At 45.0% G+C, this 115,343-nt stretch carries 88 protein-coding genes (2 of these 88 cut by a window edge); 27 read left to right on the top strand and 61 right to left on the bottom strand.

From position 1 onward, the window contains the following. The 4 genes from ACK8P8_RS00710 to ACK8P8_RS00695 all read right to left on the bottom strand — a co-directional run. Positions 1–644, bottom strand: the start of a protein-coding gene (locus ACK8P8_RS00710) for a TlpA family protein disulfide reductase (protein ID WP_369859948.1). 1,216 nt of this gene lie to the left of the window's left edge; the window shows 644 of its 1,860 coding nt (coding positions 1–644); its start codon is at positions 642–644; its stop codon lies off the left edge, out of view. 89 nt (positions 645–733) lie between these two features. Further along, positions 734–1,330, bottom strand: coding sequence for a hypothetical protein (locus ACK8P8_RS00705; protein ID WP_369859947.1), 597 nt, complete (start codon positions 1,328–1,330; stop codon positions 734–736). 22 nt (positions 1,331–1,352) lie between these two features. Continuing rightward, positions 1,353–2,813, bottom strand: coding sequence for a hypothetical protein (locus ACK8P8_RS00700; RefSeq protein WP_369859946.1), 1,461 nt, complete (start codon positions 2,811–2,813; stop codon positions 1,353–1,355). Positions 2,814–2,905: 92 nt separating this feature from the next. Next, positions 2,906–3,475, bottom strand: coding sequence for an RNA polymerase sigma factor (locus ACK8P8_RS00695; protein WP_369859945.1), 570 nt, complete (start codon positions 3,473–3,475; stop codon positions 2,906–2,908). A 372-nt stretch (positions 3,476–3,847) separates the two neighbouring features. Between ACK8P8_RS00695 and ACK8P8_RS00690 the strand changes: the two genes are divergently transcribed. Then, positions 3,848–4,438: a DUF4251 domain-containing protein gene (locus ACK8P8_RS00690; protein ID WP_186975737.1), complete on the top strand. Its 591-nt coding sequence runs from the start codon at positions 3,848–3,850 to the stop codon at positions 4,436–4,438. Between the two features lie 406 nt (positions 4,439–4,844). On the opposite strand, the gene coaD is transcribed toward ACK8P8_RS00690, so the two are convergent. Continuing rightward, on the bottom strand, positions 4,845–5,318 hold the full coding sequence (gene coaD, locus ACK8P8_RS00685; RefSeq protein WP_410025405.1) for a pantetheine-phosphate adenylyltransferase: 474 nt from the start codon (positions 5,316–5,318) through the stop codon (positions 4,845–4,847). Positions 5,319–5,523: 205 nt separating this feature from the next. Between coaD and ACK8P8_RS00680 the strand changes: the two genes are divergently transcribed. The 3 genes from ACK8P8_RS00680 (at position 5,524) to ACK8P8_RS00670 (ending at position 8,431) form a co-directional block, all read left to right on the top strand. Continuing rightward, positions 5,524–7,368, top strand: coding sequence for a biotin/lipoyl-containing protein (locus tag ACK8P8_RS00680; RefSeq protein ID WP_099292932.1), 1,845 nt, complete (start codon positions 5,524–5,526; stop codon positions 7,366–7,368). Between the two features lie 185 nt (positions 7,369–7,553). Continuing rightward, a complete protein-coding gene (locus ACK8P8_RS00675) occupies positions 7,554–7,832 on the top strand; it encodes a DUF2089 family protein (protein ID WP_099292934.1) in 279 nt (92 codons plus the stop codon). A gap of 2 nt (positions 7,833–7,834) precedes the next feature. Further along, on the top strand, positions 7,835–8,431 hold the full coding sequence (locus ACK8P8_RS00670) for a hypothetical protein (RefSeq protein ID WP_369859944.1): 597 nt from the start codon (positions 7,835–7,837) through the stop codon (positions 8,429–8,431). A gap of 276 nt (positions 8,432–8,707) precedes the next feature. Here ACK8P8_RS00670 and ACK8P8_RS00665 read toward each other — a convergent pair whose 3' ends face one another. From ACK8P8_RS00665 to ACK8P8_RS00655, 3 genes are all read right to left on the bottom strand, one after another. Beyond that, a complete protein-coding gene (locus ACK8P8_RS00665; protein WP_186975739.1) occupies positions 8,708–9,121 on the bottom strand; it encodes a hypothetical protein in 414 nt (137 codons plus the stop codon). A gap of 103 nt (positions 9,122–9,224) precedes the next feature. Further along, positions 9,225–10,709, bottom strand: coding sequence for a RagB/SusD family nutrient uptake outer membrane protein (locus tag ACK8P8_RS00660; RefSeq protein ID WP_369859943.1), 1,485 nt, complete (start codon positions 10,707–10,709; stop codon positions 9,225–9,227). 12 nt (positions 10,710–10,721) lie between these two features. Beyond that, positions 10,722–13,925: a SusC/RagA family TonB-linked outer membrane protein gene (locus ACK8P8_RS00655; RefSeq protein ID WP_099292940.1), complete on the bottom strand. Its 3,204-nt coding sequence runs from the start codon at positions 13,923–13,925 to the stop codon at positions 10,722–10,724. 813 nt (positions 13,926–14,738) lie between these two features. Here ACK8P8_RS00655 and ACK8P8_RS00650 point away from each other — a divergent pair. Then, entirely contained in the window at positions 14,739–15,899 is a 1,161-nt protein-coding gene (locus tag ACK8P8_RS00650; RefSeq protein WP_227215607.1) for a DUF4468 domain-containing protein, read from the top strand. Between the two features lie 192 nt (positions 15,900–16,091). On the opposite strand, the gene ACK8P8_RS00645 is transcribed toward ACK8P8_RS00650, so the two are convergent. The 4 genes from ACK8P8_RS00645 to ACK8P8_RS00630 all read right to left on the bottom strand — a co-directional run bounded on the left by ACK8P8_RS00645 (position 16,092) and on the right by ACK8P8_RS00630 (position 20,125). Further along, complete coding sequence (locus tag ACK8P8_RS00645; RefSeq protein WP_227215606.1) at positions 16,092–17,018, bottom strand: hypothetical protein; 927 nt, start codon at positions 17,016–17,018, stop codon at positions 16,092–16,094. Positions 17,019–17,021: 3 nt separating this feature from the next. Next, positions 17,022–17,189 (bottom strand): hypothetical protein, encoded by a 168-nt coding sequence (locus ACK8P8_RS00640; RefSeq protein WP_176555097.1) that lies wholly within the window; start codon positions 17,187–17,189, stop codon positions 17,022–17,024. Positions 17,190–17,879: 690 nt separating this feature from the next. Further along, on the bottom strand, positions 17,880–18,911 hold the full coding sequence (locus tag ACK8P8_RS00635; RefSeq protein ID WP_410025537.1) for a helix-turn-helix transcriptional regulator: 1,032 nt from the start codon (positions 18,909–18,911) through the stop codon (positions 17,880–17,882). 68 nt (positions 18,912–18,979) lie between these two features. Beyond that, positions 18,980–20,125, bottom strand: a complete 1,146-nt coding sequence (locus ACK8P8_RS00630) for a helix-turn-helix domain-containing protein (protein WP_227215604.1) — start codon at positions 20,123–20,125, stop codon at positions 18,980–18,982. A 248-nt stretch (positions 20,126–20,373) separates the two neighbouring features. Between ACK8P8_RS00630 and ACK8P8_RS00625 the strand changes: the two genes are divergently transcribed. The 4 genes from ACK8P8_RS00625 (at position 20,374) to ACK8P8_RS00610 (ending at position 25,605) form a co-directional block, all read left to right on the top strand. Next, positions 20,374–21,492 carry a DUF3575 domain-containing protein gene (locus ACK8P8_RS00625; RefSeq protein WP_292268730.1) on the top strand — a complete coding sequence of 373 codons (1,119 nt, stop codon included), beginning with the start codon at positions 20,374–20,376 and terminating at the stop codon, positions 21,490–21,492. Between the two features lie 13 nt (positions 21,493–21,505). Continuing rightward, complete coding sequence (locus ACK8P8_RS00620) at positions 21,506–22,870, top strand: hypothetical protein (RefSeq protein ID WP_369859942.1); 1,365 nt, start codon at positions 21,506–21,508, stop codon at positions 22,868–22,870. A gap of 81 nt (positions 22,871–22,951) precedes the next feature. Continuing rightward, positions 22,952–23,617 (top strand): hypothetical protein, encoded by a 666-nt coding sequence (locus ACK8P8_RS00615; RefSeq protein WP_186975746.1) that lies wholly within the window; start codon positions 22,952–22,954, stop codon positions 23,615–23,617. Positions 23,618–24,039: 422 nt separating this feature from the next. Beyond that, positions 24,040–25,605: a PD-(D/E)XK nuclease domain-containing ATP-binding protein gene (locus tag ACK8P8_RS00610; RefSeq protein WP_369859941.1), complete on the top strand. Its 1,566-nt coding sequence runs from the start codon at positions 24,040–24,042 to the stop codon at positions 25,603–25,605. Positions 25,606–25,923: 318 nt separating this feature from the next. Here the strand turns inward: ACK8P8_RS00610 and ACK8P8_RS00605 are convergent, their stop codons facing one another. Together ACK8P8_RS00605 and ACK8P8_RS00600 are read right to left on the bottom strand one after the other, a co-directional pair. After that, positions 25,924–26,562 (bottom strand): SanA/YdcF family protein, encoded by a 639-nt coding sequence (locus ACK8P8_RS00605; RefSeq protein WP_186975837.1) that lies wholly within the window; start codon positions 26,560–26,562, stop codon positions 25,924–25,926. 126 nt (positions 26,563–26,688) lie between these two features. Further along, the gene (locus ACK8P8_RS00600; RefSeq protein ID WP_369859940.1) at positions 26,689–27,537 is read right to left on the bottom strand and encodes a LytR/AlgR family response regulator transcription factor; all 849 of its coding nucleotides are present in this window, start codon (positions 27,535–27,537) and stop codon (positions 26,689–26,691) included. Positions 27,538–27,718: 181 nt separating this feature from the next. Here ACK8P8_RS00600 and ACK8P8_RS00595 point away from each other — a divergent pair, with 181 nt between their 5' ends. Next, on the top strand, positions 27,719–28,879 hold the full coding sequence (locus tag ACK8P8_RS00595; protein ID WP_186975749.1) for a DUF6051 family protein: 1,161 nt from the start codon (positions 27,719–27,721) through the stop codon (positions 28,877–28,879). Here the strand turns inward: ACK8P8_RS00595 and ACK8P8_RS00590 are convergent. Further along, on the bottom strand, positions 28,876–31,140 hold the full coding sequence (locus ACK8P8_RS00590; RefSeq protein ID WP_099292957.1) for a monovalent cation:proton antiporter family protein: 2,265 nt from the start codon (positions 31,138–31,140) through the stop codon (positions 28,876–28,878). The genes ACK8P8_RS00595 and ACK8P8_RS00590 overlap by 4 nt on opposite strands. Positions 31,141–31,333: 193 nt before the next feature. Between ACK8P8_RS00590 and ACK8P8_RS00585 the strand changes: the two genes are divergently transcribed. The 3 genes from ACK8P8_RS00585 (at position 31,334) to ACK8P8_RS00575 (ending at position 34,104) form a co-directional block, all read left to right on the top strand. Further along, the gene (locus tag ACK8P8_RS00585) at positions 31,334–31,600 is read left to right on the top strand and encodes a GNAT family N-acetyltransferase (RefSeq protein ID WP_099292959.1); all 267 of its coding nucleotides are present in this window, start codon (positions 31,334–31,336) and stop codon (positions 31,598–31,600) included. Between the two features lie 201 nt (positions 31,601–31,801). Beyond that, positions 31,802–33,064, top strand: a complete 1,263-nt coding sequence (locus ACK8P8_RS00580) for a sensor histidine kinase (RefSeq protein WP_186975750.1) — start codon at positions 31,802–31,804, stop codon at positions 33,062–33,064. Positions 33,065–33,165: 101 nt separating this feature from the next. Continuing rightward, positions 33,166–34,104: a DMT family transporter gene (locus ACK8P8_RS00575; protein ID WP_186975751.1), complete on the top strand. Its 939-nt coding sequence runs from the start codon at positions 33,166–33,168 to the stop codon at positions 34,102–34,104. A gap of 11 nt (positions 34,105–34,115) precedes the next feature. Here the strand turns inward: ACK8P8_RS00575 and ACK8P8_RS00570 are convergent, their stop codons facing one another. From ACK8P8_RS00570 to ACK8P8_RS00470, 21 genes are all read right to left on the bottom strand, one after another. Then, positions 34,116–34,385, bottom strand: coding sequence for a hypothetical protein (locus ACK8P8_RS00570; RefSeq protein WP_099292965.1), 270 nt, complete (start codon positions 34,383–34,385; stop codon positions 34,116–34,118). Then, the gene (locus tag ACK8P8_RS00565; protein WP_099292967.1) at positions 34,357–34,836 is read right to left on the bottom strand and encodes a putative signal transducing protein; all 480 of its coding nucleotides are present in this window, start codon (positions 34,834–34,836) and stop codon (positions 34,357–34,359) included. Before ACK8P8_RS00565 ends, ACK8P8_RS00570 begins: the two co-directional genes overlap by 29 nt. 85 nt (positions 34,837–34,921) lie before the next feature. Further along, a complete protein-coding gene (locus ACK8P8_RS00560) occupies positions 34,922–35,833 on the bottom strand; it encodes a transporter (RefSeq protein WP_186975752.1) in 912 nt (303 codons plus the stop codon). An 82-nt stretch (positions 35,834–35,915) separates the two neighbouring features. Further along, on the bottom strand, positions 35,916–37,781 hold the full coding sequence (locus ACK8P8_RS00555; protein ID WP_099292971.1) for an SLC13 family permease: 1,866 nt from the start codon (positions 37,779–37,781) through the stop codon (positions 35,916–35,918). Between the two features lie 49 nt (positions 37,782–37,830). Continuing rightward, positions 37,831–38,703 (bottom strand): ATP synthase F1 subunit gamma, encoded by an 873-nt coding sequence (gene atpG, locus ACK8P8_RS00550; protein WP_099292973.1) that lies wholly within the window; start codon positions 38,701–38,703, stop codon positions 37,831–37,833. Between the two features lie 168 nt (positions 38,704–38,871). Further along, positions 38,872–40,449 carry a F0F1 ATP synthase subunit alpha gene (atpA, locus tag ACK8P8_RS00545; RefSeq protein ID WP_099292975.1) on the bottom strand — a complete coding sequence of 526 codons (1,578 nt, stop codon included), beginning with the start codon at positions 40,447–40,449 and terminating at the stop codon, positions 38,872–38,874. Between the two features lie 101 nt (positions 40,450–40,550). Next, on the bottom strand, positions 40,551–41,102 hold the full coding sequence (atpH, locus tag ACK8P8_RS00540; RefSeq protein WP_369859939.1) for an ATP synthase F1 subunit delta: 552 nt from the start codon (positions 41,100–41,102) through the stop codon (positions 40,551–40,553). Positions 41,103–41,113: 11 nt separating this feature from the next. Then, positions 41,114–41,611, bottom strand: coding sequence for a F0F1 ATP synthase subunit B (atpF, locus tag ACK8P8_RS00535; RefSeq protein ID WP_099292979.1), 498 nt, complete (start codon positions 41,609–41,611; stop codon positions 41,114–41,116). Positions 41,612–41,620: 9 nt separating this feature from the next. Then, the gene (atpE, locus tag ACK8P8_RS00530) at positions 41,621–41,878 is read right to left on the bottom strand and encodes an ATP synthase F0 subunit C (RefSeq protein WP_099292981.1); all 258 of its coding nucleotides are present in this window, start codon (positions 41,876–41,878) and stop codon (positions 41,621–41,623) included. 40 nt (positions 41,879–41,918) lie between these two features. Then, positions 41,919–43,043: a F0F1 ATP synthase subunit A gene (atpB, locus tag ACK8P8_RS00525; protein WP_292268703.1), complete on the bottom strand. Its 1,125-nt coding sequence runs from the start codon at positions 43,041–43,043 to the stop codon at positions 41,919–41,921. Between the two features lie 7 nt (positions 43,044–43,050). Next, positions 43,051–43,284 (bottom strand): ATP synthase F1 subunit epsilon, encoded by a 234-nt coding sequence (gene atpC / locus ACK8P8_RS00520; protein WP_227215598.1) that lies wholly within the window; start codon positions 43,282–43,284, stop codon positions 43,051–43,053. Between the two features lie 158 nt (positions 43,285–43,442). Continuing rightward, positions 43,443–44,951 (bottom strand): F0F1 ATP synthase subunit beta, encoded by a 1,509-nt coding sequence (gene atpD / locus ACK8P8_RS00515; RefSeq protein WP_099292987.1) that lies wholly within the window; start codon positions 44,949–44,951, stop codon positions 43,443–43,445. 134 nt (positions 44,952–45,085) lie between these two features. Then, positions 45,086–45,478 carry a hypothetical protein gene (locus ACK8P8_RS00510; RefSeq protein ID WP_186975756.1) on the bottom strand — a complete coding sequence of 131 codons (393 nt, stop codon included), beginning with the start codon at positions 45,476–45,478 and terminating at the stop codon, positions 45,086–45,088. A gap of 161 nt (positions 45,479–45,639) precedes the next feature. Further along, a complete protein-coding gene (locus tag ACK8P8_RS00505) occupies positions 45,640–47,298 on the bottom strand; it encodes a tetratricopeptide repeat protein (RefSeq protein ID WP_369859938.1) in 1,659 nt (552 codons plus the stop codon). A 17-nt stretch (positions 47,299–47,315) separates the two neighbouring features. Further along, the gene (locus ACK8P8_RS00500) at positions 47,316–48,254 is read right to left on the bottom strand and encodes a PstS family phosphate ABC transporter substrate-binding protein (protein WP_186975758.1); all 939 of its coding nucleotides are present in this window, start codon (positions 48,252–48,254) and stop codon (positions 47,316–47,318) included. 95 nt (positions 48,255–48,349) lie between these two features. Beyond that, positions 48,350–49,174 carry an energy transducer TonB gene (locus ACK8P8_RS00495; RefSeq protein ID WP_099292993.1) on the bottom strand — a complete coding sequence of 275 codons (825 nt, stop codon included), beginning with the start codon at positions 49,172–49,174 and terminating at the stop codon, positions 48,350–48,352. A gap of 3 nt (positions 49,175–49,177) precedes the next feature. Then, positions 49,178–49,849 (bottom strand): ExbD/TolR family protein, encoded by a 672-nt coding sequence (locus tag ACK8P8_RS00490; protein WP_099292995.1) that lies wholly within the window; start codon positions 49,847–49,849, stop codon positions 49,178–49,180. A 35-nt stretch (positions 49,850–49,884) separates the two neighbouring features. After that, positions 49,885–50,487 (bottom strand): ExbD/TolR family protein, encoded by a 603-nt coding sequence (locus tag ACK8P8_RS00485; RefSeq protein ID WP_099292997.1) that lies wholly within the window; start codon positions 50,485–50,487, stop codon positions 49,885–49,887. Between the two features lie 24 nt (positions 50,488–50,511). Beyond that, positions 50,512–51,330, bottom strand: a complete 819-nt coding sequence (locus tag ACK8P8_RS00480; RefSeq protein WP_099292999.1) for a MotA/TolQ/ExbB proton channel family protein — start codon at positions 51,328–51,330, stop codon at positions 50,512–50,514. A gap of 19 nt (positions 51,331–51,349) precedes the next feature. Next, complete coding sequence (locus ACK8P8_RS00475; RefSeq protein WP_255302058.1) at positions 51,350–51,478, bottom strand: hypothetical protein; 129 nt, start codon at positions 51,476–51,478, stop codon at positions 51,350–51,352. Between the two features lie 189 nt (positions 51,479–51,667). Further along, entirely contained in the window at positions 51,668–52,063 is a 396-nt protein-coding gene (locus ACK8P8_RS00470) for a hypothetical protein (RefSeq protein ID WP_099293001.1), read from the bottom strand. Between the two features lie 403 nt (positions 52,064–52,466). Here ACK8P8_RS00470 and ACK8P8_RS00465 point away from each other — a divergent pair, with 403 nt between their 5' ends. Both ACK8P8_RS00465 and pgl read left to right on the top strand, forming a co-directional pair. Next, positions 52,467–53,804, top strand: a complete 1,338-nt coding sequence (locus ACK8P8_RS00465) for an MATE family efflux transporter (protein ID WP_369859937.1) — start codon at positions 52,467–52,469, stop codon at positions 53,802–53,804. A gap of 106 nt (positions 53,805–53,910) precedes the next feature. Next, complete coding sequence (gene pgl, locus ACK8P8_RS00460) at positions 53,911–54,612, top strand: 6-phosphogluconolactonase (RefSeq protein WP_099293005.1); 702 nt, start codon at positions 53,911–53,913, stop codon at positions 54,610–54,612. Positions 54,613–54,853: 241 nt separating this feature from the next. Here the strand turns inward: pgl and rbp are convergent, their stop codons facing one another. From rbp to ettA, 8 genes are all read right to left on the bottom strand, one after another. Further along, positions 54,854–55,204, bottom strand: a complete 351-nt coding sequence (gene rbp / locus ACK8P8_RS00455) for an RNA-binding regulator (protein ID WP_099293007.1) — start codon at positions 55,202–55,204, stop codon at positions 54,854–54,856. A gap of 293 nt (positions 55,205–55,497) precedes the next feature. Further along, entirely contained in the window at positions 55,498–55,686 is a 189-nt protein-coding gene (locus ACK8P8_RS00450) for a hypothetical protein (protein ID WP_099293009.1), read from the bottom strand. Positions 55,687–55,770: 84 nt separating this feature from the next. After that, complete coding sequence (locus ACK8P8_RS00445; RefSeq protein WP_186975762.1) at positions 55,771–56,598, bottom strand: leucine-rich repeat domain-containing protein; 828 nt, start codon at positions 56,596–56,598, stop codon at positions 55,771–55,773. Between the two features lie 408 nt (positions 56,599–57,006). Beyond that, positions 57,007–57,690, bottom strand: coding sequence for a tyrosine-protein phosphatase (locus tag ACK8P8_RS00440; RefSeq protein WP_369859936.1), 684 nt, complete (start codon positions 57,688–57,690; stop codon positions 57,007–57,009). Positions 57,691–57,692: 2 nt separating this feature from the next. After that, positions 57,693–60,011, bottom strand: a complete 2,319-nt coding sequence (locus ACK8P8_RS00435; RefSeq protein WP_410025402.1) for a GumC family protein — start codon at positions 60,009–60,011, stop codon at positions 57,693–57,695. Between the two features lie 56 nt (positions 60,012–60,067). Next, positions 60,068–60,835 (bottom strand): polysaccharide biosynthesis/export family protein, encoded by a 768-nt coding sequence (locus ACK8P8_RS00430; protein ID WP_099293017.1) that lies wholly within the window; start codon positions 60,833–60,835, stop codon positions 60,068–60,070. Positions 60,836–61,289: 454 nt separating this feature from the next. Further along, positions 61,290–62,108 (bottom strand): hypothetical protein, encoded by an 819-nt coding sequence (locus ACK8P8_RS00425; RefSeq protein ID WP_141560976.1) that lies wholly within the window; start codon positions 62,106–62,108, stop codon positions 61,290–61,292. 12 nt (positions 62,109–62,120) lie between these two features. Further along, positions 62,121–63,794 (bottom strand): energy-dependent translational throttle protein EttA, encoded by a 1,674-nt coding sequence (gene ettA, locus ACK8P8_RS00420; RefSeq protein ID WP_099293021.1) that lies wholly within the window; start codon positions 63,792–63,794, stop codon positions 62,121–62,123. A gap of 504 nt (positions 63,795–64,298) precedes the next feature. Here ettA and ACK8P8_RS00415 point away from each other — a divergent pair. From ACK8P8_RS00415 to ACK8P8_RS00385, 7 genes are all read left to right on the top strand, one after another. Next, positions 64,299–64,889, top strand: coding sequence for an RNA polymerase sigma-70 factor (locus ACK8P8_RS00415; protein ID WP_176555100.1), 591 nt, complete (start codon positions 64,299–64,301; stop codon positions 64,887–64,889). An 85-nt stretch (positions 64,890–64,974) separates the two neighbouring features. Continuing rightward, positions 64,975–66,042 carry a FecR family protein gene (locus ACK8P8_RS00410; protein ID WP_410025401.1) on the top strand — a complete coding sequence of 356 codons (1,068 nt, stop codon included), beginning with the start codon at positions 64,975–64,977 and terminating at the stop codon, positions 66,040–66,042. A 112-nt stretch (positions 66,043–66,154) separates the two neighbouring features. Next, entirely contained in the window at positions 66,155–69,760 is a 3,606-nt protein-coding gene (locus tag ACK8P8_RS00405) for a SusC/RagA family TonB-linked outer membrane protein (protein WP_369859933.1), read from the top strand. An 11-nt stretch (positions 69,761–69,771) separates the two neighbouring features. Beyond that, the gene (locus ACK8P8_RS00400) at positions 69,772–71,244 is read left to right on the top strand and encodes a RagB/SusD family nutrient uptake outer membrane protein (RefSeq protein ID WP_369859932.1); all 1,473 of its coding nucleotides are present in this window, start codon (positions 69,772–69,774) and stop codon (positions 71,242–71,244) included. A 21-nt stretch (positions 71,245–71,265) separates the two neighbouring features. Next, entirely contained in the window at positions 71,266–72,141 is an 876-nt protein-coding gene (locus tag ACK8P8_RS00395) for a hypothetical protein (protein WP_369859931.1), read from the top strand. Between the two features lie 5 nt (positions 72,142–72,146). Beyond that, entirely contained in the window at positions 72,147–73,634 is a 1,488-nt protein-coding gene (locus tag ACK8P8_RS00390; RefSeq protein WP_369859930.1) for a hypothetical protein, read from the top strand. A 33-nt stretch (positions 73,635–73,667) separates the two neighbouring features. Beyond that, complete coding sequence (locus ACK8P8_RS00385; RefSeq protein ID WP_369859929.1) at positions 73,668–76,331, top strand: zinc-dependent metalloprotease; 2,664 nt, start codon at positions 73,668–73,670, stop codon at positions 76,329–76,331. 60 nt (positions 76,332–76,391) lie between these two features. Here ACK8P8_RS00385 and ACK8P8_RS00380 read toward each other — a convergent pair whose 3' ends face one another. The 8 genes from ACK8P8_RS00380 to ACK8P8_RS00345 form a co-directional block, all read right to left on the bottom strand. Beyond that, complete coding sequence (locus tag ACK8P8_RS00380; protein WP_369859928.1) at positions 76,392–78,947, bottom strand: zinc-dependent metalloprotease; 2,556 nt, start codon at positions 78,945–78,947, stop codon at positions 76,392–76,394. 16 nt (positions 78,948–78,963) lie between these two features. Further along, the gene (locus tag ACK8P8_RS00375) at positions 78,964–80,556 is read right to left on the bottom strand and encodes a hypothetical protein (protein WP_227215580.1); all 1,593 of its coding nucleotides are present in this window, start codon (positions 80,554–80,556) and stop codon (positions 78,964–78,966) included. 117 nt (positions 80,557–80,673) lie between these two features. Continuing rightward, positions 80,674–81,579 (bottom strand): hypothetical protein, encoded by a 906-nt coding sequence (locus tag ACK8P8_RS00370; protein ID WP_410025400.1) that lies wholly within the window; start codon positions 81,577–81,579, stop codon positions 80,674–80,676. A 10-nt stretch (positions 81,580–81,589) separates the two neighbouring features. Continuing rightward, entirely contained in the window at positions 81,590–83,029 is a 1,440-nt protein-coding gene (locus ACK8P8_RS00365) for a RagB/SusD family nutrient uptake outer membrane protein (RefSeq protein ID WP_227215578.1), read from the bottom strand. Between the two features lie 11 nt (positions 83,030–83,040). Next, positions 83,041–86,646 (bottom strand): SusC/RagA family TonB-linked outer membrane protein, encoded by a 3,606-nt coding sequence (locus tag ACK8P8_RS00360; protein WP_227215577.1) that lies wholly within the window; start codon positions 86,644–86,646, stop codon positions 83,041–83,043. Positions 86,647–86,726: 80 nt separating this feature from the next. Beyond that, positions 86,727–87,833: a FecR family protein gene (locus ACK8P8_RS00355; protein ID WP_369859925.1), complete on the bottom strand. Its 1,107-nt coding sequence runs from the start codon at positions 87,831–87,833 to the stop codon at positions 86,727–86,729. A 231-nt stretch (positions 87,834–88,064) separates the two neighbouring features. Continuing rightward, complete coding sequence (locus ACK8P8_RS00350; protein WP_369859924.1) at positions 88,065–90,851, bottom strand: sensor histidine kinase; 2,787 nt, start codon at positions 90,849–90,851, stop codon at positions 88,065–88,067. 93 nt (positions 90,852–90,944) lie between these two features. Continuing rightward, positions 90,945–91,415 (bottom strand): RNA polymerase sigma factor, encoded by a 471-nt coding sequence (locus ACK8P8_RS00345; protein ID WP_369860159.1) that lies wholly within the window; start codon positions 91,413–91,415, stop codon positions 90,945–90,947. Positions 91,416–91,694: 279 nt separating this feature from the next. On the opposite strand from ACK8P8_RS00345, the gene ACK8P8_RS00340 reads away from it, so the two are divergent. From ACK8P8_RS00340 to ACK8P8_RS00320, 5 genes are all read left to right on the top strand, one after another. After that, a complete protein-coding gene (locus tag ACK8P8_RS00340) occupies positions 91,695–93,551 on the top strand; it encodes a hypothetical protein (RefSeq protein ID WP_369859923.1) in 1,857 nt (618 codons plus the stop codon). A gap of 10 nt (positions 93,552–93,561) precedes the next feature. Further along, positions 93,562–94,971 (top strand): tRNA lysidine(34) synthetase TilS, encoded by a 1,410-nt coding sequence (gene tilS / locus ACK8P8_RS00335; protein ID WP_369859922.1) that lies wholly within the window; start codon positions 93,562–93,564, stop codon positions 94,969–94,971. 378 nt (positions 94,972–95,349) lie between these two features. Next, positions 95,350–96,354 (top strand): type I glyceraldehyde-3-phosphate dehydrogenase, encoded by a 1,005-nt coding sequence (gap, locus tag ACK8P8_RS00330; protein ID WP_369859921.1) that lies wholly within the window; start codon positions 95,350–95,352, stop codon positions 96,352–96,354. A 204-nt stretch (positions 96,355–96,558) separates the two neighbouring features. After that, complete coding sequence (locus ACK8P8_RS00325; protein WP_303180857.1) at positions 96,559–97,353, top strand: patatin-like phospholipase family protein; 795 nt, start codon at positions 96,559–96,561, stop codon at positions 97,351–97,353. Positions 97,354–97,595: 242 nt separating this feature from the next. Further along, the gene (locus tag ACK8P8_RS00320; RefSeq protein ID WP_369859920.1) at positions 97,596–98,900 is read left to right on the top strand and encodes a DEAD/DEAH box helicase; all 1,305 of its coding nucleotides are present in this window, start codon (positions 97,596–97,598) and stop codon (positions 98,898–98,900) included. 347 nt (positions 98,901–99,247) lie between these two features. Here ACK8P8_RS00320 and ACK8P8_RS00315 read toward each other — a convergent pair whose 3' ends face one another. From ACK8P8_RS00315 to ACK8P8_RS00275, 9 genes are all read right to left on the bottom strand, one after another. Beyond that, positions 99,248–100,537 (bottom strand): redoxin family protein, encoded by a 1,290-nt coding sequence (locus tag ACK8P8_RS00315; RefSeq protein ID WP_410025398.1) that lies wholly within the window; start codon positions 100,535–100,537, stop codon positions 99,248–99,250. A gap of 33 nt (positions 100,538–100,570) precedes the next feature. After that, positions 100,571–102,895 carry a S9 family peptidase gene (locus tag ACK8P8_RS00310; protein WP_369859918.1) on the bottom strand — a complete coding sequence of 775 codons (2,325 nt, stop codon included), beginning with the start codon at positions 102,893–102,895 and terminating at the stop codon, positions 100,571–100,573. Positions 102,896–102,913: 18 nt separating this feature from the next. Continuing rightward, positions 102,914–104,083 carry a thioredoxin family protein gene (locus tag ACK8P8_RS00305; protein ID WP_369859917.1) on the bottom strand — a complete coding sequence of 390 codons (1,170 nt, stop codon included), beginning with the start codon at positions 104,081–104,083 and terminating at the stop codon, positions 102,914–102,916. 19 nt (positions 104,084–104,102) lie between these two features. After that, entirely contained in the window at positions 104,103–105,425 is a 1,323-nt protein-coding gene (locus ACK8P8_RS00300) for a TlpA family protein disulfide reductase (protein WP_369859916.1), read from the bottom strand. A gap of 27 nt (positions 105,426–105,452) precedes the next feature. Continuing rightward, entirely contained in the window at positions 105,453–107,843 is a 2,391-nt protein-coding gene (locus tag ACK8P8_RS00295) for a zinc-dependent metalloprotease (protein ID WP_369859915.1), read from the bottom strand. Between the two features lie 25 nt (positions 107,844–107,868). Further along, complete coding sequence (locus ACK8P8_RS00290) at positions 107,869–110,388, bottom strand: zinc-dependent metalloprotease (protein WP_369859914.1); 2,520 nt, start codon at positions 110,386–110,388, stop codon at positions 107,869–107,871. A 136-nt stretch (positions 110,389–110,524) separates the two neighbouring features. Next, positions 110,525–111,472, bottom strand: coding sequence for a hypothetical protein (locus tag ACK8P8_RS00285; RefSeq protein WP_369859913.1), 948 nt, complete (start codon positions 111,470–111,472; stop codon positions 110,525–110,527). A gap of 15 nt (positions 111,473–111,487) precedes the next feature. Then, the gene (locus ACK8P8_RS00280; RefSeq protein ID WP_369859912.1) at positions 111,488–113,107 is read right to left on the bottom strand and encodes a RagB/SusD family nutrient uptake outer membrane protein; all 1,620 of its coding nucleotides are present in this window, start codon (positions 113,105–113,107) and stop codon (positions 111,488–111,490) included. Positions 113,108–113,119: 12 nt separating this feature from the next. After that, a protein-coding gene (locus ACK8P8_RS00275) for a SusC/RagA family TonB-linked outer membrane protein (protein ID WP_369859911.1) crosses the window boundary here: on the bottom strand, positions 113,120–115,343 show its 3' portion. It continues 1,358 nt past the right edge of the window; the window shows 2,224 of its 3,582 coding nt (coding positions 1,359–3,582); its start codon lies beyond the right edge, outside the window; its stop codon occupies positions 113,120–113,122.

Below are 115,343 nucleotides of genomic sequence, written 5' to 3'. Positions count from 1 at the left end.
ACAATACCATCCTCTCCGACCGTGTACTCGTCCATCCCGGGAATCAATCCGCTTCGAGATACCGTGATCTCTCCCATCTTAGGAGCATACCCCAAAAGATGCAATTCCAAGCGGGTACGACCCGTCTTGAACACCGGAGCCTTCCACGATGCATCTTTATTCAATTTATACTTTCTCAACGCAACGGGAATCTTTTTCCATGTCTTTGAGCCCCTGTTCTCCCTCGTCTGAATATCCCAGATCGCCACCGGTAAACTCTTTCCGCCCTCTTTAAAAATCAAATCCACCGTTCCCGTCGATACTGGAATAGGAGGAAATACCAATTCAAAATAAGGATGCGACATATCCACGTTTGCACTTGATACCATATTCTTCGGTAAAGTAACTCCTCTCGCCTCTTGCAACTCGTATTTTATTCCATTTGCCGACAAATAAAGTTGCTGGTCTACCCCTGTCAACTTTCCCCCACAAGCCGACGCATCCATATAAAATATGGTTGCCGCATCACCCAGCACAATCTTATTAACCTCCATAATATCAATGGTTCTAGCCCCAAAAAGAGGTTTCTCTATGATACGAGTCTTCCCTGTACTACTGATACCGAGCAGCATCAATAGCATACAAATGATTCCACTATTCATCATGCTTTTTTTTCTCTTTTGAAAAAAACCGGAAGTCTTTCCCGAGGGAACACTTCCGGTCCCGCGCCAATATATAAAAGTTTATCTCACTTTTATTTTTTCTTCGGTTGTTGTGTCTGTTCTCTTCTCTCGAAACGAGTTTTTATCTTTAAAGCTTTTGGATCTTTCCGTGAAAATACCACTTCCAATTCTTGTGATTTCGGGAATTTTATCCCGTGGAACATCACGCCCAATATTGTTGTCTTTTTCGGATCCCATGTAATCTCGGTTCCGGCATCCGCCGGTATAGCCCTACCATCCTGCAATTTTATAATCTTGTAACGATTTTCCTCAGACTGAATGTAACCGCTGGTATCGATTCCCGATAAACGCCCTTTGCACTTCTCCACCTCTAGAAAAATGATACATGAATCGTTCCCGATAAACTGGTAACCTTTCACACCTACCGCCTTATTAGTCGTGGAAAGAATTCTCGGGTCATGGATATTCTGTATCAAACGGAAAGCCGGTTTACCACCATTAGCACCTGCCATTTTCATCAGATCCTGTAAATTCATCTTTACCTGTTTGGGATTCGTCGTGTCCGCCACTACCGTTTTATCCTCTTTTACCGACAAACCTCCAATTGCATTCACCTGTAAACAACATATTAAAAAGGCGAACACCACTAAACTAAAAATCTTTTTCATTTGCTTTGTTTTATTTTAAAATTCATTCTACGATTTCCGAATAACGCTCAACAATATCTGCCGGATAGTACTCCAGACCTCCCAGTTGGTAACTTTGTCCAAACCAATATTGTCGCATCAAGAAAAAATTTCGTAATTTCAATTCAGGGTTCCATTCTCCTTTCTCCGAAACCAAAGGCTGTGGATAAGCCATCCCTCCTTTTGCGATAAAACGAAATCTCACCTCCCCCCTACAACACCTATTGGTCAATTTTAGTCCCTCCACACCCGCAGGATCATTTATGCTGCTAGGAAACGACGACTCGGTATAATTATTCCTTATATTCCCGGTATTCATATCGCTCCACAGAAACAAAAACGAAACCTTATACAAACCATTACCTGCCTTATCAAAGTTCTCTACAAATACACAAGATGCCAAAGCATCTCCTTCATTCCGCATATTCGCATCTTCATGCTCGGCAATCACAGTCGAACTCTGCCAAGGATCAATATAAGCAATTGCACCGACAATTTCATCAGAAGACTCAAAAGTACACTCTATTAACAAAGAATCCCGTTCCACAATATGATTCTCTTCGTCTAACCAAGAATACTTTACCTCTTTTATCGTGACCTCTTCCATAGAATTGTACTCGTGTGTTCCCTCTTCATTAAACACCTGTATCTGGTTCAACCACATCGCATCCGTAGGCGTCAGATCTATCAATTGCAAATCTTCCCAATATCTTTTATAATTAGGAACATATTTCTTTGAAGCACTAGTCGTAATATGCCCGGTAAGAGAGAAACGGGAACTGGTTAATACACCGTTATTATCAGATTGAAAAAAAGCATGCATCAACTCATACATCACTTGCCCCAGATCTTGCAAGTGTGTTTCACGCCCCTTCCTAGAAGTTAAAAACTTAGGATCAAAACTTTCCGCATCACATCCACAAAATGCCATCGTATGGTCCGGCATCTCCAGATTGGAAGGATTCAACGGTATTGTATTAAAAAACGAACCGCTATATTTCGGCATATATACCAAAAAATGATTACTTCTCTTTTCACTTGGATTAGCCGCAAAATAATCCATCACCTCTACCGCCATCTCTTTCACGTCTGTAACTTGCATTTTAGCTGCTTCTCGCTTACTTTTTATATAACTGATTGTAATATAATTCTGGTTAGAATCATTCACAACCAATCCAAACGTCTTATCAAAACGATTTCGTTGCATATTCTCTTTAAAGAACTTTTGAGTATTCAACGTCAAACCAGATAAACGTTTATGCCACAAGTTCAATGTATCCACATCTGCAGGAACATAATACACTACATTCAAACAATGGTAATTCTCCGGATCCGCATGCCAAGTTTCACTCAACGGCTTATCCTTATCCTTCACTTTTTTGTTTGTTTCATAAGCATCCGTTGTACACGCCACAACCAATACTCCAAACATAATCGATAAAAACCATTTCCTATCTTTTTTCATAATCCTATTGTTTTGGTTATCCTATAATTTGCCCCTACGACAGGAAAAAAGAAAAAATGGGTGACAAATCCCCTGAAAAAAATACAAAAAAATTATTCCACCCCCAAAAGCAAGAGTAGAAGAACAAGATAAGTCCTTTCGTTTAAATTAGAACGTAATGTTGATAGAGCACGAGAAAGCGACGTTTTTACAGTATTGACGGAAATACCCAAATCCTCCGCCACCTCTTTATATCGTTTCCCGTTTAAAACCACTGCCATAAAAATTTCACGGGTGCGGTCGGGCAATTTATCTACCTCCCGGTACACCTCCTCGATCCGCTCGTTCCACTCCGCCTCGTCCGGCATCTCCGTGTCCGAAAACTCCAACAACAAATCCATCGGTTGCATCGTAATTCCCGCCCGGGACTCCAACATATTCAAACAACGATTACGCACCGATTGATACAGATAAGAACGCAAATAATTATCAATCATATCAAAGCGCTGTTGCTCCCAGAACTTGATAAACACCTCTTGCACAATATCCTCCGCTTCCTCCTGCTGGGGCACGAATTTAAGGGCATACATCACCAGCGGACGATAAAAACGACGGAAAAGTAATTCTAATCCACGCTTATCTCCTTGCTTCAAAAGCACCAGTATTTTATCCGCTTCTTCCATGCATCTCATCGATTAATGACCTCAAACCACCATCACAGGAATTTATCCATCATCAGAAATACAAAAATATACTTTTTTCCATTCTTTCCAACCTTAGAAATTATTTTTCCGCTTTTACAAGTATTATTTCATTCCTCATTCCCCGTCCACACGTGAAATATCGTTCACGGACAATCATAAAATCACAGAATCCATAAATTATTAAACTTTTTTTAAAGCGAGAAATTGAACCCTCTCGCTCTTATTGCCGTATATGCCATAGAATTTTGATACTCTATCACTCATTCTTTCATCAGACTAGCGGAAAAGAGGGGTTGGGAATACGAGAAATTCACAAACTAAACTAATTAAACAAAATAAAAAAGAGACGCTATGAAAAAAGTTATTTTTTTATTGGCAATGACTACATTCCTTTTCAGTGACTTTGCCATGCAGGCACAAACCAAAAAAGAAATAAGGGAAAAGAGAAAAGCACACAGGGCATGTATGCGTATGCACCGGAAAATGGTACGCGAACAACAAAATATGATCGCTTATCAGGACGCGGTAAAAGCCCTCAAGAACAACAGTTGGGTATTACAAGCCAATACCTTGTTCAACAACTTCGGGGGAGCCATACCTGTTACCAACAACACGAACTTCGTGGCTATGGACAACAATCAGGTATCCGTACAACTGGCATTCAACGGGTTTAATCCCGGACCGAACGGATTGGGCGGAATCACGCTGACCGGCTGGCCTTCCAGTATCAACCAGAGAGTGGACAAAAACGGCAACATCACCTACACGTTCAACGTTATGGGAGCCGCTTTATTTGCGCAAGTCACCGTACGCATGAGTTATGGAAGTAGCTACGCTACCGCAACCGTAACCTCGAACACGAACGGTCGTGAATTGACCTTCTCCGGTAACTTGGTTCCGTATAGCCAATCGAATATATTCCAGAGCGGATTTAGTTTCTAAACAACTATATAAAATACTCTCGTTTAATATTCAATTACTCAATTTCACACGTGAAGAGGGCGTTCGAAAAACGCCCTCTTTGGTTTATAAAGTTTGTAAGGTTCATAAAGTTTATAAAGTAACGGAGTCTTTCGTGCAAAATCCCATGGTAAATCAATGGTAATACTACCCCTCCGCCAGAGCGCAAACAGAGCACAAACGTAACAACCATACACGGGAATATAGTTGCTACGTTTGAGCTCTGACAAAGCCACGAAGAAGATAGAGCATTATCCTATAATCAGGTTAGCAATATGTATAATTTAAAACATATGTAACCGACAACAGCCAAACACACCCCGGATCGAGTTCTCCCCGAAACTCAATCTAAAATCCAAAATCATTAAATCCAAAATCCGCAACCTCCTTATTGCCGTAAATCTTCGGTGGTAATATTTGAAGGCAGGAATTTAGTCGCGTCTCCGCCATTCATGAATATATCCCGAACGATCGTGGAACTGATAAAAGTATGTTCGGGCGACGTCAGCAAGAATACGGTCTCCACATTGGAATCCATCGCCTTGTTAATCTGTCCCACGGCACGCTCGTACTCGAAGTCGACAGCCGTGCGCAGTCCCCGGATGATAAAACCGGCATTCTGCTGCTCGCAAAAATCAACAGTCAACCCGGAATAACTCATCACGCTTACTTCTTTCACGTCTTTGAAGACTTTCTCAATAATAGCGATACGCGTATCGACATCCAAGAACTCCTGCTTTACAGCGTTAATACCGACAGCAACAATGATTTTATCGAAAATTTTCAACCCTCTTCTCACGATCTCCTCGTGACCAACCGTAAACGGATCAAAGGATCCCGGAAACACAGCAATTTTTTCCATGACGTATTATTTATAATTCTTCCGATGTTTAGAAGTAAAACATCCGATCTCAAGTTACAAATTAAAATCATCTTTGTCAATTATCCAAAAATTTGTTAGTTTTTCTTTGATTTTTCATGAGTATTATTAGGAAAACTCTTTTTTTTTGAATAGATTTGAAGCATTAAAATAGAATAAACACATAACAATTAAATTCTTATAAAACATGGCACGAAAATTACTCATTAGAGATTTGACATTGAGAGACGGTCAACAATCTTCATTCGCGACTAGAATGAATCAAAACCAAGTAGACCGCGTGTTACCTTTCTACAAAGACGCAAAATTCTACGCGATGGAAGTATGGGGTGGTGCAGTACCCGACTCCGTGATGCGTTACTTGAACGAGAACCCGTGGGATCGTCTGGAAAAAATCAAAGCCGTTGTAGGTGATGTTTCTAAACTGACCGCCTTGTCAAGAGGTCGTAACCTGTTCGGTTACGCTCCCTATACCGACGAAATTATCGAAGGCTTCTGTAAAAACGCCATCGAGTCCGGTTTAGGAATCATGCGTATTTTCGATGCTTTGAACGACGTGAACAACGTGAAATCGACCATCAAATACGTGAAGAAATACGGTGGTATGGCTGATTGCGCGGTTTGTTACACGATTGACCCGAAATACCCGAAACTTAGCCTGATGGATAAGTTGAAAGGTAAAAAGAACCCGGAACCCGTGTTCACGGACGAGTACTTCTTGAATAAAGCAAAAGAAATGGAAGCTCTCGGGGCTGACATGATCACGATCAAGGATATGAGTGGTCTGATTAACCCGGCACGTATCGCCGAATTACTTCCGCTTTTCAAGAAAAACCTGAAAATCCCGGTAGACTTCCATACCCACTGTACTCCCGGCTACGGACTTGGAGCCGTACTTTCCGCTATCGTGCACGGGGTGGATATCGTGGATACCAATATCTGGAACTTCGCGGGTGGTCCTGCCGCTCCGGCTATCGAGTTGATTTATATCTTCTGCCAGAAATTAGGCATAGAAATGGATGTAAACATGGAAGCCGTTGCCAAAATCAATAAAGAGTTGTACAACATCCGGAAAGAGTTGGAAGCGTTCGACGCCGTTAAACAATTCCCGAATCCGTTCAACCCGCTCACGGACACGCTTCCTGCTAACATAGACAAGCTATTCGACGACGCTATCGCCGCTGCCAAGAACAACAACGAAGAAGCATTGTTACAAGCTTGCCACGCTATCGAGGCATACTTCAACTTCCCGAAACCGAACGAGCTCGTGAAAAAAGCCGAGGTTCCCGGTGGTATGTACACCAACATGGTAGCCCAATTGAAACAATTGAATTCTATGGATATCCTCGAGGATGCCATGAAGTTGATACCGACTGTTCGTTTAGCAGCAGGTCTTCCTCCTCTGGTAACCCCGACCAGCCAGATCGTGGGTGCTCAAGCCGTGAACTGTGCTTTGGACGTGAAGAACGGAAAACCGATGTATTCCAACACGTCTAATCAATTCGTTGCGTTAGTGAAAGGGGAATACGGAAAAACTCCCGTTCCGGTAGATCCGGAATTCCGTCTGAAAATTGCCGGAACTCGCGAGGAAATCCCGTATGACACTTCCAAATATCAAATGCAGGAAAATCCCGTGTTGACAGAATTTGGTGGCGTAAAACTTGCCGAGAACGAGAAAGAAGTTCTTTTGTTGGAACTTTTCCCCGCTGTAGCTAAAACCTTCTTGACGAAACAGAAAGAAGCCCGCTACCAAGCAACCCATAAAGAAGGACAAGCACAACAAAAAGAAGATGTTCAAAAAGACGAGCCTATTACCGGAAAAGTAGTAGAAGCACCTATGCCGGGAAATATTTTCAAGATTCTGGTAAAACCCGGAGATACCGTATCCAAAGGTCAGAACGTACTTGTACTCGAAGCCATGAAGATGGAAAACAACATAACATCCGATTATAACGGTAGAGTAAAACGTATTCTTACCCAAGAAGGTAAATCGGTTAGCGCCGGAGCTAAATTGATCGAAATCGAAATTTGATTAAAGATTCAAATACTGGAAAAGGAGCTGCAATAGCTCCTTTTTTTGTTTAATACCCTCCCCCCCTTGAAGAACGTTCATCTCACTTCAAATAAATAAAATAAAACAAGATATTAATTTTATTCATTTATACATTCATAATATTGATTATTTAATTACCTTTGTTGCAAATAATAATCCGTATTATGAATACATCAAAGAAACGATTACCCCTAAGATGTCCGGCATGCGACTCCACGCTAAAGGTCGGACGACTCTTTTGTGAAGAATGTGACACGGAAGTGTGCGGTTCATTCGAGCTACCGGTATTAGCCAGACTGACGGAAAACGAACAACAATTTGCCATTGCTTTCATAAAGTCCAGCGGCAGCTTGAAAGACATGGCAAAAAACATGGGAGTCAGTTACCCCACGGTGCGCAACGTACTGGATGATCTGATTGACAAACTAAATAAAATGGAATAGCTATGAAAAAACAACGACTCAATTTATTGTTCAATCCTTTCGCACGAATAGCCGGCTACTCGGCATTAGGATGGGGTTTCCTCGGTATTGTGCTTGCCACCTTACTCTCCTATTCCACCGGATTACATTATCACGGGCTATTACACTTTGGTTGGGCACCCAATCCGGCATGGTGGTGTTTCGCCGTCGAACATCTGGTGATATGGCTTATTCCTGCCATTCTGTTTTACCTCGGGGGATTATTACTTTCTCGCTCCCGCATCCGTATTGTCGATGTCTTGGGAACTGTGGCATTCGCTCAATTGCCTTTTATTATCATGAACCTTTTCTACTTTATACCTTCGCTCCGGTTTATGACACAACTCAACCCGAACGCTCTATCCATACAGGAATTACTTGCACAACCGGAATTTATAAAAGGCGTATGGTTCTCTTTATTTTCCCTGATTTTCTTTGTTTGGGTACTGATATGGATGTTTCACGCGCTACGGGTGTCGTGCAACTTGAAAGGCTATCGTCTGGGAATACTCTACGCTATCGCTATTATAGGGGGTGATTTGATTTGCCGGATGTTAATCAACTTATGCTATAATTCGTAATCACACCTTAGTTTATCTTATTATTACGGTTTCGATGAGGGAGGCAAAAGTCATTTTTTCTAAAAACTCCTCCGTCAGCTTCGCTGCCACCTCCTCTATAAACAGAGGAGGAGCTGGTGACTCATCCCGAAGACAGTGAGTAATTCAGCTCTCCCTCTGTTTATAGAGGGAAACTGGCGAGTAAGAGAGAAATGACAGAGAGCTTGCTCGTTGTCTGTCGAACGAGAGCCAGTTCGAGTCCGTTTCGGACTCAATACCCCGGAGGGGGGAGGGAGTTTAATACCGGGGAAAACCTATTTCCTCTCCGTCCTCGGCAATATACTCATCCAAGTCTTGACAATCGGTATCCTCGTCTTCCTCGAATTGTATAGAAAGATTGTTTACACGAGCGAATTGGTGACAACTTTTGAAATCGGCATAGCGTTCGTCAATCTCCTCCTCGAATAATTTCCCACGATCTTCCACGGATAAATTTTCCAATTCTTCCTCGTGTTCCTGCAATATATCCAGTATAAATTCAGCTGCCCAACTACCCAATTCCCGTTCCAGAGTCCAATCGGAATTTTGTCGATCCAGAATTTGAAATATCTCTTGTAAATAGGGCGTTTCGCCCCATTCCTCGTACAATTGGATCACGTCGTCCTCTTCCCCGTATTCGGTCTTTAATCTTTCAAGCAACTCATTATTCATGATTACATCTTTTTTCTTTTATTTCAATGCGCTAAAGTATGAAAATAGGTCGAAAGTTCAAAAGAACTTCCGACCTATTCGTCAAAGGCAGAACCTTTTTCTATTACATCGGCCAACCCGGATTAGGTTCAACAAGCGGTTCAAGACTCAACACACTGTTGGAAATAGGGAAATAAAGCAAATCCGGATTGTCACGTCCCACGAGAGAGGGTACCAATTCGAATGCTTTATCGAAACGTACCAAATCCCACCAACGCTTACATTCAAAAGCAAATTCCAACAACCGTTCCTGCAAAATGGCAGCATCGTTTTCCGCGGGAGTACCGCTCACGAACGCGTGGTCGGCGTACTTCTCGCCGTAGGCTCGTTCCCGGACTTCTTTCATCTCGTCGGTCGGGTCTTCGCCCAACCCGTTCTTCGCCTCCGCTTTCATCAGTAACACATCGGCATAACGGTAAAGGATAATATCGTCCACGAAATAGCGGACTCCCGAAACCACCGTCCCTCGTCCTTTCATAGCCATGGTCCCGTAATACTTCCGCTCACCCTCTACCGTCTTGTATATTTCAAGAAAAGTAGCGTCTTTCCGGCTATCGTCCGGTGCATACTGTTCCCGCAAATGTTTGGACGGTGATTGTTCCATCAATCCGCCCCCGGCACCGATAATTTCCAGTATCTCCGGTTCAATATCAGGAGAAATAGTAGCCGGAGAAATATGCATCATGTCAAAATAATTATTATCCGCCTCGTTCAACTTGTAATTGACAGCCATCAAGATTTCGTCATTCCCTTTATTCTCGTAAGCGAACACGTCTTTAAACTCCGGCAGAAGACGGATTCCGGCGATTTTCTGCACTTCCTCGCAGGCTCCCAAGGCCGTGCGGTAATCGGTTTCGCCACCGTTCTTACGGCGTGCCGTCCAAAGATAAACATCCGCTTTCAACGCGTAAGTTGCCGCTTTAGACCAATGGTTTCTGCCTGTTTCGAAAGCCGTCGAGGGAAATAATCCCAAAGCATCTTCAATATCATCCTTGATAAAGGTAAACAACTCCTCCTCGGTTGCCCTTGCTTTCTGCACTTTCGCGGGATCGTATCCCTCCATTGCTTCCGTCCGCAGGGGCACTCCGCCCCATATCTTCACCATGGTGAAATACACGAATGCCCGCATGGCATGCGCTTGCGCCAGTATCAGGTTACGTTTGGACTCGTCAGTGAAAGGAATTTCCGGTACCTTTGTCAGAAGCAAATTTGCCGCGTTCACCGTGGCATAGAATTTTTCCCACGTGGGTCCGAAACTTGCACTCAAGTCATTATCCCTGTATTTCTTGTAATTATCCCCCACGATAGCCTCCGATTCCAGCGTTTCGCTTCGCATCTCTCCCCAGATAAACATATTATCCGTCGTATTATCCCGCAGGAACACGTACATTCCCGCCAACCCGCCTTCCGCGTCCGATTCGGTTTTCCAGAAAGAGTCAGCCGTGATAACACTCGTGGGATCAACATCCAGTATGTCACACGCCCCCATGGCAAGTCCCATACTCACTCCCATGGCTATATGAATTATTTGTCTTTTCAATTTACACATGGCTTGATTCATTTAAAATGTGATAGATACTCCTGTAATAATGTTTTTCGGAATAGGATAACGCCCGTTATCTTGTCCGCCCTCTTCCGGGTTCAATCCCGAATAATTCGTGAAATAGTGGAGGTTATTCCCCGTCACGTGCATACGTACTCCGGCAAGTCCCACTTTCCGCAGCCACCTTCTCGGGAACTCGTAACTCAAAGATATCTCGCGCAAACAAAGGAAATCCCCCTTCTCCACGTAAATATTAGCTCTCTCCGGGTGATTGTAAGCACTATTCCAGATGTAACAAGGCATTGAAGCATCATCCCCTTGTTCTTTCCATGAATTTACCGCCATGTTTTTCGTGAGATTTCCGTCGCCTTGCGAGTTATTGTTCATAAAGCGGGCTGCATAATTATATATCTTGTGCCCCAGCGTGTAGTCGAAACGGAACGAGAAGGTAAATCTACGGAACGAGAGTTTGCTAGAGAATCCTCCCGTCCACTTGGGATAGTAGTTTCCCAAATATACTTTATCCTTGGAATCAATCTGTCCGTCACCGTCCACATCCCGGAATATGGAGTAACCGCCGTATTTAGTCTTGTCATTACCCGGAATCATGGTATTCACGGTCGGGTCTGCCTGAGCCTCCGCGTCAGTAGCGTACACACCTTCAATCACGTGACCGTAAATATCACCGACACGTCCACCTTCCTGCAAACCGCCTACCCAAGCGTATTCACCCCGGGAAGGTACCCACACGTATTCCCCGCCGATACGGTTATTCTCGGCCCCATTCTCCGGCAACTTCAATATCTTGTGTTTCGTGTTCGTGACCGTGGCTGCCATAGTCCATTGCACGGCACTCCATCCCGGAAGGATATTAGCGTTCACTTCCAACTCGAATCCCTTGTTTTCCAAGCGTCCCAAGTTCGTGTAAATATTGGCAAACCCGGTAGAAGGCGGCAATGAAAGTTGAGTGATCAAGTTATCCGTCACCCGGCGATAGTAATCAAACAGTATCCCCACCCGTTGGTTGAACAGCCCGATATCGGCACCGACGTCAAAAGTCTTGGACTGTTCCCATTTCAGTTCCGAGTTCGGGATGACCGTGTTCTGGATGGCAGAAGTTCCATCGTAGATTTTTCCCACGGCATACGTACCCCGTGCCTGAAAATCATCCAGTCCGCTGATATTTCCCGTCACCCCGTAACTACCTCTTAATTTCAACTGGATAAAACTCAACGGCTCCCAGAATTTCTCGTTATGCACGTTCCAACCGACGGATACACCGGGGAAAAATCCCCACTTGTGGTCGTCACCCAAGTTGGACGCTCCATCGAAACGGGCACTCAGCGAAATCAGGTACCTGTCCTTGTAATCGTAATTCACGCGGGCAAAGAATCCGGCTATCGCCTGCGTGCTTTCATCCCCTTTCACGCTTTTTGCCGAAGCGGAAGCGTTCAACGTGGGAATCAAATCGGTCGCCGCTCCTTGCCCCTCGGCATTCAACGTCGATTTCTCCCTCCCGAAATAGGAGAACCCGGCTTTCACGTCCACGTTATGCGCGTCGGCAAACAGCTTATTATACCCTAACACCAAATCCATTTGTCCCTGCAACGTTTTCGTGTAATATCCTTTCGCTTCCCGTGAATCGTTAAATGTCATGGAACCGTTCCAATAAGACGGAATGAAGGAATAACCGTCCGTGGTGTACTTGTACATGGACAACTGGGGGGTAAACCTGAAACCGGGGAGAAATTCCCAGTCCGCGGCAAGTGAAAGAGAAAGGTTATCCTTACTGTTCTTTCGCTTGTCATTGTTCAAATGGTAAACGGGATTACCGATACTGCGATTTTGTCCCGGTGCCAGCGTTCCGTCCTCGTACGTGTATTTCGCGGTATGGGGCAAAGATGCCGCCCGGTAAAAAATCTGCTCGAGATTATATACCTCGTTATTACTTGAAGTGGTGTACATCATCCGCCCCGACACGTTCAGATTGTCCCGCAATTTAAGACTGCCGTTCAAGCTGAAAGAAAGACGGCGGTACTTGGTCGTGATCACCGTTCCCTCGCTATCCATGTACCCTAACCCGGCATAAAACGTAGCTTTATCGCTTCCACCCGAAACGGTCAGGTTATGCGAGTACGTGTAAGCCGTACGGTAAATCAAATCCTGAAAATCCGTATCCTTGAATATAATCGTCTTCGAGGGATCAATCGGGTCCGGCATACTCTCCCACCCCTCGTTCAACTTGTGTTTATTGGCTTCCGTCAAGTATTGCGTCGTGTAAGCCGTGTTATTCGTCAAATCGTTTCCCGTACCGAAACCGAGAGCCGAATTAAGACGGTCCAAAGCACTGGCGTTGTAGCGGGAAGCGTACTGCATACTTTTCCGGTTCATCTCGATATACTCCCGCCCGGAAGCCAGATCATATTTTTCCCCGGGTTCGGAAACTGTCAACCCGAACGAATAATTAGCCTGTATCTTGCCCGGCTTTCCGCTTTTCGTGGTGACGATCACCACACCGTTGGAAGCTCTTGCCCCATAGATAGCGGTGGAAGCGGCATCCTTCAATACTTGAAGCGACTCGATATCATTACTGTTCAAGTCGGCAAGATCGGTACGAATGATCCCGTCCACGATATAAATAGGTGCCGCCCCGTTCATGTTATTGATCGAAGTACCACCCCGGACAATCACCCTCGGCGCCGCGCCGGGTTGCCCGGACGTACTCTGCACCTGTACCCCGGAAACGTTGCCTTGCAATGCCGAAGCGAGATTGGTATAAGGCACGTTCTCCAAAGCCGAAGGGGGCAGTTTAGTGATAGCGGAGGTTACTTTTTCCCGTGCCTGTGTCCCGAACCCGACGACCACGATTTCGTCCATCCGTATCCGGGTAGGACGCAACGTCACGTTCACCGTCTTCTGGGAAGAGGACAATTTTATTGTCCTTGTTTCATATCCCAAGAAACTGAATTCAAGCAAACTATCCTGTTGCATCAGATTCAAGGTGTACTGCCCTTCGTCATCCGTGGCGGAACCTCTTGTAGTTCCTTTAATCAAAACGAGCACTCCTGCCATGGGTTCCCTGTTCTCGTCAAGAACCCGTCCTTTTATGGTACGTTGCGATTCCTTGGCCTTATCGTCTTGGGCACATAAGGTCAAAGGCAAAGCCGAGAAAAGAAAGATCCATAAAAACGAATTGGCTAATGTAAATTTAACTTTTTCCATACGATCTTCAATATTCTATTTATCAATTATTCCATAAATTCATTGTTCCTCCTTTTCCGTCAATCCAACTACTTCTCCCGACTTTATTAACCTTCATGCACACGGAAAACAGTAACTATACCTGAATATTTTTCAAAGAATATACCGAAAACAACAAAAAGCAACAATCGACTTTACCTCAACAACATACCCGAACGGACAAACGTGGAAAATGAGGAATCCCCGTCCGCACTTTGTGGAAAAATACCACACTTCGGTTTTCGCCTTCGGCGAGTTGCAAGTTGCAGGTTGCATTTGCCGCAAGCGGCAAGTTACAAGTTGCTTTTCTAGCGTTAAAGACTGTATTCCAGCTCTCCCTCTGTTTATAGAGGGAAACTGGCGAGTAAGAGAGAACAGACAGAGAGCTTGCTCGTTGTCTGTCGAACGAGAGCCAGTTCGAGACCGGTTTCCGGGCTCAATACCCCGAAGGGGGGAGGGAGTTTATTAATTGTAGATTTAGCGATTTTACATTGAATGATTCCGGTCGCACGAGCGACGCTTCGTTAATCATTGAATCGACAATCATTGAATCATTTAATCAATAAACTCCTCCGGCACTCCGTGCCACCTCCTCTATAAACAGAGGAGGTGCTTGAATACCGCCTTGCTTCGGGAATCTTTTCAATCTAAAATCTTAAATCATAAATCTTAAATATTCCCTTTCTCCTGCCGGAATACAAAATATTTCTTTAACTTTGAGAGCGGCTTCTATTGTTTTCCCCCGATTTGACGGGGCAATACCCGTACTGAAATATTTATTAAATCTGACATACTATGATGAAGCGTCTTTTACTTATTTTTTGCCTCTTACCCGCGTTCGCTTTCGCGCAGGAAGAAGTTGACAGCAAATACATGACCGGCGCCGTTCCCGTGGTGGACGGTAAAGTGATGTTCAAGAAAGAAATCAAAGCCCCTAATTTGTCCAAAGATCAAATCTTCGATGCCGTGTCGGCATGGGCAAATTCCCGGTTTAAAACGGATAAAGGTAACTGGGGACAAGTCGCGTACTCGAACAAGGAAGAAGGGCAAATCGCTTGCTACGGCAGCGAATATCTCGTGTTCGCCGACAAAACGTTCTCTCTCGACCGGGCAAAAACCAACTATCGGGTGAACTTCGTTTGCTCTCCCGGCAAATGCGTCATGGAAATCACGAACATCCATTATCTCTACCCGGAAGACAGCAAAGACCGTCTGGCGGCGGAAGATTGGATCACCGATGAGCAAGCCATGAACAAGGACCGGACAAAACTGATCAAACGAATTGCCAAATTCCGTATCAAAACTGTCGATCTCGCGGAAAACTTGTTCGAGGGTGCGGAAAAGAGCCTCGGCGTACAACCCGCGGCAGCACAAAACGTACCCACGCCCCCGGCAGTAGCCCCTCCCGCCCAAGCGGTGGAGAACATCGCTCCCGTGTCGGGTGAAGCCCTGCAAGGTTACAAGCGGATCGCTCCCGACAAGATTCCCGGAAACATCATCAAAATGCTTTCCGAAGACTGGATGCTGATCACGGGCGGGAACAACGAGAAATTCAACCCCATGACGGCAAGCTGGGGCGGACTGGGATACTTGTACAACAAACCCGTGGCTTTCTGTTTCATCTCCCCGGCACGCTACACGTATGACCTGATGGATAACGGCGACACCTACACGCTCACGTTCTACACCGAAACGTACCGCGAAGCGCTGAACTATTGCGGGCACAACTCCGGCAAGGATGCCGATAAAGTAAAGGGAGCCGGACTAACCCCTGTCACCACCCCTTCCGGCAGCAAAGCGTTCTCGGAAGCATGGATGATTATCGAGTGTCGCAAAATGATTTCCCAAACCATCAACATCGACGGCATCTCCGATCCCGAACTCAAAAAACAATGGTCGGGTAAAGCCATGCACAAGATGTTTATCGGCGAGATCTTGAATGTATGGGTGAAATGAAACTTGCCTTTGGCAAGTTTCAGGTTGTATTTGCCGCGAGCGGCAAGTTAATTGAAAATTGAAAATGAAAGTGCCACTGAAGCGGGAAAGCCGGGATACCGCCACTTTCGGCAGTATCCCGGCTTCTTTTCCGGTTTGTTTTAGATTCAACAACTTGCAACTCGCCGAAGGCGAACAAATCATTTTCAATTTTCAACTTTCAATTTTCAATTGTCTAGTTGCCGCCTCCAATCCCGCCAGTTTTATCTCGAAAGCTGACTTTTTCGCTTTCACCGCTTCCTTCTCGGCGGCGGCGGTTGCTTTCTTCACGCCCGCTTTCGCCCGCGTGATAGCCTCGCGCTCCTCGGGCGTGGCGGTCACCTCGCGGACGGCAAGCCGCAACTGTGCCGCCTCGTACGCCTCCACCGCCTCGGCAAGCGTGAGCTCCTCCGCCGTGGGGGGCGGGTACAGCCGCGTCGAGGGCGACGAGTACTTGCCATCGGCGGACACGGCGTAAGCGTAGATGAACAGCGCCGCCTTGTTCCAGCCCGCCGGGATCAGTGCCGATGTCGAGCCCGCCTCGCCGCGGTCACGCAAATCCACTCGCAGGCTGCGCATCGACTTGTGATCCTCCGCGCCCGCCGTGAACATGCAGGCGTACACCCGGTCGTTCTCCCGCGCCAACCCGCCGGGGATCACCTCGTCCACCTGCACGAAAGCCACCTTGTTCGTGTCCATGTCCACCGTCGCCGTCACGTTCGCCGTGTCCAGAGAGCCGTCACTCACCTGCATCCCGCCGAAATCGTACTCCAGCACGATTTTCTTCGTCAACGCGTCGCGGGACGCCGTGCAGAGCGTCTTCACGTTCGCCTGCATGAAAGCGTTCATCGGCGATTCCCGCTTCTTGCGCTCGCGAAAGCTCACCCGCAACGTTTCCAGCAACGGGCGGGTAAGTTTCCCGCAACCGCCGTAACCCGCTATACGCAAGTCACGTGCCTCCTGCTTCTCCTTGCTCGAGTAAACAGGGTTCTTTTTACCTTTCATCGCCGAGATTATCTCGCCGTCCCAACTCGTGGTGAAACGGTGTTGACCGATACTCTGGCGCAATTCCCAAAACAGGGTTGATTTACCTTTTGCCATAATTCAATTCTTTTTAGTTCGTAATTCTTTTTTCGCCTTCGGCGAGTTGCAGGTCGCGTTTGCCTTCGACAGGTTCCACTTCCCGATACTGCCGTCCGGGAGCCTGATCCACACGCCGTTGCCGGAACAAGGGATGTTCTTCAAGCAAGGAAACAATTTCTTCATGTACATACTTTCTCTTTTTTATAATGAAACGTCGTGTTAGTTCTACCGGTCACACCCGATCCCCGGGGTGCCTCGTTGGGGTCTTCCTTCTTTTTTCAAACGATATCGTAATGCAATATTAAAACAATTAGATTACAAAACAAAGAAAATATTCATTTGTTTTTAAATTATTTTTATAATACTTATTTAATTTTAATCCAACATTACCTAAAATAAATACAAATCACACCATTCTGTTTTATAATCACTTACACCTTTTTTCCCGTTTTACCCTCCCGAAACCCGCGCCACCAAAGGGCTAGGAACCTTCATAACCTGCCCATCACCTGCTCAAAACCTGCTCATAACCTGCTATAGGCAGGTTATAATAACGACATAACGACAATATATTTAGTTAATCCGATAGCTCGGCAGTTAAATGTTTGCCGGAGGGATATAGTCTAATATTAGATTATTTGCCTTCGGCGAGTTGCAGGTTGCAAGTTGCATTTGTCTTCGGCAAGTTACAAGTTATTTTTCTAGCGTTCATGACTGTATTCCAGCTCCTCCTCTGTTTATAGAGGAAACCCGCGAGTAAGCGAGGGCAATAGGGAAGCTTGCTTCCTGATTGCCGAGCGTGAGCTGGTTCGAGACCGGCTTCCGGGCTCACTTGGCAGCGTAGCTGACGGAGGAGTTTAATCTAAAATCATAAATCACCTAATTAACAAGCCTCTCCTCCTCCTTCACCCGCAGATAACTCCTGTAATTACTGAATCCCGCCATAATCACCAGTTCCATTTTACTCTTGCCCGCGTTGTCGGGGGAAAGGCGGAGGCGTTCGAGATGCGCGAGGCGATAGCGGTTGATCAAACGGCAAAAGTTCATGCCGAACTCCTTGTTTATAAACGCCGAGAGATAACTGCGGTTCGTGTGCATTCCGGCGGCGAGGTCGGTAATACGCAGCTTGGGATTAAGATAAGGCTTTTTCTCCCGCATGTAACGCGTGAAACGCGCACGGCCGGGAGGTATCGATTTGTCGGGCGGGTACTCCTCTTCCCCGGCATCCTGCCTGATAATAACGTAATTATCATCGAGCAGGTTATAGCACAATATCAAGTAAAACACGAAGGTCGGCAGCGCGCCCAGCCACACGAAATAATTGGTGGCGAAAACCGGAACGCGAAATAACAATCCCGCCAACGGCACCGGAACGCAAACCAGTATCAACGCCTGCATCAGCGCCAGCCAACCGAGCGACGACCGACGCGCGTCTGACGAGTAATTCACGACACATCGCTTGTAACGGCGTATATTCCTCAAGCTCAACGCGGGATAAACGGTATTGTAAACGACGAACACGAGCGTTGTCATGGCATACATCACCCGGAACCACGTCCCCGACGCGTCGTCGCCGTAGACCACCGCCGCCTGCAGGCTAACGGGTACGGCGAAGTCAAAAATCACCGAAACCGCCACAATGCCGAGCGGTATCGCCAGATGCAGGCGGCCGAACCGCCGGTACTCTCCCGTGCCCGTGAGAATGGCGACGAAACGGTAGAACAGCACTTGGTCCAGCATCAGCGTCAGCAGGAACACCGAGTGATAATAGATGAAGACACGGGGATAAATCGTGTAAAACACCAACCCCATCCACCCCAGCGAGGTAACGAAATACGCCAGCGCCAGAAACAGGCGCAATTGGCGGTCTTCCCGGCTTCGCCCCCGTGTCCGCGCGTCCAGCAGCACCATCACCATGCACACCAGCGCGCACACGACGGGCGCCGTGAAAGCGAACGCCTCGACAAGCTCCCGCCCGATCATGGCTCCCCTCCTTCCCGCCCGGCGGCAAGGGCGCGGGTGTACTGCCTGTACTCGCCGAATCCCGCTTGTTTGACCAACGCGCTCTCGCTCTTGCCCTCGTTGCCGGGCAGCGAGCGGAGCCGTTCCACCTCCCGCAACCGCCAGTGGTTCAGGTAGCGGTTGAAATTCATCCCGTACTCGCGGTTGATAAACGCCGATATTACCGTCCGGTTCACGTCCAGCGCCTCCACCAGATCCGTTATCTTGTAACCCGGGTTCAGGTAAGGCTTCTCCTTCACGAAATACGTTTCCAGCCTCAACCGCGACATACTGCCGGAATGTTGCCTGCGCGGCGTCTTTTCAGCCGCGTCCCCCGGCACTTTTCCCTCCGGTTCGGGCACGGCGTAAAGCACGTACTCGCGCCGTATCACGTGGTAGGTCAGCAACACGTGTTGCGCGGCGATGCTCAACGTCACCACGCTCGTCCAGATGGAATAAAGTATTTTACCGCGCGGCATAAAGGTAGGCAACAGCGACGAGAGCAACGACGCCACGGAGATCGCCACGAGGAAAATCACCCACCGTGCCGGCGCACGCGCCAGCGTGTCCCGCTCGCTCATCTTTTTATAATAACGTACCAGTACCCCAATCGTCAACGCATAATACACCAACCCGAAAATCACCCGCGCCAAGGGCTTTATCGTGAAAAAGCGGGTGTACGCCCCGTATCCCGGCGGCGTCACCAGCGCCTTGCCCGTGACGATTTCCAGCTGCACCTCGCCGGGCACGAACAGCGACCACCCCAGCATCACCCCCGCCAACACCCCGGGCGCAAGGTAATGCCACGGCGGGAAACGCTCCGGCAACCCCAGTCGCGTAAGGTAACGGATCACGCGGTAAAAGAATATCGACGGGAGCACGAAGCCCAAAAGGCAAACCGTGTTCAGCAGGACAAACAGTCCCGGCTGGAACTCGTAACAAAAAAACGTGTACCAACCGAGTGCCGACAGGGAAAGATAGACCAGAAGCACCCGTTTCAACTTTTTCTCCCCCGGCGTCAAACTGTCCGGCAGGGAAAAAAGAGCGAGTATCCCGCAGGACACCGCCGAGAAAACGGGCACGAGCACCGTCATGGCTATCGGGTAGGCAGCAGACACATCCATGCTTCAAATATATCGCGTTTTTGTCAAAAAACGACTATCATAGCCCGAAATAGTACGTTTTTTACCTTTTTGCACGGAATTACGATTTGGCAAGTGAAAAAAATACCCCTATTACGATTTGGCAAGCAATATTTTGTTGAATTGTCTCCCGGCGGATTTCATTTTTACCTAGTTTTACATTCACAAATCACCGCACGCGGTGCCATTCCGGTAAATCGACAAAATACTTATATATAAATAACAGCTTTATGAAACTTTCTCGACTAACTAAGATCCTACTCTTTTTGATAGCGGGCATGCCGGTTTCCGGTACACCGCCCGCCCGGGGGGCGGACAGAGTGGCGGCAGATTCCGTCGTCACTTTCCGCTTCCTGCCGGGCAACGATATGTTTTTCCTTCGGGGCAACGAGGCGGAACTCCGCCGCCTGCTCTCGCTCGTGGACGAATACCGCGCGCGGATAGCCGACGGCAGCATGCCTCTCGCCGTGGACAGCTACTGTGCCTCCCTCCCCTCCGAACGGGAAAACCTCGACATGGCACGCGTCCGCACCAACCGCGTGAAGTCGGAACTCATCACGCGCCGGGGACTCAAAGAAGAAAACTTCATAACCACTAACCGCGCCGTCGCCCGCGACGGCAACCGGGACGCGGTAATCATGACCCTCCGCGTCCCGGCAAAAGCGGCACCCCTGCCCGTGGCGGAGAAGCCGAAGGAAGAGGCTCCACCCGCCGCCGCGGAGAAAAAAACGACAGAAAAGAAAACGGTGACGGTCGAAGAAACGATAACGGAAAACGCACCCGCGAAGGCAGTTGCACCCGCGCCACCAGCGGAACCGGAATCCCCGGCACGCCTGTACCGCTTCGCCATACGGACGAACCTGCTGCACGACGCCTTGCTGCTTCCCGCACTGGGAGCGGAGTGGCGCGTGAACCGCCATGTCGGCATACGGCTCGACGGCAGCCTCGCGCGGTGGAACGGCGACCGCGGCAAGGTGCAGAAGGTATGGCTGCTCAACCCCGAAGCAAGGTGGTACCTGCTCGACGGCAAACGCTTCTACGCGGGAGTATCGGGCAGCTACGGCGAGTACAATATATACAAGTACCCGATAGGCAGCTTCCTGTCGAAAGACACCGGCTACCAAGGCACGACGTGGAGCGCGGGCGTGACAACGGGCTACCAGCTCTATCTCTCGCGCTGCTTCTCCATCGACTTCAATCTCGGACTGGGCTACACGCGCTTCGACCACGACACGTTCGACGCGGTTGAAGGAACACGACGGTACAAGGAAAGAGGGAAAACAAAGAATTTCTGGGGACCGACACAAGCAGGAATCAGCCTCGTGTGGACTACCGGAAGGAACAAGTAGAACAAATACACGAATGAAAGATATGAAAATTACGATTACATCACTTCTCGTCCCGGCGGCAATCCTGTTGCTCGCCGCTTGCGACGTGAAAGACCCGATTCACGACCCGGAGCCTCCCGTGAAGGTCACCGTCGTGACGGAGGAACTTCCGGCACTGACCGTAAAGCGCGACTCCTTCGCGACCTCTTCCCCCCGGATGCTGCTGTTGGGACGGACGGACGATATCACGGGGGTGACGCTCGCGACACCCTATTTCACCCTCTCGCCTCCTTCCGGCGGGGAGGTGCGGGCAGACCACGTGTACGATTCGATCACCTTTTTCGCCCGCCACGGCGGGACGGTGTGGGGAGATACGACCTATATGCAGCAAATCCACCTCTACCGCCTGCGGGAACTTCCCCCGTCCGCCCCGGTCTTCAATAACGCCACTGTCCCGCACGAGGCTGAACCTTTGGGTTCGTTCACGTTTTGGCCCGGAGCGGGGAGAGTGCCGCCCGTTCTGCGTTTCCGGCTCAACAACGCCGACGCCCTCGGGCGGGAGATGCTCGCCATGCTCGCTGCCGGGAGCAGCGTGATGGGGGATGCCGCCAAGTTCCGGGAATATTTGAAAGGGCTGGTCGTGATGGCCGACCCGTCGAACACCTGTATCTCCACCCTCGACCCGTCGGCAGGCGGCATGGGCATCACCCTCCACTGGCACGATGGCGGCGGCACTGCCCGGAGCTGCTCCTTTGTCACGGGCGCGGCGGAGGATGCCCCGTATATGTTTATGAGCACGGTCAACGACCCGGCGGGGACGCTTTATAGCGTACTCCAACAGCAGACGGACGCCCTGCCGTTTGCCGATGCCGCCCGACAGGGATACCCCGACGGGCAGGCAGTGGTGTGCGGCACGGGCGGGTACATGGTGCGGATGGAATTGCCGGACGCGCTTCCGGGACAAACGGAGGGACGCACACCGGCGAAGGTGGAAATCCGGTGGCATGTCCGGCAGCCGGGATGGTACACGACACCGCCCGTGGAAGGGGAAGAGGAAGTCAAAGAGGAGATGACCAATACGCCTTACCCGCTGCCTGCCGCCGTGCGCCTCTACGAAACGGACGGCGACAACCGCGTGAAGGCCGCGGTGACCGACGCGGAGGGGAAACCGGTGGACGCCATCCTGACGGATGCCTCCCCGACGTATGCCAAGGACGGAATATACACCGCCGACATCACGCACTACTACCTCTCGCGGCTGAGCCGCGCCGCCGGGCAAGGCATGGTGGCACTGCTGGCGGGGGTTCCGGTGGATGAGCTGACCGCCTCGGCGGGGCTGATGGTGATGGACTCCCTCCCCGAAATCCAAGTGCATTGGCACGAACCCGTGGAGGAATAAAGCAACAAGGTACACGACTACCGGACAAATCCGGCACAGGCTGAAACCAATCTCGAGTTAGTAACAAATAAACCACACACCATGAAAACGATCTTTGACTTTTTCTCCATCCGGCGGGTAAACTTACGCAACATCATCGGTTTCAAACGACTGGGCAACTGGGTACTCCGACCGAAGCACAACCGGAAGCATACCGGACCCAAGCATCCCGAGCAGGAACGCACGAACGAGGTTTTCGGCAAGGCAAGGAAGTTCGGCGCCGCTTTCGCCCGGACGATGGCGGACTACCCGGCATGGGCAACCGCCGCCACCCTCTACTGGGCAGGACGTACGGGCGACAACCTCATGTTCCACATGAACCACGACAAGTTGATAGGACGCGTCGTGGCGTGTTTCCACCTCTTCCGTTTCAGCTTCGGGCCGAGAAGCCTGCCGTGGAACCTCGAGGCTCGCGCCGACGGCAACACCATCACCATCACGTGGCAGGACAACCGCCGCTCCCCCCATTGCTCTCCCCACGACCCGCTACTCGTCGGCGTCCTCTTCGACAACAAACCCGGCAAACCCATGCTCGTCGCCGACAGCGGCGTCACCCGCGCCAGTTGCGGCATCTCCATCGTCCTCAACGACAAGCAACCCCGGAAAATCCACCTCTACCCCTTCTTCTGCAACCCCGAGAGAACGGAATTTTCGGAAAGCCAACATTTGGAAGTAACGACCGATTCGATGAGCCTGACGATTCGGTGATTTATGATTTATGATTTATGATTTTAGATTAAACTCCTCCGTCAACTTTGCGTCCAAGTGAGCCCGGAAGCCGGTCTCGAACAAGCTCATGCTCGGCAATCAGGAAGCAAGCTTCCCTATTGCCCTCGCTTACTCGCCGGTTTCCTCTATAAACAGAGGAGGAGCTGGAATACAAACTAGAACGCGAGAAAAGTAACTTGCAACCTGCCGAAGGCAAATACAACTTGCAACCTGCAACTCGCCGAAGGCGAATAGAACATTTTCAATTTTCAACTTTCAATTTTCAATTGTTATCCCTACCTTTGTGATAACGAATAAAACAAATTGAACTTGTAACCTGCCGAAGGCAAATGTAACTTGCAACCTGTAACTCGCCGAAGGCGAATATAACCTGCAACTTGCCGAAGGTAAAAAAAAAGACCATGAACCAAACGTTATCCCATCTCCGGAAGATGCCTATCGGCATACAGAGTTTCGAGAAACTCCGCCGGGAAGGTTTCGTGTACGTGGACAAGACGGAACTGGTGTACCGCCTTGCCAGTACGCCAACCCCCTATTTCCTGAGCCGCCCGCGGCGCTTCGGGAAGAGTCTTTTGCTCTCGACGCTGGAAGCGTACTTCCTAGGCAAGCGCGAGCTTTTCGAGGGGCTTGCCGTCGAGCGGCTGGAAACGGAATGGGCGACTCACGCCGTGCTGCATCTCGACCTGAACGCAGGGCAATACCAGACCGTGGAGGAACTCGACAAGATGCTGGAATACCGCCTCGGGGAATGGGAACGGGAGTACGGGGTCAGTATACCGGGACCGACGCGTTCCATTCGTTTCTTGGAGGTAATCAAGGCGGCACACGCCCGGACGAGGCGGGGGGTAGTGGTGCTCATAGACGAGTACGACAAGCCGCTGCTCAACAGCTTCGATAACCCTGAGTTGCAGGAACAATACCGCTCGATACTGACGGCATTTTATTCAGTGTTAAAAACCGCCGACCCGTGGTTGCGTTTCATCTTCATCACGGGGGTGACGAAGTTCGCGCAGATGGGGATATTCAGCAATCTCAACCAACTCTCCGATATCAGCCTCGACTTGGATTATGCCACGCTTTGCGGGTTGACACTCTCCGAGATAGAGGCGAACTTCGCGCCGGAAATAGACCGGTTGGTGGCATACCACGGGGGGACACGCGAGGAGATGATAGAGGAATTAACCCGCCGCTATGACGGCTATCATTTCAGTAGCGGTGACGTGCCGAACGTGTTCAACCCGTTCAGCCTGTTGAGCGTGATGGAGAAACGTTTGTTCCAGAACTACTGGTTCGCAACGGGTACGCCGACGTTTCTGGCACGCATGCTGCAGCAGACGGATTTCGACTTGCAGGAACTGGACGGCATCGAGGTAACCGCCTCGTCGCTCACCGACGACCGTGCCGACGTGAAGAATCCCGTGCCGATGATCTACCAGAGCGGTTACCTGACGATAAAGGGATATGACAAGCGTTTCCAGACGTACACTCTCGGGTTCCCCAACGAGGAGGTGAAGTACGGGTTCCTGAATTTTGTCGCCCCGTTTTACTCCGCCATACCGGGAAGCGAAACGGATTTTTATATCGGCAAATTCGTGCAGGAACTGGAAAAAGGGGATGTCAATGCCTTCATGACACGACTGCGGGCGTTCTTCGCCGATTTTCCTTACGAGTTAAACGCCAAGACGGAACGGCATTATCAAGTGGTGTTCTACCTTGTATTCAAGTTAATGGGACAATTCACCGACGCCGAGGTACGCAGTGCCCGAGGACGGGCGGACGCCGTGGTGAAAACCTCGCTATACATATATGTTTTCGAGTTCAAACTCGACGGCTCCGCCGAGGAAGCCCTCGCCCAAATCGACGATCGGGGATACCTCATCCCCTACTCCGCCGACAGCCGGAAAACCGTCAAGGTGGGCGTGGAATTCAACGCAGAAGAACGTAATATCGGGAAGTGGACTTGTTGATTCAGTAATCTTATTGATTTGGTGATTTACGATTGCTTGATTGATGATTTTAGATTAAACTCCTCCGTTCGCTTCGCGTCCAAGTGAGCCCGGAAGCCGGTCTCGAACCAGCTCACGCTCGGCAATCAGGAAGCAAGCTTCCCTATTGCCCTCGCTTACTCGCCGGTTTCCTCTATAAACAGAGCAGGTGCTGGAATACAAACTAGAACTCGAGAAAAGTAACTTGTAACTTGCCGCTTGTGGCAAATGCAACTTGCAACCTGTAACTCGCCGAAGGCGAATAGAACCTGTCGCTTCGGGTTTATGAACTTTATAAACTTATTCCGGAATCTCGATCTTCTCTCCTAAATGGCGGGGTTGCTTGTTCGTGAAGAAATCGACATACACCTTTACCCGGGCAAACAATTCGCGTACTTGTGTCTTGAAACCTTCTTGGGTTCCGACATCTTCGGCATTGTACCCGATCGCTTCCATTTCATAATGATGAGCCAGAAATATAGCCCGTTCGTTATGAAATTGCTGGGAAATCACGGTGATACTATCCTGCCCGAATATCTCCTTGGAACGCACCACGGAATCGAGCGTACGCAGTCCCGCGAAATCCAACACGAGCACCTCTTTCGGAACACCTCTTCTCAACAGCGAATCTTTCATGGCTTGAGGTTCATTGTAGTTGTGCCGGCGGTTATCCCCACTGATCAGTATATATTTTACCTTTCCCGCGTTATATAACGCCACTGCCGCGTTGATGCGGTTGTCGAAATACGGGTTACTCCGCCCACCCTTTAACCGTGGGGAAGTCCCAAGCAATAATCCCACCTTGTTACAAGGGATTGATGCCGTGTCCGTGAATACCCGACCTTTGGCATAACACGTTATCCGGTAATTACAAAAGAGTATCCCCATACAACAAAGCAAAAGGGGCAAAACGATACCATACACGAAAACCCGTTTCACGATTTTTCTCCATTTCCGTGACCCCAATTTCCGCTTCACGCTTCCGTCCGAAACTGTTAAATCTTTTCTCCCCTTAGGTGTCATAATCTTAACTTCTCCTCTACAAAGATACGACTTTCCAACGAATTATGATGAATAACACATGAACCAATGTGTCACTTTCTCGCTATACGTTTTAGAAATCGGGATATCGGGTACTTTCTCGACGCCAAATTCCAGATAAATACCGTCTTTCTCCCTGCGAATCACTTTCACCTGCTCGAAATTGACCATGTAAGAACGATGGCAACGCAGGATATTCGTTCCCTCGAAGGTTTCTTCCATGGCTTTCAACGTGTTCCGTAGCATGAAACTCGTGACAATACCCTTGTTCAAATACCAGACACGCACGTAATTATCCGCAGACTCGATATACAATAAATTTCCGCGTTTCACGGACAAACGCAACTCTCCGTTCGCGTCAAGAAACGAGATCACCGCGGAAGTTCCTCCCGTGTCGTTTTTATCATTCTCTATCATCCGCAACTTTTGTACCTTGTCCCGCCACGAGAAATAAAGCATCAACATGGCGTAAGGCAAAAGCAAAACAAGAAAAGTGTTCTCGGTCGATTCCGCGAATATTTCCATCACCTCGCGCTCCGGTCGCAGATACATGGAATAGGTAGTATAAAAAAGCGACATGAAAAAGACCTCGGCTGCAATCCAACCGGCATATTGCAGGTAATTGAGCGCATGACGTTTCGTGTAATAATACATGATAAGACGACTCACCGCGACCACCAGTACCCCCGTGAGAATGACAAGACTGGAAAAAAGGAAAAACTTGAACTCCGACACGGGATACCACGTCAGGGAACTAAACGGCTTATAGAGATTGATAAAAATCAAGTCAAATACAGCCGTGAATAACACTAAACGTAGCAAGTTCGATTTCTCGTAATGAAACGTGGGTATTTTACGTGTCAACGCGTTCATCTCTCTCTTTTTTTGTAAATTTCAAACAAAGATACACTTTTCCCGTCATAAAATTTACCCCTCATACCTGAATTTTATCCCTGAATATCGTTTTTCGTCCCTTTCCCCCGGGGTACATACCTTTGATTTTGAAAACCCGGAATTGTGTCGTTTTTTTGCATTAAGCTATAAACACAACACCATGGAAATCATCACCAGAACCAAACAATTAAAAGCTATTTTCTCTTACGATAAAAAGGTAGAAATAGACGACAGACCGTTGGAAATACACCCGTATCATTTCATCCAGAACACCGGGGTGAAGGAGATCGAGCTATTCCAGCAATTGATACCCCCCTGTGAATTTTGTCCCGTTCCGGACAATAACATCCAAGAGAATAAAAGTTTCTCGTACACTGTCTTCACCCCTCGCGGAACAAAGAAAATTGACAAAGCCATCCTGCTGCTGCACGGGCTGAACGAACGGAACTGGGACAAGTACCTGACGTGGGCGGAATACCTTGCACTCGCCACGGGTAAAGCCGTCATTCTTTTCCCTATCGCTTTTCACATGAACCGCACGCCGGGCACATGGTATAACCCGCGGGCACTGATGTCGTGGGTAACACGACGGAAGCAAGAAGTGGAACATCTCGACAACTCTACGTTCGTGAACGTCGCGCTGAGTTACCGCCTGTCGGATGCCCCGCTCCGTTTCTTTATCTCGGGTAAGGAATCCATGTTCAACCTATGGCAATTGCTCACGGAGATCAAGACGGGACAGCACCCCCTGTTCAAGCGGGATACCCCGGTAAACATTTTTGCTTACTCGATCGGTGCTTTCCTCTCGCAAATACTGATGTTAGCCAATCCCGACCGACTGCTGGACGACTGCCGCCTGTTCCTGTTTTGCGGCGGTTCGATATTCAGCCGAATGGACGGAAGCGCACGGGATATCATGGATCGGGAAGCATACAGAAAGGTGAAAGATTATTTTATGAATGATTTTCTCGTACCGGGCGAAGCACACCGTATGTTACCCGTGCTTTACGAGGAAGATTTCATGGAAAAAGCGTTCAAAGCCATGATTCGCCCCGAAATCATGCAGGATTACCGGGAATCATTCTTTGAACAGGCTCAAAACCGTATCCGGATTATCAGCCTCGCGAAAGATACCGTTATGCCTACGCGGGGTGTAGTGGAAGCCCTCGGCGCGAAAAACGCCGGAAAGATTCTGGAACAACTGGATTTCCCCTACGAGTACTCGCACCAGAACCCCTTCCCGACAAACACGGGAGCCACGCCGGAAATGTTGCACCAAGCCTTTGAAGGAGTTTTCAGTCGAGCGGCGAACTTCCTTTAACTCTCTTTCCCCGCTATCATATCCCGGATATTGTCGCGTTCACCGACAACCCACACGAGATCACCTTCCTTGAAGATCGTGTGACCGTTCGGGTTCATGATGGCATTATCGTCCCGTTCGACTCCCACGATCACGCAGTTGTAGCGATTGCCGACGTGTGATTCCGCCAGAGTCTGCTCAAGAAAAGGAAAATCGGGTTCCACGGTGAAGGATTGCAAGGTGACCTCTTCCTCGTGAATACCGTCACGGTTTTCCTCCTGCATTCGTTCCACCTCCGCGGAAAAACGTTGGATTTGCTCGTCGCTTCCCACGACAACGAGGCGATCTTGCGGGTAAACACGTTCCGTATTATCGGGGATATTGATCTTGTGGTCGCCCCGAATAATTTCCACCACGCTGACACCGAAAGTCTTTCGGAAAGAGATTTCCCCGAGGGAAAGTCCGGCATAGGGGGAATTGGGCGACACGGTAATAGCGGTGAGGTGAATATCTTTGTCACTCAATTTCCGCTTGAAACTTGCACGTAGGGGATTACGACGGCGTGCCGCTTCCTCCCGCTGGTTCAGATTCAACAGAAAACGTTTCTCCAATCTGGCATACTGATTCAAGTCACGCCGAAAAACAAGGAATAACGCCAGTATCCCAAGGGCAATGATAATCACGATACCGTACTGGATATGGAAATACCTGATCAACACGAGTGACACGAAAAACGTCGCCACGAATACCCGGAAAAGCACCATCGACACCAGCCGTCCCCGGTTGTATTTACTATCATTCCAAAGACTCATGAATAATTCGCGCGAATTGTACTTGTTTGACACGAGCGCGATAAGAAACGGCGCCATCAGTACCAATGTCAACACGACGGTAACCACGTTGTCGAGCACGGGCGAGTCGGGGAATTGATCTGTCATCAACGGGTATATCCCGTGTGTAGAGAGCAAGAAGACAGCGGTCAGTAATATACTGAATATCGAGAGGCGCCCAAGAAAGCTTTTTAACAGTTTTTTCCAATCGCTCTCGTGATTGATTGTCTTCGCGCCGGAAGAATAGCGATCGAGGAAGTTGCAGGTACGATCGGGCAACACCCGGTACAACCAGTCAGCAAAAGGATCCGCGAGCCGGATAAAATAAGGCGTCGTGAAAGTCGTGATCACGGAAACGGCAACAATGATCGGGTAAACGTAATCATCGAGAACTTTCAGCGACACGCCCAACGAGGCGATGATAAAGGCAAATTCCCCGATCTGCGCGAGGCTGAACCCGGATTTAACGGAAGTCTTCAGCGTTTGTCCCGACAAGAGGACGCCGAACGTCGAGAAGCAAGCTTTACCGACAATGGTCACCAGCGTGATGATCGCTACCGGCCACGCGTATTCCACGAGTATCGCCGGATCGACCAACATTCCCACGGAAACGAAAAAGATAGCCCCGAACAAGTCTTTCACCGGTTTGATAATATGCTCGATACGCTCCGCCTCCACCGTTTCCGCCAGTATGGAACCCATGATAAAAGCCCCGAGAGCGGCAGAGAATCCCGTTTCCGTTGCCAGCACCACCATACCGAGGCACAGACCGAGAGCGACGACCAATAATGTCTCGTCGTTCATCAACTTCTTGACTTTTTTCAATATCAAAGGAATGATAAATATCCCGATCAGGAACCAGAGGACAAGGAAGAAGATTACTTTAAAGACGCTCATGATGAGTTCCTCTCCCGCGAATTGCTGGCTGACCGCCATGGTGGAAAGCAACACCATCATCAATATTGCCACCAGATCTTCGACGACGAGCGTCCCGAACACAATCCCCGTGAATCGCTGGCTACGTAAACCCAGATCGTCAAATGCCTTGATGATAATCGTCGTGGAAGACATAGATAACATCCCCCCGAGGAAAATGCTGTTCATCGTTGACCACCCCAGCATATAGCCCACGAGATATCCGATAATCAGCATCGTGACCACCTCCGTGATCGCCGTGATAAACGCTGTCGAACCCACGTTCACCAACTTCTTGAAACTAAACTCCAGTCCTAGCGCGAAAAGCAGGAATACTACCCCGATTTCCGCCCAGATATTAATATTCTCGATATCCCCCACCGTGGGAAAAACATGCACGTAAGGGCCCGCGAGAAGTCCCGCCACGATATACCCCAATACAAGGGGTTGTTTGAGCCATTTAAACAAAAGGGTAATAATCCCCGCCGATACAAGAATGAGCGCGAGGTCGGTTATCAAAGTCGGTAAATGAGACATTATTTACTATTTAATGGTTAAATTGATGAAGAATACAAATATATTCATAAAATTAATACGATGAAAGAGGAAAAGACGTTTCAAAATAATGGAGAATTGAAAATGAAGGTATTCGTTATTTTTTAATAAAACTGAAACTGTGTTGGAAAGTATATCGTATACTCCAATAGATATAAACTCAAAACACTCGGATATGGAAATCAAGCACAATGAACAGATGCATCTGTTCGAAATTCAAGATAACGGCAAAACGGCCGTTGTGGAATACAAACCCTTTGACGGGGGAATCAACATAGTACATACATTCGTCCCGAAGCCCTTGCAAAGCAAAGGTTACGGTTCGGCGCTGGTAAAGCAGGCGCTGGATTATGCCAGAGAAAAGAAGTTGAAAGTAATTATCACGTGTCCTTTCGCTCGCGCTTACGTGGCACGACACAAGGAATACGAGGATTTGCTCTAAAATTCGTCTGGTAACAATACTTATCCCGGCTTGGTTTCTATACAGGATCAAGGTGATTATCAACATACCAATTCGAAAATCAAGCTACTAAGGGACTGTTTCGCGGAAACGATTTTCTTAAAAAGATAGAAATTTTAAATCTATGCTTTGGAACATCGGTAAATTATAACAAACTTTGTGGTGAATTTAGAAGCGTGTAGTATGAATAGTTGTATTATCATTACAATATTAAGCGGCGTTATTTTATTACTCTTCTGCTTGTACATGAGAGCAAGGACGATGAGCAGTAAAAGAGGGCAAGAGATCGAGGCATCGGGAGCGTTATTTGATTTTATCCTGCAACATATTAAAGCGTATATCCTAGTTATCGACAAGGATTTTATCGTGGAGAAAACAAATTATTACACCGTGACTGATACACGGGACGATAACCGGAAAAAAAGAGTAGGTGAATTACTCCAGTGTGTCAACTCTTTCGAGAAAGGATGCGGGAACGGGGAACTTTGTCAGACCTGCCCCATCCGGCAAGCGATCACGGAAGCATTCCGCATGAGGAAGGACTTCTCGAATTTAGAAGCCGTTGTCAGCCTGCGCGTATCGGAGAAGAAGTCAATAAAGTGCAATGTCTCCGTGTCAGGATCGTACATGGATATGAACTGTCGCCCGGAAATGTTGATCACCATTCATGATATCACGGAACTGAAACAAGCCCAGATCAGATTGCAGGACGCACTGGACAAGACGGGACGTATAGAGAAATCGAAATTCTCGTTTCTGGAAAAACTGGGTAACGATATCAACGATCAGTTGAATTGTATATTGGGTTGGGCAAATCTGGTCAGCACCGACAAGACGCTGACCGAGAACCAGCGCAACGAGTACATGAATCTTATCTATGAACATTCCGACCAGTTGTCGCATATGGCAAACGACGTGTTGCGACTGGCAAGAATCGACGCGCACAAGATAGAGCTTCAAATGACCACGTTCTGCCTGCACGAGTTTTGTCAAGATATTCTATTAATGCGCATGAACAACACGCACCCGAACGTGGAGTTATATTTGGAAGGCGACACCCCGGACCTGCTCGTCTACACCGACCAGCAGAAGTTGTACCAAGTGATCGTAAACCTTTTATCGAATGCCCAGAAGTTCACGAACAAGGGACACATCCGCCTGAGTTATTCCCTGAACAAGGAGCAAAACACAATCAACTTCGTGGTAGAGGATACCGGAAAAGGGATGCCCTCGAAGATTCATGCCAATCTTTTCGAGAGGTTCTACAAGGCGAACACCTTCACGGAAGGTACGGGACTTGGATTATCAATCTGCAAAGCATACATCGAGGCTATGGGCGGAACGATACAGTTCACCTCATCCGAGGGACGGGGAACACGTTTCCACTTTTCTATCAAACGGGACCCGATTCCCGCCGGAGACGCGGCTCTTGACTTGTGCAAGTAGTCCGTAAAGTCCATAAAGTCCGCAGGGCTCCATGGACTTTATGGACCTTACTCTGTAACTTTCTTCTTCCGGTTTCCGTTTATCACGGAAAATAGAAAAGAATGGAAACAACCGGTAAGCCCAAAGAGATCATAGGGCATCTTATGGTCTTGTCTACAATCATCATATACAGTTTCAACACGAACTTCATGAAGATCCTTATGCCCTCGTGGATAGGACCCCACGGGCTCGTGTTACTCCGCTGTACCATGATGGCCGCGGGATTCTGGCTGATCTCGTTGTTTCTTCCGACAAAAGGACAAGCGAAACCGACAAAAAAAGACATTCTAATGATGATGCTCGGGGGTGTACTCGGCATCGGTGGGAATTTATTACTTTATATCAACGGATTGAACATGACCGGTCCAGTGGATGCTTTCGTGATCCGTACCACCCAGCCGATCATCGTGATCGGTCTTGCCGTGCTTCTGTTACATGCCTCTTTTAACTGGTATAAGGCAATCGGTATCATACTCGGCCTTGCCGGGACGGTGTATGTATCCATAACTCCCCATGCCGGAGCGGTCAAGGATTCGGTCACGGGTGACGTTCTTATCTTCGTATCTTCCGTGTTTAACGCCTTGTACCTGATTTTAATAAAACCTTATACACAAAAGTTCAATTCCGTCATCGTTATGCGGTGGATGAGTCTGGCCGCCATGATTATCACGTTTCCGTTCGGTATTCATCAAGTCTTGAACGCACCGATATTCACGTCCGTCGCACCGACACACATCTGGTTGGAACTGGGATTCACGCTCGTGTTCTCCACGATGCTCGCTTACTTCTTGAGCCTGAAAGCCTTGGTGTACATTACCCCATTCGTGGAAAGCGCATATATATATTTACTCCCTATCACGGGGGCTATCGTTTCTATCGCTATCGGCTTACAGAAATTCTCTTGGCACGACCCGATCGCCCTCGTACTGATCGTTATTGGATTTATTCTTATTAACAAGAAAACGAAGAAGCAAGTAAAAGAGCTTAGAGTTCAAAGTTAAAACTCTAAATGTCACAATTTCTTCACCTTCTTTTCAAGTTCGCCCATTTTCTCGCGATGCGCCTCAAGCGCCTCGTGCATTTTCCGTCGGGAGTCAGCGTTAGTCACGATCTCCGGGTACTCTACCATCAAGGACACAAGATTAGTTAATGCCTTGGCTTCCTCCACACTCTTCACCAAGATATCCACGTACAATTTTCTTTTTTCCTCGTTCGGGAATATAGCCTTTGCTTCTTCTTCCAAACCTTCTCTGTCAATTTCCGGGATTTCCACTTCTTCCATGATTTCTTTTCTTTTTAAATTTCCACACCTTATCACAATCAAAGCATTTATTCACCGACTTGAATATCGGGAACAACGCCGACAACAAGAAGTATATCACAATCATGATCACGTCGGGAGATTTCTTTACACCAATATTAGAAGAGCCACAAAAGGGACAACACGTCCTATCCGTGGTTTTATCCGCTTCAACAATCCATACCTCATCTTCTTGCACCAAATCGACCGAAGTAATATATCCCCCCTCTTGCAACAACTTCACCCCTTCCGACAAATGTTCGTCCCGCACCCACAACTTCACACCACCAATCGCGTTAGAATAGAAATTATTTACTTGAGCTGTCAGTTCGTCCTGCAATAATGTATCTACTCCTGCCGACTCTAGGTATGCCTTTGCCATATAAGCATCTTGTGGATAAACGAAAGTCTTTATTATAGTCCAATTATTCATGATATCATGTATTTATCGCTGATTCGCGATATTATGATTGCAATTTATTATAATTTTAGGAGAATTCCAAACCTTTCACTAATTATCATCGTTCGTCTTTCACGCCACCTGCTGTATTTCTCTTACGATATAACTGAAAAGCATTAATACTATTTTGCCACAGAACATACGCCGCCGGACCTATGGAAGAGAGAGGCGACAAGTACACCTGTGCCATCCAGATAGCGAGAATCGTGTTTTTTTGCCCGAGTCCTTGTCCCCCCGCGATCGTTTCACCATATTTTTTCCCGATCCGGCGCCCGAGAGCGAATTGTGCGATGCAAAGCACCAGAGCAGCGATAGCCATCAGAATCTCCGCCCCGTAGTCCTTACTATCCTGCTGCATGATAAAAAACACCGTTCTCCCCGTCACGATCGTCAGACTCAAACTCCACAGGTAAAACGAAATACTCTGACGGGCACGCAATATTTTATGCACGGAAGGAACAAAATACTCCAACACCCAAGCCCCGGCAAGAGGTAAAAGCAACAAAGGTCCCACCTGAGTGCAAATATACCAAACCGACTGACCGAACGACACCCCGTCCCGCACCCCAACCAACGAGAACATGACCGGAGCCACGATTGCCACGCAAAGATTGCTTGCCAGCGTGTAGGTTGCCAGACAAGGCACGCTTCCACCAAGCATCCCCGTGATCACCGCCGCCGCAACCGCCGTGGGAGCCAACACGCATATCATCATCGCCTCCGCCAACACCCGATCGAAATAGCATAGGACACCATACACGATCACGCTACCGAAAACTTGTACCATCAACATCCATGCATGCAAACGGGTAAACCGCATCTCCCGTATCGACAAGCGACAACAAGTGATCAGCAACATCACGGAAATCAAATAAGGTGTCAGAAAAGCAAACAAATTAAAGAAGGAGTAAAATATACCCCCACCCAACATAGCCAACGGCAACATCCATGATCTTAATCGTTCCAGCACGTCTATCGGTTTTTACCCTGCAAAGGAACAATGAATTTAGCAATTATCAATCAAAAAATCATAAATTTCTACCCCTTTCACACTAAAATGGAAATAACAAAGGCAATATGAATATCATGACGATTCCCATGATAATCTGAAGCGGTAATCCCACTTTCACGTAATCCATAAACGTGTATTTCCCGGCAGACATCACCAAAGCATTAGGCGGCGTGGAGAACGGGGAAGCAAAACACATGCTCGCGGCAACCGTGACGGCAAAGAGGAACGGATAAGGGCTCACCCCCGTGTTTATGGCTGCCTGCATGGCAATAGGGGCTAAAAGCACTGCCGTTGCCGTGTTACTGATAAACATGGTCAACAATGATGTGGTGAAATAAATACCCGCCAAAAGGATAACAGGACCGAAACCACCTAAAGAATTCACTAATCCGGAAGAAATCACGGACGAAGCCCCCGTCTTCTCCAAGGCAAGCGACATGGGCAACATGGCTGCTATCAACACGATACTCTCCCAGTTTATCGTTTTATAGGCATCCTCCACGTTACGAAGACATCCGGTCAATACCATTAACAAGGCTGCCACGATTACCGCCGCCACGGGTGGAATCGGGATAGAATCGAAAACCATAGCCACAATCATCAGAAGCATGATTGCCGCCGCGACAGGTGCTTTGTGGTCCAGCGTAACCTTGGCAGCTTCTGCCAGCGGCTGACCCACCACCACCCACTCGGACTGCATCTCGTTCAAACGAGCAATATCCTGCCACGTACCTTGAACCAGCAAGGCATCACCGGAGTGCATTTTCTCGTCTTTCAAATCCTGTAATATGTATTTCCCGCCCCGTTGGATACCCAAGACATTGACACGGTATTTCTCCCGGAAACCGGAATCTTTGACAGCCCGGTTTATCAACTGCGAATTCGGCATCAATAACACCTCGGCAATCCCCATCTCCCCGAAGTTCACATCTTGTTTGACATGTTTATCGGAAACTTCGGCGGTATGCGTATCCAACAAATCCAAATGATTCTCCCCGACCAATACTTCCACTTGCGCGAATTGTCCCAGCACATAGAGGACATCCCCCTCCTGCAACGCCGTATCCGGACCCGCCAATCTCTGGTCTATGGTTTTCATGAAAGGATTTTGCGTGTTGGATTCTCGCCGTATTTCCAGAATAGTCAAGTTATATTTTCCCGTGATATTCAATTCGACCAACGTCTTGCCACAAAACAAAGAGTTTTTCTTCACCCCTACCCGAAACAGGTTTTGCGCGATCTGATACTCGTAAGCTAAATCTTTAACCGATTTATTTCTCGCTTTTTTCTCTATCTTTTTCTCATCTTTCTTTACAAGAAATATCTTACTTAACGGAATCAACACGATAATACCCACGAATACGCAAATAATACCCACGGGGGTAAAAGAGAAAAAGGATAACCCCTCGTATCCGGCTCCTAATAAGGCGTTTTGAATCACCAAGTTCGGCGGTGTACCAATCAAGGTTGCCATACCTCCCATGCTACTGGCAAACGCCAACGGCATCAAATAACGACTGGGACTCACTTTGGCACTTACCGCCATACTCACGACGATAGGAAGCATGAGCGCCACGGTTCCGGTATTACTCACGAAAGCACCGATAGCGGCAGTCACCAGCATAATGAGGATAAAAAGTTTTAACTCGCTATCCCCCGCGAGTTTCAATATCTTACTACTGATCATCTTAGCCAATCCGGTCTGAAATATCGCACCCCCGACGACAAATAACCCGATCATCATGATCACGATTGAATTGGAGAAACCGGAAAGAGCCTCTTCCGGTGTCAATATATTGAACAGAATCAAAAGAACTAAAGCACAAAGCGCAACGACATCAGATCTTATCTTACCATTTACAAAAAAGAACGCGGATAAAGCTAAAATAATCAGGGTTACAGTCATGTTTTATCAAGTTTGTATCATTATGTTTCTTTAATATTAATATTTAAAATTACTCTAGCGAGCCTCCCACTATGTCCATTAATTCTGCCGTGATGTTCTGTTGCCGGAGTTTATTATATTCCAGTTGCAGACCTTTCAACAGCTTGATAGCATTATCATTTGCCATTTGCATGGAGAGTATCCGGGATGCCTGTTCCGAAGTTTGGTTTTCCAACAAATAGCGATACATGATGGAATGAATTACCAAAGGGTACACCGTTTCCAGAATCTCTTCACAATTAGGCTCGTAGATATAAACTGTGTTCTGTTCCTTTCCGGAGAGAACATTTGTTTCCCGCGGCACCCACGGGAGCAACTGCACGCGGGTGACGATCTGCGTGCCCATACTCTTGTAATGAGAGTATATCACGTCTACCCGATCAATTTCTTTTGCCATAAAACGTCGGATCAACTCGTCCGCCAAGGCCGTACACCCGTCAGCATACTGTTTTGCCTCGAAGAACTCGGGTATTTCCATCGTTTCCACCCCTGCCGTCCGCTTCACCTCGTTCACGATCTTTCTACCTATGGGATACACCTGTATCGGCGATTTCACTTGAGTACTATACTCGTTCAGGGTTTCCAACAACTTCTTGTACTGTGTCAGGTTAAAAGCCCCGCATAATCCCTCGTTAGCGGCAAAAATGACAACAGCCACCCGTTGCACCGTTCTCTCTTGGCTTAACGGGGACTGATAGTCACATGTCTGCGCCGCGATATGATCCAATATATTCTGTAACTGTTCCATGTAAGGTCGGGCGTTATTCAACGCATTTTCGGACTTTCTCAACCTTGCCGATGAAATCATCTTCATCGCCCCGGTAATCTTCTGAGAAGAGTGTACCGAACTAATCCTTCCTTTCAATTCACGTGTAGATGCCATAGTCAGTTTATAAAGTTTATAAGGTTTATAAAGTTCATAAGGTTTGTAAGGTTGTAAAGTTCATAAGATTTTGGAACCCGCGGGCTTTGTTTACGGCAGTTCACGCTGCCATTAAACCTTGTCCGAAGGACACCCGTTACTTTATGAACTTTACAAACTTTATGAACTCTAATCATTAAACGTTTGTGCCACATCCCCGGCAACTTCTTCCAGTAGCTTGGAAATATTTTCATCCAGCATACCCTTACTCAACGGTTCAAGAATCTCCTTTTGGTATCTGGAACGCAAGATTTCCAAAAACATTTTTTCAAATTCGGCAATATGTTTTATTGCCACGTTCCGTAACAATCCTTGGGTACCGCAATATATGACAGCAATTTCTTCCTCCACGGGCATCGGGGAATGTTGGGGTTGTATCAACAATTGTGCGTTCTTACGCCCTTTGTCTATCACCATTTCCGTCACGGAATCCATATCTCCGCCGAATTTGGAGAACGATTCCAGTTCCCGGTATTGTGCCTGATCGATCTTCAGCGTTCCGGCTATCTTTTTCATGGCCTTTAACTGGGCGTTACCACCTACACGGGATACCGAAATACCCACGTTAATTGCCGGACGCATACCCTCGTTAAACAAACTGGCTTCAAGAAATATCTGACCGTCCGTGATAGAGATCACGTTCGTGGGAATATATGCCGATACGTCGCCCGCCTGTGTCTCGATAATCGGTAAGGCTGTCAACGAACCGCCCCCTTTCACCATCGGTTTCAAGTTTTCCGGCAGATCATTCATCGTCAGTGCCATCTCATCGCTGGAAATAATACGCGCGGCTCTTTCCAACAAACGGGAATGCAGGTAGAAAATATCACCCGGATAAGCCTCACGACCTGACGGACGACGCAAAATCAAAGATATCTCCCGGTAAGCTACCGCCTGCTTGGAAAGGTCGTCATATATCACAAGTGCATTACGTCCGCTATCCCGGAAATACTCGCCAATGGTTGCCCCGGCAAACGGCGCGTAATACCGCATGGCTGCCGAATCAGAGGCGTTTGCCGCCACCACGACCGTGTATTCCATGGCACCCCGCTCCTGCAACGTGTTCACGAGCATAGCCACAGAGGATGCTTTTTGCCCGATAGCCACGTAAATACAATAAACCGGATCACCTTTGTCAAAATACCTTTTTTGGTTCAATATCGTATCCACCGCGATAGAGGTCTTCCCCGTCTGTCGATCACCGATAATCAGCTCCCGCTGCCCGCGTCCGATAGGCACCATAGAGTCGATAGCCTTAATACCTGTCTGCAAAGGTTCTTTCACCGGTTGACGATAGATTACACCCGGAGCCTTACGTTCCAACGGCAACTGCATTAAATCACCCTGAATCGCACCAACCCCGTCGATCGGATCACCCAAAGTATTAATCACCCGCCCGAGCAAACCTTCTCCCACCTTGATGGAAGCGATGTTCCCGGTACGCTTCACCGTGTAATTCTCTTTCACGCGGTCGCCGGCATTCATCAGAATCACACCCACGTTGTCCTCCTCCAAGTTCATAGCGACTCCCCGAACCCCGTTCTCAAATTCGAGCAACTCGTTTGCCCGAACATTATCCAACCCGAAGACATGGGCAACCCCGTCACCTACTTCCATCACTCTACCCACTTCTTCAAAAACCATTCGAGTATCCACCTCCTTGAGCTGCATCTCTAATATATCCGATATTTCATTCGCTTTCAACATAAATTTATACAATTGAAAATTGAAAATTGAAAATTGAAAATGACTTTCCAAATTTCTTATAATCGCTGAATCGTCAATTATTGAATCACGGAATTACCGAGTCAATAATTCTCTTCCAGTCCTAACCCTACTCCTATCTCCTTCAGTTCCTTCATCAACGAGGCATCTAATTGCTCCGTACCGATCTGTAACACGAAACCACCGATAATCGTCGAATCAACTTTATGGACAAATTCTATCTTTTTCGAGGCATAGCGACGTTTCACGTAATCCTCTATTTGTTCCAGATCCTCCTTCGACAATTCCACCGCGGTGGTAATCTTCACCCGGATGATACCGTAAGCCTCCCGGTAGAGTTTTTGGAACATCAGACAGATTTGTCTTACATACATCTCCCGGTGATTCTTTATCAACAAACGAATCCCCTTGATATACGCTTCTCCCGGCTCGATTCCGATAGCCGTGGAAAGAAGCATCTCCTTATCCCCGGGTGACAACAACGGATTCAACAAAGCCTTTTGCAAATCGGGGTGAGCGATATAGTTTATCTCGAATAATTTCATCTTCTCGTAAACCAAATCGGCAGCACCCAGTTCTTGCGAGTATCGAAGCAGAGCCTTCGCGTATCTACGAGCAATCAATCCTTCGTCCATACCTTCCTCCTTTACTCTTTATTTTCAAGCTCGTCCAACAGCTTACCGATAATCTCCATTTGAGCCTTATCGGAAGACAGATCTTTCCGCATCACCTTCTCTGCTATCTGCAAAGACAAAGATGCCACTTGTACCCGTAATTGCCGTTCCGCTTCTCTTTTCGCCTGCTCTATTGATAAGTTGGCAGCTTCTCTCACCCGTTGCGCCTCGTTCTCCGCTGCCTTGCGTGCATCCGCTATCATCTCCCGTTTCAGTCGTTCCGTCTGCTGCAGCACGTCCAATTGTTGCTTGTGCGCTTCCGCCAGCAACGTCTTGACATCTGCCTGTGCCTTCTCCCGGTCTTCCTTCGCTTCTTGAGCATAAACCACGCCTTTATCGATAAAGTCCGCCCGTTCGTCCAACATACGGACAATGGCAGGCCAAGCGTATTTTGCCAAGATGCCGAAAAGAATCAAGAAGACAACCAGCATCCAAAACACTAATCCGAATTCCGGTGTAAACAATGACATAGCTTCTTTTTATACAAACAATGCTAATAAACAAACGATGATCGCGAAAAGGGCAACACCCTCTATCAACGCGGCAATCACAATCATATTCGTTCTGATGTTATTCGTTTCTTCCGGCTGACGGGCAATAGCGTCCATAGCAGAAGAACCAATCTTACCAATACCGATACCGGCACCAATAGCGGCTATACCCGCACCAACACAAGCACCTATCTTTGCCAGACTCATTCCGGCTACCGCAGCTTCCAATAAAATTAAACTTTCCATAACCTTATTTATTTTAGATTTATTGATTCAAATTATTCTATTATAAATCACTCAATCGCTTCACTCTCGCTAACCCGATAAATATCGTCGACAGTAACATAAACACGTACGCTTGGATAAATCCGATTAACACGTGTATCAAGTTCATAAACACCGCGAACAGTACCGAGAATATCGTTGTCACCCCCACAACCACCTGCCCCATCACGCCGAACATGAATATCAACGAAATCAATACCAGCACTATCAAGTGTCCTCCCAGCATATTCGCGAAAAGACGAATCATAAGAGCGATTGGTTTCGTGAATACCCCGAAAATCTCGATTATCGGCAACAAGGGCACCGGACATTTCAACGCGAACGGTACATCCGGCCAGAAAATCTCTTTCCAGTATTCCTTCGTTCCCGACACGTTCACCACGACAAAGGTACAAACTGCCAGTACAAGCGTGATAGACATATTCCCCATCACATTCGCTCCACCCGGGAAGAACGCGACCAACCCCATCAAGTTAGAGATGAATATAAAGAAAAACAATGTCAGTAGATAAGGCGCATATTTTCTCGCCTCTTTTCCCAACACGCTCACGATAACCTCCTTGTACAACATCTCCACGACCATCTCGATTGAACCGACACCCTTTCTAGGGGCTTTGTATTTGTTTTTCCGGTAATAACGCACCAACGAAAAGGCGATTAACATGGTAATCAAAGCGCTTATCATGATAGAAAACGCGTTTTTCGTGATAGAGAAATCATACGGACGATACACGTTTCCCGTCGCATCCGTGGCGACAATCTTCCCCTCGTGAGTTCCCTCGCGGGCGATATAAAATCCCTCGTATTCCTTCCCGTCTTCCAGACGCGTGGAACTGAACACGTGCCAACTTCCGTCTATTCCCCTAACAATCACTGGCAATGGAAGAGTCACACGCCCCACGATATTCCAACCGTATTCATCACCAAGATGCTCGAAAATGGTTTCTTTCGGGTTAAACGCTTTCGCTTCTTCCTCGACTTCCTGCCCCAGCGAATCCACCCGAGCAACAATTTCATCTTCCATTGTCAGAGTATCATTCACGGCAACAACCTCCCGCGCGGACACGTTCAAAGCCACCGTCAGCGAAAAGAATACCGTCAATATATGTCTTGCATAACCTTTCATTCGTTTATCAATTTATACATACCACCACGTTGTTATCCCGCACCTCCACGACTCCTCCTTTTATATCAATTTCCTTCTCCCCGCTCGCCCCCCGGTAAACCAGCTTTCCCGCTGTCAACGTGGACACTAACGGGGCGTGATGCTCCAATACCGTGAACTGTCCCACCGTACCGGGTAGTTTCACCATTTGCACTTCACCTTTATAAAGCACTTTTTCCGGAGATACTATTCTTAAAACCATCCTGATTAATTTTAGATTTATGATTTATGATTTTAGATTACAGCCGCACGAGCGAACGCTTTTGATTTTAGATTTTAGATTTTAAATTGAACTCCTCCGCCTTTCGGGCACCTCCCCTATCATCGTTCATTTCATTTTCAATTTTCAACTTTCAATTTTCAATTGCTTTTCGCTTTCTCCATCATCTCTTTTCCTTTCTTAATCACGTCGTCAATTGTTCCGGCGTTCATAAAGGCTTGCTCAGGGTACTCGTCCATATCGCCATCCAATATCATCTTGAACCCGCGAATAGTTTCCTCCAGTGGAACCATCACACCCGGAATACCCGTGAATTGCTCCGCCACATGGAATGGTTGTGACAAGAAACGTTGCGCCCGTCTGGCACGAGCCACGACAATCTTATCCGAATCCGACAACTCATCCACTCCTAATATGGCAATAATATCTTGTAACTCGTTATAATGCTGCAACAATTCGATAACCCTCTGCGCCGTGTGATAATGTTCTTCACCCACGATAGCCGGGTCAAGAATACGTGAATTCGATTCCAAGGGGTCCACTGCCGGATAAATACCCAATTCCGTGATCTTACGGCTCAATACCGTGGTCGCGTCCAAGAAACTGAATGTCGTCGCCGGAGCGGGGTCAGTCAAGTCGTCCGCCGGCACGTAAATAGCTTGAATAGATGTAATCGAACCGTTTTTCGTCGAAGTGATGCGCTCCTGCAATTTACCCATCTCCGATGCCAACGTGGGTTGATAGCCCACCGCCGACGGCATACGTCCCAGCAACGCCGAAACTTCCGAACCCGCTTGCGTGAAACGGAATATATTATCAATAAAGAACAATATCTCCTTACCGCCTTCATTCGAATCCCGGAACATCTCCGCCACGGTCAATCCCGACAAAGCCACCCGCAAACGTGCCCCGGGAGGCTCGTTCATCTGCCCGAACACGAGCGTGGCCTGTGATTCCCGCACTTTATCCATGTCCACGCTTTCCAAATCCCATTTGCCTTGAGCCATTTCCTCCTTGAACTTGTCGCCGTAATTAATTACACCCGACTCGATCATCTCCCGCAAAAGGTCATTCCCCTCACGCGTACGTTCACCAACTCCGGCAAACACGGAATACCCGTTATGTCCCTTGGCTATATTATTGATCATTTCCATGATTAACACGGTTTTACCGACACCGGCACCACCGAACAAACCGATTTTCCCCCCTTTGGAATAAGGTTCCAGCAAATCGATCACCTTGATACCCGTCAATAACAATTCTTCCTGTATGGACAGATCCTCGAATTTCGGGGCTTCCCGGTGAATGGAAAGCGTATCTTTGTATTCCAGCGGGGACAGATAATCAATAGCATCACCCGTCACGTTCAACAGACGTCCCTTAATCTGATCGCCCGTGGGCATCGTCAACGTCCGCCCCAAATCAACCACTTTCATCCCGCGATACAACCCGTCCGTCGTATCCATTGCCACGCAGCGCACCGTGTCTTCACCCACGTGCTGTTCAACCTCGACAATCAACTTGGCTCCATTGTCCCGCTCGATTTCAAGCGCCTCGTAAATAGGTGGCAAATCTCCCCCGTCATTCTCGAAAATCACGTCCACGACAGGACCAATCACTTGCGTCACGTACCCGACATTCTGTCTCATAATATATAATTTAAACGTTCTTTAAATGCTTACTTTTAACTTTAACGTATATTCACCGGGAAAGTTTCTTTCCAACAAACTTTCTACACGCTTTTTTTCTCCCTTGCACGAGAGAATATATCCCGGCAATACCGCTAAATAACTAAACGACCTATCCGATAGATATAAAATCCATGGACATGCTTTGTGAATAAATATTCTCGGAATTTTTCCTGACAAATAATGTGATGTGACTTCAAGACCGAATCATGGCACGAGAGCAGTTTAGACAAACCACCTCTTTTTTCTTTTTCAATACCCGTATCGCCCGGTAAATCAATTGATGCGGATAGGATAAACGCACCACCAACGAAATCGTAGGTTCTTGCCAAATCGCTCAAAGTAAATTCCCCGTCCAACCGGGTAGAAGCGAAATACTCCGTCCTGTTTTCCGTACGTCCTTCAAACGTGTTCTCCCCGGACAAAACATTTATCCCGAAACAAAACGTTATAATAACGACAGACAATATTTTCAACCAAAACTTCATATTTCCTTTTTATTGTTCTGTGGGATTATAGTGCAATTTCCATACCAAAACACCCCAACGGTGGAAAAAAAAAGACTTACCCGCATCCACTCCTCGGGGAAAGCTATGTGCAACTTGCACGAGTCGTTTTACTCAATCTAAAATCACTAAATCTAAAATTATTAAAGTTTTATACTTTCCAGTGCCTTCAAAGCAATCTCGTCCTTGGCATCCAACGCCAGCACCTTAGAGAAAAACTCCTTTGCTTCCTCGTATTCACCTTTTGCCGAATCGGGATTTCCATTATTTTTCGTCGTGATAGCATCGGCAACAACGTAATGGTAATACCCCAGATACTTGTAACTCTCTATCAGTTCCCGTTTATAACGTTCCGTGTTCGACAGTCCTATTTCTACCACTTTCTCGTAATAAGGTTTTGCCAACCCTTCCAAGGTTTCCGGATCGAGCATCGAATTAACGCGTGCCCGCCAGAAATATCCCACGTAACTACTCGGCACCTTGTCACTCAACGCGGCAAACAAACTATCGGCTTTCACGAGTTCCGCTTTCTGTTCGTCGACAACGGAATCCCGGCAAGCCATGTTATAATAGCATTTGCCCAATTTCAATAAATCTTCCGCCGATGCCTCTCCGGCAGAATCAATATAACGATTGTAATATACCACAGCCGAATCCAATTGATTGGTCTTCGCGAAAATATCCGCGATTTCCTTGTTCAGCTCTTGATGTTTGGCATCCGTTTGCAAAGCCTTCTCGTAAAACACCACGGCATCATTGTAATTCTTGTTTGCCTCCAATTGCTCGGCATAACACAGGAAATCCTGATAAATCTGATGTTCTTCCGGGGTTGACTCTATAAAATGCCGGATAGCCTGCAAACACTTCTCCCCGTCTTCCCGCTTCGCCAGACAGTACGCGTACAACCGTTTCGCCACTAAATTATCCGGTCGTTCATTCAACACCTGTTCCAGCACGGGCAACATCCCGGCATATTGCTTGTCGAAATACAATATCCCCGCGTAACGAAGCAAATTCTCCGTGTCGTAATACCCCGAACGGATAAACTTAGTATAATTCTCTGCCGCCGCCTTACTATTTCCGGACATCTCGTGCAATTCTCCCAAGGAACAGTAAGCCCCGCAAAAATCGGGCGATATCTCGCGCACTTTATTCAACTTCTCGAGAGAAAGCGAACGATTGGTAGACATGTATATCTGTGCCTGCTTCAAATAAGCCCCCAGACAATCCGGAGAAAAATAAGTAGCCGACTCGTACTTGGCACAAGCATCCCCGGTGTGTCCCCGCATCACCAGAATGTCGCCTTCCACGAGGTAGGGCAAACCGCTCTTGTCATCCAACTCTTTCGCCTTATTCACGTGCTCCATAGCCTTTGCGGCATCACCGGCGTGCAAGTAAGCCCTCGCGATAGCGATTTGCAGGGTAGCGTCTTTCTTATACCCTTTCGTTCCGAGGGCATCCTTCAATAAAGCCTCCGCGCCGGAAGGATCGTCATTCAACTTCAGACTTGCCTGTCCCACCCGATTGTACGGGTAATCCGGTTGCAATCCCACGCCTTTATCGTAATAAAAACCGGCAGAATCCCTCTGCCCTAGCGTCAGATAACATTCCCCGAGGTAATAACACGCCTCAGCCTGCCGTACATTATCCGTCAGCGTCGGCAGATTATCCAGAAAAAACACTTTTGCCGCACCAGTCATTCCCGACTCGTAGAGATCTATCCCTACCCTGTTATCTGCCGCCTTCACGCTCACGGAAAGGAGCGAAAAGAACAGTCCGTATAATATCCATTTTGTATTCATCGTCTTCAAATTTATAGTTAGATTTGTTCTCTCACGTTCACGATATTCACGGGCATTGTTGCCGGTAGCAAACCGGCCTTCAACACGATACGCTGTCCCCGCGAACCGGAGAAAAAAGAAGTCAATCCCGTGGGCAAAACACTACGGGGATCATTCAGCAAAATATAAATATCCCGTCGCAAGGGATACTGTCCGGTATAGAGATAATACTGGTAAGGCTGGTAACTATTCCCGTATGTTGGTCGGTCGGCACGACTCACGCGTGCCACCTGTATCTCGTCGAGAAAATCGCGACAAAGCGAATCCCTGTCATCACTGATCCAGTTCACACCTATTACCCCCAAAGCACCACGGGTACGTGCCACATAATCAATCACCTTCCGGTTCGTCCCTGCCGCGTGACAACGCTCGGACAACTGCCCCTCCCCGCAAATCGAATCAATCGCGTACCTCACGGTGCTTGAATTCGGGTGATCGAAAACCACCTGTATCTCTCCCGCGCGGGACCCCGGGGCAATCTCCTCCCAACGGGTAATCTCCCCGGTAAATATCTTTTGCAACAGAGCCAAATTGAATATCGAATCGGCATTTTGCCTGTTCACGATCAAGGCTATCCCATCAGTGGCTACCTTCACCGACTCCGGAAAAAACTTCTTGCTGTGGAATGACTCTAATTCGTTTTCCGTCAGTGGTCGTGTAGCCAAAACCCACCGCACACTATCACGTAACAGCAAATTAATCGCTTCCACTTCACTCGTGTAAAGTGGTATTACACCCGCCTGATTATATTGCGCCTCAAAAACGTTAATAGCTTCCTCGGCCAAGGGAGATAACGTTTCATCGACAGCAACCCGGATCACCCCGCTGAACAAGGTTTCCTGCACACTTGATGTCTTTCCTTTACAAGCCCCAAGGGACACCAGTAACAAGAGCCAAAAGCCGATTCGAATATTCATAACTTAATTAATTTATCTCCCCACTCCATTTTAAATCGAGCCCAAAACCAAGCAAGGAATTCATTTTCAATTCTCCATTTTCAATTTTCAATTGCTTATTGTTGCAATTTAAATGATATCGGCAACGTGAATCTTACGGATACAGCTTCTCCCCGCTGTCTACCGGGAATCCATTTCTTCATCGCTTTCACGACCCGGATAGCTTCTTGATCCAACGAAGGATCAACGGAACGAATGACCTGCACATCGCGCACCGAACCATCACGCCCGATAACAAACTGCACGATAACCTTTCCTGCGATGTTCATTTCTTGGGCAATAGACGGGTAACGGATCTCTTTACCGATCCATTTCATCAAGGCGGCCATACCTCCCGGGTATTCCGGGGCTTGTTCCACGACTTGAAATACCTCGTCATCACTCGCCACGATCAATTTGTGATCTTCCAAATCAGCAATATCCTGACCGTTCTCGTCATCATTTCCCTTCACGTCCGCCACGGAAATAGCCGCTTTCGCTTGATTCACCTCCTCCTGTGTCTTCATCTCGTCTGCCTCGTTCACCTCCTCGTCTTTTTTGATCACGGGAGCGGTAAACTTGATTGTCGTCTTCAATGTAGGCGGAGGCGGCACGTTCACCGCCACGATCTTATTCTCTTCCTTCACCTCCGGTAACTCCATCTTCAAATTAGAAAGCTCGGTCACCGCTACCATCTTTTCCTCCGCCTTCACCGGGGTAAGAAAACGAATGAAGGCAGGAAGTACCATTGCCAGTACGACACAGCCTATAATCACTATATAAGCTGTCAGATGCCGCCGGGACGACTGCTTACGCAATTCGTAAGCGCCGTAATCTTTATTCTTCCCGGCAAACACGAGGTCGCACCATTCAATCGAATTTATATGAATATCTTTTGCCATACCTTACTGTTTTAACTCCCGGTACTCGATAACCTCCTTCAAATCATCAGCGTACCCGTCGTGCGTTTTATCCTGTAACAAGCGTAAATCGCCCTGTGTAACATCCATGATCGCGTAACGACCGATATTGCATATCTGCATCTCGTCAAGCACATCAATCAGGTTCTTATAGTTAGCGAAATCCGTCGCCTTAATCAATATTACAGGCGAATCTTTCTCTTTCCGAATCTCGGCGGACTCTTTCAAGTACTCCTCGTTCGTGATTTCCAGATTCTCCTTTTTCTGTTTCAACTCCCGGATCTTTTGCATCACGATCTGGTTACGTCCCAGCAAAATCGCTCTCAACCCGTTCGGGGAAAAGTCTGTTTCCTGCACCATATCGGGATTCTCGTAATCCGGTTCTCCCATATAATAGTACACCTTCCCCTCCTTTCCCAACAAAATGGTCATCGCCTTCGAAGCCTTCACCTTATTCTGCTCCTGCTCGTTCAACAAATCCTTCCGGGGCATACTGATTTCCATTGTCTGGGGCTTACTCATGGAAGTACAGAGCATAAAGAAAGTTATCAACAGCATATTCATATCCACCATGGGAGTAAAATCCACCCGGATACTAAACTTCTTCTGTTTACCTTTCTTGCGTTCTCCGCCTCCGTTATCTTGTATCTCTGCCATAATCTTATCGTTTCAAATTAACACGTCCAACCCGGTCATACATTAGGCATATTTCGCAAAGAGGTTATCAGGTTGTACCTGTTCTCCCGCAAATCCTGCAACGTCGCCATAATATCCTTTATCAGCGGATAAGGTGTACTTTGGTCTGCCTTGATTGCGATCACCAAATCCTTGTTCACCTCGCGGGCAAACTGCATCCACGATTTAAACTGGTTATTCGTGCTATCGCAAGGAATACCGTAATTCATCAACACTTTATCCTGATCTTCGGGCGATAACGCGAGAAATTGCTTCATTCCTTGAATCGGAACCCCGAAAGAGTTACACAAACTAAACTTCTTCAACTCATCATTAGTAAACTCGATCTGGTAACTTTCGCCCATTTTCTTCAAAACTTCCATTCTGTCTTGCGGCTTATCCAACCCCATAAACACCTTTCCCGAGGGTTCCACCAGTATAGAAACGATATTGGCATCGGGAATCTTGATCTCCGAAACCGACTGCGGCGGATTCACCTTCACCGGTTCCTTTTGGATAAACGTCGAGGTCAGCATGAAGAACGTTAGCAACAGCACCGTCACGTCACTCATGGCGGTCATGTCGATAAACGTCGATTTCTTCTTTATCTTCTGACTCATAACTCGTGTGTTTAAAGGTTCAAACTATCTGTTCTTCACCGTGAATGTTTGCACGATATAAGCACCGATTTCATCAATACTATGCGTGATACCGTCTATCTTACTTGTAAAGAAATTGTAAGCGATAACAGCGCAAGCCCCCGTGGCAATACCGAACGCGGTATTTACCAACGCTTCCGAAATACCTGTCGACAAAGCGATAGAATCCGTACCCCCGGCAGAGGACAAGGCGGCAAACGACTTGATCATACCGATAACCGTACCGAGCAGCCCCATCAAAGTTCCCAGCGTGGTAATCGTGGCGATAACCCCCAGATTCTGCTCCATGGTAGGCAACTCCAGCATGGTAGCCTCTTCCAAGTCTTTCCGCACCGCGAGTTGCTTCTCTTCTTTCGTCAAAGTATCACAACCGTCGACCTGCGTGTAAGTAGAAAGCGATGACTTTATAACATTCGCCACCGTTCCTTTCTGTTCATCACACGCTTTACGGGCTCCTTCGATATCCCCGCTTTCCAGTTGACCTTTCACTTTGGTCACGAATTGCTGGAGATTCTTTTTCCCTTTCGCCTTGCGTAAAGCGATCATACGTTCAACGCTCAACGTCAAGACCGTGAATAATAAAGTCTGTATAATCGGCACGATTACCCCTCCCTTATATATCGTACCCAAGAGATTTCCGGGTAACGGGTGATTGTTCGGGTCATTGTTTATAAAATTAGCCGGATTTCCATAAACGAAATGATAAATAATCATTGCAAGAATAAAACACAAAATGATTATCGGGAAAGCAGAAATACCTAAATTTCTCTTTGCCCCCTTTGTAGATGTTGCAGTCTTTTTCATGTCTAATGTATTTTAATATTTATAACGCGCAATATAAAGCAAGGAATACCAACCCGAAAACGATAAGCATAACCACGATCGGGTATAACGTTTGGAATAATGCAGACTTTGTAATCTTATCACTCATTTTTGTACTTGTAGTTTCCATAAGTCAATCTCTTTAAAATAATTGAAAATAATAGGGTGTAAAGGACCTGTCCGTATCCTTACATGAATACCGATTTCACACTAAACATCTGTACAACAGAGCATAGCACCCTCTTTCATCATTTTATACAGGCATACAAAACACCTGTACCACAATGATATGGCACGGACATACTTGACTTACGTGTGGCTAAATGACGATTTTACACAAGTCGAACAGGTAGAATCCCTGTATATAACGAATACCCAACAATTCGGAAAAACTTTCAATGGAACGTTCTACCCGAATACCATACTCTGACTTGTGATACGCTAATTGGATTTTGCGATAAATAGAGAACGAGATTTGTTGCTCCCGACTACTTCCGTTCGCGATCTGCTGACTGGAAAAAACCAACGTGCGTTCGAAAGCACCATGTCGGTCAGCGGAAGAAGTGGCAACCTTGGAATCGTCCCGCGACTGCTCCGTACCCGGAACTGTCGGCACGGGCTTCTCCCCTTTGGAATCAGTTTCTCCAAAGGCGCTTACCCCGATTGCCAAAAGCAAAAGTAACAGTGAAAAATATTGAAATACTGTCTTCTTCATTTCTCTCGTTTAATATATCCAAAGATAGATACTTATTTCATCTTCGCAAATTATTTAGCTTAATATTAAGGTTAAATTACTTAAAATTTAGTCTTATACCTTTTTATACGACAAGGGCGGTTACATTTGTTTCACTTTTCTCAACTATTTTTCTCCCGATTTCCCCTTCCATAAGCGATGCCCATCCCTCGTGTAGACCTGCACTCTATCCTAGAGTTAAACAATAGATAAGTTGCAGTTATTCTAACCCCGTTAGAATAACTGCAGGAGAACTTCAGGAGAACTTCAGAATAACTCCACCGTTTCCCCGCCGACCGCCCCCGGTTTTCGGACGTGTTATTCTCCCGTAACCTTATGAACTTTACAAACTAAATCGTACCTTTGCCCCCGTTTACAAAAAGGCATGAAAATCAGTTCATCATATTACAAAGACAACGTCCGTATCGCCTTCCCCATCATGCTCTCGCTGGCGGGACAAGCGGTGGTGCAAATGGCGGACAACATCATGGTCGGGCGTCTCGGCGCTCCCGAACTGGCGGCAGTATCCCTTGCCGGTATCATCATCATGAACACGATGGTCGTCGGGATGGGTATCGCCACGGGACTCACTCCCCTCGTCGGACAGGCACATGCCCAGAACGACAGCGAACGGGTAGCGGGATTCTTCCAGAACTCACTTCTGGTGAACACCGCGGTATCACTCTTGCTCACCGCCTTTCTCTTCTCTCTTATGCCTTTTTTATCCATGATGGGACAACCCGAGGAAGTGATCGTGCTAAGTAAAGGCTATTACATACTGACCTCCCTGTCGGTCATTCCCTTCATCCTCTTCATGACATTCAAACAATACATGGAAGGCATCGGTAACACGAAAGTGGCCATGGTCATCACGATATCATGCAACGTCATGAATATCATTCTCAACTACATGTTTATATACGGTAAACTGGGTGCCCCGAATCTGGGGGTAGCGGGAGCCGGACTGGCAACCTTGATATCAAGAACCATGATGCCCGCGGTATTTCTCTTTTATACACGCCGCTCCGCCATACACGCCACCGTCTTTCAGTTCTTCCGCCGGACAAATGTCAGCGGGCGCAAAATAAAACAACTCCTGCAAGTGGGTTACCCCATCGCCGGACAAATGGTAGTCGAATTTCTCTCCCTCAGCCTCATCACGGTCATGATGGGTTGGCTTGGCACGGTGCCTCTTGCCGCCAACCAGATAGCGTTATCCATGATTAACCTCACCTTCATGATATCCAGCGGGATTGCCGGGGCTTCCACGATACTTATCAGCCACGAATTCGGGCGTCATAATTTCGCCAAGATGCGCCGTCACGCTCACGCGGCTTTTCGTCTTTCCGTGGTCTTTATGACGGGAGCGGCCATTATCTACGCTCTTTTCGGGGCCCAAATCGCTTCCGTCTTCACGCCCGACCGGGAAGTGATTGAAGTGGCACGCCGCCTTTTCTACGTCGTCGCGGTTTTCGAAATATTCGACGGGCTACAGGTCACCGCTCTCGGCGCGTTAAGAGGTATCACCGACGTGAAACGCCCCATGATATACGCTTTCATTTCCTATGTCTTTGTTGCCGTCCCGCTCGCCTACGTCACGGGTATTTTACTCGACTTCGGGGCTCCCGGACTACTCTCCGGATTCTGCGGTGGTCTTATGTTCGCGGCGGCTCTCTTTATCCGCCGTTTCAACAAAAGCTGCCGACAAATGATGTCACGTTAAGATTTTTTCAAGCTTTCAAGGCAAAATTATTGCTTTAATCACGAATAAAATGTAACTTGCATCGTATAAAATGCATAAATTATACTAAGACATATAACCATATATCATGAAAATAGAAACTTATAAAACACCGGAAGAAGCGTTGCGTGCAACCAGCGAAGCGCTTGTCGCGGTGATAAAAAAAAGTAAGTCAAAGCCTTTCCACTTGGCTCTGTCCGGGGGTAGCACGGCACAAGCGCTGTTCAAGTTATGGGTAAAAGAATACAAAGAAATTATCCCGTGGAACAACATTCGTTTCTACTGGGTGGATGAACGTTGCGTGGCGCCGGACGAGGACGAAAGCAACTACAAGCATGCCGATCAGTTGCTATTTATCCCGCTGGAGATACCCGCAAACCATATTCACCGTATCTGGGGAGAACAAGAACCCAAGGTTGAAGCGGAACGCTACTCGGAAATGGTAAAATGGGAACTTCCGGGTTATTCCACCGCACCCCGTTTCGATTGTGTTATCCTCGGTGTAGGCACGGACGGACACGTGGCTTCCATATTCCCCAATGACATGAACTTGCTCACGGATCGTCGCGTATATGCCGTATCCCAACACCCTATCACGGGACAACAACGCATCACCATGACCGGAACCGTTATCTTGAAAAGTTCCGCTATACTGGTTCCCGTTATCGGTAAAGAAAAACAGGAAATCATGGAACAAATCATCCGCAAGGCAAAAGAATACCCCGCGTCATATATTCTCGCCCATTCACCCGCGGTAATGGTTTTCACGGATAGAGAAGTAAGTATATAGGAAGAGAATAGGGGGTAATAAGGGAACAAAGACGTTTCACCTTCGATACAAAGACGTTTCAAAGACGTTCACGAGCGTCTTTGAAACGTTTTTGATTTGATATTATACCCGCATTGAGTTCTTTCTTGAATAGTTCCTCAACAGAATATCAACGGAAACAGGGAGGAACACCACTATTTCCACAAAAAATAAACGGTAACTTCCGCTACCGTTTATTAATATATCTTGTCCCAATGACAAATTAGTATCTTCTCTCGAAGCTACGTCCGCCGCCACCGTTTCCGCTGCGACGATCACGTCCGCCACCACCGCCACGGTTAAAACCACCGCGATTTCCGGCAGGTCTGTCCGTTCTCGGTTTAGCCACGTTCACGCTGATTACCTTGCCGTCATATTCAGCTTGGTTCAACTCGTCGATAGCTTTTTGTCCTTGTACATCGTCAGACATTTCCACGAAACCAAAACCTCTTGAACGTCCGGTCTCTCTGTCCATGATTACTTTTGCTGAAGAAACTTCACCGTATTCCTCGAATAATTCTTTTAAGTCACTGTCACTCACTTCGTAACTTAGATTTGAAATGTAAATGTTCATTAATACAAACTTTAAAATAATTAATAAATGCTTTTGAGGTTGAATAATTGCCTAAGGAAAGTCTGCTTAACGATACATTTAAAATACGATGAAAGGCAAACACTCTGTAATCAAATCAAAACTCAAATATCACTGCAAATTTACAATAATTATTCAAACAAACAATACTACAAGAAAAAAAAGTCTATAAAGTCAATCAAGTACAAATATTTTCGGATAAAACACCGTAATTCAATCCTTTATCGACTTTACAGACCTATTTTAGCCCAACCTGATAAAGAAGATAAAACGATTTATTTTTTGCATTTTCTCTTTAAACCGTCGCCTTTCTCTCTCTCTAATTCGGTCTTGTCAAATTGTCGTTGTGGCATCTGGTTTTCTCCTACCCAACTCTTGTCCTGCTTGGAAGGGATATTCTTCTCTGCGTGCCGATTCACTTTCTTCCCTTCATTCTCCCGATCATTTTTCTCTTTCTCCTTCATAATACCTCCGTTTTAAGTTGATAAATCTCACGAGTTACCCCATGGATAACCTACCTTATAAACGAAAAAAAGAGAAAACATGTTTCATCTCACGGCAACGTTCACCCGAACATTACTCCCGTTGGATATCATGTAGTCATCCCAACGTTCTTTTTGCTTGGGAGTCAATGTCAATTCCAAAGATTGTCCGGTCACACCGTCCGAGGTCTGATTACCGCAGAAAAGCCGGAACCCCTTCCCCTCAGGCATAACAGTCGCATCCAAACGAGTAATAAAATTGCCATAACAATACAAAGTCCTCAACGAAGTGCACCCGGACAAGTCCAACCCCGAGAGGTGATCGTTATGGCAATATAGTTCTTTCAACGCCGCACATCCCTTCACGTACAACGTCACGAGGGAAGTATTATCGTGGCACCTTAGGCAAACCAAAGACTTACATCCCGACACATTCAGCTCCACGAGCGGAGTATTGTAACAATACAACTTCTCCAATGACGTACACCCGTTCACGTTCAAGGAAACAAGCGAGGCATTATGATTACAGTACAATTCTTTTAGCGAGCTACATCCCGATACATCCAGCGAAGCAAGAGGAGTGTAATAACAAGTCAACTTTTCCAGTGAAGTGAAATACTTGATGCCTTCCAGCGACACGATATTCTTTCTACCGACACTAAGCCACGTGACTTTCGCGGCCTCTGCCGGAATAATGTACCCTTTTTCATCGGCACATCCCAGTTCAATACAAAATTTCCGGAATACCGTGTCCGGAATCAAAAAACTTTCCTCACCCGTGTACAACACCGCGGCATCCGTAGAAATAACATCCGCTGTACTTTCGTTCGCGTTCACGCGTAATATCATCAACAATACCAGAATCCCTGTTATTAATGTACACTTCCTTATCATTATTTTATCGTTTTCATTTTCAATATCTTAACAACACTCACTGGACATTGAGAAATAAATGCAACCAGCTCCCGAACCGACCGTGAGCGAATAAATAAACCATCGTTTATTTATTCGCAAAAATATTAATAATTCCGATAATCGACAATGTTAATTGGTTATTTTTTACTCCTAGTAAATAATAAGTTATAAAATTATCCATTCTCACAACACATGTTTGTTGACAATCGTAATAAACGATCGTTTATTTATAGTCAGATTTTCCAAGAATTACAAAATTTCATTCCTAACCGAGAATATTTTATTATCTGATAATCAAGCATCAACAGACAATCAAAATTCCTCGACCGATACACGAGAAGTAGGAGGAGCTCAAACATTCAAAAAAGTAATATTCGAAAAAAGAAATTAAAAAAAGGCTCCCCCTATTAGTTTTTCCAACAACATCTCCTGTCGCAAATTGTGAATATCCCCGGCGTAATAATCCACCAACCCCGTACCGTATAATTTCCGGGCACCCGTTAGTGCTTCTTTCCCGTAATATCCGGCAAACGAGAGTAAGTTTACTTGAATCTTACACCCTAGTAACTTCAAGTATTCACAATGCTTTACTATGTTACCCGCGTAAAAAGAATAACGCTCCGGATGTGCCATCACAGGCATGTACCCACTACCCCGCAGTCTGAAAATAATCTCCTCCGCATGTACCGATGGAGCCACGAAACTATGCTCGACCAGCACCTCCCCCGCGGCAGAAGCAATAATCTCGTTTTGTTCCAATAACCCCAACATAAACTCACCCATACGATATTCAGCTCCCATATCCACGACTATATCTATTCCCTCTTGTACAAGACGCGACTTCAATAATACGAACATGCTCCCGATATCCCCGCGACTATTCATCAACGCGGGAAACGCCACGTGCGGAGTACAAGTCAAACAACACAAACCCGCCGCCACCATTCGACGAATAATCAAAATTGCTTCATCCATGGTACGTACACCGTCATCCAAGGCAGGCAAAACGTGCGAGTGTACATCCCGCTTGTAGTCAAAAACAAATTTCCGGTGACGCTTGAAGAACAACATATCTATTCGTTTACATTTTTTTTGTTATACCCGTAACCATACCCGTAGCCATACCCGTAACCGTATCCTCCCGCGTCCGCGCGTAAATCATTCAGCACTATTCCCATATCGGGCAGACGTCCTTCACCGTTTATCGCGGCGACCAACCTTAACGCCTCCTTTTTTAACATATTCGCCCGCACCACGTACACGCAGGCATCCGCCCACTTACCCAAGGCAAACCCTTCGGCAAGCATCCCTACCGGGGGAGTATCCAGTATGATACAATCATACCGCTGCTTCATATTTTCCAACAATTCACCCATCCGTTCCCCGGCAAGCAATTGAACCGGATTAGGCGGTACCGCACCACCGAACAAAACATCCAGATGTTCTTCCACCGGACAAATCAAGCTTGCCAAGTCGCCCTCTATCCCTGCCAAGTAAGCGGATAAACCTTTCGTGCTATTCTCTCCCAGAAACTTATGCAAACTGGGATTACGCAAATCACACCCCATCAACAACACCTTTTTACCCGTCTTCGCGTAAGCGTTTGACAAATGTGCCGCGATCAAAGACTTTCCTTCACCGGGAATGGTCGAAGTAACCATAACCACCGGACAAACCTTTTGCCGCAACATATAATTCAGCTTTTCCCGAATCAGATGCATGGATTCCGATTGCACGAAATCTTCCCGGGCGATTAATTTCTCCCCGGTCACCTCCGGGAATGAACCCAACAAAGGAACCTTGACATTTCTCTCGATATCTTCAATACTCCTCACCTTATTATCCAACATATCCCTCACCAACACGATTCCCGCGGGAAGCCCAATCCCCAGCATCAAACCGACCAGCAACAACATAGCCTTACGGGGAGATACCGGTCCTTCTCCCGCGTCGGGGTCTTCAATAATCTTCGCCGTCGGAACATACACCAGTTTAGCGATCTCCGCCTCCTCCCGTTTTTGCATCAAGAAAAGAAAAAGATTCTCTTTCAACTCTTGCTGCCGGGCTATCGCCCGATACTGTTTTTCCTGCGCGGGCACGGAAGTCAATCGCTTGTCAACGGAAAGGTTCTCCCGCTCTAACGTGTTTATCTTTATTTCCAAACCGTTCTCCACGTTACCCACCGCCTCGCGGATACTCTCCTTCATCTCTCGCAATTGCATATCCAATCCCGTCACGATAGGATTATCTTTCCGGGCACTAAGCAAAAGTTTATTTCTTCGCAACACCATTTCGTTGTAACGGGATATGCCGCTATTCATCCCCTCGTCCGAGATACCCAGATTCTCGGGGAGCAAACCGAACTCGTTCCCTTCCCTTTTTTCCAATAACTCCCGGATGCTACGCGCTACATCGAACTCGGTCTGCAACTTCAACAATTCCGTCCCCGTCAATTTCTTACGCTCCATCACGAACTCGGCATCAGAAGCAAGATTGGTCAACTTATTCGTTCGCTTGAAACGCTCGGCATCATCCTCTATCGTGCCCAATTCCCGGTTAATCACTTCAAGTCGGGCATTGATAAACTCCACCGTCTTGGCGGAAACAACCTGTTTGTCCGCCACCCCGTTTTCGTTGTAACGGTCTATCAGTGCCCGGATCAGCTCCTTTCCCCGTCGCGGCACGACATCTTTAACCGACAAACGAAGCGCGTTCGTGTTCTTGTCCAAAGGTGACACCTCCAGTTTCTTGTAAAAATTCTTCGTTGCCGAATCGTAGGAATACAAATCCACCCGCACCCGTTCCACCTTCTCCGCGGAGTACACCTCACTCCTCTCCACGGATATAGCGTAATCACCAACCGGAATCCGTTCCGAAAAACGCCCCTCGTGCACAACTTTCCCGTCCGGGGCTGTCACCGAAATCGTCGTATCACTCGTCAATGTCACGAAAAAACAAGTGTCTTTTATCAACTCGGGACGATCAACCAACACGTTTACAGGGGAATCCTTGTATAACTCAGTCCCTCTCAAGACACTTTCACGACTGTAACAAATATTCAACTCCAAATCACATACCGTCTCCCGCATTAAATTCTTGGACTGCAACTCTATCAATTCATTTTCCACGTATTTATCCCCTTGGAAAAATCCCATTTCCTTCATCATCACGCTAGTGCCCAACTCCCCTTTCTTCGTGTCGCTGATCATCACTTTACTCGTCACGTTATACACGGGTTCCTGCATCATGCAATAAATCAATACCGCCCCCACGCACAAAGGCACAGACACGAGAAACCACCGCCACCGCGCGATAATCTTGTAAAACAACATCCTTAAATCAATCGTTTCTTCCTGTTCAGGCACATAGACCTCACTACCATTCACGTTCATACACTCTCGTTTCATTAAAACTAAAAAATACAACCAACCCGGAGAAAACCTTTCACCTATCTAAGTATCAACGCGAGTACCGTCACTAATGTCGACACACTGGACAAAACGTAAGGCAAAAAAGTTCCCGCATTACCTCCCGCGATACGCCCCCTGCTAGGCTCCACGTAAACCACATCATTCTGCTGCAAATAAAAAAACGGGGAATAAACAAGATTCGCCGAAGTCAAATCCAAACGGGCAAAAGTCTTCTCTTTCCCGTTCTCGCGCATAATCAGCACGTTTTTTCTCTTGGCATTAATCTGTAAATCCCCCGCCATGCCCAGCGCATCGAATATAGATACTCGCTCACTGGTCACTCTGTAACTGCCCGGACTCCGGACTTCGCCCAAAACAGTCACCTTGAAATTCTGGAAATGTATCGTCACTATCGGATTTTTCAAGTACATCGCTAATTTCGTCTTCAGCATTTCCGACAATTCGACACGGGAAATACCGTCCACACGCAATTTCCCCAGCACGGGAAAATCAATATACCCCTCTTTATCCACGAGATAACCGGGAGCAACCTGTTGGTTGGTCGATGTCACGTCCCGCCCCAAGCCAATCATAGGAGTATTGAAAGGCAATGCCGCCTCCGTGTCATCACAAGAAACCACGATTGACAATAAATCATCAACGTGAATGACAGTCTTGTACTCGAAGTCCGATTCAAGTCGCTCATTTTCCTTCACATCCTGCAAATAGACAATCTCCTTGCTGGAACTGCATGAAAAACAAACGACCATACTCGCTACCACTACAAACCACTTATTCACAAACATATAACTCCTTCTTTTATGTAACATTCCACTATCATTAAACCAACGTTTTTTGAATGTTAAACAAATGAGGATTTGTGCGGCAAATAAAACAAGAGTTATTATTTACAATTCAATGATTACTAGAATACTAATAGTTAAGTAAGGATATATAACGAATAGTGATTTTAGACAGTTAATAATCGTTCAATTATTGAGCTACAAATATATATTTTTTTAAATACACTACGAACTATATTCCATATTTTATATATTCATTTTCATCAACCAAAAGTGTACATCTTTTAACAAAACAAGCTATGACGGTACATTTACAAACGAACATCACAACAAAAAACGCTCTTTATTTCAAGAAATTCAACACACATATTTGAAAATATTCACAAAAATAATACCGTTCCCACTCAACTCTAATATCCGATTTGAATGGAAACGGCACACGTAACTATATTTTCTCTCAAACTACATCACAAGTATCAAATCCCGGCCTCTTGAAAGTACGGGCATTAGGGAAAAAAGCCTCTATATCATTTTCTAACTGTTCCAACAATACAATCATACGGGATGCCTCCCTCTCAAAGTCAGATATGTTATCCCGTATCACCGTCCATGCCGTACAAGATATCTCAACGGCTAATAACGTCACTTTCGCCGAACCGTTGTAATCCTCCTCTTCCTGCGTGGCGTTTATTTTATCCGCGTAAAGGAAGTACCCGCAAAGGGCCCGTTTCATCTTGGAACGAATCAAATCCATGTACCAGTTCACCTCCAATAAAGCATCCTCCACCTCACGCGTCCGCGGAAACTCACCCTCTTTCTTTTTTTCCGTTTCAAAATACTGGTAAATCTCCTCTTGACACTTATCTGCCAAAGAATGATAGATTTGCTCACATTTCATCATATCCTCACTCTCCACCTGCCTTGCCACTTCCTCATCCTGATCCTCCAAATCCTCGTAATCTTCTCCCCAGAATCCACGGTCTACCTTCTCCGCCGAATAAATATCCTCTATTCCCACTCCTCGCTCGTCCGCCAATTCCCGTAACACGTCAAATGTCGAATCAAAAATATTCTTTAGACGGGCTAACGCGGATTCGTCGTCGTCAGGCATCTCCTCCCCTAAATTTACCCTCGTCTTTTCCTTCAACTTCTTTCCCATCGTGTAACTCATGCATCGAAGCTGAAATTTACATCGTTCACACCATCTGTCGCAATAATTGTAGATACCCGGCACAAAGCCGTTATCTACAATCTTTTTTTCTTTTTTCTTTGGCACGGTCTTGTTATCTTATCCGATTAATTTTTTATATCGTATACGCTTCGGGGTCACGTCCCCCAACCGCTTCTTCTTACTTTCCTCGTATTCAGAGTAACTTCCCTCGAAATAAACTACCTTCGAATCGCCCTCGAACGCCAGAATATGCGTGGCAATGCGATCCAAGAACCAACGATCATGCGAAACGACCACGGCACACCCCGCGAAGTTTTCCAAACCTTCCTCCAATGCCCTCAACGTGTTCACGTCAATATCATTCGTGGGCTCATCAAGCAACAACACGTTGGCATCCTCTTTCAACGCCAACGCCAAATGCAAGCGATTCCGTTCTCCACCGGACAAAACCCCGCACTTCTTTTCCTGATCTGTCCCGGAGAAATTAAACTTGGACACATAAGCCCGGGCATTTACCTCCCGTCCACCAAGATTAATCATATCGCTTCCCCCGGAAATCACCTGATAAACGCTTTTATCGGGATCAATAGCCTTATGCTGCTGGTCCACGTAAGCGATTTTCACCGTCGGTCCCACCTCAAAATCCCCTTTATCCGGAGTCTCTACACCCATTATCAGGCGGAACAAAGTAGTCTTTCCCGCACCGTTAGGCCCGATCACCCCGACAATACCGGCAGGCGGCAACTGGAATTCCAGATCATCAAACAGCACTTTATCACCGTAAGCCTTAGCCACGTGTGCCGCCTCGATCACCTTGTTGCCCAAGCGGGGACCGTTCGGTATAAATATTTCAAGTTTATCTTCTTTCTCTTTCACATCCTCGTCCATCATCCGGTCGTAAGCCTTCAAACGGGCTTTACTCTTTGCCTGACGGGCTTTCGGCGCCATACGCACCCATTCCAACTCCCTTTCCAGAGTCTTTCTCCGTTTGCTTGCCTGCTTCTCCTCCTGCTCCAAACGTTTCGTTTTCTGTTCCAACCAAGAGGAATAGTTACCTTCCCATGGAATTCCCTCTCCCCGGTCTAACTCCAGAATCCAACCCGCCACGTTATCCAAGAAATAACGGTCGTGCGTGACACAAATCACCGTACCGGCATACTGGTGCAGATGCTGCTCCAACCATTCTACCGACTCCGCATCCAAGTGGTTCGTCGGCTCGTCAAGCAACAAAATATCAGGCTCCTGCAACAACAAACGGCACAATGCCACCCGTCGTCTTTCTCCACCCGACAGGTTTTTCACCAAGGCATCCGGCTCCGGACAACGCAAAGCGTCCATAGCCCGCTCCAACTTCTGGTCGATCTCCCAACCGCCGTGGTGTTCAATCAACTCGGTCAGTTCCCCTTGACGAGCCATCAACTTATCCATCTCGTCGTCACTCATCGGCTCGGCAAACTTCATGTTGACGTCCTCGTATTCCTTCAACAAATCCATCACTTGCTGCACCCCCTCCTGCACAACCTCCTTCACGGTCTTCGTGTCGTCAAGCTGAGGTTCTTGGGGTAAATAACCAATAGAATGTTCCTTCGACCAAATCACCTTACCCTCGTAATTCGGGTCTAACCCGGCGATAATCTTCAACAAAGTTGACTTACCCGAACCGTTCAAACCGATTACGCCAATCTTCGCCCCGTAAAAAAAGGATAAATAAATATCCTTTATAATCTTTCTTTGTGGCGGTATAGTCTTACTTACGCCCATCATGGAAAAAATAATCTTCTCGTCTGCCATATCAATAAACTACGCTATATTATGTTTCACATCTAACACACAACTAATTATCTTTAAAATGGATACAAAGGTATATTATATATTCAAATTAAAAAAATATACTTAACACCTTATACGAGATCAAAATAAAAATTGTTGCATTATTATCCGGAAATTTCCAAAAACAACACTTGAAAAAGTAAAAAAACGCCTCACCAAATAGCTATCCAATACACACGAAACAACTAATTTCCAATAAGATACACCACATTTATTATTTGTTTCAGAAAAAAGCATCAACATCCCCTATCATAATTTATAATATATATAATTAACAATAATTTAGACAAAAACAAACCACAATATTTCAAAATATGGCTGTTTAGCCACATGATGGATTATTTGTGGTTAAACCTAAAAAAACAAGAGAATGTTTGCCCAAAATATTAAAATCATTATATATTTGTAAATTCACATCCCGAATAGTCATATTTTCGGGTGAACAACATGAAGAAATCGGCGTTTATGGATGATTATACAGATTGGGATGATATAAACAGCGAAGATGTCCTCGAAGGAAACACGGCTGCCTTTGAAGAATTATTCAAAAGGAATTATCAAGCTTTATGCAATTATTGCCAAGGCATTGTTGCCGAACACGACAAAGCGGAAGATATCGTTCAAGACGTATTCGTGTACTTGTGGAACAATCGCTCGTGTATAGACATAAAGGTTTCATTAAAACATTACTTGTATTCATCCGTTCGTCATGGCGCTCTAAAAGTTTTAAAACGCCAGTTAATGGAACAACGGCATTCCCCCCTATTGGCCGAATTCATTGCAAATCTCCAACAAACAGAATACACGGAAGAAGAAGTCATTGAAATAGAAAAGATGAAAAAAGCACTTGCCTCGCTTCCGCAACAATGTCGCAATATCTTTCTAATGAGTTGTGTCGACGAAAAAAGCTACAAACAAATTGCGGAAGAATTGAATATCTCCGTCAATACCGTGAAAACACATATCACGAAAGCCTATCGCATCATCCGATGTTATTTCAAGAATACCAGCCAGTTGCTAGTATTTATTGCATACTGTCGAAGGATTAAAAAATAAAAAACGCATTTTTTTCAAAAAAAGTCATTTTCAGAATCACCCATTTCCGACTCTTGATGCCCTTTATAGTAAATCAATAGCCAAAATGGATAAAAATAAGAAATTCATCATACACAGGGCTGCCAACTCCATGAAAGACGACCACTACAACATGGGAAAAGCATGGAAACAAGTAAAAGGCAGAAGCATAAACAAATCGAACCGCTTCATAGCACTTCGCATTATAAAATACGCGGCATGTGCCCTGCTTATGATCGGTATTACCGTATACCTAATGCATAACAACACGACGGAAACCAAAATAACAAAAACTGCCTCCCTGCAACCGGGAAAAAACGAATGTTCCCAAGTAAGATTAGTATTGGCAAACGGGGAAGAAATCAGACTAAGCAAAAAACAAAAAACAATCAAGGTCGAAAAACTGGGCATGTCTTTTACCCGCGACAGCGTGAACGGACAATTGCAATACCGGAACAGTATCGACTCCCTAAACGGAGAAATTGAACTCCGTTACAACGAACTGCACGTACCGAAAGGTGCCGATTTCTACTTGAAACTCCCCGATGGTTCAAGCGTGAATATCAACTCGGAATCCAAGCTCCGCTTTCCCGTGCAGTTCTCGTCCCACAGCCGGGAAGTATATCTGGAAGGAGAAGCCTTTTTCCAAGTGGCAAAGGATTCAACCGCACCTTTCACGGTTCACGCCGGGGGCAAGGATATTACCGTTCTGGGAACAAAATTCAACGTCAGTGCCTATAACGACGACTCGAAGTGGATCACGACACTCGTGGAAGGCAAAGTCATGGTCACTCAACAAGACCGGAACGACATCCTGCACCCGTTTGAACAACTGACCGTCCATAAAGAAACGAACATCGTGGAAACGAGAACCGTGGACACGGAACTATACACCTCATGGATTGACGGCAAATTCTATTTTAAAGGCTACCGGTTCGAGGACATCGTGAAAAAACTCGAACGGTGGTATGACTTCAAAATGATTTACCGGAACGAGGAGATCAAGGACATGACCTTCCGGGGAACTATCGACAAACATCAACCCTTGGAGCAATTGTTACGTTATCTGGAAGAAACAACTAATATTCACTTTAATATTCAAGACAAGACAATTACAGTAAGTAGAACAGACTAAAAAAAGGAGTGCTATCGGCAAAAAAGCACCCCCTTTATTGTAAAAACCAAAACCTGTGAAAGCTACGGCAAATAGCTATACAGGATTAATTATCACTTTAACGAACAAATTTATGAAAAAAAAAGCGTATGATCACACCTTTAACCTACAAGAAAGGTTAAAAAAAGGAGCTTTGCTCTGTGCATGTACCATTTTCTGGTTACTGGCAGGCATCTCCAACTCGAATGCCGCCACAACCCCGGAACAGGACAGCGTCAAATTCTCGAAACAGCAAATGATGATTGAACAAGTCTTCGACGCCATCACGAAACAATTGAAGTACGACGTCTTTTATAGCGAGAATGAACTCGAGGTAAAGAAAATGGTACAACTTCCCCGCTTGAAAATGGGATTGATTGAAGTACTAAATCTCGTTCTTCAAAAGGAATTCACGTACAGGTTCAACGGGAAAACCATCATCATCAGCCCCGCGAAAACCACCCCTGACCAACAAAACCCAATCCGGGGTATCGTGAAAGACGAGAACGGGGAACCCCTGCCGGGAGTAACCGTCCTCATCAAAGGCACAACTACCGGTGTCTCTACCAACGCCAAAGGTGAATTCACCATCGTCTCCCCCGAGAAACCGGAAGCCACCCTCCTAATCTTCTCGTTCGTCGGCATGGAAACCCAACAAGTCACCCCCAAAAGCGACTTCGTAACCGTTATCATGAAAACCACCCTCAATGAACTCGACGAAGTTATCGTCCGCACGGGTTACGAGAACATCGACAAACGGAAGCTGACATCATCCGTCTACACGGTAAAGATGGACGAACTCATGGAACCCATTTCCAACAGACTCGACCAAATGTTGCAAGGCAAAATCCCCGGTATGGCAGTATTACAAATGACTTCAACCGTGGGAGCCGCTCCTAAAATCCGTATCCGAGGTTCATCTTCTATCTTGGGAAGCCGCGAACCCTTGTGGGTACTGGACGGAGTCGTGCTGGAAGATCCCGTGCAATTGGATGTTACTGAATTAAATAGTATGGACAAGGTCAATTTGATTGGAAATGCCATATCTGGTCTAAATCCGGAAGACATCGAACAGATTGACGTATTAAAAGACGCCTCTGCCACAGCACTTTATGGTTCAAAAGCAGCCAATGGTGTAATCATGATCACGACTAAAAGAGGTAAATTCGGTAAACCTGCAATCCGGTATAGTACCTCAATGAGTTTAGTAAATCGTCCGACACCTCATTTAATGCACCTTATGAATTCAAAAGATCGTGTTGAAGTATCAGAAGAAATATACGCTAAAGGACTGTATTACGGTACAGATGCGGTTAATAACGTTGGATATGAAGGACTACTTCGACAATTATTTGCTAATAAACTTACCTATTCGGACTTCCAGCAAGAAGTAAAAAAAATGAAAGAAATGAATACCAACTGGTATAAACTTCTATTCCGCAACTCATTTAACCACACCCACACGCTGTCTGTATCAGGAGCAAATGAAAGTGTCAACTATTACGTTTCCCTTGGGTATTCCAACATGAAAGGCACTACCCTACAAGAAGAAAGCGAACGTTACAATTTTATGACAAGTTTTAGCGTAAAAATTTCCGAGAAATTAAACATTGGATTTAGCTTAAATGGTTCAAATAGCGAAACGCATCGCCCTCACAGTTCTGTTGATCTATATCAATATGCCTACTTTACTTCACGAGCGATCACGCCATTTAATGAAGATGGGACATTAAAGTATGTTGATATGGAAACGGCTTATAATGGAAATCATAATCTAGTGTATAATATCTTCAATGAATTAGATAACACCGGACAGACATCAAACACATTATCCTTCAACTCCCGCATGGATTTCACATATAAACCTATAGAAAATTTAAGCATAAACGGACTAGCCTCTTATAACATCAACACAACTGATGGAGAAGATTATGCAACGGAAAAGAGTTATTATATTTCAAAACTGAGAAGATGGAAATACGGAATACCACTCCCTACTGATGATTTCAATTTTTACAGTAATAATTGTGAACTTCCTTATGGTGGAATTTTAAATAACAGCAATTCAAAGAATACAAGTTATCAGGGACGTCTTTCCATATCTTATAATAGAACAATTCATGAAGATCATAGCTTTAGTTTTATGTTAGGAGGAGAAGCCCGTAGTGTCACTTACAGCAATAAAACTTCGAAACTTTTGGGATATTTACCCGAGCGCGGCAAAACGCATGTAGATATTGATCCTGCAAAATGGGCTGCATACAGACAACGACAACTTAGAGAGGCACAGCCGACTGTCAAGGATAACAAAAGTAATGAATTATCCTATTTCGCCACCTTTTCTTACGGGTATCAGAATCGTTACATCATAAACGCAAACATGCGCGGCGATGCTTCTAATAAATTGGGACAAGACAAAAGTGCACGTTTCAAACCAATTTGGTCATTTTCCGGAAGATGGAATATTGCAGACGAACCGTTTATGAAAAACGTAAACTGGATGGAAGGCCTTAACATACACGCCTCTATCGGTTTACAAGGTAATGTAACCGAGGCCCATAATCCCAACATGATTGTTAATGTCGGAACATTGGATGAAGTTTCTCAACAATACATATCCACTTTGGCCTCATTACCTAATCGTAAATTACGTTGGGAAAAAACTCGTTCCTTCAATATAGGTACGGACTTCTCTTTTTTTCAAAATAGATTATCCGCCACATTTGAATTTTACACGAAAAAAGGGAAAGATCAGCTAGTATCCACCGTCATTGAATCTACAAACGGAGCCACTTCCGTCACAATTAATGACGGAGACTTGTACAATAAAGGTTGGGAACTATCTATCACGGCGACACCAATTAGAACAAAGAATTTTTCTTGGAATTTAAGTTTTAACACCAGCAAAAATTACAATAAAGTTAAAAATTCGGGAAACATCAATGACTTAGTTCTTGAAAATTATTTAAATGGTTCGTTAATCCAGAACGGGAAATCATTAAACAGTTTTTATTCCTATCGCTTCGGAGGTCTGGATAAAAATGGTAGTCCCATATTCCTTGGCACTCAAGCAAAAGACGAAGAAGGCAATATCCTTATCACAAACAGACAGGAAGCTTTTGAACAAGGACTCGTGTATAGTGGCAAACGGGAGCCTAATTTTACGGGAGGTTTATCCACGTATATTCGCTACAAGAACCTATCACTCAACGCCTCTCTCTCCATGCAATTTGGTTCAAAAATACGTTTGAACGACTTGTACTCGAATGGATTGCAAACCCCGATGCCCAGTCAAAATATGTCGGACGAGTTTGTAAATAGATGGAGAGAACCGGGAGATGAAGACCATACAAATATTCCTGTTTTATCAAATAGCAGTTCTCCCAAAGGTTTTTTCGAAGAAGGCAGTAATAATCCCGTACTGGGAAGAAACACGAATATCATGTATAACAAAAGTGATTTACGAGTTGCATCAGGTAATTTTGTCAGATGTCGTTCTCTCTCGTTATCTTATTATCTAAATTCCAATATACTAAAATACATATACATTAAAAATGCCTCATTTAGTTTTTCTGTAAGTAATCCATTTACGATAAAGAGCAAAAAACTCAAAGGTCGTGATCCGGAACAAGTGACACTCGGAAGTGGAAGTATCCCTCCTCAACCGACTTATGGCTGGAATCTTAGTATAACCTTCTAATACAATCAATCATGAAATTGCATTATTATATATATTTAGCTCTCATCCTATGTGGATGCAATGACTTTCTGGAATACAAAGATAAAGACAAACTTATTCCGAAAGAATTGGATCATTATAACGAACTGATATATGGAGAACTAATAAAAAAAGCGGATGGAGGAGAACTTCAGTATCTCGATGTTATGAGCGACGAAACGGACAGCTATGTAAAACCTTTGGGAACTCTAACTAGAGTTGATGACAGAAAAAATCTTTTCAAATATTACACATGGGCGCAACAGACACAAGTCACGGTAGAAGGTTCCGACAATAACGACAATAATTGGGCATATTTCTATCATAAAATACTTATGTGCAATATTATCGAACACGATGTCAACCAATTCGAAAATGATATCGAAGGAGTTAAAAACAGATTACTCGGAGAAGTTTGCTTTTTACGGGCTATGTCCTATTATTTTCTCGTAAACCTATACGGGGAACCTTATAGAGATAAAGAACAGGCAAAAACAGCCGCCGGTGTTCCAATAAATGATGCCATCAGTGTTGAAATAAAAAAATATACAAGAGCAACTTTAGCTGAAATTTATACCCTCATAGAAACAGATCTAAATAATTCTATCACTTACTTGGAGAAAGGGGAACAACTAAATTCGACTTTCCGCCCCAACGTGCATGTTGCCAGACTCTTTTTATCACGTATATATTTATATACTCAGGAATGGCAAAAAGCAGCAGAGGCAGCCAATGATGTTATAACTTACAGCGGAGCAAAAATTGAAACACTTGAACATTTACAAGGCTATAAGGAAAAACAGCCTCTTTACAATGAAAATAATCCTTCAATCTTATTTTCTTGGTCAGAAAAAAACTCACCAATCCACGATTCAAATAATGAAGGAATATGGCGCCCGAGTGAAAAACTCTTAGCACTCTACAATACCAGCAAAGAAGTTGACGCAAACAATCATATCATAAAAAGAGATTATCGCGATACGGCTTTCTTTTACAAAATCGAAAAAAACGACTATCTAAAACCCATGAAATATGACAATCTTTCACGCACATGTTATGACAGAGCTTATCGGATCGAAGAAGCATATTTGAATCGGGCAGAAGCATATATTCAACTTGGAGGAAAAGATAATATTGAAAAAGCAATACATGATATCAATGCAATTCGCAAAGAACGAATTAATACAGACTACGAAATAAATGCGTCCACCGAAACAGAAGCAATGCAATACTTACAAAATGAAAAATTGATGGAGCTTTGTTTTGAAGAGGTTCGTTGGTTTGATATTAGGCGCTGGAAATTAGAAATCAATCATATCTATCAAGACATTACTAATCCCCCTTCAATCAAAACTTACACACTAAAAGCCGATAGTCCAAATTACATCATGCCGATTCCACTTAAAGTTCAAGAGGTTAACAACTTGATCAAACTTTTTGAACGAGAAGAAATACTACCGAATTAATTAATACAAAACACAAAGTATATGAAATCTTATTTATTTATCATATCAATACTAACAAGTATCCTTCTTTGTAATTGCAATAAAGAAGATGATATTACTGCAGAGATCGTTCCTTACAAACGAGAACATATGTATGACACGAATTCATCCGATCCAGTATTGAAATTTGTTTCGCAATATTATTATAGATACGGTCATTTCTTCATTACGGATCCCGATTCATCCGATTATATTTTCAATTTTGGAACTATATTATCAGGAACGAAAGATCAAGTCGACTTTGTTTATCCGACACAAGAACAGGAACATTTGATGAAAGGCGTTCAAATGGTCAAAACATTATTATTAGATTCCTATAATCAGGAATTCATAAAAAAACATTTCCCGTATAGTATTATTCTAGCGGACAATATTACGGACATTGCTTGGGAGGAAACCACTGATTACTATTTAGGAATCTACTATTGTATCTTCAGAATTCAAGATACCGAAAACATGGAACCAGAAGGAAAAAACTATATTGCGGCAAAATTGAATGAAAATATCTGGAGTTATATGGCAACAAATGAAAATGTTCCTTCTCTTCCTGCTGGATTCTATCAATTTGGAGAAGGATTATATGGCACATTTGGAGGAATGATTTCTGAAGATGCTATGTATGGAAAAGGATTTACCGGAAGTACATTACCCGGAGAATTGGAAGATTTTATCCTTCGATATCCAACCAAAGGACAAGACATCGGTAAATGGATTAAGTTCTTAATCTTGACCCCAGATGAAGAAATCGAACGTCTCGTCAATAAATACGAGGCTATGCGTGTCAAGTATAATCTCTTGACCAAAGCCTTGAAAGAGATGGGCATCGATTACAAGAAATTAAGATACACGGAAAAATAAAAGCTATGAAATATATTTATACAATTATTTATGCCCTATGTATGTTTGCATGCACCACCGTAGAGCATGAAAAATCAATAAAAAGATCGAATACTTATATGAATATTGATTCAGAGGTATATGAACATTTATTAAAAGAAGAAAAATTCATTGCTTTAGTCAAACAGTATGAAACGATTGTAAATGGGAATCTGAATGCAACAAATGTTTCTAATGATGGGAAAGACGCAACAATGAACGATATGTTTATTCAATGTAGGACATACGAGGAACAAAATAACATTAAAAATATTGTACCATATTTGGCAGCAGTTCCCATTATAACCAAATGTGCACATGGTTCTCTTTGGGATTGTTGGCAAAAAGTTGCAAACTATTATAATTCATATTTTACCAATAGTCCTACTGGCATTTTTTCAAAAATAAAGAAAGGAAAAGAAGCGATAATAACTGATTTATACCTTTTTCTTAACAATCAACAAAAGTATCCTAACGCAAAGGATGTATATTATATAATGAAAAATAAATATAATGGAGAACTCCCTCCAATAAATAATTTGTCCGAACTTATTAATTTCTATGATAACCTTGCGACTAGGGCTGGTGCATTAATTTGCCAAACAAATCAATCTTTGCTACGAGGTTTTGTTGATTATTATCTATTGGGGCGTTGGAAACAACTAGGAGGTGTTGATGACTCTTCCGGTAGTGGTGGTGGCGCTATTCCAAGTGAATTTTTATGTGATGAATGCCATAGATATCCTTGTGTTTGCGATAAAGCTCAACAAGAAAAGTTACCTGAAAAATATGGACAGAGATTGGAATTAGCAATATTAACTCTAGGCTATATGCTAAATAAATACAATTTAGAGGAAATATTCGATGATTGGATTGACAATTACAATGATTGCGTTGCAGAGTTTCCTGTTTTAGGATATCCGAGGGATGCCACAGGAATAGTATTTAGAGGAGATGAATCTATTATTAGATCCTATAATTTACCACAGGCATTAGTTAAAAATGAATATGTTACGGAAGACACGTGGATATTATTACAAGTCAATACACTTGATAATACTTTAAACACTAAAGATGTAGGGCGTTTGCTTCTTTCTGCTGATGAAATTAGGAAATTAAAAAAATTACCAGAAAATGCACAATTAGAGATATATTATTTAAAAATAACTGCAAATAAAATGCATTTAATCCAGATTTTTGGAGAAATTGGTAATATAATTCCTAAACTACAATCCAAAAAAGATGTATTGCTTCTATTCATAGGACAAAAAGATATAAGCGATCGGTTGAAATTGGCAAATAATATTGAAGACAAAGAAACGTACATAGATATTGCCATATTACAAGAACTGGATTGTGACGTGCATATATATGAATGGGACAAGTTGAAAAATAAATTCATTTTCAAATATGTAAAATTTGAAGAGGACGGAACAATAACACCTTGCTATTATAGCACGAAAGTTACATGGTAAACACAAGAGTATAAACACTATAAATCTTTAATAATGAGAAAACTGTATGTTGTGCTACTAATAGTAGCTCTAGGAGCATCTTGCCTTTTCGCGAACGGGGCAGAACGGAAAAAGAAAAAATCGAAATCCACGGAACAAGTGGAGAAAAAAGAGGAGAAACCGCAGAGTAAGTATGACAAATTCATGAAGAAATCCGGTTTACAAACAATAAAAGGAGAATTTCTTACTTTTCACCGGGAGGGAGAAAAAATTTACATGGAATATCCTGTAAAGAACATGGGGAAAGAAGTTCTTTTGGGTAGTACTCTTTCCAAGGTCGGTAACCCGCAATTCGCGAACGTCGGATACAAAACGAATAACCCTTTACACTTACGTGTGGATTTACAGGATTCAACCGTCGTATTCAGTTTCCCGAACATGCTTGCCGTTTGTACATCGAATGACAAGAATATGCTTCAGGCTCTGGAAAAAAATTACATGGACATGGAATACAAGCGTTTTCCCATGGAAGCGTATAATGCCGATAGTACGGCGGTCATATTTAACGCGACCGATTTATTCAAGAATGATGACGTATCTCCATTTTCAAGGGCTGAAGGTATTAGCATTTCGAAAGGCAAGACCGGAAAACCTTACTTCGGCAAGATGAAAGTATTTGATGACAACGCTTCAATTGAATTATATCAAAATCTCGATCTTTCCATCAATTTCATGATGATGAGTTTCTCGCTCGGTGACATAGCAAGCTGTTCTACCATTTCCATGATCTTGTTACCGGAAGGAAAAATGAAGCCCAGAATCCAAGATTCCCGCATCGGGGTATTCCCTACATACGGGCATAATTTATTAGGATTCTTTAAAATTGATCTGGCTCAGAAGGAAGATGGTTTACGGGGATACGCGCTAGCTAACCGTTGGCGTCTGGAGCCTTCCGATATGGAAGCGTGGAAAAGAGGAGAACTGGTTGAACCGGTGAAGCCGATTGTCTGGTACGTGGATAATACATTCCCCGAAGAATGGAAACCGGCCATTCGTAAAGCTGTTTTAAGGTGGAACCCCGCATTCGAGAAGATCGGGTTCAAAAATGTAATGCAAGTGCATGATTTCCCTGTTAATGATACAACCTTTGACCCGGATAATCTAAAATACTCGTGTATCCGTTATTCTCCTTGCCCTACACCCAATGCGATGGGTCCGAGTTGGGTAGACCCCACCACCGGAGAGATTTTAAATGCTTCCGTGATCGTGTATAATGATATCGTGAAATTGAACAACCAGTGGCGTTTTATCCAAACGGCACAAATCGACCCGCGGGTAAGGGCAAAGAAGATGCCGAAGGAGATCATGGACGAATCCATTGAATACGTGATCGCTCACGAGATAGGACATACATTAGGATTAATGCATAACATGGCTGCCTCAAGTGCCTATCCGGTAGATTCTTTACGTTCCGCTTCATTCACTCAAAAATACGGAACGACTCCTTCCATCATGGACTACGCCCGATACAATTACGTGGCGCAGCCGGGGGATAAAGGGGTAAAATTAACCCCACCGGCTTTGGGCGTTTATGACGAATACGTGATCAAGTGGTTGTACACGCCTATTCCGGAGGCCACGAATATGTGGGAAGAAGTAGAGATTGCCGGACGGTGGATTGACGAGAAAGCAAATGATCCCCGTTTTCGTTATGGACGTCAGCAAATCGACGGACGTTACGATCCTAGCAGCCTCGAGGAAGATTTGGGCGACGATCCAGTTAAAGCCGGGACTTACGGAATAAAAAATCTGAAATATATCCTTTCTCACATGAACGAATGGATTGACGAGAAGGGGGATACCCGTCACCGAAGCGGAATGTACGAAGAAATTCTTAACCAGTATTTCCGTTATTTGGGTAACGTGATGTACCAGATTGGCGGGATTCATTTATCACAGGTAAAAGAAGGCACCGGTACGATGAAACCGGCACAGCCTTTGCCTCGTTCCATGCAAAAAAATTCCTTGAATTGGATTTTGCGCGAACTTCGGAATTGTACATGGATTAATGCCCCGGAATTGACTGAAAACTTCGACTTGCACACGAATAGCTCGTCGAAAATAGCTTTTGCTATATCTAAAAGTCTGTTGACAACCATTCCGCAAAATGTTACACTGGCTTCCCATATTGCCAAAGAAAAAGACGCGTACACAATCAGAGAATATTACGATGATTTGTATGCAGGAGTATTTGCCTCGACAATTCAAGGGCGCAAATTGACATTGGAAGACAAAATACTTCAGCGTGCTATTATTGATGCCGCTCTTAAAGAGGTGGAGAAAAGTAAAAAAGGAAATTCCTTTTTCACAGACAAAACGGCGAACGTGTCTTCTTTACCATCCATGGAAGAGATAGAAGCGTATGGGTTAGCTCCCGAACTCAATTTCCCTTTCACCCGTGCACGGTTGATGGACATCGAGGAACAATACGGCAAGGGAAGTGTTGCCGCCATTTGTCTTAAAAAATTCGGGGAAATGGCTCCCATGTTTCAAGATGAAGTAAAAATAAACGTGATTAGTGAAATTCCGGCTTATCAAACCAAGATCCTAAAAAAGACTCAAGCTTTAGTAAAAAGTAAACTTGCTTCCGCTCACAGGGATGATAAAGCACATTATGAACTTTTATTACTTCGTGTCGAGAATATGTTGAAAAATTAATCTCAAAGGGCAAACGCGTGAAAATGCGTTTGCCCTTTCTATCACACATATTCACACGGATCAATCAAACAGATAATTCAATTTCAAGACCAATAAACGATAATGTTCACGGGTCTTATCATTTCCCGTATTCGATCTCGCTTTAGCCGTCTGGTAAGCTTTGCGTAAATACTTCATCACCACCGGACGCTTGTTTGTTCTGTCAATTCTCGGGCTCAAAACAATCTCACTCAAAGGATCTACCGGATTAAAACTATGGGATTCACAATACGCGTGGCAACTACAAGTCGTTTCCATAGCGTAATCCGTCAAAGCCTTGCCACTACCCGCGCTTTTAAACTCTCCTTTATCCATAAACTCTTTCAAATTATCCACGAAAGAATTTTGAAAAGCCATGTCACACAACCGTAAACTTCCTCCCTTGCGAGAGAACATGTAGTCATAGATAATATTCAAATAATCATCTATCGTGAACACGTTCTTCCCGTCGATCTCGTTCAACTGAAGGCGTCCAAGGAACTCGCGAGTCAACATTTCACTAAAGAATTGCGTTTGTTGCACGTACGGCTTTGCCGTGGGCCCCACTATAGCCGTAACTTTATCATTCACGATCCAGTTAGGCAAATCGTTCAAATTCTTCAACACGAACGTCAAAGCCTCCACCTGTTTATTTTTAGGCACGTATTGATACAATTGCACGTTATTATCATCAAACCCTTTAGGGTTAACGTACATCCCTCCCACGTTTACCATAGCATGGTTCATAAAGCGGAAAAATTGCCCTATAATTTCCTTGTAGGTACCCTCAACAGCCGCATATCCCTCATCATTCACGGCCATCCAATCCACGAAATTAGCCGTAACATACTTCAGATTCTTCAATCCGTAAGTATTCGCCTTGATCACATCATCACTCAAATCCTCGGCTTGAGAACGCGGGTCAAAATTAAACTGGAAAACCTGTTGCCCGTAGAAACACATTTTGTTACCGATTTGCTCTTTAATCCATGCCCGCAAAGTCGCTTTCTCGTCATCCGGACTCTCCACGTTCGCCAATACTTGATAGCCATATTTAATAGCAAACATATCATACTCACCCACTAACGGCGGCGTTAATTTCACCCCTTTCTCCATGTCACCGGGTTGTGCCACGTAATTGAAGCGGGCGTAGTCCATGATGGAAGGAGTCGTACCGTATTTTTGAGTGAATTCGGGATCTCTTAACTTCTCCACCGGATAGGCTGCCGATGCCCCGAAATTATGCATCAACCCAAGCGTGTGCCCGATCTCGTGTGCCGCCACGTAACGCATTGCTTCCCCCATGTTCTCGTCGGTCATCACCGGACAACGCACGGAAGGATCTACCGCCGCAGTCTGAATCATCCGCCACTTGTTCAACAAAGTCACCACCCCATACCACGAAATAACATCTCCACACAAAATCTCTCCCGAACGGGGATCTATCCAAGAGGGTCCCATGGAATTTTCTCTCGCGGAAGCCACGAAACGATAGCAATTATAATGAATATCGTCTGGATCAAAATTAGGATCATCCGTCGGGTAATCTTTCACCACGATCGCATTCTTAAACCCGATAGCCTCGAAAGCGATATTCCAATCCGCGATACCCAACTTCACGTATTTTCTCCACTTTTCCGGGATAGCCGGATCCACGTACCACACGATCGGTTTTACCGGTTCAACCAACTCTCCCGCCAAATATTTTTCCATATCCTTGGGTTGCAAATCCCAACGATTGATAATCCCGTAACGTTGCAACTGATCCTGATTCTCGTCAAACAAAAAACGGGTTTCCTCAAAAAATCCGACACGCTCATCCGAATAACGGGGAGTCATCGGCTTCTCCGGCAAAATAACAATATTACGAGCCTCGATTGTGGTCAAGGGACCTTCCTTGTCTGTCGTGTAAGTCATCATACTCTTCACGATAACATTATCCTCGAATGCCTTAAACTCCTCGATTCTGGAACGATCACTCTGGAACGTACCCCCGAATGGCACAAACGCACGCACTTCTGCCGGAAGATCCGGAAACGGGGAAAATTCTGCGATAGAAGACAAGAACAACGAAGTTGCATCAATCACGCAGCTACTGGAATCCTTGGATAATACCTCTATTTTAAAGGCCTTCCAAATCGGCGGGTTACTATGTCTTTTGTATGCCTCGTACATCTCCGAATCCTCCTTGCACTCGTACCTCAAATGCGGGAAATGAATATACACCTTATTCCCATCACACGAAAAAGTAATCAATAGCGGATCCCTATTAATGGTTCCCGGATCAATCTGCCACGTGCGACTCGTCGAGGAAACACGAGAACTGATCAAGAAATCCCGGTTCATGATAGCCTTCGGAATCTCCAGATAAATCTTATCCTTCTTCTTGATCACGTTAAACATCCCCTCTTTCACCTCGGCATCCTTCATGAATTTTTCATACTCACTCGTTGACGTGGCTTTCGAAGTGGAGTCTTTCGACTCCACCTGCTCCTTTGCCGCCTTCTTTTTCTTCTTCTTTCCCCACTCTCCACCGGCAGCATTCACACTAGCAACACTAAAACACAGTAAAATAACAATATACAATACTTTATTCATAACATCTATTTAAAAATTACTTTATTATATCTTCTTCATTCGAGATTCTATCACTATACCAACCTTTTACAAATTGATCCCCCATTATAGGATAACCTCCCCTTTTCAACTTAAATATCTCTATATCACAATTCATCATTTGAAACAACTTCATAACTTGATATATTTTTTTTTCATAATCATTCTCAAATGCATAATGATATTCTTTTCCTTTATAAGTAATAGTTTTATCTACTACAATATCATAAATATTAAATTCAAGATTGTCTAATCTATAAGGATATTCAGTATCACTTAACGCTTCTCCCAGTACTCCAAGTCTTCCCATTGATACCAAAGCATAAACATCATGTTCTAACACAAAATATGCAAAAAGAGGTCCTATAAAATTTTCAGGATATCCTTTTGCCTGTTCTCTTCTTAATACATTATTTACATTTTTTGCAAAGCTATAAATATCAACAAGATCAAAAGTATATTTCATATTTGTATGTAACACATAGACACCCGTGAAATCAGAAACATCATAAGGTTCTGTGTATGGTCTATCTATATCTTTTCCTAAAGGTCCCCCAGGCCTATTCCAATTATAAAGAATACAATAATTTACGTCATGACTTAAATTTTCAAGATACGATTCTATTTTTTGTTCATTCCAACAACACATAATATAATCTTGATATTCAAATATTCCCCATGCTGGCGTTAATTCTTTATAGCATATACATGGATATCGTCCACACTTTTTACAACAAATACAACTTATATTTGTTTTCCCACATTGTGGACATATATGATAACAAATACATGGATTTTCACCACAAGAAGGACAAGCATTAGGATTTTTCTTCAATTCTCCAATTTCTTTCCACCTATTACTAGTATAATACCAATAAAATCCATCATTTAAGCATCTATTTATATTATGCACATCACGCTCGGCAGCAGAAACATCACTTCCATCAAATATGGGTGATATATTAATATTTTCAGCAAGTAAAAGATTTATTAATCCATGTTTTTGCAATTTCAACCATTCACCACTTGGTCTTGCTTTCTTATCTTGAAATACAACAAAAACCCTTTGAACACCAAAAACACCATAAGTCCCTGATAAAAATGAAGCAATATCATTCCTTATATCATCAGGATTTTTCATCAACTCATAAATTTTATTCACAAAAGTCTTATCATAGAAATCCCACGCTCTTTTCCAACAATCTTCGATCTTTTCATTTAGTAAACATCTCGATTGTATCACAAGTTCTGTATCCACGTACTTAGCAATATACAATGAAAGATCTGAACAAGAAAGTTTCTTGGAATAATAACTAATCAAAGAGCGGATTGTATCAGCTTTTAAATATTGTTCTGATAATTCTTTATCCTCACAAGAGTAAATAGCATTCCGATTTTCTTTATACAAAGCTGCGAGATATTGAAAATCATTGCGTTTTATAAGCGAATCATAAACTTCAATATCAATGTTATCAAACATTCTATTATCGAAATTCTCTAATTCGTTTTCTCTCTCTAGAGCGTTCATATTTTCTCTATGGCAAGCATAAAAGAAAAATAGAAAAACAATTAATAATACAAACTTAACCATAGAACTGTTATTAAGATTCTAAATCAAATAAAAGTAATACACCATAAACAATATAAATGTATCATTTTGAAGAGAGCAAATTTCAGGTGGAATTTAGATTCCACCTGAACTATATAATTAATTCTTAGCTTTATACCCCATATTCTTATAATCAATACCAATTTTTTGCAATTCTGCATCAATAATATCCAACCGGGCTTTTACCCTTGGATACTTTGTTGCAATTTCTTGCAATTCTTCGCTAGGTATAGTAAGCATTCCCGTGAAAAAATATTTAAAATCAGTATCATCATAAATAGGAAAATCAGTATAATCATATCCATCATTAGGATCAGTACTCCACCAAGGCTGATAGTGATCAACTACAATACCTGTAAGAAATCCTCGTTCATACCATTCTTCCTTGGGCAATTGAGCACCTTGATAACGCCCACGAAATTCTTTACTCACGGCATAAAAATCCTCCGGAATTACAAACCCACTTCCATATGCAGCACAAAAATCCAATAAAAAACCTAAATTCCATTTAGCAGAAAGTTCTTCTTTTTCTACTTCCGTCATCTTCAAAACATCCTCATTTACTTTTAAAGATACATGATATTTCGTACAATAAATATCTTTATCCATTGGAGTCAATCCTCCCGTATACACAATAGATTTAGCCAAAATAATACTATACGGGAAATATGTTTTTTTAAAATCATCCGAGAATCCGTCCAATAGCATTTCGTTGACAAACTGAATACATTTCAATAAATGTTCCGTATTTTGCGTTGTCTGTTCAACTTTTAAACCAAATTTATATTGGAAATTAAATAAATAATCAGAACTATCCGGATCTGTTATAAATAATTTCCCATATTTATAATAGTATTGCGATACATATTTCCACACAGGATCTGTCGACGTGGTATCATAAGCTCTTTTATAAGTTCCTAAATCCGCATGAATTTTGTCTTCATCAAAACAAGCGGATAAGAGGGCACCACCCAATAATATAGATAATAACAAATATTTTTTCATAACAGCAAACTTATTTTTTTACAATAGTTTCAACTCTCACCACTTGCTCTATCTTCTCGTTACGCCGTTGAATATCCAACGGCAGAGGCAAAATATAATTTGGACTTTCGGCTTCCAATACAAAAGTTTGATATTCATTTTCATCATTAATATCTTGGTATTGATGTTCTACAGGTAATCCCCAACGTCTAATATCAAACCAACGTATGTCTTCAAAACAAAACTCTTTTCGTTTCTCATTCCTCAAAATTTCAATAGCCGCTTCATCTACACTTGCTTCTAATTTTGGCTCCTCCCCTTTCACTCGCTGTTTGTAAACTTGAGTCAAATCCTGCATAGCCAAATCACGCTGATCAGTATAAATATATGCCTCTGCTCTATTAAAATACGCTTCTTCTATGCGATAACACATTCTGTAACATTTCGAATTTGATTCACTAAACTTATATAATACAGCCCCATCATAATCCCAATAAACATAAGAATTTCCTCGAACATCATCAGGATTTTGTTTAATCATATTTTTCAAATCAGGAGAGACACAATATTTTCCAATGCTATAAGAATTACTATTAAAACCAGAAACAGCATCACGATTCCACCAAGAAAACAATAAATTTCCACCATCTCTTGATATCACAGGATGTTCATTACTATAATTATTCCCGGTCATTTTCTCAAGAGGTAATATAGATTTGTTTGTTTCCTCCAATAAATCATTGCAAACCGTTATCACATCTCCATAACGCTTTTGTTCCAAGTAAATCCTAGACAAAAAGAGACGGACAATATCTTTATTCGGACGGAATATCGTATTCTTCTGCTCACCTTTCCCTAAATTAACTAGTGCGGATTTCAAATTTTCTTCAATTAACTCGTATATAGTCGACAAAGATTCCCGTTCATATATCTTATCCAGAATACTAATTTCTTTATTTACTGGGACTCCCATGGCTGTTTTCGCCTGTTCCGCACTTCGATATGGTTCACCGTACATATTCACTAAATACCAGTAAGACATCGCTCGAATAGCTTGTACTTCTCCCAATAAACGATATTTCACGCCCTCTAGATCATCTTCTATTACACTAACATCATTTTCAATCACGTTACACATTAGTATTTTGTGATATAAAAATTCCCATGCAGGATCTATCATCTCATCCCCATCTGGCGTGATTTGGGTTTCTTTCGCCCAACTATACCAATTCTTATATCGAATCCGCTCATCTGATGAGTTTCCTTTTACCCAACTCCCCACGTCATCGCTCATGATTAAAAGGTTGTAACAAGTAGAACTAGAACTTTTATCGATCAATTCTCCATATATTAATTCATTATACTCGATCAATTCTGAAGGGATAATTTTATCATTATCCTTGTAATCCAGAAAATCACTACATGCCACGAACAAACACACGAGAGGCAATATATATATACCTATTTTCATATTTTATCAATTTAGAAAGTCACATTTAGCATTAAAGAATAATTGTGTTGGGGAGGAATAGTTCCAGATCCCAATGTAACCTGTTCAGGATCTCGCCCCTGTAATCCTTTAGGCTTAATAACAAACGGATTCGTTACCCCCAAGCTCACCGACAAAGATTTCAAATATAACTTCCGCACAATATCGGTTGGTAATGAATAAGACATGGATATGGAACGGCAACGTAGAAAATTACCCGATACCACTCGTAAGTCACTATTATTATACATTTGCCAATAATTAGCACCGACTTCCGAATAATGATTTACCATAAAATCCCCCTTATTATCTGGATTTTGGCTATAAATCGTGATTAACTCATCTGATAAAACAGGAATATTAGTACGTTCTTCATCCCCCGGATTTTTCCAACGATTCACGAAATCAGATCCCATGTTCTGTGCGGGATAAGGTAATTTAAAATTATCACCTGCATACAAATCATTCAAACGAATTTTATTACCCAACGATATATTAAACATCGTGTTAAGAGATAAATTTTTATAACGGAAAGACATTGACAAACCTCCAGACACATCCGGTTCTCGTTTTCCGCTGTATTTAAGTGCTGAAGCTAAAGCTTGTTCACGGGTCTGAATTACTACATTTCCATTTTCATCATAATCTTTCACTCCTTTAAATTTCGGTAATCCATTTCCATCCAATCCATCAAACATATAAGAATAAAAAGAATTCAAAGCGTAGCCATTTTTTACAATTGAACCACTTAAATAATCTCCATAGGTACTAGAACGTTCCACGGCATTAGCAACTTCATTATATACTTTAGCCGTGTTAAAAGTCAAACGCCATTCAAAATTTTTCGTTTTGATAGGAGTCGCCACTAAAGAAAGATCCCATCCTTTATTGGTTAAATCACCACCATTAATAGTCACAATCTTTCCCCCGTTAGTTGAAGTGATCTCGACCGACATCAACTGATCTTTACTTGTTCTTTTATAAACATCAAAAGCTCCGGAAAGCGCACCTTTAAACAAACTAAAATCAAGACCTAGATTAAAAGAATAAGTTTTCTCCCATTTCAAATCCCGGTTAGGCAACTGTAACACAGTAGAGGCATATTCTTCTGAATTGGAATTCAACGTTCCCAAACTAGCTATCAAATTCGGATTATGATCATCCGTTACATTAGCTTGAATACCATAAGAAGAACGAATATTAAAACTCGAAATAACATTCAACAATGGATCCATAAAAGGTTCATCCGTCACATTCCAACGACCGGAAAAAGACCATATCGGCAAAAAACGAGCATTTTCTCCTAATTTATTCGAACCTTCTCCCCGTACATTGGCACTCACAACATATTTTCCCCGATAACTATAGGATGCAGTTCCGTAATAAGAAAAATTATTCGTTGTTTTATCAGTAATTACTGGCTTCATTTTTTGCATTGCCAAAGAAGCAGCTTTCCAATCATCTAAATTTTCCAAAGTGACAAATTGCTTTCCTCGTTCTGGTAAATATCCCCATTCTTCTCGTTTATAACCTTCATATTTTACACTTGTCATATCAATTCCTGCTGTAAAGGATATACTATGGACATCCCTAAACAACTTATTCATACTCACGGAAAAACGTCCTGTAAATGAATCATTCACATCATTACTCGACTGCAAAATACCACCATAGGGTATTTTACAATGAATATTTCTCAAATCCAACAACCAATCATCTCGCATAAGACTTTTATCATACCCGTATGGCAACATTCGATATGTCGATACTTGGTAAGTCTGCTCATCATAATAAACCTCGGATTTTGCAGAACTGGTATTATAAGACAATACAGCATTTGCCGATAACCAAGTTGAAAATTTATAATCTAAACTAACATTTGTTGTAATACCACGAACAGATTGTGTATTTCCAGAATGCTGCAATTCATTAAACACATTATAATCCAAAACAATTTGCCCATCTCCAAAAACAGAAACGCCATAATTTCCGTAAAAATAAAGACTTCCATCTTCGTGATATGCAGGCAATGCACGAGATGTTGTGTAAGCATAATTAAATAAATCCTGTGTGGGGCGATCCGTAGTATTAGTATTGGCACTTAAACCTACAGACACATTAAAACGGTCAGATATTTTAAAATCGATATTTGACATGAAGCTAAAACGTTCTCCTTGTTCTTGCAATTGAGCTCCCCGTTGATTGGAATAACCTGCAGAAAAATAATAGCTAGCTCGTTCGCTTCCTCCAGAAACAGACAATGTATGAGATTGACTAAAAGAATTACGGAATAAAAGATCAAACCAATCCGTATTCAATTCTTTCATCGATTTCACCTCTTTATTGAATTGATTCATATCAATTTGATCATTCCATAAACGATACAAAGCACCCTCATATCCTACATCAGTAGGTGAAAATCCGACAAATTGTAAGCCTCGTTTATGTATTTCTTCCGACACTTCAATCCTATCTTTTGAATTCATCATAAACAACCCATCATAACTCGGACGTTCTACAAAATTCATAGATGTACTGTAACGTATAGCCGGAGCACCCGGTTTTCCCCGTTTAGTCGTAATCACAATCACACCGTTAGATGCCTTTGTCCCGTAAAGTGCCGTTGCAGAAGCATCTTTCAAGACATCAATACGCTCAATATCTTCAGGATTTAACCCAGAAATAGCATTACCAATTAAATTCACTTGATCCATACTATTCAAATCCGTTGCATCCAGCGGAACAGGATCTGTCAAGACAACTCCATCCAATACCCAAACCGGTTCACGATTACCTATCACGGTAGACGAACCACGAATACGAATTTTAGGAGCAGCACCTACTGTTGATGTCATTTGCATTACAGACATTCCCGGAACTTTACCCTGTAACATTTGATCAAGTGAAGAACCTACAGGCTCTATAAAATCTTCTGCTTTCAACGTGACAATAGATGAAGTCGATTCTCTTTTCTTCAACACTTGATAACCGGTAATAACCACCTCATCCATTTCATTCACAACCTCCTTCATCACCACCGTTATCGGGGCATCTGACTCGACTAGCACAGATTTTGCCTCCATCCCGACGAAAGAGAAAAGCAACACGCTATTCTCGGAAACTTTAATCTGAAAATTACCATTTGCATCAGTAGCGGTACCCGTCACGGTTCCCTTGATAATCACGGAAACTCCGGGAACAGGTTGCCCCTGCTCGTCCTTCACGACACCTTTCGCCACGATTGACTTATCTTTCTGCACCTCTTTGATCGTGATCAGATTTCCTTCCACCTTGTAAGACAGCTCCGTATCCTTGAAAGCCTCGTCAAGCACTTGTGAAACGGTGGCTTTTTTCAAGTTCATCGTCACCTTCTTCTTGCAGGCATCAATCACTGCCGTGGAATACACCAAACGATAATCATGCTTCTTGATAATTTCCAAGATTTCTTTCACGGTTGCATCTTTCACGTTAATGTCTATCGCTTTTCCCGTTTGCTGTGCAAAAAGCGGAAAGCTAAAACACAAGACTAAAAGACATAACAAACCTTGGAGGGGAATTTTTTTGACATGACTTCCCCAGAAATCAGACATTTTTTTCATACATTTGTAAATTAGAATTTAACATTAATGCCTCTTCGGGCATTAGGACAGAGCGGGTGTTGGTAGCACTCGCTTTTCCTTTATTTATACACAATCACTGTTTTCTCGTTTATTTTAAATTTCACGTTACCGACTTCTGAAATCACATCCAAAATCTTATCGACTTGGGCGTATTTGTCAATGCTCACGAAATATTTCTCCCGCTTGGCGTCCGGATTCTCGTAAAACACGTTGAAACCGTACCAATTCGCCAACTTATCCAATATCTGCTCCAACTCCACGTCCCGGAAATAAAACATATTGTCTTTCCACGAGATAATGGCATCCATATCCGTGACGTCCACCACGTTTATCACGTCTCCGGCTACCGCTTGCTGGAAAGGTTTCAATATAACGCTCGTCCCGTCACGGCTCACTTCCACCCGTCCTTCCACCAGCGTTGTTTCAATCACCCGACCGGATGAAGCCTTCACGTTAAAATGTGTACCCAACACCCGGATATCGCCGTTTCCCGTGTGAACGATAAAAGGATGCCGGTCGTCCTTCTCCACCTCCAAGTAAATCTCGCCTCTCTCCAAATAAATATCACGGGTTGCCCCGGCGAAGGTTACCGGGAACCTTAACCGTGTTTCCTCGTTAAACCACACTCTTGTACCGTCAGCCAAAGAAACATGATATTCACCGCCTTTAGGTACTTCCACGGTATTGTAAACGAGCGTTTCCTCTTCTTCCACTACTTGATTCTTCTCGTATGCCAATTCGTTTCCCCGGTTCACGGCATGAAGCGTGATTTGTTCCTCCTTGACCTCACGACCCAGATTCACCACTTTCCCGTCATCCAGAATCAACCGGGGTTGCTTGCGCTCCGGTGCCGGTAAAGTTTTTTCAACTTGTGCCACAACTACCGCGGGAGATTGTTTCTCTTTATCTAACAGGAAATACACGGCTATCGCTAACGGCAATATCAGAATCGCCGCATAACGTGCCACTACCATGAACCGACGGGGACGTTTCCTCGCGTTCACGATTCGCTCGTGTAATTCCCGGCTTGTTGCTCTCGCTTTCATCTGCCGGTAGTCCTCGTCGCTGATATTCAATCTTGCCCGTATCTCCTCCAACCGCCGGGCATCTTCCCCCGACAAGCAATCAAAAATATCTTTTGTTATTAATTTCTTCAGTTCTTCCATTATCTATTTCGTCTTTCTAAACATGATACACATCAGAAAGAAAAATGTATGAACAAAAACGCCACTTTTAACACACATTAACTAATAACACGAAAAAACGAAAAGATTAAACGGGAAGCGTTCCCCTTGGCATATAACAGGTAAACACGGGCAAGTCAGTATCATAGCAGACATAGCTACTTGCTCCCGGCTTTCCGCGGGGATACTAGATTTTCTAAAAAGTACGCATTTTTATTGACTTACTGCATGAGTAAACCAGAAACGGGAACCTTTGCCCGGTTCCGATTCCACCCCGATGCGACCGCCCAATTGCTCGACAATACTCTTGCAAATAGAAAGTCCCAATCCAGTGCCGTGAACAAAGGTGTTCAACTTCACGAAACGATCGAATATGTTTTTCTGTTTTTCCGGTTCAATACCAATTCCCGTATCCCGAACGGCAAACTCTATCTCTTTGCCTATTCTCCGGCAACTGACCACGATCTCGCCCGAAGAGGTGAACTTAAAAGCATTATTCACGAAATTGGATATAATCTGGTGAATACGATTCTTATCACTATATATATGACAATTCTCCGGACAAGGCTCAAAACGGAGTACAACACCCGCCGGAACCTTGACTTGCAGGGAAGCCACCACGTCCTCGCACAAGGGATTTATCTCGATATCACCGCACACCATCTCGAAAGTACCCGCTTCTATCTTGGACAAATCCAATATATCGGAAATCAATTGCAGAAGCAGTTCATTGTTCTCCTCCACGATACTGATATACTGTTGCTTTTCCGACTCATCCTGCGCGTAAGCCAGCAAATTGGAGAACCCGACGATAGCATTCAACGGGGTACGAATCTCGTGACTCATGTTCGCGAGGAAAGCAGATTTCAACCGATCAGACTCTTCCGCCCGATCCCTTGCCTTAATCAATTTCATCTCGGTTTCCTTCAAATCCGTGATATCGTAATTGATGCATATCATCTCGATCATACCGTCTTGTGGACGATAATCCCGCACAAGCACGTTCACGCAAGTCCACGTGTAACTGCCGTCTTCCCTTAATACCCTGACATCTTTACGGATGTACGACATTTCGCCCCGTATCACTTTATCCCAGAAATCAAGTACCACGGCACGATCTTCCGGGTGGAAATGACCGTGTACCCGAATAATCTGCTGTAACGAGGTTCCTCGTTCCTCTCCCACGTTCCGGTACCAGCTATCCAACGCATACCCCTCTCTTGTCAACACGTTGAAATGGGCGTATCCTACCTTGGCATAATCACCGACCAACGTGAAGAAATCTTTAAATTCTTTGATCTGGTTATACGCTTTTGTCGCTTCCGTCCGATCCACGCTAATCAAAAGATAATTTGTCAAGTTACCCGCGGCATCATAAAGCGTGGTTACTCGCGTCAATAAATTGAGGATACCTGTCTTGGAAGTTTGATACATTTCACCAATTTTGGAAAAGTCGTAATCTATCGAAAAATCGGCACTTTCCCTTCTCCTCAATTTATCTTTCACCTCCTCGGGAACCATCGGATTTTTAAACAGGTTAATGCCTAGAACAGCTTCTTTCGAGTCCAAACCGAATATTTCCAAGTCTTTGTCATTCACGTCCTCGAGAATCCCGTTTCTGTTGTACAATTCGATAGCCACGGGAATATTCTTGTATATGTTCCGTAATAACCGTTCACTCCGGTCCAACGCCTCGTGAGCCTTGAAAGTATCTGTCATGTCGGAGAACATCAGCACCACTTCATCCTTGCAAGGAGAATACATCACGGAATGAAAATATTTATCGACTCCCGACCGGTAGTAATTTATCTCTCTCGGACCTTCTCCTTTCACCACGCTTTCCAAGTCAGCTATATGCTCTTGTATATCTTCTTCGTCCACTTCACTTGCCAGTCTGCCGATCCATCGCTCGTCTTTGAGATTGTACAAGTAACGGGCCATATTATTAGAGTCTATAAAGCGATAATCTTTCACCCGCCCTTGTTCATCGTACACCATTCGCATCCGCACGTATCCCACCGGCATATGGCGATATAGATTATCCAAGTATTCTTTCTCCACCTGAGCTTTAATCTCGGACTTCCGGAACTCCATGCAAATACCCACGATATTTACCAAAGAGGCAAACCACTGGTAATCCTCGTTTCTCCACACGTGGGGTTTATCCAATATATCCACACCCGCGTACCCGGACACCCCGTTTCTGGATATCATCGGGACAACCATGCAAGATTTCACCCCTTGTTCCATGAGACGCGTTTTCTCAGCTGTAGCTTCTTCCGGCAATTCGTCCAAGTTTGTCAAAATAATAGGGGATGCTTTTTGTGCCAGTTGCTCCGTCCACCAAGGTATTTCACACATGGGGAAATCCTCCATGTAATCTTTTTTCTTGAAAGACTTGTAACTTCCCGCCTCGTAACTGCAAGTCTGTGTTTTCTTTTCCCAATCGTACTCTATGATATAGGTACATCCCTCCGGGTAATATTGCATGATATCTCCCAGAATCTTGTTCACGACACCGCTCAAGTCGTCCGAACGCAACAAGGATAATAAAGAACGGGATATACTGTTTTGCTGCACAAACAGGTTATTCACCCGTTGCAAGGCAGTAGTACTCGTGTCCATACTTTCCGGTACATCCAGACATTCCATGAAGCCAAAAGTTCTCATGCCCCCCTCTTCATCCACCTCCTTGGTACACAGTTTAACCCGAAGCCAGATAATTTCACCGTGAATTTCCACCGGGTACACTTGATCATACACGTTCTGAGTTTTACCGAAAACAAATTCATTTACCGTGCGCAAACGGTAATCCTCCCGAATGAAACCCCGAAAATCCTCGAAACTGATAACGCCGTCTTCTCCCAAGCCAAACAAATCACGAATGAACTCGGAACACACGTAGCATTGTCTTTTAAAATCCGCCTCCCACCAACCCATCCGGGCTTTCTTCATCAACTCGGGGACACGAGCATCACTAAACCGATCCTTGCTATCCACTTTATATCATTTTTAATTCTTAGTAAACAAACACCTAACGTCACAAAAATAGCAAAATATCAAGCAGCAATCTCTTTTCGGACAAAAATAAAATCAAATTTCATTTTTCAATGCCTGACGAATTTTAGCGTAGGCTTCCTTTTTATAATGCCGTACCGTGTTGTACTCCATATCAATCTGTTCTGCAATCTCTTTCGTGGAATATCCCTGTAAGGCCAATTCAAGAATCCGCCGTTCTTTCTTGGGTAAACGGGCGATCAACTCGTACATGTAGTCATGCGTATCGATAACCGCGAACTCAGTCATCAACTCCGGCGGTGTTTCCGTGTAAACGGGACGAACGTTACGCAGGAAATTAAGGCACAGGTTCTTCACCGTGGAATAAAGATACGAACGCTGTTCCGCCTCATTCCGTTCGGCCACAATACGGGCATACCCGTTCACGAATGCCTGATGAACGATATCCTCCGCTTCTTCCGGACAATATCGGGCAGCGTAGACACGCAATTCAGGTTTCAATTTGCAATATAACCGTGCAATTATCTTATCTCTATCCTCTGTCATATGTACCAATCCCACGTGAATTTCAAGCCTTCCGCCATCTAGCAGCGGAATGGAAATAAACCTTCGTTTATTAATAGTCTGTTTCGAGAGAATCCAAGATTATCCGTATCGTTGTAATTATTCCCGTATTACCATGATAATAAGCAAGAAATAAAAAAACACTAATTTTGGTATTTGTGTGTGATTATTACTATTTTTGAGCGTCAATAAACGAACCTTTAATGATATTCCTCAAATTATACCTACTTTTGCCTCATAATTAAGAAAACCGTTTTGATAATGAAATATATCTGCTTGATTACAACTCTTTCTTGTATCATATTTTGTTCTTGCCGGGATACATCCCCGCACTTGGAGTATGCTTTGCAAGCCAGTGAAGCCAACCGGGCGGAACTGGAAAAAGTACTGAAACACTATTCCCAAAATCCCGAAGACAGTCTAAAACTGCAAGCAGCCCTATTTCTTATAGAAAACATGCCGGAACATTTCTCTTATAGCGGGCAATTTCTTCAGGATTTCAAGCAAATAGTCGACACGACGATACAAGATTACCTGTTAAAAAAAGTGATTCTCATGCAACCCGCCCGTTACTCACGTTCACGCCAGCAACTACAAATAGAAGCGGACATCAAGCACGTGCAAGCGGATTACCTTATATATAATATAGACAAAGCATTTGAACAATGGACTACCCGCCCGTGGCTGGAAGGAATATCTTTCAAGGACTTTCTGGAATACCTTCTTCCCTATCGTATCGGCAACGAAACGTTGGATTACTGGCGGGATTCACTTGCCCCGGAACAGGAAAAATACATACGGGAAGCTATACAATACTTCGACGACCGCAAATTCTCCGTCTACAACATCAGCAAACAAGTCAGCGACCATACCTTGTCCTACAAAACCAACACGGGTTCCGTGGCAAACATTCCATTCACCATCTCGGAATGTGTATTTACCAGCCGACTGGAATTACTGGCATTCCGCATGGCGGGTATTCCCGCAGCCATTGACCACGTGCCTTGCTGGGCGGACATGAACGGTTTTCACGAGTGGACGGTAGTCATCGATCCCAAGAAACTGGATATATTGCACGGGCAACTGGAAACCAAAAACGCCCCGAAAGTATTCCGTCGCACTTACGCCGTGAATGAAATTCCGAAACCCGAAGGGGATGAATACATTCCACCTTTTTTCCGCGACCCGTTTAACCGGGATGTTACCCGTAAATATCAAGCGACATCCGACGTGACCGTGAAAGCGGATATTCCCGGTCGCCGCCATTCGATACACCACGCCTATCTCGCCATTTTCAACGATCGCCAACTGCGCATCGTTGATTGGGGTAAAGTAAAACGAAATAAGGCGGTCTTCCGTGATCTCGGGCGAAACATCATTTATTTCCCCGTCCATTTTGAAAACGATCTCCAGAAGAACTTTTCTTATCCTTTCATTCTCCGCGCAAATGGCACAACCACCTCTTTACAACCGGACAAAGCACACTTGCAGACCGTAAAACTCACCCGAAAATACCCGTTACACAGTAATAAGGTATATCATGGCAACGCGCTCGTCGGAGCTAATTTCAGATGTTCCAACGATGCCTCGTTCAAAACTTCCCGACTCGTGTATAGCGTAGACCGGAACCCTAACATGTACCCGGTAATCGTTCCCGTGGACACGACACAAAAATACCGTTACTGGCTGTTCGACCACACGAAAATGGCAGAACTCTCCGAGTGGACCTTCAAGGATAATAAGGGGAATGTCATCCGGGGAAAAGGCATCGATCCGATCGGCGAAAGTTCAAGGACAGACAACATCTTTGACGGTAACGCCCTCAGCTACGGGCGTCTTTCCCGACAGTTCATGATTGATTTCGGCGAACCCGTCAGTATCTCGGAAATGCATTACTTGCCCCGGAACGACGCGAACGGCATCTATCCCGGCAACGAGTACGAACTTTTTTACTTTGACCGGGACGGTTGGCAATCGCTTGGCAGCAAAATAGCCGAGGGATATGAAATCGAGTTTGACGCGGTTCCTTCCAACGCGGTCTATTGGCTTCAAAACCACACAACTGGCAAAGAAGAACGCGTTTTCACCATACAGGACGGCAAACAACGTTTCTGGTAAAAAACTTGCCATGCAAGAAAAAAATCCGCCCTCGTTATTTGAATGTCGGGAAAAATGGCTAATTTTAGGGGAATCATTAAATGGAAAGGTTATGTTGGACACGATAAAAAAATTCCTGAAGGAACATGATATTGATGAAAAAGCGGGATTCATCATCACCGTCAGCGGTGGTGCCGATTCCATCACACTGCTTCACGCGTTCAAGTACTTGAATTTAAGAATACACGCCTTGCACTGCAATTTCAATCTCCGGGGCAAGGAATCCAATATGGACGAGCAATTCGTGAAACGCTTTTGTGAAACTTACGGGATTCCCATGAGCGTGAAACGTTTTGAAACGCGGGAATACGCCCAGAAAAAAGGCATCAGCATAGAAATGGCGGCACGGGAATTACGCTACGCGTGGTTCGAGGAAATGCGGCTGAAGAAAAAAATGGATTACATCGTCGTGGGACACCATGCCGACGATTTGGCAGAAACACTCTTCATTAATATATGCCGCGGAACCGGAATAAAAGGATTAACGGGTATTCGTCCCGTCAAGGATAAAATACTGCGTCCTCTCCTGTCCCGCTCGCGGGAAGAGATTATCGCGTACATAGAGCAAAACCAGCTCGGTTACCGTACCGACTCGACGAACAATTCCCTCGATTACGTGCGGAATAAAATCCGCCACCTGATTATTCCCGTCTGCAAGGAAATCAATCCTTCCTTCCTCAACACCGTGCAGGAAAATTGCAACACGCTGAAAGAGGTGGAACAAATCTACAAGTACGGCATCGACTGCCTGAAAGCAAACATCGTCAGTGAAGAAAACGGCGAAATACTTATTGACATCCAAAAGACAATGGCATCGCCCGCCCCCTACACGTTCCTGTTCGAATTTCTAAGACCTTACGGGTTCAACGCCACCCAAATAGAAGATATACTCCATAGCAACGAAGCCATCCCCGGCAAGCAATTCGAAGCGGGAGAATACCTGCTCACGAAAGGCAGAGTGTACTGGCGGCTTTTCAACATTCTGGAAAAAGAAGAAGAACGCACGCTTCTGGCAGACAGCGGGGAATATCACCTCGACGATTACACTTTCACGCTCGGGGAACAAGAGATTGACGATTCATTCCAAGTCCCACAAGATTCCGAAATCGGATGCTTCGACCTCGACAAAATCACATATCCCCTAGTCTTACGCCACTGGTCAACAGGCGATTGGTTCTGTCCTCTCGGCATGAAACGCAGCAAGAAAAAACTGAGTGACTTCTTCACTGACCTGAAATTCAGTGCCAAACAGAAAAAAGAATGCCTCATCCTCCAATCCGGCAAAGACATTATCTGGGTAGTAGGCCACCGCATCGACGACCGGTACAAAGTCTCTCCCGCAACGAAAAGGGTACTGACTGTAAAAAGGGATACCAAATGAGTTCATAAAGTTTATAAAGTAACAGGTGTCCTTCGGACAGAGTTTAACGGCAGCCCACGCTGCCGTAGACACAAAACCTTATGAACCTTATGAACTTTACAAACCTTATAAACTAAAAAAAAGAGGCATAAGCCTCTTTTTTTTAACACACTAACAATAAATTTACTACACTTATAAAAGCAAAAAACATTTCCTTTCATTGCAGGGACAAAGATACAAATCTAAAACGTTTGCGCAAACTTTTTTCACAAAAAAAACGTTCGCGTATAACTAATCTAAAAGTTTTTTGTTTTTCATTTTTTTATCCATACTTTTGTGTGAGTTTACGACATTAAACGAGAGAGTTAACATCATTATTAATCAAATAATAAAAGAAAAATGTCAAAGATTAAAGTTGGTATCAACGGATTCGGACGCATCGGTCGTCTGGTTTTCCGTGCTGCAATGACGAGAAACGATATTGAAATCGTGGGTATTAATGACCTGATCGACGTCGATTACATGGTTTATATGTTGAAATATGACACCATGCACGGTCGTTTCAACGGAACCGTTGAGGCTAAAGACGGCAAACTCGTGGTGAACGGACACGCTATCCGCGTTACGGCTGAAAGAAACCCGGAAGATTTGAAATGGAATGAAGTAGGCGCGGAATACGTGGTAGAGTCTACCGGACTTTTCTTAACGAAAGAAAAAGCGGAAGCTCACTTGAAAGCAGGTGCTAAACGCGTGGTTATGTCCGCCCCGTCAAAAGACGACACCCCGATGTTCGTCATGGGAGTAAACAACAAGTCATACGCGGGACAAGCTATCGTTTCCAACGCTTCTTGTACCACGAACTGCTTGGCTCCGTTGGCTAAAGTACTTCATGACAAATTCGGTATCGTTGAAGGTTTGATGACTACCGTACACGCCACGACCGCTACCCAAAAAACAGTTGACGGTCCTTCCATGAAAGACTGGAGAGGCGGACGCGCGGCAGCAGGAAACATCATCCCGTCTTCTACCGGGGCAGCGAAAGCCGTGGGTAAAGTAATCCCGGAATTGAACGGCAAATTAACCGGTATGTCATTCCGCGTTCCGACGTTGGACGTATCCGTGGTTGACCTGACCTGCCGTCTGGAAAAAGCAGCTACCTATGACGAAATCAAAGCAGCGATGAAAGATGCTTCTGAAAACGAATTGAAAGGAATCCTCGGCTACACCGAAGAAGAAGTAGTATCATCAGATTTCTTGGGAGATGCCCGCACTTCTATTTTCGACGCGAAAGCAGGTATCGCATTGAACTCCAATTTCGTGAAACTCGTATCTTGGTACGACAACGAATGGGGTTACTCGAACAAAGTACTCGAGTTAATCGCTCACATGGCTACTGTAAAATAATAAAAAGGGGCGATAGCCCCTTTTTTTAGTCCATAAAGTCCGTAAGGTCAAAAGTCCATAAGGTCACGGGTGTCCTTCGGACTGAGTTTTACGGCAACCACGGTTGCCGTAAACAAAGCGCCCCGCAGGGGTCCATGGACTTTTGACCTTATGGACTTTATAGACCTTACGGACTTTATAAACCTTATAAACTTTACAAACTCAATGAATCAAGAAAAACGTCCATTCCATATCGGTTTGGCATTAAGCGGAGGAGGAGCCCGAGGATTCGCCCATCTGGGAGTGTTCAAGGCAATGCAGGAGTTAGGAATCAAACCGGACATCATATCCGGAACCAGTGCGGGAGCAATAGCGGGCGTCATGTTCGCTTCCGGGCACACGGCAGAGGAAGGCGTGGATTTTTTCAAGGGGAAAAAACTTCTCGACTTTGCCCGTCCTCTCGTGTCTAAAACCGGGATAATGAACATGAACGGGATGGGAAAACGATTATCCGAATTTATTCAAGCAAAAACATTTGAAGACCTGCAAATACCGCTGGTCGTCACTGCCACGAACATGAACTTGGGAATACCCACGCACTTCAACAGTGGCGAGCTTGTACCCCGTGTATTGGCATCCTGTTCCATACCTATCGTGTTCGTACCCGTCAATATTGACAACCACCTGTATTCCGACGGGGGTGTTTTTATGAATTTTCCCGTACGCCCTATTCGTGACCTTTGCGACATCGTCATCGGGGTGCATATCGACCCGTTGGAACCCAGCAACCACATCAAAAGCATCGTGCATCTTGCCGAACGTTCGTTTCACATGGGTATCCTGTCTAACATGAGTATCGACACCCAACTCTGTGATATCGTCATCGTTCCCCGGCATATCAGCCGTTTCAGCATGTTCGACCTCAACAACGTCGAGGACATCATGGAAGAAGGCTACAAACAAGCCAAAATAGTCTTCGACCGTCCAAGAGTCAAGAAGAAATTGAAAATGGAGAATTGAAAATTGAAAATGCAAACTCCTCCGTCGGCTTCGCCGCCACCTCCTCTATAAACAGAGGAAGAGCTGGTAATTTTAGCCAAAGATGGTGAGTAACTAAGCTCTCCCTCTGTTTATAGAGGGAAACTGGCGAGTAAGCGAGAGTAGTGGGGAAACTTGTTTCCCCGTTACCGAGCGAGAGCCAGTTCGAGCGATAACTCAATACGGCGAAGCCGGGAGGGAGTTTTTTTATTGAACTTTTAATCATGAATACTCAAGAACTACTCGAAAATATCGGAATCACCTCTTTGAACGAGATGCAGGAAGCATCCTTGAGAGCCTACAAGCAATCAGATAATATCATCCTGCTCTCTCCTACCGGCTCGGGTAAAACGCTCGCGTTTCTACTTCCCTTGATAGAGTCATTAGACACTGAAAAAAACGATATACAAGCCTTGATTCTCACCCCGGCACGGGAACTCGCCATGCAGATAGAAAACGTTTTCCGCTCCTTGAAAAGCGGTCTAAGAGTGGTTTGTTGCTATGGCGGTCATGACATCAACGTGGAAACCAGAAGTCTTGCCCACGCTCCCGCTTTACTTATCGGAACCCCGGGGCGTATTCTCGACCACATCGAACACGGAACAATAAATATCAGTACCGTTTCCACCATCATACTGGATGAATTTGACAAATCGTTGGAATTCGGTTTCCTCTGTGAAATGGAACGTATATTTTCATACCTCCCGAACCTCCATAAACGGGTTCTCACTTCCGCCACAAACGTGGTCGACATTCCGGCTTTCACGGGAGTCGTTTCTCCTTGCACGTTGGATTTCCAGCATAACGCGGCTCCCGATTTGACCGTCAAATCGGTCTATTCGCGAGGAGAGAGCAAACTCGACACGCTATACCAATTACTCTGCGAACTGGACGAAGCACCCGTTCTTATATTTTGTAACTTCCGGGAACGGGCAGAGGAAGTCAGCGATTACTTGTGGGAGCGGGAAGTGGACAATCAATTCTTTCACGGGGGAATGGAACAGGACGAACGGGAACGGGCTCTATGCAAATTCCGCAACGGAAGCACGAACATATTCATATCCACCGATTTGGCATCCCGCGGCTTGGATATCCCGGAAATAAAATACATTATCCACTACCACCTGCCCAAAAAAGAGGACGCTTTCATACATCGCAACGGCAGAACGGCACGCATGAACGCCTCCGGTACCGCCTTTCTCCTGTTCGACGACGAAGACGAACTACCGGAATACCTGACGGAAGCACCGGAAACATTCTCCCTGACAGGAAAAAATTCTTCTCCCGCAACTCCCCGCTGGACAACCCTATACATCGGGAAAGGCAAAAAAGACAAAGTGAACAAAATGGATATCGTAGGCTTCCTCTGCCAGAAAGGACAACTTAAAAAAGAGGACATCGGTAAAATAGAAGTCAAAGATTATCACTCCTTTGTCGCCGTACGGCGAGGCAATATCCGTCAACTACTCTCCCGCGTTCGAAACGAGAAAATCAAAAACATGAAGACCAAAATCGACATAGCGAGATAAAGAAGACGCCATCGGGCTACTCCCGCGCATCCTTTACAGGGAACCTTCTCCCACGCTTCCCTAGACCATGAACGTATCATCTTCGAAGCATGAACGTATCATGGACGACGACGTGCGTTTATGATACGTTCGTGAGGCGAAAGTGTTGTACTTTTAAGGTTAAGCAAGAGTAACTCTAGAATAGCGTAACCATTTAGGTTTGATACCTCCCCGTGTAATGTCCTACAATTCTCACACTACCGTTGTTCACTCTATCGGCAGTATCTCAACAGCGTCTGAACAACGAGAGAAAAACGAGTGAAGGAGCCTATTTCAGCAGAAATGCTCCTTCCATATAACCGTTATTCTTACAACAACAAGCCGTCCAACAATTCCACCGTGGCGGGGTCGGAAGGTCGGGTAACGTTCGCGTCAAACACTTTACCCTCTTTATCAAGGATAATAAAGCGAGGAATGGCGTTTATCATGAAAAGGTCGGAAAACTCGGAATACGTGGGAACTGTCTTGATGAGCTGTACACCACCGAGCTTTTGTTCTTTCACCATGTTTTTCCATTTATTACTATCGCTATCGCTGGATATGCTGACAAAAACGATGTCTTTTCCTTTATACTTGTGTTCCAACTGTTTCAATGCCGGCAATTGTTGCTTGCAAGGACCGCACCACGTTGCCCAACAATCGATATACACGTACTTGCCCTTGAATTCTGATAGCGCAACTTCCTTATCATCAATATCCAGAAAAGTAAACTCGGGTATGGATTGTCCTTTCGCCACCCGATTCCATTTCACGTATAACTCCTCGACGGCTTGCCTTACCCGGGGAGAATGTACCTTCTGCCGGAACATGTCCATTAACCCGTCTATCGATTCCACCCCTCTTCTTTCCATGTATCTCGATAAAACGGAATTTAGCGCAAAATCGGCTACCGCCGTATCTTGAATATTTTGCACGATATATTCCAACTGTCCTTTAGCATAGCCATAGGGGGTAGTTTGTCCTTCACCACCGATAGCATACAAACCATCCAATAAAAAGGCTTGATAATCCTCGGTCACGAGAAGTTCCGGGTTTTCCTTTAATTGCTCTTTCAAATAAGGATAAAGAGCATTCCCCCATTTCTTGTAAACAGAAAAGGAACGCAGGACATTATAACGCTGGCGCTCGCTCTCCAAGCGGATAAAATCGGGAGAAAGGGCAAGAGCCTGCAAAGCCTCCACCCGCTGACGTACCGTGTCGTCCAACAAGCGAATAACCCCGTCATCCTCAGACAAGTTATTCATAACACGCATATTAGGTCTTGTCTGTTCTTCCATATATTGATTTTCCCGTGCACCTCCGCCCTCGAATGAATAACGGGAAACCCCGGGTTGCACATGACGGGTAAAACGGACGGTCAAATCTTGTCCCCGTTCCACGAATATCATTTTACCGGTGCGCCCGAAGCGCAGGAGCGCGTAACCCGAGGGCACATTCTCCAACTCGAACCGAATGGTATTCGCTGTATCTCTCACCGCCTTCCATTCCTGATTTCCAATACTTAATGATGCTTCCGGCAATTCCACGTCCGGAGAAGTGAAGGATACGACGGTCCGGCGGGATTGACATCCCACCAGAAGCATCGTAAACACAAACATAAAAACAGTTTTATTAATCATCTCGTTGCTATTTTACTGGTTATACTCGTCCATCTCGGTAAAATTCTCGGAAGAGTAATCCCCCAAAAGGTGTTTCGCAAAATGGAACCATATTTTACGGCGCCAGAAGAGGTCCGCCGCTCCCCGGTACAAGTGTTTCTGCCCGGGCAAGACGTACATATCGAAATTCTTTCCGGCTTTCAACAAAGCATCTACCAGACGCAAGGTATGACCGGGATGCACGTTGTCGTCCTCGTCCCCTGTTACCACCAAGAGATGCCCTTTCAGATTTTTGACCAATTCCATGTTGGTCGGTACTTTACAAGTAAACACGGTATCTTTCCCTTTCACGGTCTGGGTTACCCCGTGGAAAGTTTCTCCCCACGCCTGATTGTACATGTTGTTGTCGTGATTACCGGAAGAGGCTACCGCCGCCTTGTAAAACTCGGGATAAGTGCAAATCGCTGCGGCGGACATAAAGCCACCGCCGGAATGACCGAATATGCCCACCCGATTGATATCTATAAACGAGTGACGGGCAGCCAATTGCTCCAACCCGTGCTTGTCGTCTGCCAACGCGTAATCCCGAAGATTCCCGTACCCGTAAGTACGGTAATACTTGTCCCGCAGGGGACTGCCACCCCGGTGTCCCATGTTCACGACGATGAAACCGACTTGCGCCAATGCCGCGTTGTGATTACCTGTTGCCGTGAAATTCAAATCCATTGCCTCCTGCTGGGGACCGGGATAAACGTACGAGATAATCGGGTAGTGACGGGTGGAATCAAAATCGAAAGGCTTCCACATCACCCCGTAAAGGTCCGTCACGCCATCGGCGGCTTTCACCGTGAATCGCTCCGGCATTTTCCATCCCATGGCATAGAGCGCGCTCAAATCCGCTTCCGCCAAATCGCAAATCAATTTACCGTTTTTATCCCGCAACACGGAACGAGGTGCCAAATCCACCCTTGAATAATTGTCCACGAAGTAATTCCCGGACGGACTCATGACCACGTTATGGTTAGCATCCTCCGGTGTCAACAGTTCCACCCGACCGTTTCCGTCTAAAACGGCTTTATAAAGACAAGCGTAATAAGGATTCATGCCTTTCTCCCGCCCGTGTCCCGTGACATAAAGCTCCCGGCGATTCGTGTCGAGGCGGACGATTTTCTCTGCCATCCAGTTACCGGAAGTGATTGCCCCGCGGTACTGTCCGTCAGCAGAGTACAGGTAATAGTGTCCCCACCCGGTACGCTCCGACCACCAGATAAATTCCCGGTCACCATTCAGGAAGGTAATCGATTGATAGCGGTCGCTGAAATAAGGTTTGCACACCTCGTTCAGCACCACGGTTACCTCTCCCGTTTCCGTGTTCACCTTGCAAATATCCAACTCGTCGCACGTCCGGCGTGTGCGCTGCACGTACAGGTAGCGGCTATCTTTGGAAACGTATAATAATTTCACTTTCTGGTCTTTCCACTTCTCTAGGGCTACTTTCGTGACCTTTCCCGTTTCCGCGTCTATCAAGGAAAGCTCGTATTGTGTCACCTTCTTGTCACCCGGCATCGTGTATTTTCCACTGCCGCTGACAGGTGTCACAAGGCGAGGGCGTCCTCCCCCCGCGGAAGAAACCACAAGCAAAGTGCCAATGCCCCGATTATCTTCCCGTATCACGAACAAACGGCGAGTACCTTTCAGCCAACGGGCTTTCGCGGTGAAAATATCCACTGCCTCCCCCACTTCATTGTCCGAGTAAGAGAAATTCTCCATCCCGTCATCCGTGATACGCCGAGCCAAAGAATCCGGTTCATCGCCTTTCCGCAGCCAGATGTTATGTCCCCGGGAAAACACCGCGTACGAGCTGTCCGGGGCGTATGAATACATCAATGCCAAGCGGTTGTACACCTTTCTATCAGTCGATTTCACCTCGGGACGAGGAAGCTCGGAACATTGTCCCGATACCCGGTCATACTTGATAGTGACGCCTTGAACCATGAAAGAAAAACTCTTACCATCCTCGGCAAAGTTCGGCGTGATATTCAAATCTCTCGTGTTAAATGTCTTGTTCGTGATTTCACTGACCCGAGCAGCCATATCCTCGCTGTCGAACAACAATTGTTGTTTCTTGCTTTTCGGGTTCACGATGTAATAATTATTCCCCCGACTCGTTTTGTACGAGTACCAGAATTGCTCGCTATCCGGCAGGTAATTCGGTTTCACCTCCCGGGAGAAAACGACGCCTCCCATCTTGGAAACCAAGTACTTGTCCGCCAGTTTATAATTTGCTTTCTGTTGCCCGAGTACCGTGCCGGACAACAGAAAGCAAAACGAGTATATCAATAGATTGTATAACCTCATTTTCAATGATTTTAGATTCTATCGACGATATCCCCGCATGGGTATTGTACTTCTTCCTTTACTACCTTTCCCACCGTTAAACGGTCTATCCAATGTTTCCAAATCGTGCAACACACTTTTTCCCTCCTCTTCAATCTCGGCATTAGGCTGTAATTCCAAAGCCCGTTTTACCCAAGCGGCCATTTTCAAGCGCACTTCTTTATTTTGCCGTACCATGCGTTCTCCCAAGGTCGCCCAATTACATAATCCACGGGCATCCGCTTTTGCCAGACTCTGCTCGCCCAACGCGTAAGCCTCTTCATATTTACCGGCACGAAGCAAGATGATATAATCCACCTCCTGTTGCAACATTTTGTAATCCGGTAATTTACGTTCTTTTATCAGGTCGAAATAGGCTTGTTTTCTCTCCTCGTTTACCACCTCTTTTCGCCCTTGGGTATCGTATAACTGTAACGCACACCTTATACTCGCATACAGGTTACGGATTTTTTGAAGTACAGCGTATTCTCCATGTACCTTGTACAATTTCTTGTATTCTTTCACGAAAGCAAGTGACAGAGGAGCATTGATATCCGCCGCACAGCAAACAAAAGCATCCCAATAATCTTTATCCCGTAGCACTTTACTTCCTTGTTCCTTGTAAAGTGTGTTCAACAGATTTTCCACTCCATCAGCACTATGCAAGGAAAGCATTTCATGTACATATTCTTTCAGAAAAGCCTCGTCCCGCTCACCCTTGGCAAAACGTTCCTCGTAACCGTTGTGACCGATAGCTACCGCCTTCTCAGCCAAAGCGATAAAAGCATCCGATTTCATTGCCCCCGAGCTACGGTGAGCCACGTATCCTTCACTCGTGACAAACAGAAACGTCGGATAGGCAGCCACATCAAAACGTTTCTTTAACGCTATTCCCTCTTCCCCTCTTTCCATGTTACATTTCAAGTTGATAAAGTGACGATTAAAATAATCGCCCACCTCTTTCAACGGGAAAATGGTCTTCATCATATTGAAACATGGTCCGCACCAATCGGCATAGCAATCGATGAATATCATCTTTCCCTCTTTCTTCGCCTGTTGCAAGGCTTCTTCCCAAGTCCCGTGAAAAAATTGAATCCCTTCACTCTCTTGCGCACGAACGAATCCCGTGCAACTTACCGTTAATAATAGCATCCATAAAATCTTTTTCATATACATTAATTTTATCGGTTTATAATAATGCTTCCAATCTCTCTGCCGTCGCTTTATCGGAAGGACGGGTCATATTGGCATCAATGAATTTCCCCTCCCGGTCTAACAAGACGAAACGGGGTACAGACATCGAAGCTGGCATAAATATCTTCAACCAATCCCAATTCTCTCCCAAGTGCAACTGGATACCACCCAATCCCATTTTCTCGATAGTCTGTTTCCACAATTCAATATCTTTATTCTTGTCGATGGAAAGACTCACGAACAGAATATCTTTCCCCTCGAAACGCTTCTCCAATTCCAACAAGCTGGGCATCTCTCCTTTACACGGTCCGCACCACGTTGCCCACATATCGATATAGACGAATTTCCCTTTCAAATCAGCCAAAGTCACCGTCTTCCCCGTGTTGTCCGCGAAACTGAAATCGGGACAAGGTTGCCCGGGAGCAATCCGGTCCGCTTTCTTGCATGCCTCGGCATAAAGTGCCAAACGAGCCGCATCTTTCACGTGTTGATTATAAATCTTTTCATAACGCTCGATACCCCGCTCGGCAAAGTGAAACAAGGTGACATCCACCAAGTAGCCCACGATAGCCGGTTCTTGGAAATTATCGAAAATCATTTTCAAGCGGGCATCTGCCCAATCCTCCCCTTCCAAGGTTGACTTCGTTCCGTGCCCCAACCGCACCAACGTCCGGACGTATTGCTCCAAGAACTCCCGGTAATTCGGTAAAGACAAATAAGTCGAATCCTCCACGAAACATTGACGTATCGTCTGTAAATACACGGCTGTATCCAGTTCCCGCGTACGCAACACTGGGAACCACGTTTCCACTTGCAAACGCTTTCCTTCCCACGCTTTGAAAGTGGCAGAATAGGACGTTTTTTCCAGTTTCGCTTTGTTGACAGCCAATACCGAATCCGCTCTCCGGGCAATTACTTGTACGTTGTGATTTTTATAATCAACGCACACCCCGTCATAAAACTTCACTTGATTCAAGAATTGATTTTCCTCGCCCAAGGTTCCCCCGTACACAATCTCTTTCTCTCCTTTTTTCTGGCTATACGCCAAGGTCAATTCCTTTCCCGGCTCCAAGAAACACAACTTCGAATCGTATTTCCGCACGGTAATTTTTGCGTAAGCAGGCTCTTTCAGCTCCAACTCGATGAATCCTTTCCCGGTGGCATGCTCAATCTCTACACCTTGGTTCGACGAACCGACTATCACTCGAGGGGCTGTCCCGTCATAATCCCGGATATCGAATCGAATCGTTGTCTTTTCATCCTTGGTGCAAGCGATAAAAAACAACGCAAAAAATAAGGTCAGTATAATATTCTTCATAACTTTCAATTTAAGAAAGAGTACAACTTATTTCATCGGTATTCTTGGTTGTTCTTTCGGTAACAACGCCCGTTTCAAATAGATACCCAAACCCCGGTAATGTTGGCGGGTAGCGGCATCACCGTGCGTGCGTCCCAATCGCTCTATTGATTTCAACAATTGACTCATTCTCCCTATCAAATAATAAGAAAGGTCACTTGGATACTTTTCAACCTTAGCCTCCGTGTACAACTTTATAAAGCTCTTCAAATATTCCGTCTGCACTAAAGCCGCATAGGAGGTCACTTTCCTGCTCGCGCTGAAATTCAAAAATACATCCCGGTCAATCACATTCATCATGTCCCCGTAAGTGTATCCCTTGTTGCCTAATTTTCTTTCGGTCAACAACAAATACGCGAGTACTTCGGGATTATTCAATTTACCGAATACTCTCTCTAAGACATTCGTCATCAGTTCTCTTTCTGTAAACCCTGACACTTGTTCCATCAAAGGATTGTTCATCCATGCCGGCGCTCCCGCGAACACGTATTTCCCGATAAAACGCATCGCTTCCTCCTGCTGTGCCTTGGAAGCAAAATTCAACGGTTGCTCGTTATACCCGGCAATAATAGCTTCCGGGGTAACACTACCGATATAATCCAATGCCAGCGCCACATGATTCATGTATGCCGCATAAATCATCATAGTCAACTCACTGTATGTTTGCCAAGAATCATCTCTGTCCAAACGCTCTGCAATACTTTCCATGGCAGGCAGCAGCAATTTCAGATTCTTGATACCCAATTCGGCAGCCACCAGTTTATCCTGTGCCAAATCGAACTTATTAACCTTATAACCTTTCCGACCTTCAGGCATAAAACACAGTACGGCGTTATCTTTCGCCTTTCCCGCCAAAGCTTTCAATGCCTTCTTTTCCGCTTGGACATCCAAGCCGGGATAGTGACGATACCCCCACTCAATAGCCCAACGGTCATAATCGGAAACCTTGGAGAACAAATCCCGCAACGGAATATTATCCCCCGGTTGCACGGCATAATTCACCCCACATCCATCGGTCACGGAAGCCGAAATACCATGCTCTTTCACCCAAGCGGCATCCCGCAATTGTGCTGTCGTGTATGCCATGCTTCCTGCCATATTAGGCACCAAGCCCAATATTTCACCCAAGTATTTAGAAGTCACGTAACGAGCAACCTCCCCCTGCACCACGGACAAGGAATCGGTAAACACGGCGGGTTCATACGCTCCCAAACCGATAAAGGCTCGCAACAGATAATCCCGTATATCAGAACTACCGATACTGATATTGGCACACAATATCTCTCCCGTGCGAGGATCGGTTACCGTATTTACTTTTCTCGTGATCAATGCCCGTGAAAAACTAATCTGGTGATAAGCGAAATAAGCCTCCGGTTCACCCTCTTTCACTTGCAACACGTTCTTGAATCCAGCCTGTTCGAAGCAACCGTTCCACTCTTCAATAGCCCGAACCGCAGCAGCCCGCGAAGCCGGGTCAACAGCACGGTCAAAATAAACGACAATCGGCATCTTCGGCTCCACTAACTCACCCCGTTTGTATCTCTCTGTGTCTTCCGGTCTTATTTCCAAATTCCAACGACGCACAACGTACACCGCTTCCGCTTTATACGGGTTCCGATCGAAATCGTTAAAAGAAAGGGACATATATCCCACACGGGCATCTGCCTCCCGGTCGCACACCTGACGCTCAGGCAATGCCTGCAATGTCCACTCGATCATCACGGAATTGTGCTTGTCGTACCCCATCTGTCCGGGCATCATACCGGGCATATAATCCGTCTGCGTGTGCAAACTCATGAATTTCATACCGTTATCAATCACGTACACGCTATCCAATCCCGAACGATCGGCTGTCGGACGGTTTACCCATTGCAAGTTAGGGAAAGCGAACAATTTGCCCGTGGCATTGACGTCCGCAGTAATATCAATGATATAACTTTTCTTGTTCTTACCATAAGCAGCTATAGGATAAAAATAATCCACCGGTTCCAAAGCGGATGCCTCCACGGCTCCCGCCATCGCCCCCTCGGCACGATCCCTACAAAGTTGTTTCCGAACCTCCAAGCGGTCATTACGCCCCAAGGTGAAAATCAGCAGATCCGTTTTCACGGATGCCGTTCCATTCCAAGGACCTTTCGAGATAATACCGCTTGACATCAAGTCTTTCCCTAACAATTCGGCAGGAATTTCCAGATAACATTTCTTGTCTGACTGGTAAACAGGAAACGTACCCTCTATCTTTCTCATCCCGTTCTTGAAGAAAGCCTCGTATGTCACGGGTGCCTTGCTTTTAGCCGCCGGAGCCGGTGTAGCCTTCTCTTGGGCAAATGCCATCCATGGCAAACAAAGCAACAGAAGTATGTAATAAAATTTATTCATCGTACTCTTTCTTAAATTCATCAACTTATTTCAACAAAGCATCTTTTTCACCCTTCAACCACATATCAATCATCCGAACGATTCCGGACAAATGGTTCTTCGTCAAATCATCTCCCGCCGATGCCAATTTTTTCTTCGCCTGAGCGGAAATCTTATCCAATTGGGCAACGAAAATCGCAATATGCTCCGGATGTTTTTCCAACGGGGCTTTATCCAAGAATTGGAACATCATGGTCAAATAAGTCGTCTGTTTCATCCGCTCGAAAGTTCCCAAGGTAGATTTAGAAGCGTATAAATCATTCCAAACGGCATCATACAAGTCATCTGCCATATTTTTCAAGGTATAAGCCTTATCGCCAAGCAATCCCTCGTGTTTCAAGAAATTAGGACCTTGCGCAAGCAAAGAACTAATCATAAATTGCAACAACCGTTCTTTATAAACATCCCCGCCGACAGAAGTCACCGTTCCGACATGATTATCAAACAACCAAGCCTGATTCGTGAAGTAATAGTCCTTCAAGAACTTCATCGCCTCCTGTTGTGTTTCCTTCGGCACCGGAGTGTAGGTGTACAATTTCTCGGAGCGCAAGGCTGCATCTTGGTAACGCCCGCCCATGTATTTCACGGCATGCATCATAAACATTCCGTATTGCCTCACCACCGCCTTATACTGGCTTTTCAGCACGGAGTAATCCTCGTCGTCGGCAGCGGCAGTCCACTCCTCGATATGTTTCATGATGTATTTCAAATTCTTGATTCCAAGAATATTGGCTTGAATCGTGTTATCACTCAAATCCTCCGATTGCAGGCGCGGGTCTTCCCGGTCTGTTTCCGTACCGAACAACAATCTCGGGTTGGCTTCCCGTTGTGCGGTCACCCAATCCTTCAAATATTTCTCCTCTTCTTTTACCGTTTTGAATCGCGGGAAATAGCGATACCCCCAATCAATCGCAAATTCGTCATACTCACCGATTCTCGGGATTAAATCCTCCGGATCGATATTATCTTCCGGTTGCGCGGCATAATTGAAACGCATATAGTCCATCACCGAAGAACCATGCCCATGCTTCTTCACGAACTCCCGGTCGCGAATCTCATCCAGAGAATACACCCAGCTACCGGCAAAATTGTGGCGCAATCCTAACGTATGCCCAATCTCATGAACCACAATGTATTTCACTAGTGTACCCATCAATTCCTCGTCATACGGGAACTTACGTGCCAACGGGTTCACACCTGCCGTTTGAGCGAAATACCAAGTTTGAGCCAAACTCAATACATTGTGGAACAATCCCACGTGTGAACAGATAATCTCCCCGGAACGAGGGTCAGCAACATGCGGACCGTAAGCATTCGGAATCGGGGAAGCCTTGTAAGATATAATAGAATAACGGGCGTCTTCCGGCGAGAAGGTAGAATCTTCCTCCGGACGCGGCATCATTTTACCCACGATGGCATTTTTGAAACCAACTCTCTCGAACACAGGTTGCCATTCATTTACAGCAGCAATCACGTAAGGTTGCAAATATTTCGGCGTGTTGTAATCTACATAGAACACGATTGGTTTCGCCGGTTCCACCAGCTCTCCCGCCTCATACTTTTTCATGTCTTCCGGTTTCGGCTCCAATCTCCAACGGCTTACCATTCCAATGACTTCCGCCTTTAACGGATTTTTCGCGTAATCCATCATGGGATAAGCGAAATATCCTACCCGGTTATCGAAATAACGGGGACGCATCGGCTCCTCCGGCAACAAATACCACGAAGCCGCCATTTCCCATGTGGTCGGATCCATTTTCGGTGCCTGCATTCCCGGACGCACTTTGGGTGCCTTCCCCGGGGCATAACTCCGCACGGAACGGAATATGATGTTATTCGGGTAGCTGCTGATTGTAGTCGTGTATGACTGGTCTGCCTGATAAGCTCCCAAATTCAACATCTCGGCAGCACCTTTCAATGAGAAATAGTAGTGATCGGACTTGTACAAATCCGTGATATCAATCAAAGAAGAGTTTTCCGATTTAGCCTTTATATCCAACCCGTTTACTATCGGCATCAAATCGGAAGCCTCGATAGCCCCATACAAAGCATTCGCGGTATCCGGCATCACGGTAGTGAACCGAGGCTCGTGCAGATACATTCTGTCTTTCGGTCCTTTTTCAAAACGGATAACTTTGCTGTACAAGGCGTCACCACCGTACCCCATCATGTCAGTATTGCTTCTCTGTGCCTTGGCAGAGCCTTTAATCAAGGAAACAAACACGAATACATCCCGTCCCAGTAATTCGTCTGGAATCTCCATGAAGTAGCGGTCTGCTTGCTCGTACACGTTGAACATTCCCGCGTGCTTCACGGCATTGGCTTTGATAAAATCTTTGATAGCCGGAATGCCCTTGGGTTTCACCTTCGTGCTGTCGACAGCAGCAACAGGCTGCCCCTTTTTCTTCTTGTCTTTTTTCCGCTCTGCACCTTCCGATACCTGTCCCACCATCACAAGACAGAGCAACAACGCTAAAAATCTCATACTAATACTCATACTTTTCATACATTATATTGATTTACAAACATATATACAATCAAACCTCATATTTTTGAAAGACATAAGGAGTATAAAGTGCATTATTACACGCACTCTATAAACCTTATAAACTAAAAACACTCTATAACTATAAACTCAAAGATTATTCGAACGTAAAACCGTATTTCTCCAATTTCTGCTTCATCACCTCGTATTTCTCCATCACCACCGGATACTGACCGTGTTTTGCCGTAAATTCAGCTTCCGTATTGGCGAATATCTCTATACAATATTGCCTTACGTCTTGGCTTTTACTCGGTACTTCCCACATTCTTTCTGCCGAACCACTCGGTTTCCGATAAGTTCCGATAAAACCCAAACCACCCAACGTTTGCTCTTCAGCCGGAACATCAAGCCCGACATAAGCCTTATACACGGCAGTTCCCACTACCTTATCCCCGGTTGAATACATGTAACTTTTATTCGTCGGATTTACCCGATAAGTAATCGCGTAAAAATAATCTTCCAGCCACTCGCCATCGGAAATGGCCAGCGTATTTGCCACCAAAGTTGCAAGGAAAACTCCCCGGTACAACTTTTGATCCACTTTATCGAAATCCTTCACCTTACTCAACACGATTGTATTCAATCCCTTGTAAGCAATCGTATCTCCCGAGGGCGTTTTCAATGAATCCACCAAAAGAATACTCGGCAGGTACACCGACTCCGGAACCCGGGGCAAAGCATCGGTTTCCAAAAAATCCAAAACAGGTTTCACTCTATCCCGATCACGCACCAAAGTATAGTTTGCCTGTAATTTACCGGGAGTCACACTACCCGGGCTGTAAAATACCTGCAATACCTCGTAATAGGTGTAAGGTTCTCCCGTTGCCAAAGTATAACGCGTTTCGCTACCGATCGTATCATTGTAATATACGGGAACTCCTGTATTCCGGAATATCCTATACCGCTGAGCGTCAATCGGGTCATCGCTATCCTCCACCACAAGCCAATTGCGCTCGCCCCCGAAAGGTTTAAAATCATCATCGTTGTCCCCGCAAGCCCATGCAAACAAGACAAACAAACCTATAAGCCATGTATATTTTCTCATCTCCGTACAATTTTATTATTCTACAACTACTTCTCTTGAAGGACGTACCTCGTTAGTCAACGTACCCTCGTTAAACTCGATAGCGTATCTCGGGATAGGCAACATATAAGCGGCAGCATCCTGAGAATAAGGCTTCAACACGTAAGTACCCGCCCGGTATACACCACTTCCTTCCAGAAAATCGTAAGAAATATGGCGAATCTCCTTCTCGTAAGGATACACACTATTCACGGCATAACGGCGCAAATCAAACCAGCGGTGTCCCTCGAAACACAATTCCCGTCTACGCTCATCACGGATAAAGTTTACCAACCTTTCACCGTTTTCCGTTACCGCTCCCGCCACTTTCAAACGTCTCTCTCTCAATTCATTCAATACTTCGATAGCCTCTGCATCACGCCCCAACAAAGCCAATGCCTCCGCCTTGTTCAAGTAAACCTCCGGCATGCGAATAGCCATGATATCGGAAACCTCTTCCGCGTTAAATTGAGTTTTCACGCATCGCCAACCGTTTCCGGGTGCCGGACGCTCGATGAAAAACGCTTTCAAACGCATATCATTATCATTCTCACCATAACAAGCCAACAAATCTTCCGAAGTCGTGTAACCTGAACTTATTCGTTGTTGATTCACGCCACTACCAGACACCACAACCGGAGCATGAATCACAGCCATGATATTCGGTCCATGCGTGAAAATCACCTCGGGAGAAGTCACGTACACGGCGCTACCGCGCTGATAAGCCTTTAAATCCCGCAAATAATAATCCGGATTCCCGATAACGCTATCGGCAGCCGCGATAGCAGCCTCGTAATTCTCCATAAAAAGATGTACGCGGCTCAACAAAGCGAAAGCGGCTGTCTGATTTGTCCGGTACTTAGTCGTTTGCTCTATTCCCCGAAGCAACACGGTAGCTTGTTCCAGATCTTTCACAACTTGACGATATACCTCCTCACACGTTGCCCGACTGAAATATTTATCTTCAATTTCTTCCGATGTCTTCAAAGGAATACACGGATCAGTAGAAGCAGATGCCTTCCGATAAGGCTTACCGTATAAATTCGCCATATAGAAATAGTACTGCGCACGCAAAAAACGAGCTTCTCCTTCAACCTTATTACACAACACTTTATCATCTTCCCTACCGCGCATTTCATTGACCTGATAGATAACAGAATTCATCGCAGCAATACGTTTCCACATATTCTGCCAATTTCCATCATTAATCTCCGCATTTTCCGAATCATAAAAAGGATCCGGTTGCCAATGATGTAAATTAACGGCTTTCATGCGAATATAATTCTTTTCCGTGTTCACGATACTTTTCTCACAGAGCAAATATTCCGTCGCATCATCATCCATCAAATGAATATAAGGGAAATTATTTACAGGCATTTTACCCGTTACCGCATTCATATTCCATATACTACCCCACTTGTTCACACTAGCGGCATTCAGGGTATCTATTGAATTTCCTCCACTTAAATATCCTTCACCGATCAACAACTCGTTCAAATCCGCCACTTTCTCCACGTAGGCAAGATTCTGCGACTTCTCCTCAAGGAAATCCCCGCAAGCGGTAAACAATACCGGCAAGCAGCTCATCAGACAAATATATAATATTCTACTCTTCATATCCTACTGCATTTAAAATGTTACATTTAACGTAAACGAATAATTCGGGCGCAAAGACATGTTTATGGTCGGAGCGGCTCCCGATTGAGTCACGTCCTGCCCTTTCAATTTCTTATTGGTGATCGTGAACAGGTTGGTTCCCGTCAAGCTCAAGTAAGCCGAATTGATTCCCAATTTTTTGCAGAATTTATCATGCACATTGTAACGGAATGTCACGGATTGCAATTTCAAATAGTTACCGCTCACCACGCGTAAATCCGACAAGTCATACATAGCGTAAATGTCATTATCGGCAAACCTAGTCATCTTACCACCACTGGTGTATTTGCTTTGTCCCCACCACGGCAGATCCACTACCTCGGAAACCTTCACCCCCGGAATATTGGTCTTGTTCTCGTCCCCCGGACGCTGCCAACGATTCACAAACTCTTTCCGCATATTCCGTTCCGGATAAGGAGTGATATTATTCTCTTCACACAATTTCAACAAACGCACCTTATTTCCAAAACTATACGCGAAATTCATGGAAAGACCGAACTGGCGATAACCGAAATAGTTGTTGACACCACCCTGCAACGTGGGCACACGAGTTCCCGATTCCACCAATACCGCATCCCAGACCTCTTCGTCCGTCATATTGCAATACTTCTCGTACAACGCATCTGCTTGTTCTTCCTCCGTACCATAGAAAATCGGGCGACCGTCCACCGAACTCAAACCTTTGAAACGATAGGAATAAAAAGTCTGCAACGGCTTGCCTTTCAATTCGACCGATCCCCTCAAATAATCCGAGAATTTGATTTTATCCTGCACTGTCCGGTCCTTATTATTGATGGCCTTACTAATCAAACTATTCACCACCTGACCAATCTGCGGGTCAAAACGCCACACGAAGCCCCGCTTACCGGAAGCATCCACCGTCTGATTGATTGGGGTAAAACTCAAACTCACTTCCACTCCTTGATTGGAAATCTCTCCCTTGTTCACCACGTAACTCGATACCCCGTTGATTTCCGATACACTCTTACTCAAAAAAGCATCTTTCGTGTGCTTGTAGTAATAACCGATAGAACCGCTGATTTTATCCTTCCACAAACTGAACTCCAAATCAATATTGTAAGAAGAAGTCAACTCCCACTTCAAATCCGGATTAGGATAATACTTTATCGTGGATGAAAACTCGTTATACCAACTATTCAAATCTCCCTTCTCGATAATCATCTTGGAAGTTTGGTTATCCAACATATTCCCTTGGTGACCGTAAGAGAATTTCAAAGCCAAGCGATTGACGGCATTGCTATTTTTCAACAAATCCTCTTTCACATCCCAACGTCCGGAAACAGACCAAATGGGCAACAACTTCTCGTTACTCCGGCTACCGAATTGGTTAGAACCATCCATACGAGTATTGAAATTTAAGGTATAACGATTATCATACGTGTAGGTAATCGCCAAATAAGCCGAAGTCAAATTCGTCAGCGTTTCGGAAATCGTCGGTTTATTCTTGGCCATCCAATCCCGATAGTTCATGTATTTATACAGGAAAGTTCCATCTATGGAAGCAAAAGTCTTCCCCCGTTCCGGATAGTATCCCCGGTGTGTTGCCGCATAACTATTATACCGTTTGGAAGACATCTCCCCTCCCAACGCAACATTCAATTGATGGATATCCTTAAACATCTGGTTGTAATTAAATTGCAAACGCACCAACCAATTCCGGCTATCCGTACTACTCTCCTTCAATTCTCCCCCTAGCGGACATTCGGAAGATGTATCATCACTCCCCTTTTTACGCAATTTTGCCACATACCAAGAATCTTCCTCGTACACCGTTTCCTGTGTATTGCGTCCAAAAGTGTAAGAAGCTGTTCCCTCCACGTTCAAATAAGGCAAAAGCCGATATTTTAAATTACCTGTAAACGTCACGGAATGCGTGTTCATCGTCTGGTAGGTAGTTTCCATTTCATTTTCAATATTGAAAGGATAAGAAAGCTCACGAGTTGCCCCTCTCATATAAAACCACCGTGACCCGTCCGGATTGTAAGCCGGTATGGCACGACTCATTTCATACGCGTATTGAGTTACACTCGTGGGAGTATATCTACGTTCATTCACGTTCCCAATAATACCGAACTGGAAATCCACTTTCTCAAAATTCCCGTTCAATTTCAAATTAGCCGTATAAGTCTGATTCTTTTCCTTTTTGATTACCCCACGCTCGTCATTGTAACCGACA

The organism is Butyricimonas muris, assembly GCF_046365375.1.
Classification (GTDB): Bacteria; Bacteroidota; Bacteroidia; order Bacteroidales; family Marinifilaceae; genus Butyricimonas; species Butyricimonas muris.
The sequence above is the reverse complement of the archived record's forward strand: the minus strand, read 5'-3'. Positions and strand labels throughout refer to the sequence as shown.

Coding starts and splice junctions, on each gene's coding strand:
- ACK8P8_RS00705 (WP_369859947.1), bottom strand. CDS start 1,330: ATGAAAAAGATTTTTAGTTTAGTGGTGTTCGCCTTTTTAATATGTTGT.
- ACK8P8_RS00285 (WP_369859913.1), bottom strand. CDS start 111,472: ATGAGAAAATATACATGGCTTATAGGTTTGTTTGTCTTGTTTGCATGG.
- ACK8P8_RS00290 (WP_369859914.1), bottom strand. CDS start 110,388: ATGAAAAGTATGAGTATTAGTATGAGATTTTTAGCGTTGTTGCTCTGT.
- ACK8P8_RS00295 (WP_369859915.1), bottom strand. CDS start 107,843: ATGAATAAATTTTATTACATACTTCTGTTGCTTTGTTTGCCATGGATG.
- ACK8P8_RS00590 (WP_099292957.1), bottom strand. CDS start 31,140: ATGTCTCATTTACCGACTTTGATAACCGACCTCGCGCTCATTCTTGTA.
- ACK8P8_RS00595 (WP_186975749.1), top strand. CDS start 27,719: ATGGAAATCATCACCAGAACCAAACAATTAAAAGCTATTTTCTCTTAC.
- ACK8P8_RS00445 (WP_186975762.1), bottom strand. CDS start 56,598: ATGATAAGGAAGTGTACATTAATAACAGGGATTCTGGTATTGTTGATG.
- ACK8P8_RS00670 (WP_369859944.1), top strand. CDS start 7,835: ATGAAAAAACAACGACTCAATTTATTGTTCAATCCTTTCGCACGAATA.
- ACK8P8_RS00645 (WP_227215606.1), bottom strand. CDS start 17,018: ATGGCAAAAGGTAAATCAACCCTGTTTTGGGAATTGCGCCAGAGTATC.
- atpG (WP_099292973.1), bottom strand. CDS start 38,703: ATGGCATCTACACGTGAATTGAAAGGAAGGATTAGTTCGGTACACTCT.
- ACK8P8_RS00695 (WP_369859945.1), bottom strand. CDS start 3,475: ATGGAAGAAGCGGATAAAATACTGGTGCTTTTGAAGCAAGGAGATAAG.
- ACK8P8_RS00565 (WP_099292967.1), bottom strand. CDS start 34,836: ATGAATAATTGGACTATAATAAAGACTTTCGTTTATCCACAAGATGCT.
- ACK8P8_RS00280 (WP_369859912.1), bottom strand. CDS start 113,107: ATGAAGAGTAGAATATTATATATTTGTCTGATGAGCTGCTTGCCGGTA.
- ACK8P8_RS00625 (WP_292268730.1), top strand. CDS start 20,374: ATGAAACTTTCTCGACTAACTAAGATCCTACTCTTTTTGATAGCGGGC.
- atpF (WP_099292979.1), bottom strand. CDS start 41,611: ATGTCATTGTTTACACCGGAATTCGGATTAGTGTTTTGGATGCTGGTT.
- ACK8P8_RS00665 (WP_186975739.1), bottom strand. CDS start 9,121: ATGAATAATGAGTTGCTTGAAAGATTAAAGACCGAATACGGGGAAGAG.
- ACK8P8_RS00375 (WP_227215580.1), bottom strand. CDS start 80,556: ATGGTTAAGTTTGTATTATTAATTGTTTTTCTATTTTTCTTTTATGCT.
- atpC (WP_227215598.1), bottom strand. CDS start 43,284: ATGGTTTTAAGAATAGTATCTCCGGAAAAAGTGCTTTATAAAGGTGAA.
- ACK8P8_RS00475 (WP_255302058.1), bottom strand. CDS start 51,478: ATGGAAACTACAAGTACAAAAATGAGTGATAAGATTACAAAGTCTGCA.
- atpB (WP_292268703.1), bottom strand. CDS start 43,043: ATGAAAGGTTATGCAAGACATATATTGACGGTATTCTTTTCGCTGACG.
- ACK8P8_RS00480 (WP_099292999.1), bottom strand. CDS start 51,330: ATGAAAAAGACTGCAACATCTACAAAGGGGGCAAAGAGAAATTTAGGT.
- ACK8P8_RS00500 (WP_186975758.1), bottom strand. CDS start 48,254: ATGAATATTCGAATCGGCTTTTGGCTCTTGTTACTGGTGTCCCTTGGG.
- ACK8P8_RS00570 (WP_099292965.1), bottom strand. CDS start 34,385: ATGGAAGAAGTGGAAATCCCGGAAATTGACAGAGAAGGTTTGGAAGAA.
- ACK8P8_RS00430 (WP_099293017.1), bottom strand. CDS start 60,835: ATGTTTGTGAATAAGTGGTTTGTAGTGGTAGCGAGTATGGTCGTTTGT.
- ACK8P8_RS00380 (WP_369859928.1), bottom strand. CDS start 78,947: ATGAATAAAGTATTGTATATTGTTATTTTACTGTGTTTTAGTGTTGCT.
- ACK8P8_RS00365 (WP_227215578.1), bottom strand. CDS start 83,029: ATGAAAATAGGTATATATATATTGCCTCTCGTGTGTTTGTTCGTGGCA.
- ACK8P8_RS00325 (WP_303180857.1), top strand. CDS start 96,559: ATGAATCAAGAAAAACGTCCATTCCATATCGGTTTGGCATTAAGCGGA.
- ACK8P8_RS00310 (WP_369859918.1), bottom strand. CDS start 102,895: ATGAGGTTATACAATCTATTGATATACTCGTTTTGCTTTCTGTTGTCC.
- ACK8P8_RS00320 (WP_369859920.1), top strand. CDS start 97,596: ATGAATACTCAAGAACTACTCGAAAATATCGGAATCACCTCTTTGAAC.
- ACK8P8_RS00620 (WP_369859942.1), top strand. CDS start 21,506: ATGAAAGATATGAAAATTACGATTACATCACTTCTCGTCCCGGCGGCA.
- ACK8P8_RS00315 (WP_410025398.1), bottom strand. CDS start 100,537: ATGTTTGTGTTTACGATGCTTCTGGTGGGATGTCAATCCCGCCGGACC.
- ACK8P8_RS00610 (WP_369859941.1), top strand. CDS start 24,040: ATGAACCAAACGTTATCCCATCTCCGGAAGATGCCTATCGGCATACAG.
- atpE (WP_099292981.1), bottom strand. CDS start 41,878: ATGGAAAGTTTAATTTTATTGGAAGCTGCGGTAGCCGGAATGAGTCTG.
- ACK8P8_RS00655 (WP_099292940.1), bottom strand. CDS start 13,925: ATGGAAAAAGTTAAATTTACATTAGCCAATTCGTTTTTATGGATCTTT.
- ACK8P8_RS00510 (WP_186975756.1), bottom strand. CDS start 45,478: ATGAAGTTTTGGTTGAAAATATTGTCTGTCGTTATTATAACGTTTTGT.
- pgl (WP_099293005.1), top strand. CDS start 53,911: ATGAAAATAGAAACTTATAAAACACCGGAAGAAGCGTTGCGTGCAACC.
- ACK8P8_RS00470 (WP_099293001.1), bottom strand. CDS start 52,063: ATGAAGAAGACAGTATTTCAATATTTTTCACTGTTACTTTTGCTTTTG.
- ACK8P8_RS00435 (WP_410025402.1), bottom strand. CDS start 60,011: ATGAACGTGAATGGTAGTGAGGTCTATGTGCCTGAACAGGAAGAAACG.
- ACK8P8_RS00635 (WP_410025537.1), bottom strand. CDS start 18,911: ATGGTGCTGCTGGACGCGCGGACACGGGGGCGAAGCCGGGAAGACCGC.
- ACK8P8_RS00680 (WP_099292932.1), top strand. CDS start 5,524: ATGGCACGAAAATTACTCATTAGAGATTTGACATTGAGAGACGGTCAA.
- ACK8P8_RS00410 (WP_410025401.1), top strand. CDS start 64,975: ATGGATAAAAATAAGAAATTCATCATACACAGGGCTGCCAACTCCATG.
- ACK8P8_RS00700 (WP_369859946.1), bottom strand. CDS start 2,813: ATGAAAAAAGATAGGAAATGGTTTTTATCGATTATGTTTGGAGTATTG.
- ACK8P8_RS00600 (WP_369859940.1), bottom strand. CDS start 27,537: ATGAACGCGTTGACACGTAAAATACCCACGTTTCATTACGAGAAATCG.
- ACK8P8_RS00450 (WP_099293009.1), bottom strand. CDS start 55,686: ATGAAGGAGAAAGAGAAAAATGATCGGGAGAATGAAGGGAAGAAAGTG.
- ACK8P8_RS00300 (WP_369859916.1), bottom strand. CDS start 105,425: ATGAAGAATATTATACTGACCTTATTTTTTGCGTTGTTTTTTATCGCT.
- ACK8P8_RS00390 (WP_369859930.1), top strand. CDS start 72,147: ATGAAATATATTTATACAATTATTTATGCCCTATGTATGTTTGCATGC.
- ACK8P8_RS00395 (WP_369859931.1), top strand. CDS start 71,266: ATGAAATCTTATTTATTTATCATATCAATACTAACAAGTATCCTTCTT.
- ACK8P8_RS00580 (WP_186975750.1), top strand. CDS start 31,802: ATGAATAGTTGTATTATCATTACAATATTAAGCGGCGTTATTTTATTA.
- ACK8P8_RS00340 (WP_369859923.1), top strand. CDS start 91,695: ATGAAATATATCTGCTTGATTACAACTCTTTCTTGTATCATATTTTGT.
- tilS (WP_369859922.1), top strand. CDS start 93,562: ATGCAAGAAAAAAATCCGCCCTCGTTATTTGAATGTCGGGAAAAATGG.
- ACK8P8_RS00345 (WP_369860159.1), bottom strand. CDS start 91,415: ATGACAGAGGATAGAGATAAGATAATTGCACGGTTATATTGCAAATTG.
- ACK8P8_RS00385 (WP_369859929.1), top strand. CDS start 73,668: ATGAGAAAACTGTATGTTGTGCTACTAATAGTAGCTCTAGGAGCATCT.
- ACK8P8_RS00660 (WP_369859943.1), bottom strand. CDS start 10,709: ATGTGTAAATTGAAAAGACAAATAATTCATATAGCCATGGGAGTGAGT.
- ACK8P8_RS00485 (WP_099292997.1), bottom strand. CDS start 50,487: ATGAGTCAGAAGATAAAGAAGAAATCGACGTTTATCGACATGACCGCC.
- ACK8P8_RS00640 (WP_176555097.1), bottom strand. CDS start 17,189: ATGTACATGAAGAAATTGTTTCCTTGCTTGAAGAACATCCCTTGTTCC.
- ACK8P8_RS00505 (WP_369859938.1), bottom strand. CDS start 47,298: ATGAATACAAAATGGATATTATACGGACTGTTCTTTTCGCTCCTTTCC.
- ACK8P8_RS00690 (WP_186975737.1), top strand. CDS start 3,848: ATGAAAAAAGTTATTTTTTTATTGGCAATGACTACATTCCTTTTCAGT.
- ACK8P8_RS00575 (WP_186975751.1), top strand. CDS start 33,166: ATGGAAACAACCGGTAAGCCCAAAGAGATCATAGGGCATCTTATGGTC.
- ACK8P8_RS00615 (WP_186975746.1), top strand. CDS start 22,952: ATGAAAACGATCTTTGACTTTTTCTCCATCCGGCGGGTAAACTTACGC.
- ettA (WP_099293021.1), bottom strand. CDS start 63,794: ATGGCAGACGAGAAGATTATTTTTTCCATGATGGGCGTAAGTAAGACT.
- ACK8P8_RS00490 (WP_099292995.1), bottom strand. CDS start 49,849: ATGGCAGAGATACAAGATAACGGAGGCGGAGAACGCAAGAAAGGTAAA.
- atpA (WP_099292975.1), bottom strand. CDS start 40,449: ATGTTGAAAGCGAATGAAATATCGGATATATTAGAGATGCAGCTCAAG.
- rbp (WP_099293007.1), bottom strand. CDS start 55,204: ATGAACATTTACATTTCAAATCTAAGTTACGAAGTGAGTGACAGTGAC.
- ACK8P8_RS00370 (WP_410025400.1), bottom strand. CDS start 81,579: ATGAAAAAATATTTGTTATTATCTATATTATTGGGTGGTGCCCTCTTA.
- ACK8P8_RS00405 (WP_369859933.1), top strand. CDS start 66,155: ATGAAAAAAAAAGCGTATGATCACACCTTTAACCTACAAGAAAGGTTA.
- atpH (WP_369859939.1), bottom strand. CDS start 41,102: ATGGACGAAGGATTGATTGCTCGTAGATACGCGAAGGCTCTGCTTCGA.
- ACK8P8_RS00495 (WP_099292993.1), bottom strand. CDS start 49,174: ATGGCAAAAGATATTCATATAAATTCGATTGAATGGTGCGACCTCGTG.
- ACK8P8_RS00440 (WP_369859936.1), bottom strand. CDS start 57,690: ATGTTGTTCTTCAAGCGTCACCGGAAATTTGTTTTTGACTACAAGCGG.
- ACK8P8_RS00650 (WP_227215607.1), top strand. CDS start 14,739: ATGATGAAGCGTCTTTTACTTATTTTTTGCCTCTTACCCGCGTTCGCT.
- ACK8P8_RS00675 (WP_099292934.1), top strand. CDS start 7,554: ATGAATACATCAAAGAAACGATTACCCCTAAGATGTCCGGCATGCGAC.
- ACK8P8_RS00360 (WP_227215577.1), bottom strand. CDS start 86,646: ATGAAAAAAATGTCTGATTTCTGGGGAAGTCATGTCAAAAAAATTCCC.
- ACK8P8_RS00400 (WP_369859932.1), top strand. CDS start 69,772: ATGAAATTGCATTATTATATATATTTAGCTCTCATCCTATGTGGATGC.
- gap (WP_369859921.1), top strand. CDS start 95,350: ATGTCAAAGATTAAAGTTGGTATCAACGGATTCGGACGCATCGGTCGT.
- ACK8P8_RS00305 (WP_369859917.1), bottom strand. CDS start 104,083: ATGAAAAAGATTTTATGGATGCTATTATTAACGGTAAGTTGCACGGGA.
- ACK8P8_RS00555 (WP_099292971.1), bottom strand. CDS start 37,781: ATGACTGTAACCCTGATTATTTTAGCTTTATCCGCGTTCTTTTTTGTA.
- coaD (WP_410025405.1), bottom strand. CDS start 5,318: ATGGAAAAAATTGCTGTGTTTCCGGGATCCTTTGATCCGTTTACGGTT.
- ACK8P8_RS00355 (WP_369859925.1), bottom strand. CDS start 87,833: ATGGAAGAACTGAAGAAATTAATAACAAAAGATATTTTTGATTGCTTG.
- ACK8P8_RS00630 (WP_227215604.1), bottom strand. CDS start 20,125: ATGGATGTGTCTGCTGCCTACCCGATAGCCATGACGGTGCTCGTGCCC.
- ACK8P8_RS00585 (WP_099292959.1), top strand. CDS start 31,334: ATGGAAATCAAGCACAATGAACAGATGCATCTGTTCGAAATTCAAGAT.
- ACK8P8_RS00415 (WP_176555100.1), top strand. CDS start 64,299: ATGGATGATTATACAGATTGGGATGATATAAACAGCGAAGATGTCCTC.
- ACK8P8_RS00465 (WP_369859937.1), top strand. CDS start 52,467: ATGAAAATCAGTTCATCATATTACAAAGACAACGTCCGTATCGCCTTC.
- atpD (WP_099292987.1), bottom strand. CDS start 44,951: ATGAGACAGAATGTCGGGTACGTGACGCAAGTGATTGGTCCTGTCGTG.